Raw genomic sequence first — 95,593 nt, forward strand, 5'->3', positions numbered from 1 at the left:
GTTTCCGCTTGTGCTGGTCGAAACCATGCGACCAGTAGTTGCCGCGAGGGATGATTCAGTATTTGTTTGTTGACAACACCGATAGCGAATGGCCGCGAGAAGTCTGTACGCGCTATTTTACGCTATCGTAAGTGCGCCGGAATCTCAACCGGCCCTCGGATAGTCGATGATGCTCCAGCCACATCTTTGTACGTGAGGAACTGGTACGCGTTCGGGTCCATTTCGGTCACCCGGTGCTTGTCGGGGATACTCACCTTGCTGAACTTGCTGTCTTCGTGGTCTCCGTAGGCGAAAATCAGGTAGTTGTCCGTCTGTGTCCAGATCTGATCGTGGACTTCTTTCGCCTTGTGAGCGGCGAGTACTAATCCACAGTTAGCGTGGGTGACGTGCCACTTCACGAGGTGCTGAAGGACTTCGGGAATATGATGTGCGGACATCCAGTTGTGTGCCTCATCGAGATAGAGGTAACACCGCTTGAGCTGGCCGAACGCTCGAAGGTACTCGTCGAGGACATCTTCGGTGAACGGGTTCTCTCGAATCACCTGCTGAGTGTTGCCGCGCATCCAGTGGTCGAGCACGTCACCGGGATTATCGGGAAACACCGCACCCGGTGGCCCATGCTCGGCGTTCGGATCGATACAGATGTAGCGCTCTGTCTGGGTCAGCAGGTGCTCGAATAGCACTGACTTCCCCGAGTTCTTCTGGCCGAGGATGACCGAGATTTCGCTCAGGTCAATATCCATCGCTTGCTACTGCCCCTCGCTGCCGCTGTACTCGCCGGGTTCCGGTACGTCGACGTCAAGCTCATCGTACAGCCCACGCCGGGTGAGTACGTCGTCAAGCGTAGCGATAGCGTAGGCTGTCGCCTCCGGCCTCGCAAGCGCGTACTGCGAGAAGAGATGGATGAATGTCTCAGGACCAAACTGGTCCTCCGCGCGTTGTGGGTCGAGGCCGAACATCGGAGCGAACCCCTGTAGCTTCGCCTCGATCTGGTCGACTGTTTCCTCATTGTCGACAAGAGCGGACCATCCCAGTCCGCGAAGATCTTCCTCCACCTCGTAGAGTGTCCGGGCTGTTGCACCACTGTCGTCGGCAACTTGTTTGAGTCGCTGCGTTCGTTCTTCGGGCGATTCGTCTGCCTGACTCGCTACTAACGCGAGCTGCTGAATGATTTCCTGCATGATTACCAGGTACTGCTGTCTTCAAAATCGAATTCGCTTTCTGCGCTGTTCTCGCTCTGTTCTGCTCTGTGTTCGGCGCGAGTGTCGCGGCGATCTCGACGGCCGTCCTGACCGCGTACCGCTGTCACGTCGTCGTTGAATTCAGGAGCGTCTTCGCTCTGTTTCCGGTCAGTCTCAACCGGGTCAGTATCTCGATGGCGACGATAGCGCATCGCTCGGCCCCCAGCGGTTCCCAGCATCGATAGAGCGAACATCGCTGTCGGGCCGACATCGACATCGTGCTCGTCGCACATGGCGATGAACAGCTCTGCGTTGGCCGCTTTCTCCTGTTCAGAGAGTTCCCAGCCCTCCCAGTCAGTCATCGTCGCGGTCATCGAGAAGGGCATTCCAATGAGGTGCTTCACGACCGTCTCATCAACTACCATGCCGCTGGCCTGCTGGGTTCCCGCTGGTGAGTGGTCACCGCCGGAGTCGGGCTGTTCCTCGGCACTATCGCCGCTCTCTCCTGACTCTTCCCCGAAGGCATCAGCAAACGTCTCACGGACTTCCTCGCGGCGCTGTCGTTCTCCCTCGCTATCTGCTTCCGCTACGATTTCGTCTGTTGAACGGTCGCTATTGCCGCGTATCCGGTCCAACAAGCCACCGCTATCCTCGCTGTTCTCGCTACTGTCGTTCTGCTCCTGCTGTTCTGGTTTCTCAGCGTGTTCGCTATTCTCGCTCTGGTTCGCTGGTGACGCCGACTCACTCGGTTCGAAGTCGTCTGGTGACAGCCCGTCTAAGTCGACACCGCTGGGTGGTTCTACTGCTGTTCCTTCGTCGTCTGGCGCTCCTTCAGGGGATAGCTTCTCTTTCCCCTCGTGACCGACGGAGATGGCGTCTGTCTGTGTCTCTGTGCTGGCGCTCGTACTCTCTGAGTTTGTCACTGTCTGGGTTCCTCCCTCCGGTTCGCTATCGTTGCCACTGTCGACGTTCTCGCTCTCGCTGAGTGCGAGTGTATCTGTGAGAAAATTCTCTAATTCTGCCTCCTCTACACCGACAATTCGCCCATACCCGTGTTCCCCGGCGAGACGCTGTTTCTCGCTGTACGGTAGCGCCTCTAATTCCGCTACTGTAGAAGGGTCCGCAGGTTGGGAGCTGTCTGTTTCCTCGCTGGCGGCCATGCGGCCGGCGATAGTGGCACTACTACCAAGGGTGCTCGCTTGTTGTCAACAACAGAGAATAGAGAAACGGGTTACTTTGACTGGCGTTCAAGCTGAGACAACTTGTCACGAATCGCATCTCGTATCAAATCAGAGCGGCTGTGGTATCCGGCTGCTACGTAGTTCTCGTCTATGTTTTCGACCATTGACTCGGGCATCGATACACCGGTTGTATTTCGAGTCATAGTCTTTGATGGGGCTATATACAAAATAAAACCTGTTGCTTAGTTAATAATTAACTAAGCAAGACGGATATCACGCATCGGCAGTTTGGTTCTGAGTTCCACCCTTACGTGAGAACGGTCGGACGTGGACAGCGGTGTAGTCGCTTGGTGGTATCCCGTTCTGAAGATGGACATACCCGCGTTTCTCAAGTCGGGCAAGAAGGCGCTGTGCGTCTTGTTGGTCGATACTATCGACAGCCTGAGCAAGTGCACGCTTCGCGCTTTCTCCTCGGACAATGCCGTTATCAGTGCGCTTCTCGCAGAGCGTCCGGTAGGCAATGGCAAGCTCTCGATTGTCCGGGTCAGCATATGGTTCAAGGCCGCCATCAGTCTCCGGCTCCGAAACGCGCTGACGAACGTATTCCTCTAGATCGGCGCTCATGTTGTCGACCTGTTCCTTGTACTGTTCTTTCAGCGTGGTCGACAGACGGAAGGTGATTTTGTCACTCCCATCTTCTTCGTGAAGTTGGCTTCCACCAGTCATGTCTGACTAGCCACCTCCTCGTAAGACGGGGACGAATCCCCATACGGCGCGGTGACGGACGCCGATGTTGGTACGTGTAGGACAGCCCCCCATGGGGTCGCCAGAAGGTCACGCGCTAGGGCGGGCGTGCGCGCCTGTGTCATCGGCGGCCCTCCATCTCGTCACGGGCAGAGCGGAGTAGGTTCCCGATGGTTCCGGGCGAGCGACCGGAGAGTCGGGCGTACTCCCGAACCCCGAGGCTTCCGAGGTCACAGGTCAGGTAAGCGTCGAGTTCGGCAGGAGTGAGTTGGTTGAAAGCGGTCGGTTCGTCGTCGAGGCGGAGCCATGCTGGTGGTGATGGATACTCGCGGCCCGTGTCGAGATGTGCGACAACGATCTGCCCGCGGACCCACTGCCACCACAGCGAAGCGACGTGGGCACACCAGCCGCCGTGGTACTGGTAGCCGGCGCAGTCGCAGTCTGCGACGAGTGTGCGGCCCTGTAGCGCCCACAGCACGCGATGAGTGCTGTCGCCGTCGCTCAGGTAGACCACACGCTCGGCGTCGTTGATGGCCCCACCACGGTCGTTCTCGGACTGTGCGCGCTTCCACGCCGTCGAAAGCGTCCAGTCGTCGGGCATCGACAACGTCGACGGGCCACCAACAGACTGAGGCAGGTCGTCGCTCGCCTGCCAGCTCCGGCTAGCACGGCTCATGGACGACACACCCCCTCGTCTAGCGCCGGACACGGCTGTCGTGGTGATTCGATGTAGCCGCCGCAGTAGTCGCAGATGGACAGCTCGTGAGCCCGCTGAATACTCACAGCGACCACCCCGTAGAGCGGCCGCTAACTGTTAGGAAACCCGGGAAAAAGGGTTTGTATGGTATGGGCCGGCGCGAATTCGAATCGCGGTTACGGCCACCCGAAGGCCGAAGGATACCAGGCTACCCCACCGGCCCGTGCGATAGCAATCGGAAAGAGGACAGGGTCGGTTTTAACGGTTGCGAAACAGCGAGAAGCGTAGCGGTTTCACCGGTAGCCCGCAAGGGCGAAGTATGGACCGGCACGACGAACGCATTCCGACGGAGACGTTCGCCACCTGTCTCGACAACATGCCCCAGCCCTGTGTCGACCTCGTCGTTGAGTACGAGGAGGGTATCTTACTCACACGGCGACAGAACGAACCAGCCAAAGGCGAATGGTTCTGGCCGGGGAGTCGCCTCTACAAAGGAGAGCGACTGGACGACGCGGCGGTGCGCATCGCCGAAGAGGAACTCGGCCTCACATCGGTTGCGACGGAACGGCTCGGCGTCAGCGAACACTTCTGGGACGCGTCGTCCGTCGATGGCGTCGCCTCCCGGCACACGATACCGGTTGTGTATCGAGTCGTACCCGAGGACGGAGCAGAGATAGCACTCGACGACCAGCATGACGCCTATCGCGTCGTCACGGAACCACCGGCGGACGCGAACCAGTACGTCACAGAGTACTTCGAACGGTTCGACGTCGGCCAGTAGAGGAGGAATTGCTGTTTTGAGGACGAATACGTGTCTGATGAGCGGGCAGGCTGTACAAGACTAGCAGGCAACCGAACAGAAGATTGATTACGCGCCGCAGTTACTCACTATCTGAGTAACCATGACCATCCTCATCACTGGCGGCGACGGCTACGTCGGGTGGCCGGCCGCGCTGCGAATCGCAGACCGGACGGACGACAGAGTGCTGCTTGTCGACAACTTCGCCCGAAGAGAGTGGGTCGAAGACGTGGGCGCGACGAGCGCGACACCGGTGGCCAGCATCGATGAGCGCCTCGACGCGGCCCGCGAGGTCCACGGCCTGACGAACCTCTCCTTCGTCGAGGGCGACCTCGCCGAGAAGTCCTTTGTCGACGAACTCTTGGCGGTCCACGAACCCGAGGTCGTCGTCCACACCGCCGCCCAGCCCTCCGCGCCGTACTCCCAGATCAACGGCGAACGGGCGAACTACACCCAGCACAACAACCTTCAGGCGACGCGGAACCTCCTGTGGGGCCTCGACGAGCACGACCTCACGGACACCCACTTCGTCGAGACGACGACGACCGGCGTCTACGGCGCGCCGGAGTTCCCCATCCCCGAGGGCGGCGCGACGATGGAGAACCAGGACGAGCGCGACGACGTGCCCTTCCCCAACATGGGCGGGAGCTGGTACCACGCGACGAAGGGCTTCGACGCACAGAACATGCGGCTTGCCCACACGCAGTTCGATATCCCGATTTCGGACGTTCGCACGGCCATTATCTACGGGACCGAGACCGAGGAGACCCGCGCGGACGACCGGCTCAAGACCCGGTTTGACTTCGACTACTACTTCGGGACGGTCACGCACCGCTTCTGTGCGCAGGCGGTCGCGGGCTACCCGGTCACCGTCTACGGCAAGGGCGAGCAGCGCAAGCCGTTCATCTCGCTGGAGGACGCCGTCGAGGGGCTGGCGGAAGTCGCGCTGGCCGACCCCGACGACCGACCGGACGGGCTGACCGTCTATAATCAGGTCACGCGCGCCATTAGTATCGTCGAAATCGCCGAGACCATCGCGGACGTGGGCAGCGAGTTCGACCTCAACGTCGCCGTCAAGCACTTCGAGAACCCCCGCGACGAGGACGAGACCCACAAGATGGAAATCGAGAACGACCGCTACGCCGACCTCATCGGCGGCCAGTCACAGTCCTTCGAGGACGGCGTCGCCGACATCTTCGAGACGCTGACCCGCTACGCCGACACCATCGAGGCCCACGAGGACCGCTTCCTGCCGGGCGTCCTGAGCGAGGACTGACGATGGACGTGCTGGTCACCGGAGCCTGTGGCTACATCGGTAGCGCGCTGCTCCCGCTGTTGCGCGACGACGACCGTGTCGACAGCGTCGTGGTCTTCGACGACCTTTCCTCAGGGTCGCCGCGCGCGTTGCTGGGGACGCTCGGGGACGGCCTCGAATTTCGGCGGGGCGACGTCCGCGAGTACGGCGACGTGGAGAGCGTCATGCGCGGCGTGGACCGCGTCATCCACCTCGCGGCCATCACCGGCGCGTCAAGCACCCACGAACGCCGTGATGAGACGTTCGCCATCAACTACGACGGCACCGAGAACGTCCTGACCGCGGCGGGCAAGCTCGGTGTTGATCACGTCGTCTTCGCCTCCTCGTGTAACGTCTACGGCCGCGCGACCAGCACCGACATCGACGAGACGGTTGACCCTGACCCCATCAACCCATACGCGGAGACGAAACTGGAGTCCGAGACGCTGCTCCGGGAGTACTGCGAGGAGTTCGACATGACCGGCACCGCCCTGCGGATGGCCACGAACTTCGGCCACTCGCCGGGCATCCGGTTCAACCTCGTCGTGAACTACTTCGTGTTCCGCGCGCTCACCGGCCGCCCGCTCACCGTCTACGGCGACGGCTCGAACTGGCGGCCGTTCATCCACGTCCGGGACGCCGCCCGCGCCTACGCGGCGGCCGCATGCGAGCCCGAGTCCTGGAATAAACCCGTCTACAACGTTGGCTCGGCGGCCGGGAACTACCGGATAGCCGAAATCGCCGATATCGTCGCCGACGAGGTCGCGCCGGTCGACGTCACATATCTCGAAGACGAGCACCCCGGGCCGTCCTATCACGTCAACTTCGACCGACTGGGTCGGACGGGCTTCGAACCATCGTGGACGCTCCGCGAGGGCGTCCGCGACCTCGCGGAGAAATTCACCACCAATGTCTGAAACAGAACCTACCAGCGAGACGCCCAACATCGCCGTCACCGGCGGAGCGGGCTACATCGGCAGCCGCGTCATCCACGAACTACAGCAGGCCCACCCCGACTGGAAAATCACCGCTATCGACAACTTCTATCTCGGGACCGTGCAAACCATCGGCGGTGTCGATATCGAACACGTCGACATCCGGAACCGGGACCGTCTGGAGGCGGCGCTAGACGGGGCCGACGTCGTGATGCACCTCGCCGCGATTTCCGGCGTCGACGACTGCGAAGCAAAGCAGGATCTGGCCTACGAGGTCAACGTTCAGGGAACCGACAACGTTGCTTGGTTCTGTCGCAAGACAGGCGCAGCGCTAATTTTCCCGTTCTCGATGGCGGTCATCGGCGACCCACAGGAGTTCCCTATTACGGTCGATCACCCACGGGACCCGCTGAACTGGTACGGCCAGACGAAACTGCTCAACGAGCGTGCCATCGAGACGTACGCCGCCGGCGCGTTCCCGGCCCACCAGTTCATGATATCGAACCTATACGGGAGCCACGAGATAGACGGCCAGACTGTCTCGAAGGGGACCGTCATCAACTTCTTCGTGAACCGCGCGCTCGCCGGCGAGACGCTGACGGTCTACGAACCGGGCACACAGTCCCGGAACTTCGTCCACGTCAAGGACGTGGCCCGCGCCTACGTCGACAGCTGCGAACGACTGCTAGAGCAACTGGACCGCGATGAGACCGGCGTCGAGAAATATGAGATCGCGAGTGACGAGGACCCGGGCGTCCGTGCCGTCGCCGAACTCGTCAGCGACATCGCCGCCTCAGTCGCTGACATCGATACCGACGTGGAACTGGTCGAGAACCCGCGGGGCGACGACGAGACGCTCGTCGATTCGTTCCCGGTCGACACTGACCGTACGGCTGACGTGCTGGGCTGGACCCCGGAACACGACGTAGAGTCAGCGATTCGGGCGGCACTGGAATCGGCGACCACGTAGACATCGAGTCCCGATGGATTTATTCGCCAGACCGGAAAGAGAAGAGACATGAGCGACACGCCCGGGGCGGGAGCGGTACTCGATGACCGGCCCGAGCTACGAGATGCGACAGAAGCGGTTCTGGCCGTCGACGACGAACAGGACGGCTGGACGTTCGATGACATCCCTATCGATTCGGGGCAGTTCGGCGAACTCGTCTCCGCGGGCATCGTCGAGAAAGACGGTGAGCAGTATCGAGTCGCCGATCCAGACGCTGTACGGGCCGCGCTCAACGGCGACGCCGCCGTCGCCACCGATAGCGGACGCGACGTGTCCGTCGGGGACGCCCTAGACCTCGACCTGAACGTCGACTTCAACGCGCGGGCGATCGGCCTGCTCGCCGCCGCGCTGGCCGTCGTGTTCGTCGCCCGAACGTACGCCGTCGGGTCGATATACCGCGGCGGCGACATCGTCCTGTCGAGCAACGACCCCTACTACTACAGGTATTACGTCGAGCAAGTCGCGGCGAACGCCGGGGGCGCGGCCGACGTCGGGGCGCTCTCTGTACTCCCAAACGCGGTTACCAAGGGAGAGCCACTGATGATCGCGACGCTCTGGTGGGTGGCCAGCCTCTTCGGCGGGAGCAAAGAAGTCATCGGCCACGTCCTCGCGTGGTATCCCGTCGTGTCGGCGCTCGTCACGGCCGTCTTGCTCTATCTGCTCGCGGTCCAAGTCACCAGCGACCGGCGCGTCGGGCTCACCTCGGTCCTCTTTCTGGCGTTCGTTCCGGGCCATGCCTTCCGGACGAGCCTCGGGTTCGCGGACCACCACGCTTTCGACTACCCCTGGCTCGTGCTGACCGCGCTGGCGCTCGTGGTCGCGCTGACAGCGATCACGGATCGGGCGTCGCTTCGCCGACCACAGCCGTGGTTTGCCGCGGTCGGCATCGGTGTCGGGACTGCCGGCCAGGTGCTCGCGTGGGAGGCGGGGCCGTTACTCGTCCTGCCGGTCGGGCTGGTCGTACTGGGACAGACGCTCTTGGACGTGGCAAACGACCGGTCGTCGCTGGTCAGGACGGCACCGGTCCTCGCCGGGGTCGGACTCGGTGCTGTGCTCGCCGGCGCTGTCCACACAGTCGTTGGCTGGCATACTGCGCTCGTGGCTAGCGCGCCAGGGCTGCTGGCTGTTGGCGCCGTCGTCGTCATCGCGACGGCGGAGGCGGCCAGGCACGTCGGTGGCACCGCCAGGCAACTGGCAGCGGTCGATGGCGTTCTGGGACTCGTCGCTCTCGTGGTCTTCCGCTTTGGCTTCACGGAACAGTGGGCAACGTTCAGCGACCGGCTCGATACGCTGTTTCGGTCCGATGCGATTGCCGAGACGTACGGGCTGTTCAACACCGACGCCTTCGGATTCCTGCTTTTGCTCGGTCTGACCCTGTTCGTAGCGCTTCCGGCGATGGCGTGGGGTGTCGACCTCGCTCGCAGGGACCGGAGCGGCTGGCTCGTCGCCGGTAGCTACGTCTGGGTGCTGCTGGGACTGGCCGTGATTCAGGTCCGGTTCGTCGGCGAACTGGCCCCGTTTCTCGCGCTGTTTGCCGGTCTCGCGTTCGTCTGGGTCGCCTCGTGGGTCGACATCGCTCGGCCGGTACTGGCAGACGAAGGCGAGGGGCTACGGGACGTACTTGTTCCGGACACCCGCGCGGTTGCGTCGCTGTTCGTGCTGTTCCTGTTGTTCGGGTCCCTCGGGATCGTGCAGGTCCCTGTGAAGACGAGCCAGGTACTCGTCGAGGACGAGACGTACGACGCGGCGACTGCAATCGAAGCCGACGCCGCCGAGCGGGGACTCGAATACCCCGAAAACTACGTCCTCAGCCGCTGGGGACAGAACCGCGTGTACAACTACTTCGTCAACGGCGAGTCACGGAGCTACGGCTACGCCCGCAAAAAGTACGGGCCGTTGGTCGCAGAAACGGACCCTGATGCGGCCCACAGTCGGATCTCCAACCGAGTCGGGTATATCGTAACGACGGCGACCGACATCGAGGAACCGACCACGATGTACGCTCGGCTACACCAGCACTTCGGAAGCCGTAACGGAAATGTGGACGGACTGGCCCGTTACCGGCCGCTCTTCGCGAGCGAAGACGGGAGCCACAAGGCGTTCGCGGTTGTTCCGGGTGGAGAGATACGGGGGACTGCGGCCCCGAATTCGACCGTCTCGGTCGTAACGATCATCACTGTTTCGGACAGGGAAGTCGACTACGAGCGCCAGACGACGGCCAACCGGAATGGTGACTTCACTGTTACCGTCGCAAACCCCGGGACGTACGCCGTGACTACCGATAGCGGGAATAAAACGTCCGTCGAAGTCACCGAAGAAATGGTGTACAGCGGCGGCAATGTCACTGTCGAGTGATCTTGGAGACAGGCACGCTGTGGGTCTGGAGCGAAACGACCATTGTCCCCACCGAAAGAACAGATGGTGTGCGCGTCTGGGTTCGTGTCGGGATCGTGCTTGTGCTGTGTGTGACACTCGGAGGACTGTTCGTCCACGCGGAGATAACAGAAGACGAATGGTCACCGTATCCAGATGCTGCGGACCTTTCGACCGGGTACGAGTCGTACGTCGGACAGCAACTCATGGTGTTTGGAACAGTGACAGAGACCGGCGACGGCGAGCTGTATATAAAAGTCGAGGGCGACGGGACGGCAATCACACTCAGAGTCACTGAGACGAACACAGCCGTCGAATCAGGCGGCGTCGTCCAAGTGTACGGGACGCTCGGACCAGAGCAAACGATAGCGGCCGAGCGCGTCGAAGTCGTCAACAGCAGCCGGTGGGCCGAACTCTACAAGTACGGCGCCTCGGCTATCGGCGCGCTCGGATTCCTGCTGCTGTTCTTCCGGTACTGGCGCATCAATCGAGACACGTGGACGCTGGAGGCCCGCAATGGCTGATCTGCTGACACACCTGCTCGCTCTGTACATCCTTCTCACGGTCATGAGTTGGCGCGTTGACTGGCTCGACCGGCGCTGGGTCGTGGTTGGGATGGGTGGTGCGGCGATTCCGGATGTAGTGAAAGTCAGAATCGTGGTGAACGAAGAGACAGTCGGAGCACTTCTCGGCGTGCCGTTCACCTACATGCCCCTCTCGACACTCGGCGGAGTTCTGCTACTGGCCGGTCTTATCACTGTCGCGTTCGAGCGACGGTACTGGGGACGGGTGTTCGGCCTCATGACGTTCGGCGGTCTCACCTCGCTCCTGCTCGATGGGCTGCGGGTGTACGCCGACGGTCGGGCCAGCGCCTGGCTGTATCCGTTCACGAACTGGCGGCCGCCGACACCGAGCCTGTACGTGTCTTCGGATCCGACCGTACTCGTCGTAGCGCTTCTCGCGGCCGGTGCGGTCGCCGTCCTCGACAGGCGAGTACGACGTGACTGAGTTGGCTACCAGGTCAACCCTTCGTAGGTGATGCCGTCCCGGCGCTTGATGGTGCGGCGGCCGTCGACGACGACTGGGTCGGCCATCTCGTCGAACTCGGCGTCGAGCGCCGCGAACTCGTCCCAGTCGGTGACGACGACAGCGCCGGACGCACCGTCGAGGGCGGCCGCCGGGGAGTCGGCGTACTCGATGTCGGGATAGCGCTCGCGCATGTTTTCGGTCGCCACGGGGTCGTAGGCGACGACATCGGCACCCCGCGTTTTCAGTCCCTCGATGACCGGTGCCGCCCGCGTGTTCCGGATATCGTCCGTCCCGGGCTTGAACGCCAGTCCGAGCACGGCGGCGCGTTTCCCAGACACGTCGACATGGTCATCGAGGAGGGAAAGGAGGCGCTCTGGCTGAGCGTCGTTCAGCTCAACGGCCGCAGAGAGGACTGTGGGGTCGTAGCCCCGCTCCCGCGCCGCGGCGATGATAGCGTCCGTGTCCTTCGGGAAGCAACTGCCGCCCCAGCCGACGCCGCTCCGGAGAAATCGCTGGCCGATTCGATCGTCGAGTCCGATAGCGTCGGCTACCTCGTAGGCGTCGACACCGAACTCCTTGCAGATGTTTCCGATATCATTGATGAGGCTGACTTTCGTCGCCAAAAACGTGTTGTTGGCGTACTTTATCATCTCAGCCTCGGCAATACCGGTTTCGACGACCGGGACGTCGTCATCAGCGGCCTCACGTAGCGGTGCATAGAGGTCATGGAGGAGGTCGGTCGCGCGGTCGTCGTCCGTCCCAAAGACGAGTTTGTCGGGGTTCAGGAAGTCCGCGACAGCGGTCCCCTCACGCTGGAACTCGGGATTGGAGGCGACGAGGAAGTCCGTGCCGCGTTCGAGACCGGCGTCGGCGATACGGAGAGCGAGGCGGTCTTCGGTCGTGTTCGGAACGACAGTCGACTTCGTGACGACAAGGTGTGGGTCCGCTGCCGCGTTCTCAGCGCCAGCCAGCGCCTCGCCGATGGATGCCGCACCGGCTTCCATGAACTGGAGGTCGATACTCCCGTCGTCGTTCGAGGGCGTCGGGAGCGCTAGCATCGTCAGCTCAGTATCGAGAATCTCGGCGTAGTCGGTACTTGCCCGAAGGCGACCGCCGCCATGTTCAGCGACGAGTTCGTCGAGTCCGGGTTCGTGTATCGGCGACTCGCCGTCGTTTACCGCGTCGACGATATCCTCGTCTATGTCTATCGTTACGACTTCGTGTCCAAGGTCCGCAATACACGCCGCGACCGTCGTCCCAACGTATCCGCTTCCGACAATACTGACGTTCATCAGGAGACGATAGTGGAGAAGCGGATATTATAATTCGGGTCTTATAATTCGACAAGAGTTTTATCGGACGGCCAACGAATTGAGATATATGAAAGCTGTCGTACTCGCCGCTGGCGAGGGGACCCGTCTCCGCCCGCTGACCGAAGACAAGCCAAAGGGAATGGTAGAGGTCGCGGGGAAACCGATCCTGACCCACTGCTTCGAGCAGTTGATCGAACTGGGTGCCGACGAACTTCTGGTAGTTGTCGGCTACAAGAAGCAGGCCATCATTAATCACTACGAAGACGAGTTCGATGGCATCCCGATCACCTACACCCACCAGCGCGAGCAGAACGGCCTCGCCCACGCGCTCCTGACCGTTGAAGAGCACGTCGACGACGACTTCATGTTGATGCTCGGCGACAACATCTTTGAGGCGAACCTCCAAGACGTCGTCAACCGACAGGCGGAGGAGCGTGCCGACGCCGCCTTCCTCGTTGAGGAAGTTCCCTGGGAGGAGGCCGGGCGCTACGGCGTCTGTGACACCAACAAGTACGGCGAGATCACCGAAGTCGTAGAGAAACCGGAAGAGCCGCCATCGAATCTGGTGATGACCGGGTTCTACACCTTCACGCCGGCCATCTTCCACGCCTGTCATCTGGTGCAACCGTCTAATCGCGGCGAGTACGAGATCAGTGACGCGATTGACCTCCTGTTGCACTCCGGGCGAACGATCGATGCGATCCGCATGGACGGCTGGCGAAACGATATCGGATATCCTGAGGACCGCGACGAGGCCGAAAAGCGGCTACAGGGCGAGATTAACCCAGAGATGGCCGCCGAAAACATCGCCGCAAGCGAGTGAGCGACGAAACCGTATCATCCCGCCAGTTACCAGTGTGACAGCACGGGCAGGTATGTTTCACAGTCGGATAGGATTTCAATCGAAAGGCTGGACCACCACCGTGATCCCATCTCCATCGGACACCGTTAAACAGGGCAGGTATGACGAACGCTGGCTCGGCGTTTCGAGAGTCGACACGACTGGGGTGAGACGGTCATTGTGGGTACGTCGCCTCGCGAACGCGGTTCGTGTAGCACTCGCTCTCAGTAACACGACGGCCGTACAGGGTCGTCGGGCTGCGTGTCCACACACGGTCGCTTCAGTATTTGAGTCCCGGGACGCAGGACTTATCCCGGAACTCGGCAATCACAGTGATAATGGATAGTGGCTGGCAGTACCGGGTCGCAAGTGTAGCCGGCGTTGTCGTGCTGACAGCGGTCGCCGTCGCACTTGTTAACAACGCTAGCATCCAGTCAATAGCGATAACTCTCCCGATACTCAGTCGGCTGCCGACCGACCCCCCAGCGGGGCCAGAGTTCACGATTGAGCTCTTGGTCACAATCGCAGTCGTCGTCAGCGTGTTCCTCCCGCTGTACAAGCCCCGCCCGCGAAGAATTCTCGACGCGATAGCACTGGCCCAGAAGCGGGTGCTCGTGGCGGCTCTCGTTCTGGCGACAATCGGCTACTTCGACTATTCGTACAAGCTGCCGCGTTTGACTGTCGTGTTAGTGACTCCTTTGTTACTGGTCGCACTGCCGGCGTGGTTTGTGTGGATTCGGAAGCGGCCGTCGTCAAACGGCGAGCGGACCATCGTCGTCGGCGATGATCTCCGTGTGATAGAAGAAGTGGCAAGCGAGGTCGACGGCACGCTCCTGGGCTATCTCTGTCCGACGAGTGTAATGACGACAATCGAACGGACCGAAGCCATCGCTGACGGCGGCACTAACCCGAGTGGGTTGGAACGGTTAGGTGGCCTCTCGCGAATCGAGGACGTGCTCGTCGAGTATGATATCGATACGGTCGTGCTGGCGTTTGAACACGCCGACCGGGCGGAATTCTTCGGCGCCCTCGACGCCTGTTACGAGTACGGTCTCGACGCGAAAGTCCACCGCGACCATGCAGACTCTGTGTTGACCGCCAGCGGTGGAGTCGGAACCCTGGTCGACGTAGAGATCGAACCCTGGGACATACAGGACTACATTCTCAAGCGCGCATTCGATGTCACGTTTGCATCGGCCGGGCTGATCGCGCTATCGCCGGTGATTCTCGGGATTGTAGTCGGAATAAAGCTAGAAGACGGCGGCTCGATACTGTACCGGCAGGACCGGACAGCGGTGTTCGGCGAAACCTTCTCCATCTACAAGTTCCGATCAATGATCGAGAACGCGGAGGACGAGACCGGTGCGAAGATCAGTGACGAGGATGCGGGTGGAGTCGACCCACGCGTAACATCAGTCGGGCGAGTCCTTCGGCAGACGCACCTCGATGAGATTCCACAGCTCTGGTCGATACTGCGGGGTGATATGAGCGTTGTCGGGCCACGGCCAGAACGACCGGAGCTTGACTCGGATATCCAGACCGGTGTCGTTAACTGGCAGAAGCGATGGTTCGTCAAGCCGGGACTGACCGGGCCCGCCCAGGTCAATCACGTAACTGGGAAAGAGCCGGGCGAAAAGCTGCGGTACGACCTGGAGTACGTGCGCGACCAGTCGTTTAGCTACGATATGAAGCTCGTTTCGAGGCAGATCTGGGGCGTTCTTATTGATATTGTAATGGCACACAGGAAGTCCTAAGAGCTGTTATTATTTCCCAAGCCACTCATACCGGTGTTCGATCACAAGATACCGTCTGTAGTGACCCCGCCTCTCTCAGGCAAACGATCCAACAGAAGCGTTTCGTGGCACAAAACCTGAACCGTAATTGTCACACTGGATCTCCTAGTGCCCTCCAATCATGAAGAAGCGGTCTGTGAGAGGGGGAGCAAGGCGGAGAGTGTCTGCAACACGGTGGAATCGAAGTCCGCGATTATCGTTATCGATCTACGCGAAACGCACACTGTCGGCCCACTACTCACTGTTTTCGATGCTGTCACACCTCATGATACACGGCTCGGAAAAGATTCCTGCCGCCCTCAATGGCCCAGTCTGTTCAAAAGACCCTTTCAAGTTCAAAAACAGCCAAGCTGGCGGCAAAGTTCCTGGAACCGCCGGAACCACCAGCAAACAGCGACCAGCGCGAGTAGCCAGCTACGCCCTCTCACTCGACCGTCACGCTTTTTGCCAGGTTGCGCGGCTTGTCGATATTCCGCCCCAGCAGCGCGGCCGTGTGATACGACACTAGCTGCAAGTGCGTGTTCGCCAGCACGGCAGCGGCCCGCGGGTGGGTCTCCGGAATGTGGAGCACGTGGTCGGCGTATCGTTCAACGTCGCTCTGTCCATCGGTGATCGCGACGACCGGTGCGTCGCGGGCCTCGACCTCTTTGACATTTCCGATGGTCTTGCGGGCGCGCTCGTCGTCGCCGGTCACGATAGCGAACACTGGCGTGTTCTCGGTCACCAGCGCCAGCGGGCCGTGTTTTAGCTCACCCGCAGCGAAGCCCTCAGCGTGCTTGTAGGTGATCTCTTTCATTTTCAGTGCGCCTTCAAGCGCGACGGGATTCTGGTACCCGCGGCCGATGAAGAAGTACGCGCTGGCGTCCTGATACAACTCAGCGACCTCCTGGGCGGCAGATTCGTCGAGGACCTCCTGAACGTGACCGGGGAGGTCGCGGAGCGCGCTGATGACCTGCCGGGCGTCACCGGTCGTCGACGTGCCGAGGGCAAGCAGGTTCAGCGCGGCTAGCTGGGAGGCGAAGGTCTTGGTGGCGGCGACGCCGATTTCCGGGCCGGCTCGGATGTACAGCGCATGATCGCACTCGCGGGCCGCAGTAGATCCGACGACGTTGGTCACGGCCAGCGTGCGCGCGCCGCGACGGCGGGCCGCCCGAAGCGCTGAAAGGGTATCGGCGGTTTCCCCGCTCTGGGTGACGCCGACGACGAGCGCGTCGCCGATAGGTGGGGTCGCAGTCGCGTATTCGCTAGCGAGGAATGCCTGGGCAGGAATGCCCGCTTCGCGGAACAACTGTGCGCCGTGCAGAGCGGCGTGATAAGAGGTGCCACAAGCGACGAACTGGACGCCGGTCGGAGAGAGGTCGCCGAGATCGCCGATGTCGACCGTGCCGGCAAGTTCGTCGACCCGACCCCGCAGACACTGCCGAAGCGCGCGCGGTTGCTCATGGATCTCTTTGAGCATGAAGTGGTCGTAGCCGCTCTTGCCGGTCTCCTCGGGGTCCCACTGGACGGTATCGATGTCTTTCTCGATGATATTGCCGTCGGTGTCGGTGACGGTCCAGCCGGCACCGTTGAGTCGGGCGAACTCCCCGTCGGCGAGGTAGACGACCTTATCGGTGAAGTCCCGGAAGGCGGGCACGTCACTGGCCAGGTAGGTCGCGTCGTCGTTGATGCCTAACACGAGCGGCGAGTCGTTCCGTGCGGCGAACACCGAGTCACAGCCGGCGATGACGACGGCGACGGCATAACTGCCTTCGAGTCGGTCGACTGTCTCTCTGACGGCGTCTTCGGGGTTGGCTCCCGTCTTCAGCGCGTCCTCAATCAGATGTGAGACGACCTCGGTATCGGTGTCGGATGTGAAGGTGTGGCCGGCGCTAGCGAGTTCGTCCCGCAGCGACCGGTAGTTCTCGATGATCCCGTTGTGGACGACTGCGACATCGCCGGTACAGTCTTGGTGTGGGTGGGCGTTTTCGTCGGTCGGCGGCCCGTGCGTACTCCAGCGGGTGTGGCCGATGCCAACCGACCCCGAGAGCGTCCGGTCGGACAACGCTTCGCGGAGGTCGGCGATTTTACCGGAGTGTTTGCAGAGGTCGATGTGATCGTTCGCCAGCGCGACGCCAGCGGAGTCATACCCACGATACTCCAGTTTCGAGAGACCGTGAACGAGCGTGTCGAGCGTCTCGTCGCCGCGGCCGACACAGCCGATGATCCCGCACATCAGCGGACCACCTCCGCGTCTTCGCGGACAGTTCCGTCGACTGTGACGCCGGTGGCGAGCCGAGCGTTGGGGCCCACAAGCGACCCGGGGACGAAACTCACGTCACCGAGTGCGACGGCACGGTCGGCGATAACAGCGCCCAGTCGCTGGTCCTCGAACACCGCTGTACCGACCTGAACGTCAGCCGGGCCGCCGGGGACAACTGTGTTGACGCCGAGATTCACGTCCTGACCGGTGACAGTATCGACGAGAGTCGAGCTCGGGTCGACACGCGTGTCTGCGTCGAGGACAGTGTGCTGGATGACGCTGTTGGCCCCGATAGTGACGTTGCGTCCGAGTGCGACATTCGGACCGATGACAGCGTCCGGACCGATCTCACAGTCCGGGCCGATGACGGCCGGCGACTGGAGAGTCGCCTCGTCGTGGACACGTGCGGAGTTGTCGACCCAGACCTGCTCGTCGCGGGCCGATTCGACGACCCGCCCCCGCGCCAGCACCTCGCGGGCAACGGTCAACAGGTCCCATGGGTATGTCGCGTCGACCCACATCCCGTCGACCTCGACCGCGCGGACACGGTCAGATTCCAGCAGGAGTTCGATTGTGTCGGTCAGTGCCAGTTCGCCGGCGTGGCGCGTCGTTTCGTCGATCGCTTCGAAAATATCACCGTCGAAGGCGTACACGCCGCCGTTGATGAGCCTGAACTCGTCGTGCTGTGGCTTTTCGACGATGTCGACGATGTCACCGTCCTGTACCTCGACAGCACCGTACCGACTGGTGTCCTGCCGTTCAACCACAGCGATGCTCGTGTGCGCAGTCTCTGCATAGGAGGAGTCTACCGCCTCGATAGTGGCCGCGTCGACGAGACGGTCACCGTTCATCACCAGAACCGGGCCGTCGACAACGCTTCGTGCCTGGAGGAGTGCGTGCCCGCTACCCAACTGTTTTGTCTGGCTCACGTAGGAAATCGGAACGCCACGGTACGTCGGACCGAAGTGGTCCTGAACGCGGTCGCGCTTGTAGCCGACGACGACAACCAGTTTCTCGATGCCCGCCTCGACCAGCGCGTCGAAGACGTGTTCGAGAATCGGCCGGTTTGCGGCCGGCAGCATTGGTTTTGGCCGGTTTCGCGTCAACGGCCGGAGGCGAGTTCCCTCACCCGCAGCGAGGACCACAGCCGTATCGATGTGCATACCTGTTGCAGACGGAGGAGGGGCTTCAATATGGCGGCCTTACCGAGATTCGTCGGTGTCTACTTGCCACGCATGTCCAGATTGCGGTGGGAAAATCAAACGTATCACGCGGTTGTAACATCTAGCGGTATCAACTCAGTCCAGAGCTACGGACTACTGCTCGCCCATCCGCTCGCCGGCGACGCGACGCCCCTTCGTCGTCAGATTCACTTCGGTCCGTTCCCGGAGCACGCTTATTACGTCGAGTTCAATCAGCCGGTCGAAAATCTCCTCGGTCTTGTCGACATCGATACCGACGAAGTTGGGGATGTCAAACGGCGATACGCCGGAGTGAAGTGCCATGATTACCCGTTTCTCCGTCGAGCTCAGGTCCAGATCAGCCTGGTTCTGTTCGGCGCTTTCTTCGAGCATCGTCCGGAGGACAGTGGCGTGGAACTCCTCACCCGCGAGGTGTGTTTCGACGCTGATGTCGTCCTCGCTGTGCTCGACCTGAATGACTGTCCGCTCCTCGCCGCTGACCTGCTTCTCTTCGACAGCGAGATCACCGATATCGGCGCGGTCGACGACGACGGCCTGCCCATCGGCCATCGCGAGCTTTAGCGCCTCGTCGCCGACTTTCAGCCGGCCTTTCGTCCACTCGGCGGACTGGACGACGCCGCCTTTGAGCGCGGGGTGCTGGACCAGCACGATTGCGCCGTCGAGACTCGCCCGGTAGAAATCAGTTTCGAACGCCTCGTGGTCCGATGCCGACACGAGGATGACATCCTCGCCGACGTAGAGCGCGACGTAATCGGAGACGCCGGCGCTCTGCTGGTTCACGTCGAACCGGTCGGCGATACGGTCGATATCGGTCAGTGAAATCTGTCGCTTGTCGTCGCCCAGCAGGGCGACTCGCTCGGTGGTGAGGACGATGCGACAGTTTCGCCACTCGGCGTCGGTGAGGCGCTGGCCCTGTGAGACCGCCTGAAGGAACTGTCCTTTTGTATCGGCGATCTTCTTTTCGGTGTCGCTCATGCCCCGTACCGGCCTCTCGTACCTCCGTTGTCCGCAGGACTCAATATAACTTCCGTCGCCAGTGTCGAAACTGAGAACGGCCAACTGCCCTGGCGAGTCGCTCATAGCGGAATTGTGCACAATTAGATAGGATATTTTTTGCGTGCGGCGGTATACTGTCAACTGATGACACGGGGTGACGAACCGGATCGGGGTCAGTCCCAGCCGGGGCGAGAGACAGTCGAACCACCGGACTGGTTCGTCGAACAGGCGAACGTGACAGACTCAGTTGTCTACGACCGCTTCGAGCGGGAGTGGCCCGATTGCTGGCGCGAGGCCGCTGAGTTGCTCGACTGGGAGGAGCCGTTCGAGACAGTACTCCATGGAACGGACGGCCCACCGTTCGAGTGGTTCCCCGGTGGCCGATTAAACGCCGCCTACAATTGCCTCGACCGGCATCTACCCGAGCGGAAGAACCAGCTCGCGCTGGTCTGGGAGGGCCACCTTGGCGAGTCCCGCACCTACACATACCTCGAACTGTACCGAGAAGTCAACGCCTTCGCCGCAGCGCTACGCGAACACGGTGTCAGCCCGGACGACGTGGTGACGCTGTACCTGCCGATGGTGCCCGAACTCCCGGTCGCGATGCTGGCCTGTGCACGCCTTGGTGTGCCACACAACGTCGTCTTCGCCGGTTTCTCTGCGGACGCGCTTGCGACGCGGATGGAGCGGGCCGAGTCGGAGTACCTCATCACCTGCGACGGCTACTACCGCCGCGGTAGCGCCGTCGCACAAAAGAACAAGGCCGATAACGCGCGCATCGCCGTCGACCACGACGTGTCGGTCGTGGTGCTTGACCGACTGGGCCGTGACGTGCACCTGGGCGCGGACTACGACGACTATCACGACCTGCTGGCAGCACACGAGGGGGCCGAAATCGAACCCGTCTCGCGGGCGGCGGACGATCCGCTCTTTCGTATCTACACGTCGGGGACGACCGGCCAGCCGAAAGCCGTCACGCACACGACCGGCGGATATCTCGCACACGTCGCCTGGACCGCCCAGTCAGTGCTTGATATAAAGCCAGAGGACACCTACTGGTGTTCGGCCGACATCGGCTGGATCACCGGTCACTCCTACATCGTTTACGGGCCGCTCGCACTCGGGACGACGACGGTACTGTACAACGGCACAGCGGACCACCCGAAAAAAGATCAGCTGTGGGAACTTATCGAAAAGTACGCCGTCGACGTGTTCTACACCGCACCGACGGCTGTTCGAGCGTTCATGAAGTGGGGCGAAGAGTACCCCGCCAAGCACGACCTCTCCAGCCTGCGGCTGCTGGGTACCGTCGGTGAACCGATGGACGCGAGCGCCTGGGAGTGGTACCGCGAACACATCGGCGGCGGCGAGTGCCCCATCGTCGACACCTGGTGGCAGACCGAGACTGGCGCGGTACTCGTATCGACGCTGCCCGGCGTCGACGAGATGAAACCCGGAGCCGCGGGACGGCCGCTGCCGGGAATCGAAGCATCCGTCGTCGACCGTTCAGGTGCGGCGGCCGAGCCTCATTCGGCCGGCGAGCTCGTCGTGACGCGCCCCTGGCCCGGAATGCCGCGCGCGCTGCTCGACGGGACGGGCTGGGGCAGTGTCCCAGACAGCGTCGAGGAGTGGCGGTACTACCCCGAAGACAGCGTCTCGGTCGACGATGACGGCTACATCACGTTCCTCGGCCGGATTGACGACGCGATTAACGTCGCTGGCCGGCGGTTCAGCACCAAGGAACTTGAGTCGACGGTCGCCGGCGTCACGGGCGTCGCAGAAGCCGCCGTCGTTGGTGCCGACGACGAGACGACCGGAACGGCAGTGTACGCGTTCGCTTCCCCGGAGGACGGTTACGCCGAGAGTGAACTCCGGGCAGCCATCGAAGACGCTATCGTCAATGCTATCGGCGGTATCGCCCGCCCCAAAGAAATCGTGTTCACGCCCGACCTGCCGAAGACGCGCTCGGGTAAGGTTATGCGCCGCCTGCTGACCGCAGTGGCGAACGATGAGGAACTGGGCGATACCAGCGCGCTGCGTAACCCCGAAATCCTCGGTGAAATCCAGTCGACGACGAGACAGAAATAAGCTGTTTCGTCTTCTTCGATATTTGCGAAAATTCTCGTACCAGCGTCGTCGTTCATAGCCCCTTCGCTGCGCTCTTCTCGCAGACAGCCGCGCCTTGGTCGTAATGCTTATTTCGATATTCTTCGACTTTCCGAAATAGATGGACGGCGCAACTGATCCCATCGGCGAGCGGGGGTACGAACAGCTTCGACGCGCGGCCGAGACACACCGGTCCGACCTCGTGCTCCGACTCGGCGCAGAGATCGGGCTCCGCCCGACAGAGATGACCGCTGTACGGCTAGCCGACATCACCGAATTCGATAGGCATCGCCTGCTTGCTGTTCGGGAAAGCGGTGAGGTGGTCCGCGAGACCTATCTTCCAGACTCAGTCGAGCACGATATGCGAAAATACGCAAACGCGGCTGGAGCGGCCGACGACGAGCCACTGTTTTCCGTCTCCGCACGTCGGCTCCAGATGCTCGTCAGCGAAGTAGCCGACCGAGCCGCCGAGACGACACCGCACCTGAAAGACGTTTCCTCGCGTGACCTTCGGTGGCGGTTCGCGGCGAGCTTGCTGGACGACGGCGTCGCGCCGGACGTCGTCTGTGCGCTCGGCGGCTGGGACCGACTCGACCGACTGGACCCCTTGCTTGACGAACCGGACCGCGAAACCATCGTCGCAGCCGTGGGTGAGTCCGGCGAGCGGGCGGCTCCGAGCGGGCCACAGCGACCGGTCGACTGGGTTACGGCGGTCAGCGAGGCGCTTGCGGTCGCCGCGACCGGTGAGGGAATTGCGACGACAGTCTGTGACCACCTGACAGAAGGAGCGGGCTTCGAGTTCGCCTGGCTCGCCGAACGGACCGGTGACGGACTGACACCGCACACGACGACAGAAATCTCGGAAACGGCTGTCGAGCAGCAGATCGACACCCACATCGAGTCAGTCACTGGTCTGCTCGACGTGGGTGAGGTTCGTCTCGTCGACGACGACAGTGGATCGGTCGCGCTGGTGCCACTCGTCAGGGAAGACACCATCTCCGGTGTCGTCGGAGTCGCAGCGGATGGGGGTCTAACTGATACCGAACGTGCCGTACTGTCCGCGCTCGGTGTGCAGGTCGGGCACGCACAGATCGCCGCCGAGCGCAAACGCCTCCTGCTTGCTGACACGGTGACCGAGTTAGAGTTCCACTGTGCGGACGAGCGGACCTTTACCGCCGGGGTATCCGGGGCATTACAGTGTACGGTCGAACTGTCCGGGGTCGTTCCCGTTGCGGGCCAGTCGCTGCTGTACTACCTGATGGTCGAAGGCGCCTCGGCCGACGCGATCCTCTCATATGCGGACGAGGACGACGGCGTGGCCGACGCCAGACTCCTCAAAGAGCACAGCGACGGCGTACTACTGGAAGTCGTGGTCACCGACACGCCAGCACTCCAGCTCGTCGAAAGCGGTGGCCGGGTTCGCTCTGTGACAGCCACCGACGGGGTCGCGACCATCGCAGTCGAGCTTCCCAGCGAGGCCGATATCAGACCAACAGTCAACGCTGTCACCGACGCCTATCCAGAGACATCGTTGGCAGCGAAGCGAGAGACGGAACGGCCGGCGGAGACGGACACCGGATTCCGCGACCGGCTGACCGACACTCTGTCAGACCGGCAAGAGACCGTCCTGCAGGCGGCCTACCACAGCGGCTATTTCGAGTGGCCCCGCGGCTCAACTGCCGAGGAGCTAGCGGACTCGCTGGATATCTCGTCGCCGACGCTGCACAATCACCTCAGAAAGGCCCAGCAGAAGGTTCTGACCGCGTTTTTCGACGAGCGGCCGACCGAGCCGCGACAGCCGTCCGACAACTGAAACCCTGTTTCATGTTATCGTAGTTAGACCCCCCGTTTATATGGCCGCTGTGAAATATCGATGATAGACCATGTCAGATGAAGATGTCCAACTCGAAGCACGGCTCGAAGAGCAGGAGGTTTTCGAGCCCCCGGAGTCGTTCGTCGAGCAGGCGAACGTCACGGACGAGGGTATCTACGACGAGTTCGAAGAGAACTGGCCGGAGTGCTGGGAGGGTGCCGCCGACCTTCTCGACTGGGAGGAGGAGTACGATCAGGTACTCGACGATTCGAACCCGCCGTTCTACGAGTGGTTCACGGACGGGACGCTTAACGCCTCGGCCAACTGCCTCGACCGCCATCTTGAGGAGCGCGGCGACGAGGCCGCTATCGAGTGGGTCGGTGAGCCGGTCGAAGAAGACAATATCACCTACACATACGAGGAACTCCATCAGAAGGTCAACGAGTTCGCGGCCGGTCTGCGTGAGATGGGTGTCGGCGAAGACGACGTCGTGACGATGTACATGCCGATGATTCCGCAGCTCCCCATCGCCATGCTGGCCTGTGCCCGCATCGGCGCGCCCCACTCCGTCGTATTCGCCGGCTTCTCTGCGGACGCGCTTGCGACGCGGATGAACTCCGCTGATTCTGAGTATCTTGTTACCTGCGACGGCTACTACCGCCGCGGCGACCCGCTCGATCACCTCGACAAGGCCAACGAGGGCCTGAGTGGCGTCGACCACGAGGTCGAACGCGCCATCGTCGCCGAGCGCCTGATGGACGGCGACGAGTTCGATCACGACTACGCGGACAACCAGGTCGCCTTCGAAGACGTCATCGCCGACAACGAGGGCGCGACTGTCGAGCCGGTCGACCGCGACGCCGAGGACATGCTCTTTCTCATGTACACCTCCGGGACGACCGGGAAGCCGAAAGGCGTCAAACACTCCACCGGCGGCTACCTCGCCTGGGCGGCCTGGACCTCGCAGGCGGTACTCGACATCAAGCCCGAGGACACGTACTTCTGCTCGGCCGACATCGGCTGGATTACCGGCCACTCCTACATCGTCTACGGCCCGCTCGCGCTCGGGACCACGACGATGATGTACGAGGGGACGCCGGACTACCCCGACAAGGACCGCCTCTGGGAGATCGTCGAGGAGTACGAGGCCGACCAGCTGTACACCGCACCGACGGCGATCCGCGCGTTCATGAAGTGGGGTAAGGAGTACCCCGAGAAACACGACCTCTCCAGCCTGCGCCTGCTGGGGACGGTCGGCGAGCCGATCAACCCCCGCGCCTGGAAGTGGTACTACAAGCACATCGGGGGCGAGGAGTGTCCCGTCGTCGACACCTGGTGGCAGACTGAAACCGGCGGCATGATGATAACGACACTCCCCGGCATCAAGGACATGAAACCCGGGTCAGCCGGCCCGCCGCTACCGGGCAACGACGTGCGCATCGTCGACACTGAGGGTGACGAAGTCGAACCCGGCCGCGCCGGCTACCTGACAGTTAACAAGCCGTGGCCCGGGATGCTCCGGACGCTGTACAAGAACGACGAACGGTTCATCAGCGAGTACTGGGCGGAGTACTCTGACACCGACAGCGACGACTCCGACGACTGGGTGTACTTCCCCGAAGACGGCGCGAAAATCGACGAGGACGGCTACATCACCGTACTGGGACGGGTCGACGACGTCATCAACGTCTCCGGTCACCGGCTCGGGACGATGGAAATCGAGAGTGCCATCGTCGGCGTCGAAGGCGTCGCCGAGGCCGCCGTCGTCGGCGGCGACCACGATATCAAGGGCGAAGCGGTGTACGCCTATGTCATCACCGAGGACGGCTACGAAGAGACCGACGAACTCCGCAGTGCGATTATCGACGGTGTCGAAGACGCTATCGGGCCGATAGCTCGGCCGGAAGCTGTCATCTTCACGCCCGAGCTGCCGAAGACCCGCTCCGGGAAGATCATGCGCCGCCTGCTCGAAGACATCGCGAACGGCGAGGAACTGGGCGATACGAGTACGCTGCGAAACCCTGACGTTGTCAGTGATATCGAAACCAAAGTCCAGGGTGACTGAGCCGTAGCGGCGAACAGCACCACGAATTCTCACCATTTCAAACCCATGTCAAGAGACACGCCTGCGGACCGAGAAGAGTCAATTATCCAACCAGACGGTGGTACAGAGCCCGCCCATGAGGACATCGACTACCTCGACAGGGAGGTGAACCTGTTACGGCCAAGCACACCGTTTATGCGCGACCATCTGAAGATCATCTGGAGCAGTTTCGTGCTCTGGGCGCTGGTCGTGTTCGGGCCGGTGACGTTGACCGCACTTGCGCCGGAGATGATGACCGTGCAGACGCCCCTGTTCGGCTTCCCGCTGCACTATTTCCTCGTCTCGTTCGGTGCGCCCACGGGCGCGTTGATCCTGGCGACGGTCTACACCCGTTACCGGGACCGGCTCGACCAGAAGTACGGCATCGACCCCGATGCCGTCGAGAGTACGGCTCCGGAGACCGGCGAGGCAGCGGCCACTGACGGAGGTGTCGAACAGTGACGGTCCCGCTACAGGCCGAAGCACTCGACATCTCGTTCAAGCTCGTCCCGGCGATCATCGTCTTCCTGATGATGGCCTCGTTCCTCGTCATCGGCTACGTGTTCAAGGTGGCCGACACAGAAGGAATGTGGGTCGCGGGCCGCGGCATCGGCAACATCGAGAACGGGATGGCCATCGGTGCGAACTGGATGTCCGCCGCCTCGTATCTGGGACTCGCCGGACTAGTTGCGCTCTCTGGCTTCTACGGGCTGGCGTTCATCGTCGGCTGGACGACCGGATACTTCGTCCTGCTCATATTCCTGGCGGCACAGATGCGCCGGTTCGGGAAGTACACCGCGCCGGACTTCGTCGGCGACCGGTTCAATTCGCCAACCGCCCGCGCGCTAGCCGCGTTCACTACGCTACTCATCGCGTACGTCTACTCCGTCGGTCAGGCCCGCGGCATGGGGCTGGTCGGTCAGTACGTCTTCGGCCTTGACATCATCCCGATGATCGTCGTGATGATGACCATTACCGTCGGCTACCTCGCGCTCTCGGGAATGCTGGGCGCGACGAAGAACATGGCCGTCCAGTACACCATCCTCATCGTCGCGTTCCTTGCCGGCGTGTACGTCGTCGGCTTCTCGCAGGGGTACTCGACGATACTCCCGCAGATAGAGTACGGCGCGCTGATTGCCGACCTCGGTCGCGAGTTCTCCGCACCGTTCGTGAACCAGCCGTTCTACCTCTGGATCGCGACAGCGTTCTCGCTCATTGTTGGGACCTGTGGCCTCCCGCACGTCCTCGTCCGGTTCTACACGGTCAGGAGCGAGCGCGTCGCCCGCTGGTCCTGTGTGTGGGGGCTGTTCTTCATCCTCCTGCTCTACTGGGCGTCGCCCGCGATGGCAGCCTTCGGCGTCGACCTGTTCCAGACGACGACGGGCGCGAGCGCATACGCTGCTGAAGGCGGGATGTCTGGCGCTGAGGGTGACGTGATCGTCGTCCTCGCCGCGCAGTTCGCCGACCTCCCGACGTGGTTCGTCGGCCTCGTCGCGGCCGGTGCGATGGCCGCCGCCATTGCGACGACCGCCGGGCTGTTCATCACAGCCTCCTCTGCGGTCGCACACGACATCTACACCGAACTGATCAACCCTGACGCGACCCAGCGCCAGCAGGTGCTCATCGGTCGCGGAACGATCATCGGCATGGGCGCGCTGGTGACGGTGACCGCGTTCAACCCACCGGCGCTCATCGGCGAACTGGTCGCCTACGCGTTTTCACTCGCGGGCACCGTGCTGTTCCCGATGTTCTTCCTCGGCCTCTGGTGGGAGAACACGAACCGTCAGGGTGCACTGGCCGGGATGGTGCTCGGCCTGCTCATCTGGATTACCTCGATCATCAACAGCGTCCTGCCGAGCTACATCGGCGCGCTCGAAGCGATTGCCGGCGAAGGTGGGGCACTCGTTCCGATATACGCCCAGTACGTCCCACCCATCGGCGCTGCGCTGATCGGGACGCCGCTCGTGTTCATCGTCACTATCGCCGTCTCGCTTGCGACGCCCGAACCGCCACTGGAGACGAAGAAGATGGTGCGACAGTGTCACAGCCCCGAACCAATGGGACAGCAGGAGACTGCCGCAGACGTCGTCGGCGACAACACCGGCGGCGGCACCCCCGCAGACGACTAAACCAATGTACGACAACATCCTCGTTCCGACGGACGGCAGCGAAACCGCGGAAAACGCGGTCGACCAAGCAGTCGACATCGCCTCGAAGTACGGCGCGACAGTCCATGCGCAGTACGTCGTCGACGTCGACGCGACCAGCTACTCGCTGGGGACAGAGCAGGTCGACCGTATCCGACAGGGGTACCTCGACGAGATGACCGAGGTGAAAGCCGACGCAGACGAAGCCACCGGCTACGTCCGCGACCGGGCCGCCGAACACGGCATCGAAGTCAAAGAACACGTTACCGCCGGCGAGCCAGCCCGCGCCATCCGGAGGTTCGTCGAGGACAACGACATCGACCTCGTCGTGATGGGGTCACACGGTCGCTCTGGCCTCAAGCGTGTCATTCTCGGTAGCGTCACGGAGAAGGTACTGCGCCGAACGCGGCTGCCGATACTGGTCGTCGACGTGCACGGTGACACGGACATCGAGGCGTGACTAGCATGGGACAGAGCCGACACCGACCGCCACGGACGACGCGAGGTCGCCGATGAGCGTCGTCGACACCCTTCGCGACCACGTACACGACCACAAGCGGGGGATGTTCGTCGACCTCGTGTTCGCTATCGCCTGGGTGACCGCCGTGAGCGTCATCTTCGACCTATTGTCGGCACCTCAGTGGGCGTACTACCTGACGCTTGCCGCCGGCGTGGTCGCGTACTACGGCTTCTTCTGGTCGCTTGAGATGGCGATGGAACAGCAGTAAGTCGCCCTCTGTTTGCGCGATGGCGATGGGTCCCCCAGCCGTTTCGCAGGACCACCTGAGAACCACACAGACGGCGACCGAGTCGCAGCGACACCCGTACTATCCAGGCACCCTTCTATGCTCAAGCCTGGCGAATTTCGGCCCTGCCGGTAGTAATAATACCATGTAGGTGCATTGACCTTTTCGATGGCAGCAATCGCTGTGGAGTCAGCAATGATATACGAAAGTTCAACAGGAGAGTACTACAGTGGTCTCGACATCTGGATGCGCTTCGAATCGGGGTACTGGGAACCGCACGATTGGAGTCAAGCGACAGGACAGGAATGGGTACAGACCGAGGCAGGTGACATCCTCACTCTGACGCCAGTCCCGGAATCAGAGCTCCCCGACGGAGTATCAGTGACGGAAGCTGAGGATGTCGAGTACCTGCCCGAGTAACGGCGGCAAGACAGGAGCAGCCGCGAGGCCGTCTGAGCGGTCGGTGCTACAGCAATCCCCGCAGACGAACCGCCGTTGCGGGTCATACTGAGTGTGTCGTTCGTCGGTGCTGCCCTACCGCTCGGCTCGGGACTGGTTCGCGCACGAGTGGTATTCGAGAGCAGTCGTTTTGTGGCGCGTAGCGCCACACTACTTCTCACTCATCGCTTCACTCGCCATATTTCGCCCCTGCGCGTTCAACGCGACCTCGGTCCGAACCCGGACCTCGTCAACTGCACCGATATCGAGTAGTTTCTGATAGATTTCTTCGACCTCGTCAGGTGTCGTCCCAACGAAATCAGACATCTCAAACGGTGATACGCCGGAATACAGCGCTATCAGCACCTGACTCTCCATCTCCGAGAGTTCGTAATCGTCCTCGCGATCCTCGATAACGCGGGTAAAGAGTGTCTTCAGCGCCCGCGTATGGTGGTCCATCCCCGACATGTGGGTTTCGACGCTGCGGTCCTGGTCGTCAGTGTGTTCGACTTCGATGACCTCCCGCTCCTGACCCATCACCGTGCTGGTCCCGATTTCGATGGTACCGACGTCCTCGATTTCGAATGACATGCTCTTGCCGCCGGGGAACTGAAGTCGGATGATGTCGTCGTCCAGTTGAAACCGCGCCTTGCTCCACTCGGCGTCCTCCTGAACCACGCCGCCGACGACCGCTTGCTGTCGCGCGAGGATGACCTCGCCCTGTAAAGTCGCGCGGACGTACTCCGTCTCGAAGTCGGGTAGATTCGGCGTATCGACCAGCAGAACGTTGTTGCCGACCTCCAGTGCGGTCGCGCCGCCGGTCCCACCGTCAGGAACCAGATCGTCTGGGTTCGACGGGAGGGAGATGTTGGCGTGGGGAATCGGCTGTTTCGAGCCGTTCGTCGCCAGAATGAGCCGCTTGTTGGTGACGATGAGTCGACAGGAGCGCCACTGCGGGTCCGAGACCGGGTCGCCGTCACGGACGACGTACTGGAAGTCCCCCGACGTGTCGACTAGCTTGCGTTCGTCACCACTCATGGCCGCTGATATTAGAGATTTGACGCCGAAGGGTAAATAAGTTCCAGCACCGCTCTCACAGCGCGACGAGCAGGCCGCCGACGACGCCAAGACCACCAAACACCGTACAGACTGCCCAGAACGGGACCTGCCGCACCAGTCGGACTAGCGCGTCGACGGTGAGATAGCCGACGACAGCGCTGACGGCCAGGGCGACGACAGCCGGCAGCGGGTCGATTGCAGGGATGCCGTCGTCGACCAGCACCAGCGCGTTCGCGCCGAGCGCGGCCGGAATCGACAGCAGGAACGAGAGGCGAAGCGACGACTCGCCCTCGTGGCCCCGGAGCAACAGCGCGCTCACCGTCGTCCCCGACCGGGAGACGCCGGGGAGGATAGCCAGCCCCTGCAAGACCCCGACGAGGACGGCGTCGACCCAGTCGGGAACCGCCCGCTCGCCGAGCGACAGCGCGACGGCGAACCGCTGGAGCAGGCCCGTCAGCACGAGCAGGCCGCCGACCAGCGCCAGAAAGAGCCCGCCTTCAAGATTTGAGACAGCCGCGTCGAGCACCAGATACGCCGGGAGGCCGGTAACAGTGGTCGCCGCCGTGGCGACGACGAGAAACGAGAGGTCGGCCGTCTCGTTGGCGAACGGCCGACGGGAGAGTCGTCGAATCGAGCGCAGAATCGTCCGGACCTCAGTGCGGTAGTAGGCCGCGGCCGCAACCGCCGTCCCGGCGTGGAGAAAGAGCGCGAGGCGGGTCGAAGCGGCGGGCGAGACGCCCGTGACCACCGTCGAGGCGAGTGCGACGCCGCCCTCGCTGGAGACCGGAATCCACTCAAGCACCCCTTGCAGCAGGCCCAGCAGAATAGCGACGAGAATCGGGTTCATACCCACGGAGCGGACGCCGCGGGACAAAGGCCGTTCGGTTCAGGGCGTCGACGTGGCAGTATATATAGCTCCGATGTCCAATCGGAGGTATGCAACTGGGAAGCGGTGCGGTGGACCTGCTGTCGGGGCTGCCGGCCTGGCAGGGGTTTCTGCTACTCGTCGGCGGCGGGGTCGTCCTCGCGCTGAGCATTCGCGTGGTCGGCGACCGACTGCTCAGACAGGTCACGCCCCGCATCGAGGGCGATGTCGACGACATCGTCTTCCGTGGAATTCACACTGCGATGTACGTCACGGTCGGTCTCGGTGGCGCGTACGCCGGGGCACAGATTTACGACGTACGCCCGGCCGTCGCTGTCTCACTGGGAGCCGGCACACTCTCGCTGGTCGTCATCGTCTGGATGGTGACGCTGCTGCGCATCGGCCGCCAGGCGTCCGCCATCGCGACGGACTCGGCGTATATCGACCGCCAGATGGTCCCCATCCTCCAGAACATCTGGAGCGCGGTCGTCTCCGGCGGAGGTATCCTGCTCTTGCTGATTCTGTGGAACATCGACGTCACACCGCTATTGGCCTCGGCGGGGATTATGGGTATCATCGTCGGCCTGGCGGCCCGGGATACGCTGGCGAACTTCTTTGGCTCGCTGTCGCTGTATCTCGATGGAACGTACGCAGTCGGCGACTTCGTTGTCCTCGAAAGTGGTGAACGCGGCCGCGTCGAGGATATCTCCGTCCGTTCGACGGTCATCCGCACCCGCGACGACATCCTCGTCACCGTCCCGAACTCGAAGCTCAACAACGCCGCCATCGTCAACGAGTCGACGCCGCGGCGCAAGCGCCGGATTCGCGTCCGCGTCGGCGTCGCCTACGGGACGGACATCGACCGGGTCGAAGGAATCCTCCTAGAATTAGCCGAAGCCGAGGCCCTCGTACAGGACCGACCGAACCCGCGAGTCCGGTTCCGGGAGTTCGGCGACTCCGCGTTAAACTTCGAACTGCTGTGCTGGGTCGGGAATCCGGCTCTGACAGCCCGTGCGACCCATGAACTCAACAGCGCGATCTACAAGCGGTTTCGAGCCGAGGACATCGGAATACCGTTCCCCCAGCGGTCTATCTCCATCTCAACTGAAGAGATTCCGGGCGAGCTATTCGATCAGGCGCAGTCGAAGAGCAAAGCCACAGACGACGGCGGCATGACCGGCGAGTGAGTGCAAGCACAGTCACAGCGCCCACTGACCCAGCGACGGAGAGGTCGAAACGCAGTTACGATGGCGACGCGTCGGCTCAGGCAATGAGCATACTTGAGGACGCCCGTGCGGCGCTTGCGACCGGGCCGCTATGTGATTCCTGTCTCGGCCGGCTCTTCGCCGACCGGAGCTTCGGGCTGGCTAACGCCGAGCGAGGCCACGCCCTGCGGGTGACGGTCGCGCTCGCGGACGACGACCCCTTCGAGGAAGGCGAGGACTGCTGGGTCTGTGAAGGCGAGTGCGACCGCTTCGACTGGTGGGCCGAGCAGGCCGCAAGCGCCGTCCGCGGCTACGAGTTCGACACCTATCAGGTCGGGACGAAGGTGCCGCCGCTGCTCGAAGAGAACGACGAACTGCTCCGAGAGGACGTGGGCCTCGACCCCGACGCCGGCGAAGCGCTGAAGACCGAACTCAACCGCGAGGTCGGCAAACGAATCGGTGACCTGACCGGCGCGGAGGTGGAGTTTGGCCGCCCAGCGGTCCAGCTCACACTCGACCTCGCAACGGACGAAGTGGAGACACACGTCAACTCGGCGTTTGTCTACGGCCGCTACCGCAAGCTCGAACGCGACATTCCACAGACGAAGTGGCCCTGCAACGACTGCAACGGGACCGGGCTGTGGCAGGGCGAGCCTTGCGATGGCTGTGGCGGTAGCGGGTATCGCTACGACGAGAGCGTCGAACAGTTGTCCGCCCCTGTCGTCCGCGAGGCGATGGATGGCGAGGAAGCCGTGTTCCACGGTGCCGGTCGGGAAGACGTCGACGCGCTGATGCTCGACTCCGGCCGCCCGTTCGTCATCGAGGTGATGGAGCCCCGAAAACGCGACGTGGACACCGACGACCTCGAAGCCGACATCAACGCCTTCGCCGACGGGAAAGTCGAGGTGACGGACCTCCACCTGGCGACCCACGAGATGGTCGAGCGCGTCAAGGAACTGGACGCCTCGAAGACCTACCGGATGGACGTGGAGTTCGGGGAGCCGGTCGACGCCGACGCTCTGCGGGACGCGCTTGCCGAACTGGACGGCACCACGATTGAGCAGGAGACACCCCAGCGGGTCACCCACCGCCGGGCCGACATCACCCGGACGCGGACGGTGTACGACGCCGAGGGCGAACTGACCGACGAGCGCCACGCCGAACTCCGCATCCACGGCGAGGGCGGCCTGTACGTGAAGGAACTCGTCTCCAGCGACGAGGGCCGCACGGAGCCGAGCCTGGCCGGTCTGCTCGGCACCGACGCCGTAGTGACGGCGCTCGACGTAATCGACGTGCAGGGCGAGGACGAGCCGTTCGCGACAGCTGAGTACCTCAAGGAGTAGCAGCCTGCTACTGGCAGCGCCGGCCCACCGGCGTCGCAGTAGGAGGTCACTATAGACGAAACGGTTGTGAACCGTCTAAGCGTTTTATTCGTATCCCAGATATATCAACGGTGCTGCGGGGAGACACATGACACGAGAGCAGACCACGTTTTCACGACGAGCGGTGTTACGCCACGGGACAGTCGCGGCCGGCGTGCTGGGAATCACAGTGGGCACAGCGAGCGCGGCGACGACAGTTTCCGGAGGCGGCAACGCGCTACAGACAGCCATCGACGACGCGAGCGACGGCGAGACGCTCACAGTTATCGATTCGGCGGTGTATAACCCGATTACCGTCGACGTCGGGGTGACAATTGAGACGAGCGCGAGTCCGACAATCGAGGGCGACGGCGGGACTGGCGCGGCGGTGAGCATCAACGCAGACAGCGTCACGCTCGACGGGTTCACCGTCACGAATCCGGGTGGATTGCTCGGCGTGAAAGTCGAGCGCGGACGTGACGACGCGGCTATCAGCAACAACACAATCGAAGACGTCGGTCCGACCGGTCGCCTCGGCGTGACCGGCGTCGTCGTCGGCCAGGGCGACCACTCGGGCATCGAGATCGTGAACAACACGATTCAGAACCTGGACCAGGAGACCACCGAGGATTCGGGGTTCCCGACAGTCAACGGGGTGCTCTTCGACGCCGACAACAGCGGCCCCGGCACTGTGAGCGACACGACGGTCAACAACAACACGATTCGGGACATCGAGAGCGACATCGCGCCGCTCGGCATCGTCGTCCAGCACGAGACCGACGGCGTCGACATCAACAACAACGAGATACGGGACCTCGTAGCCGCGGACGATACCGACTCCGACCCGTCCGACGACGTGGACTTCGGCTTCACGTTCGCACAGGGTATCAACATCGCGTCGCCCGCGACGAGCGAGACGACTCTCGCCCACAACATCATCGAGGACGTCACGAGCGCGGAGACGATTCTCCCGGAAGCAATCAAAGTCGACGGCGACGGCGGTGGCCTGACCGTCCGGGCGAACCAGTTGCTGGTCGCGGTCGGGCTGAACAACCGGAACGGGACTGACAACGGGAATCGCGACCCGTCGAGCGACCCACAGGTCGACGCGAAGAACAACTACTGGGGGAGTCCCGAGGGGCCAGAAGAAGCCGATTTCAACCAAGACGCGGACGACGACGGCCGGAGCGACGTCGTCGGCAACGTCACCTTCGAGCCGTTCCTCCGGAACCCACCGGGCGGGAAGGGACGCGGCCCCAACAACTAGGACCGGAACCTGTTTTTACACCGCCGTCGACGTGCCAGCCATGCAATTTGGCGTCGACGAGGCCGGCAAAGGGCCGGTTCTGGGGTCGATGTTCGCCGCTGCTGTCAGGGCCGACCCGGCAGTCCTACCCGATGGTGTCGGTGACTCGAAAGACATCAGACCGGAGCGACGCGAGCGGTTAGCCGAGGAAATCCGCGAGTTGGCAGACGCCGTCGGCGTCGTCGAGATTCCAGTCGAGCGCATCGACGCCGACGGGACGGACATGAACACGCTGACCGTCGACGCGCAGGCGGCGGCGCTCTCGTCGGTGGCCCGTGACGGCCTGTCGGGCACGGTCGACGCCGGCGACACCGACGCGACGCGGTTCGGCCACCGGGTCGCGGAGGCGGTCGACGCCGACGTAACCGTGCGGGCAGAACACGGGGCCGACGAGACGGACCCGGTGGTCGGCGCGGCCTCGATTATTGCGAAGGTGGCCCGTGACACACACGTCGCGGACCTGGCCGGTGAGTACGGCGACGTGGGGTCGGGCTACCCCAGCGACCCGACGACGCGAGCGTTCCTGGCGGACTACGTCGAGCGCCACGGCGAGCTACCGGCGTGTGCTCGTCGGTCGTGGTCGACGTGTGACGACGTGCTGGCCGCGGCGGAACAGGCGTCGCTGGGCGAGTTCTGAATACCGAAAATCCCCGCAGACGCGGCTTGGAGTCGGACGGGAGCTGTTTTCCACAGCCCGTACGGCCCTTCCAGCACGTGTCCGACTGTAGCCGGACTTGCACCGGCCTCGCCCTCTCGGGCTTTACTCGGGCTCGCACCGGGTTTTGTCGATGTGCTGGGTTCCCGAACGCCACTTACGTGACATCCGGTAGTTGACCTTCGCACCGGTCCGGCCGGCCGGGCCGGCGGTGGGCTGTTTCGGTTCTCCTTCGGAGCGTTCACCTCGGAGTCGTTTGACGGACCGCTCGGTTGTTGCCCCCAACGCGTCCCGTTCCGTTCTGTGTGGACAGTCTGAGACCCGTCGCCCGATGGCTCCCCGCATCTGGCGGGATATATATGTTAAACCTGCTGAATAATAAGTCAATCTAAAAGAATTTGATATCCCTTCACATGAAAATAGTCGGCACCGGACTACTGGAGACGGGGCATAAAAACGGGCCGCGGGCGTTCAGTCTTCGTCCAGCACGAGGCTCCGGAGGATGTCACCGTAGGCCGGCCGTGTCACCAGAACCCCGACCAGCACGCCGACGATTGTGATGATGGCGAACCCGGAGAGGTCACCCAGAGAGAGGACCATCAGCGGGCTCATGGCGACGATGGTCGTCGCCGCGGCCGCGCCGATGACCCAGAACGCCTTGCGGAAGCGACTCTGGAACACGCGTCCGGTCTCGACTTTCCCCTGTTGAAGTATCTCGTCGGCGATGATAATGAGGTCGTCCACCCCCGTGCCGATGACCGCGATGAACCCGGCCAGATGCGAGAGGTTCAGCGGATACTGGACGAAGGCGACGAACCCGAGGAGGATGAACACCTCCGACAGTGCCGTGACGATCATCGGCAGGGCGACCTCGGGACGCCCGTACCGGAGATACACTACCAGACTCACCGCGATGACGGCGAGAATGCCCGTCAGGAGGGAGCGCTGCTGGAACTCCTGAGCGAGCGCAGACGAGAGCGTCTGGCTTTCGGCGTTGTCGAAGTTGAGCGGAGCCGGCAGCCGGCCGGCCTTCAGCGCGAGTTCCAGCTCGGTCGCCTCGGACATGTTGCTGGTCTGCATGATGAACTGCGGGTTGTTGACGAACTCACCGTTCTGGTAGGACTGGCCAAGTCCCGGGTCGACGCCGCCGACGAACACCGGTTCGCCGTTCAGCGTCGTCACCAGACAGTCTGCCTGCGAGTTCTGGAGGTTATCGTGGTCGTAATCCGAGCGACGGCAGGTCGACCCGCTACCGAAGCCGGCCTCGACCATGTCGTTCGCGTAGCGCTCGGCCACGCTCTGTTTGACCGTTACGGGAACGTGCGTTCCCTGCGTCTCGGTTCGCTGTGCCGACCCGATACCGGCGAAGTCACCCTGTGAGAGGACCTGCTCGCGGACGTAGGAGCCGTTCTCGGTGTTGTCGTGGACGGCGTACACGCGGACGACGCCACGTTCCTCCAGCAGACCGATGAGTTCCTCGCGCCCCCTGTCCGGGGCGGTGACGCTAATGAAGCTCCGACCGCCCGGCGAACTGACTTGCTGCACGGAGCCTCCTGTTAACGCTGATTCGCGTAGTTTGTCGTCGATGACCGATACCATATTTTCCCGGGTCTCTCGTGTCACGCCGGGCCGCACCTCGTCCGGTTGGTACCCTTCTGCTTCGAGTGCAGACTCGACCTCCGAGGTGGTGACATCGTTCGAGAACACCTCGACGGTTTCGGTCCGATTCGAGACGCGCACGTCTATTGGATCAAGACCCAACCGGTCCGACATAGATTGGGCAAGATCAGCTTCGTCCGCGGGCGCAACGTCAACACCTTCCGCAGTGGTACCGACGATTGGTGCCTGGATGCGTGTGCCGCCACTCAACTGGATGCCGTACTGGAGGTTCGTCGATTGGTCGGCGGCCCCGGCCCCTTCAGTATCCGAGGTCCCTGGCGGAACGCCGGGGACGAACAGCGCAATGGCGCTGAGTAGCAACAGCGTGACCAGCGCAACGACGCGCCAGTTTTCCTTGAGTGTGCTCATCGTTTGACCCCCTCGTACTTGTACCAGCGAAGCAACGTGACGTTGAGCATGTAGGTGTTCATCAGGTCAGCAGCCAGTCCCACGACGAGAACGAACCCGATAGAGGCCATCAGTTCGATACCGAATAGCGTCGCCGAAATCGCCATCACCGCCATCGCCGCCATCGACGTCAGTGTCATCGTCACACCGGTCCGCATCGCGCGGTATGTCGACTCGTAGAACCCGCCGGACCGCCGGAGGACGTGGTTGTTCAACAGGATATCTGAGTCGACGCTGTAACCGATGAGCATCAGTAGCGCGGCGACAGTTCCCAGAGAAAGCTTGATTCCCAGCAGGTTCATCACCGCGAGCGGGATGACAAGGTCGGAAAACGCCGACAGGACAACCGCAATGCTCGGCACGATCGACCGGAACATCGCAAAAACGAGCAGACTCATTCCGAGGAAAGCGACACCGATGCCGACGACCGCGAGCCGCTGGTTCTCCTGACCGAATATCGGCGAGGTTGTTCCGCTACCGAGGAACTCCATCTGGTCGCTCGACCGCGCGGTTTCCTCGATAGGCTCCAGATTCGACGAATCGAACGTGATAATGTAGCGGTTCTCACCCTCAACCTGTTGGACAGAAACCACGGGCTCGTCGAACGTATTGTCCCTGAGTTCCGCCTGTGAGAGAGACGACTCGACGGTGAGTTCCGAACCGCCCGTGAAGTCGATGCTCGGAGAGACCGGCGCACCGGTGACCAGATACCAGCCACCGAGCACCGCAAGTGCCAGACCGAGCACCACCAGCGGAACCGCCACCAGTTGGCGGTTCGAGTACTGGGTGTAATCGACTTCCGGGACCTCGAACTCGAACATGACCGAACGATGTGAGACGGGCGCGAATAAGCCTTCTCAATCACTGCCGCTGACATCCGACATGGCCGTACATCTATGGCAGTCTGTCACGTATATCCGGTATGTCAGAGCGCGCCATCAGGGTCAAACTCTCGTATCCAGCAGACCTCAGCGGGTGGGGTCGCGACAAGATCGACGGGTCGCCGTTCCGTGCGTACCTTCGGAAGACACACGACAGCGCCGAACCGGGCGACGTGTGGACGGAGTTCGTCGGCGTCGGCTGCTGTGGCGACACGCTAGACTTCCCGCTTCGGGTCGAATCCGTCGACGGCGGCACAGCGGTGACCGAAGACACCGAGTTCGTGTACACCGAGCGCGAGGCGTGTGGTGTTGCCGGCGGCTGGCAAGTCCAGAGCGCCGCGGGCCCGACCGAATAAGCAGTGCGAGCGGGTGAGAAAACGCGTCAGTCCGGGAGGTAGCGCACGCTGACAACGCCGTCAGTCGTTCGGATTTCGACGCGGTCGACGCCGAGTCTGGCCGCTCGTGAGAGGGTGGCTTCGTCCTCGACGACATCTGCCGCAGCCTCGGCTGTCTCGTCGTCCGGGACCGTCAGAACGTGTACCTCGCCCTCTCCGGCGCGCTCGACCGTGGTTAGCTCGCCGGGGGCCTGTTCGGCCGCGATTTCGGTCGTCTGCGCCGTGGGCGCGAGGTCGACCGTCTCCACAGGAATTGTTCGCCGCTCTTCGACTTCGGTAAGGGAGTACGTGACTTCCATCGGCGGCTCCGGTTCGACTGTCCCCTCTACTACCTCGCCGGTCTCAACGCCGGGATTGTCCGACAGTGTCAGTACTTGCGAGTCTGCGACGTTCCGAAGCGTCGCCGACGCGTCGTCAGCGTTTGTGACAAGAAATGTCCCTTCGATTGCTGTCATAGATTCAGATTCGTGACGGGCGTTCTTGCCCGTTTCGACCCGGGGACGGATGTCGTGTCATCTCGGGAGGAGCGGGCGACTGTAGGCCTACAGCACTACTTCAACAGCCGATGAGTCAGATAGAGTACCAGCGTCGCAAGCAGCGGCGGGACGACGCCGGCAGTCGGCGGCAGCGAGTAGAAAAAGCCGACGACGGCGCTCTGTGTCGGCTCGCGAAGCGCCGCCGGAGCCGAGGTCAACAGCGCGAGGTATATCGACCCGATGAACAGGAACGCCGAAACGGCGAGTGCGCGGTCGTAGGCGACCGATGACTCCGTTCGTCGGTGGCGGCGCGCGACGGAGAGCACCGGAGCCAGCAGCGGCGCGACGAGCAACAGTCCAACGAACAGGAAAAAGCTCCGGGAGAAAGTGAACGTCCCGCCGCGGACGCTCCCGGTTTCGGCGAGTTGCGTTATCAGTCCAAAGGAGAACACGAGCGTAATCGCCACGGACAGTAACAGTGCGACCGGAACGTACGCTTTGAACAGCAGCGAGTCGCTGGCACGGAACGCGTACGGGAACGCCCCGGGGAGCCCGTTGTACGGTTCGGGCCGGTCGTCGTCGGCTGTGACGGACTGCTCTGCCGTCGCATCTGTCATATCTGTTTGTTAGGCGAGCGCGTGGTTAAGCGCGGTGTTGTCCGAAAGGCGGTGACTGTGGACCCGCGTCAGCTGCCTGCCATACTGTCCGGGAGTTGTTTGTACCCGCCCGTCGACATCCACAGTATGCATGTCGATATCGGAGCCGCGCTTGCCAGTGCCGCCGACCCGGGCGTCGAGCGAGCGACGCTAGAGGAGCTGGACGAGCGGGTGGCCGCGGCCCACGAGCGAATCGAGCAGGGGCGAACCGACGACGAGTTCGGCTACGTGTCGCTGAACCTCCCCGAAGCGACCGACGCCGAGGCCATCCGCGATGCCGTCGCACCGGTCGCCGACGCCGACTCTGTCATCACTGTCGGCATCGGTGGCTCAGCGCTAGGGGCGAAAACAATCACGGAGGCGCTAGCCGAGGACCCGGACAGCCACGTCGTGCTGGACAACGTCGACCCGGAGCACGTTCGGCGGACGCTTGACGGACTTTCGCTTGCCGACACCGCGATCAACGTCGTTTCACGGTCGGGGACGACGGCGGAGACGCTGGCGAACTTCCTCGTTGTCCGCGAGGCCTACGAGGACCACGGTGTCGACTGGACCGACCGAATCGTCGTCACGACGGGTGAGTCCGGCCCGCTACGGTCGCTGGCCGAGCAACACGACCTGCCGACGCTGCCGGTTCCCAAGGGCGTTCCGGGCCGCTTCAGCGCGCTCTCGGCGGTCGGGCTCGTCCCGCCAGCCATCCTCGGTATCGACATCGAGGGGCTGCTTTCCGGCGGTCAAAAGGCGGCTGACGATCTCGCGCCGTCGTTGTATGACTCGCCGGCATACGCCTACGGCGCGATGGCTTACGCACTCGAAGAAGAAGGTGCGATAGTCAACGCTGTTATGCCCTACGCCGAACGGCTGGAGTCCTTCGGCGAGTGGTTCGCACAGCTCTGGGCTGAGAGTCTCGGCAAGGACGGGCGGGGCCAGACGCCGGCACGGGCGCTTGGCGCGACCGACCAGCACTCCCAGCTCCAGCTGTACCGCGCCGGCCACCGCGACAAGGTCGTCACGTTCGTCCGACCGCGCGAGCGCGCCGACGTGGCGATTCCCGACCCGGACCACGAGGACCTGTCGTATCTCGCTGGAACCGACCTCGGTGGCCTCATCGACGCCGAGTACGAGGCGACGGTGGCGAGTCTGCCGGCGGCTGACCGGCCGGCACTGGAAGTGGAGATCGACCGTCTCGACGCCGAGAGCGTCGGGGAGCTGCTGTACGCGATGGAGGCGGCCTGCGTCCTCGTCGGCGAACTCGCGGACGTGGAGACGTTCACCCAGCCGGCCGTCGAGTGGGGCAAAAACGCCACGCGGGCGCTCATCCGCGGCGAGACGACGGACGAGACGGCGGTCATCGACGAGCGCGAACGCCTGCGGATCGGCGAAACGGAGTCCCTTTAGGCCGGCGCAACGGACTGCCGGTAATGGACGACACTGCCGCGAACTGGGGTGTGCTCGCTGCTGGCCTCGGTCTCGTCGTACTCGTCGCCACAGAAACCGGCGTGGTCGGCTGGATGACACCAGCGACGGCTATCGGCCCAGTTACCGCCCGACAGGTCGCCGCCGCCGGCTTCGTCGTCGCCGCCCTCGTCTTCTCACTTGTCCGCCACGGCGCACTCGGCCGCAGACAGGCCGGTCTGGGCGCGACAGGCGCGAGCATCGCCGCAACCCTCGCGACGCTCATCGCGTTCTTCGGGCCAGAATTCCGTACTGGCGTCGAGGCGACTGTCGGACTCGCGGTCTATTTTTCGGTGCTGGCCGGCAGCCTCACAGTCGCACTGGGCTGGGCGCTGTCGACCGGCGTGCCGAACGACCGGCTGTACACGGTCGCCAGAGCGCTCTCGGTCGCAACGGGAATCGGACTGGCCGGCTTCCTCGTGGGCACGGTGTTCGCCCAGTTCGTCGTTCTCGGGGCCGCGGCGGGAGGGCTGGTCAGCGCCGCAGCACTAGAAGGCGGGACGGTCACCGGACCCACGTACATCACGCTCACTATCGGCATCGGCGTCGGCTTCGTTGGTTTCGGGGCGGCCGTTGCCAGCCGGCTGGACCGAACCTGGGCCGACCTTGACCTCCGTCGCCCCGGCCTCCACGACATCGGCTACAGCGTCGGCGGCGTCGTCGTCCTTATGCTCGCGCTGTTTGGCTTCAGTTACCTCATTCAGGCGCTCGGGCTGGAAGCCGCTCGGAGCAGCGTCGAAGAGCTGGCCCGCGAAGACCCGTCGTTCCTGCTCGTGATGGTCCCGCTGGCGTTTCTCACCATCGCGCCAAGTGAGGAGTTTATTTACCGAAACCTCATCCAGAAGTACCTCTACGACGATTTCGGCGACCTACAGGCGATTATACTCACCAGTGCTGTGTTCGGCGTCGTTCACTTCGGACAGTACAGTACTGGGACGCCGACACAGACCGTCCTCTCGTTGCTGCTGGTGTTCGTCCTGTCGACACTGCTGGGCCTGAGCTACCTCAAGACCGAGAACCTGCTCGTGCCCGTCTTTATTCACGGGGCGTTCAACGCTATCCAGTTCCTCACATTGTACATCGAGATTACAGGAAATCCGGCAATCTGAGCCGTCTGACTGCTGTCTGACGGGTGTTTATGCGACATACCGTTGTAGGCGATGGCATGGCTCGGCGGTTCACCGTCGTCTGTGATGACGACCAAGCGCGGATTATCGAAACGCTTGCGCGACGCTACAGCATCACAGAGGAGGAAGTCCTTTCACAGTTGGTTGCGCTCGGACTCGAAGCCCGAGACGAACAGACCGTCTAAGCCGGGTTCTTCCGCGATAGCGAGCTACCGCAGATGGGACAGCGGTCGCGATTCTCGTCGAACTCACGGCCGCAGCCGGCACACTGGAACAGCCATTCCCGCTGTTCGGAGATCCCTTCACGGGCGATGACTTCGACTGCCACGTCGAGTTTCTCCGCGACGTTTTGCATCGCGTAATCGTCGGTGACGAGTCGGCTGTCGAGTTCGAACGCGGCCGCAATCAGTCGGATATCGGTCTCCGAGAGCTCCGCCAGATCACCGGTCTCACCGGCGGCGCGCTCGATGCGCTCGACGGTGTTGTCCTCGGGAATGTGAAGGTGCATCCCCGAGCCTTCGAGGGCGTCGAAGCGATAGGCAGCCTCGTCTTCCAGTTCCTCTCTGACGAGCGGAATCGTCGCTATCTGCTCGTCGGTGTGGTACTCGTTGATAAATGCCGAGGAATCGAGAACGTACATCTACCGTTTGACAATCATGTGGTCTTTCACCGCCTTGACCCGCTCAACCGGGACAAGCAGGCGGCCCTGGTCACTGTACTCGAAATTCGTGTTGCGGAGCGACTCCGCGGGGTCGATGACGAGGTTGTGTAGCGCGCCCGAGGAGAAGTCCATCGTGATGTTGTAGAGACTGCCGATTTCCGCGCCGTCAGTCCCCATCACGTCTTTGCCCGACAGGTTTTCCGCAAGTATCGCGGCCATACCCCCATGTTCCGAACGAGGTTACATAAACGCCACGGGGATGTCCGAGGGGAGAGCAGGGTACCGGAACGGTTGCCGAGGGCTGACGCGTCGGCGGCTGACGGAGTCACTGAGAAACACCGGCGGAAACGGAGGTCACAACAGTCACAGCAGGCAGCAGCCCTAAGCGACAGGCACCCACACAAGTACGCATGGACCAGAGCAGGCGTCAGTTTCTCGGCGCGGTCACAGCCGTCGTCACCGGGACTATCGCGGGCTGCAGTGGTGGCGACAGCGGTGAGCCGTCCCCAACAGAGACAGCCACCGCTACGCAAGTACCGACCCGTACTGCGACGACATCGGCCGATTCGGTTACGACACCAACGGAGACCGCCACTCCAACCGAAACACAGACCGAGACACCGACAGCCACACCGACGGAAACGCCGATAGACGCCGATCAAGAAGTCGCCGTCGCGCCGGGCGATTTTGTCTTCGAGCCCGTGTCCTTCGAGGTCCCAGTCGGAAGCACCGTGCTGTGGGTGTGGGAGGGCAGCGGCCACAACGTCAAACCGACCGCGACGCCGGAAGAGAGCGACTGGTCCGGGACGCCCGGAGACGACGGAAAGACGTACAGTTCGGGCTACGAGTACGCCTACACCTTCGCGGTTCCCGGCGAGTACGAGTACCACTGTGTCCCACACCAGAGCATCGGCATGACGGGGTCGTTCACTATAACCGAGTGACGCCCGCTTAGCCCGACGTTCGGTCGCGCGCGTTTGATGACGACGAACTTAACTGCCACCGACGACTCGGTTCTGACAACTTCTGGAGCCATCTATGTCTGACACGGACCCCACCACAGCCACCGACGACACCCTGCGGACGCCCATCGTCGCCGTTCTGGGCCACGTCGACCACGGGAAAACGAGCCTGCTCGACAAAATCCGGGGGTCGGCCGTCACCGCCGGCGAATCGGGCGCGATCACACAGCACATCGGCGCGACCGCCGTCCCGCTGAACGTGATTTCCGAAATCGCCGGCGACCTGGTCGACCCGACAGACTTCGACCTGCCTGGCCTGCTGTTCATCGACACGCCGGGCCACCACTCCTTCTCGACGCTTCGCTCCCGTGGTGGCGCACTCGCCGACATCGCCATCCTCGTCGTGGACGTCAACGACGGCTTCCAGCCACAGACGCTGGAGGCCATCGATATCCTCAAGCGAACCCAGACGCCGTTTATCGTCGCCGCGAACAAGATTGACACCGTCCCCGGCTGGAACCCCAACGAGGGCCAGCCGGTCCAGCAGACGATGGACGCCCAGTCCGACCGCGTCCAGTCCGACTTAAACGAGAAACTGTACGAGATCATCGGCGAACTCTCGGACAACGGCTTCTCCGCAGATATGTACTGGCGCGTCCAGAACTTTCAGGCCAACATCGGCGTTGTGCCGGTGTCGGCTGAAACCAGCGAGGGCATCCCCGACCTGCTGACGGTGATGATGGGGCTGTCCCAGCGGTACATGAAAGAGGAGATGGAAATCGACACCACCGGCCCCGGTGTCGGGACTGTCCTCGAAGTGAAAGACACCCAGGGCTTTGGAACAACGCTCGACGCCATCATCTACGACGGGACCATCCGCAACGACGACACCATCGTCGTCGGCGGACTGCAGGGACCAATCGTCACCGACGTACGCGCCCTGCTCCGTCCGCGCCCACTCGAAGAAATCCGGACCGAACAGGAGTTCGAACAGGTCGAGCAGGTCGCGGCCGCCGACGGCGTCAAGATCGCCGCACCGGACCTCGACGACGCGATGGCCGGCGCGCCGATCCGCGTCATCCGCGACCGCGACCGCAGCGAGGTCATCGCCGAGGTGGAGCAGGAACTCGCCGAGATTGAGGTGACAACACAGGAGGAGGGCGTCGTTATCAAGGCCGACACGCTGGGCTCGCTGGAGGCCCTCTCCAGCACGCTCGAAGAGGAGGAGATTCCGGTCATGCGGGCCGAGGTCGGCGCGGTCGCACCGCGGGACGTGCGAGTCGCCGAGACGGCAGGTGAATCGACGAACCAGGCGATTCTGGCGTTCAGCGTCGAGGTGCTTGATGACGCGCGGGACCTCGCCGAACAGGAGGACGTGGAACTGTTCGAGGACGACGTCATCTACCAGCTCGTCGAGTCCTACGACGACCACGTTACTGCCATCGAGGAGGCCCAGCAAGAGCAGATTCTGGAGAACATCACCCGTCCCGCGAAGTTCCGGATTCTGCAGGACCACACCTTCCGCCAGTCCGACCCCGCTGTCGTCGGCGTCGAGATCCTCTCGGGTGAACTCCGCCGGAACGTCAATGTCGTCAGATGGGACAACGGCGAGGCGAACCGCGTCGGGACCCTCAAGACGATTCAAGACGAGGGCGAAGACGTCGACTCGGCCCGCGCCGGCGAGCGCATGGCCGTCTCGATTCAGGGGCCGACCGTCGGCCGCCAGATAGAGGAAGGCGACGACCTCTGGGTCGAAATCCCGGAGAAGCACGCGAAGATTCTCGAACAGGAACTCAAGGAAGACATCTCTGTCGACGAGCGCGAGGCGCTGTCGATGTATCTGGAGAAACACCGGAACCGCGACCCCTTCTGGGGCAAGTAGACGATACTCAGTGCGCTTTTGCGCGAGTAATAATATTTAATTAGGAGGCGTGTCTCTGTACAGACACGAATGTCTGGGTCCCCATCGATGCCCGACCTCGTGCTTGCCAGCATCGCCCTCTCGATGCTGCTGGCGTCGCTCGGCGCAGTCGTCACCTCGATCAGCTTCGTGACGGCGCTGAGTGCCGGCAGTCTCCCGGCGACCGGCTCTATCGGCTATGCGCTGTTTTACAATCCGCCAGTCGCTAGCGGCGGTCGCGCCTGACGGTCTGCTCGCGGCGCGTCGAAGAGAACTGAAGCGGCGCTACTGTGCCGTCGGCGACGTGTCGTCGCCCATCACTTGCTTTACCTGCAGTGCGGCGGAGGCGGCGATACCCTGGGCCAGGTCGTCGCGCTCGGCGTCGGAGATGCTCGCGCTTTCCGGGTCCTCGGGCGTGTAGTCGGCGCTGACGACCGATCCGACCGGGGGCTGGACCGCAATTGTGGCCCGCGGCCCCGTCGTGCTGTTGCTGATTTCCGAACCGACGACGAACTCGCCGGGCAGGAGTTCGCGGGTCCGGGCGGCGACGCTCGAGAGGTCCCGGCGGAGTTCCTCGCGCTGTTCCGCGGTCAGCGTTACTTCTTCCGTTTCCCCACCAAACGACGTATTGCCGTACATGAACGTTCTCTGTCTCTATGCGGGGGAAGACTAAAAACCCAGGGTCCGGCACAGGGCTGTCCGGATCCGGTCGCGGGCGGCTCACACGACCGGGTGGCTCTCGCCGTAGGTGGCGAGGACGACGGCACTGGCGTACTCGGTGTCCGACGACGCCGACTCGACGTACACGTTCTCCTCGACGAACTCCCAGTCACGGAGGTCCCGACCGGCGGCCAGCCCCTCGCGGATTTCCATCCGGACTGCGTCCTCGCTGGTCCCGTCGACCTCGTAGAAGATGCCCGGGCCGTCCTCGCTCCGGGCCCAGCCGACGCCCGCCGCCCCGCACTCACCCGGTGCGACGGTCGCCGAGGACTGGACGACCTCCAGCGCCTCACCGGGCGGTCCCAGGTCCGGTGCTGTCCCAGTCACCTCGATAGCTGGCTCAGCAGGAATGACAGAAGAGAGCGAGATGAGGTTGTAATTGTGGACGCCCGCCTCGGCGAGTGCCGCGTCGTACGCAGCCAGCGCGGTCGGGCCGGTCGCAGTCCCCCACACGACCCGAATGGTACTCATAGGCGACAGTCGACGGTCCGCGGGGTAAGGGGTTTCGCTTCGCTACGTCGGGACGAGGCGGTAACACATCCCCGGGCGGTCCGGGTCGCCCTCGACGGCACGCTCCGCGTAGTAGATGCCATCAGCGGTCACCAGCGGCGCACTCGTCACGTGGCCGCGGTTGTCCGTGGTCCAGGCCACTGCACCCGAGTCCTGCTCCAGTGCGTACAGTCGGCCGTCGTAGGACCCGACGAGCACGTGGTTCCGGGTGGCGACGGTGCTCCCGATAATCCAGCCGCCGGTGTCGTAGCGCCACTGCTCCTCGCCGCTGTCGAGGTCGATTGCGTACACCCGATCGTCGTGACTGCCGACGTAGACGGTGCCGTCGTCGACCGCCGGCGCACACATCACGTCGGCGTCGGCCTCGAAGGTCCACAGTTCCGAGCCGTCGGTCACGTCGATGGCGGTGACGGTCTCGGCCCACGATGGTACGATAGCGGTCCCGTCAGCGACCGCGATAGGGGCTTTCACATCGCCGCCAGTGTTGTACCGCCAGACCCGTTCGAGGGCCGGAAACGACCAGGCGTAACAATAGCCGTCGTTCGATCCAAACAACAGGCGGCCGTGTTCGCGGTCCAGCGCTACCGTCGAGTGGGGGTGGTCGGTCGGCCGACTGTCTCGCCACTGCACATCACCGGTCGCGGCGTTGACAGCGACAACGCTGCCGCTCGGGGCGGCGTGTTCGACGGCGACGTACAGCGATCCGTTGTAGTAGGTCGGACTCGCACCGATAGCGTCGCCCAGTTCTGTCCGCCAGCGCCGCTTTCCGGTTTCGAGGTCCAGCGCCGACAGCGCGCCGTCGTAGGCCCCGATGTAGACGGTATCGTTGGCGATGGCCGGCGTGCCGTGGCTCCCGCGCGTCGCCTGCGTGATCGTCGTCGCCCACTGGACCTCGCCGTCCGGCGCGATGGCCCGCACGCGGCCGGTGTCGTCGGCCAGAATTAGCTCACCTGTCGGTCCCAGCGCAGGGCTGCCTTTCGCCGCGGTGTGGTCCCCGTGATTGGCCGGCAGTTCCCAGGCCCGCTCGACAGCGTCCGGAACCGACGCGTCCTGATACCCCCGGTTCAGAAGTCCCTGCCGGAACTGCGTGGCGGCGTGTTCGTCAAGCGCCGTTGAGGCGAGCGGATTGAACTGTGACTGACACCCCGCGACCGACCCGACCGTCGTCGCCGCGAGCGTCCCCAGAAACGCCCGTCGCGTCTGTGCGCGCTCTGCCACGGACACCGATACCGGGCGGGGTGGCTTAAATCGCGTGGGAGCAAGGGCTGGTGGAGTGGGAGCACGAGCAGCGCAAGCAGGTCCAGCGAGAGGGCGAAACTGCTACAGAGTAAGAGAGATAGCATCGCCCGGTTGGCATACCGCGGCCAACGGCCCCGGTTTCCCCGGCTGCGAGCGGAGCGAGCGGCCGGCCTTTTTCGCCCACGTTTTTCAAGGAGTGGTCGCCAAAGGCGACCCGACGCTGAAAAAGGTGGTTAGGCGAACGCGACCGGCACGCTGCTTGCGTCGTCGTCGGCTTCGATTTTCTCTAGGGCGTCGTGGAGGTCGGACTGCTGGACGGTGGTCCGGCCGTCGCGGATGGCGAACATCCCGGCCTCGGTCGCCAGCGAGGCCAGTTCCGCGCCGGAGAGGCCGTCGGTCTCGGTGGCGAACGCGCCCAGGTCCACGTCGTCGTCGAGGTTCATCTCCTCGGTGTGGATTTCGAGGATGCGCTCGCGGCCCTCGCGGTCGGGGTTGGGGACCTCGATGAGGCGGTCGAAGCGGCCGGGGCGGAGAATAGCTCGGTCAAGCATGTCAAAGCGGTTCGTCGCCGCGATGATGCGGATTTCGCCGCGCTCGTCGAAGCCGTCCATCTCCGAAAGCAGTTGCATCATCGTCCGCTGGACCTCGGCGTCGCCGGAGGTCTTCGACTCCGTTCGCTTGGCCGCGATAGCGTCTATCTCGTCGATGAAGATGATAGCCGGTTCGCGCTCGGCGGCGAGTTCGAACAGGTCCCGGACCAGTCGCGCTCCCTCGCCGATGAACTTCCGGACCAGTTCCGACCCCGCCATCTTGATGAACGTCGCGTCGGTCTCGTTGGCGACAGCCTTCGCCAGCATCGTCTTCCCGGTGCCGGGCGGGCCGTGCAGCAGGACGCCACTCGGCGGCTCGATGCCGACCTCGCGGAACTGGTCGGCGTTGACCAGCGGCTCCTCGACGGCTTCCCGGACCTCGCGGATCTGCTCTTCGAGGCCGCCGATGTCCGAGTAGCTCACGTCGGGGGAGCCATCGACCTGCATCGCCTGCGCACGGGCGTCGGTCTCGGGGTCGAGAATCTGCTTGACGCCGAAGGAGTCGTTGATGGCGACGCGGTCGCCGGCCTCCAGCCCGTCGCGGATAGACGGCGAGACTTCCGTCAGCACTTCCTGATTGTTGCCGTGCTGTTTGACGACGACGCCGTCGTCAGTCAGCTCCTCGGCTGTTGCGATGTACAGCGAGGAGGTCTTGAGCGTCTCGTTTTCCCGTTCCAGCTGGTCGACCTCGTCCGTGAGGTCGTGCTGCCGGTCACGGGCGGCGTCAAGCTGTTCAGTCAGCTGTTCGTTGACCTGTACTATTTCTTTGAAATGTTCCCGGAGTGCCTCCAGACGCTCGTCGAGCGTCATATCGGGATCAAGTTCCAACCGTGGTCGTTCCGGAAGCGAGGGACTGCGCGACATTTGGATGGTCGGTACTATACGGTTGAGACACAAAGTGCCTTCGGGTCACAGGGGGGTGAAACAGTTATCCGTGTCGAGGCAGGGCTGTAGCGGTCAGTGAGACTGGTGGCTCGAACAGGCGGGCAGGCAGCGAGTCGCCGCTGGCCGCCCTACAACAGCTCGGCGAACTCGTCGAGATAGTCGCTGTACGTCGAGAGCGCGGACTCGACCGGGTCGGGACTGGCCATGTCGACGCCAGCATCGCGAAGCAGTTCCAGCGGGTACTGCCGCGAGCCGCTCCGGAGGAAGTCGATGTACCGCTGGGCAGCGGGTTCGCCTTCATCGAGGATCCCGTCGACAAGCGCGACGGCCGCCGAGATGCCCGTCGCGTACTGGTAGACGTAGAACGCCCGGTAGAAGTGTGGGATACGCATCCACTCGCGGGCGATGCGGTCGTCGAGCGCCGCGGGCTCATAGTAGTCGCCTTTCAGCTCCCGGTAGAGGTCGTCCAGTCGGTCAGGCGTCAGCGGCTCGCCGGCCTCGGACATCTCGTGGGTTCGGTGCTCGAACTCGGCGAACATCGTCTGCCGATAGAGAGTGGAGCGGAACCGTTCGAGATACTCGTTGAGGATGTGGCGACGCAGGCGTTCGTCCGCAACGGTGTCCAGCAGATGGTGGGTCAGCAGTGTCTCGTTGACCGTCGAGGCAACCTCGGCGACGAAGATCTCGTAGCCGGAGTAGACGAAGGGCTGCTCCTCGCTGGTGTACTCCGAATGCATCGAGTGACCGAGTTCGTGGGCCAGCGTGTACATCGACTCCACGTCGTCCTGATAGTTCATCAGGATGAACGGCTGGGAGTCGTAGGTGCCCCCGGAGTACGCGCCGGACTGCTTGTGCTCGGTCTCGTAGACGTCGACCCACCGCGAGTCCAGTCCTTCGGCCAGCCGCGACTGGTACTCATCGCCCAGCGGCGCGACGGCCTCGGTGACGTACTCACAGGCCTGTTCGTACTCGATTTCAGGCGATTCTTCTTGGACGAGCGGGACGTAGAGGTCCCACATCCGAAGCTCATCCGCACCGATAGACTCTCGCTTGAGGTCGGCGTGGCGGTGGAGCGTATCGAGATTATCGTGGACGGTGTCGACAAGCGTGTCGTACACCTCGACAGGGACGTTCGGGCCGTCCAGCGCGGCCTCGCGGGCGGTGTCGTAGTTGCGGGCGTTGGCCATCTTCACGTCGGTCTTGACGGCGTTCTTGTAGGCCGTGCCGACGGCATTGCGGACGGTCTCCCACTCGTCGTAGAATGCCTCGTAGACACGCTGGCGGAACTCGCGGTCGGGGTGTTTCTGCAGCGTCGTGAAGTTGTTGAGCGTGATCGGCTGCTGGTCGCCGTCCGGGTCTTCGACGGTCGGGAACTCCATGTCGGCGTTGGCGAGCATGTTGTACACCTCGCCGGGCGCGCCGGTGACCTCGCCCAGTTCCGCGAGCAGGTTCTCGACCTCGGCCGAGCGGGTGTGGTCTTTCATCCGGAGCACGTCGTCGAAGTAGTGCTCGTAGGGTTCCAGCGCCGGCTCCGCGTCGATCATCGCCTCGATGTCGTCGTAGTCCAAGTCCTGCAGTTCCGGGTCGAGGAACGAGGCCGCAGAACTGGCCTCCGAAGACAGCGACTGCGATCGGGCGGTCAGGGCCTGGTAGGTGTCGTCCGTCGTGTCCTCGTCCTTGCGCATCCGGGCGTAGGCGGCGACGTTCGACACCGTCCGCATCAGCTCCTCGTAGGTCTCTAGCGTCTCTAGCAGGGTGGCGGCGTCCTCGGTGGCTCGCCCCTCGTAGGCCGACAGGTCCTCGATCAGTGCCTCCGCCTCCTCGTAGGCGGCTTCCCACTCCTCGTCGCTGGCGTAGAGGGATTCGAGGTCCCACTTGTACGCCTCGTCGATGTCGCTCCGTGCGGGTACCGAACTCATAGCCCGCCCTTGGAGTGGGGTCGAAGTAAGCCTTCGTTTCAGCGGCGGGGAGCTACAGTCCGTCAGTGATGTGGTCGGCGACTCGTGCAGTTGTTCGAGCGGTCGCGCGCCGACGCGCGAAGACCGCTCGTGCGTCCGCGGCAGCGTCCTCGTCCCGGGTGAACGTCACCTCCGGGTAGCACACGTCCGAAAGTACGAGCGGTTCGGGCGGGGCCGGCGGGACGCCGTCGGGGCCGTCGACGGGGTCGGGCGAGAGGATGCGGTCGACCTTCGACAGCGGGGCCGAGCCGTCCGCGACAGCCGCCGCGAGCGAGACGAGGCGACGGACCAGCTGGCGGCAGAACCCACCGGCGGTAAAGCGGACGATGAGGAACCGGCCGTCCCGGTGCCAGTCGATGTCCACGGTCCGCTCAGTGCCGGTGTCGTCGGACGTGAGGTTGTGAAAGTCGTGTGTCCCGGCGAGCGCATCGACAGCGTGGGCCCACCGCTGGTCGTCGACTGGGTCGTGTCCGGGCCGGTCGGCGTCCGTCGGTGCGTACAGGTAGTAGGTGTAGCTGCGCTCAGCGGGGTCGTGGGTCGCGTGAAAGTCGTCGCGAACGTCAGCGCTTGCCCACACGCGAATGTCGTCCGGGAGTTCGCCGTTGAACGCCGCCGGCGAGAGCCACGACGGGGCGTCGAAGGCGACGGTCTGTGCCCGCGCAGAGACGCCAGCATCAGTCCGGCCGGCGGCCGCGTACCGTTCGGGTAGCTCTCCGCCGCGCTCACAGACACCGAGGCGAACGAGCGCCGAGCGCAGTCGACCCTCGACGGTGTCGACATCGGGCTGGCGTTGAAACCCGTGATACGGTCGACCGTCGTAGGCCACGCGATAGGCGCGCATACCGATTTGTCGACTGCGAGCCACTTGTCTCACCCGAATCTCAGTCGCTGGGAAGGATAGACGAACTTAGGCATGCTGAGAACGAAGCATGGGGTATGTCCAACGCCGCTGCGGCGGATCACGACTTCCCCCGCCCGCCCGAAACGTTCACCGACCACGACGGGCGGACGGTGACAATCGAGGCCTATGACGGCGCCATCGACCCGCTGGTGGAGATGTATGTTGACTTCGGGCCCGACTCCCGGTCACAGGGCGTCCCACCCCGGACGGAAGCGGACATCCGCGACTGGCTACCGAACCTTGTCGGAGACGGCCTGAACGTCGTTGTCTGGCACGAGGGTCGCGCCGTCGGCCACGCCGTCCTCGTCCCGTATCAGGACACCTCGGAACTGGCGATTTTCGTCCATCCGGACTACCAGCACGCTGGCATCGGCTCGCGGCTCATCCGTGTCCTCCTTGGCTACGGACAAGAGAACGGGCTCGACCGCGTCTGGCTCTCCGTCTCGAACACGAACCACGTCGCCCGGGCGCTGTACGAGTCGGTCGGCTTCGAGACGATTGCCAAAGAACGCGTGGAGATGGAGATGGAACGGGCGCTCTGACTGGACCACTCACGGACAGCCACACGCAGGGATAGTGGTACGTGGCAGTAGACCCTGATGCCGTCACTCGGTTTCGAGGGATACTTCCCTGTCAGTTTCACGGGCCTTGTTTTCGGTTCCGCTGTTCGCTGAGAGAGGTTCGGTTTCCAGCAGCCGGTCGAGCCGTCGCTCGAACTCGCTGTCGGTCAGTTCGCCGCGAGCGTACCGCTCCCGGAGCTGGTCAACCGGGTCCACCGCTGATTCCGAGGGGATGGTCGTGTCGCCATCGTCCGTCTCTGGCTCACCCTCTGGCGGCTCAACCATCGGTAGTTTCGATCCCAGAAGGCCGACGAGCGGAGCCAGAATAAACCAGCCGAGGATAATCGAGGCCGGTGCAAGTATGTTGCCGAGTCCGACAACGGCTGCGAGCATGCTGATGCCCGTCGAAACGATTACGATGGTCGCGACAAGCTTCCACCTCGGAAGGGCGATGGAGGGGAGCTGCATGTCGCACAATCAACACGGCGGTCGCAAAAAGCTACTGTCGTTTGCCTGCCGCTTGGCCGCGTTACTCCGCGAAGTCATCGAACGTCGGCCGGTCGTGGTCGCCCGGGAACTCGGAGAGCGGGACGCTGACCTGCTCGCCGTCGTCCATCTCCTTGAGCGTCACCTCGTCGTTTTCGAGGTCCTGCTCGCCGACGATGACGACCGTCTCGGCGTTAATGCCGTCGGCGTAACCCATCTGCGCACCGAACGAGCGGTCGGCAACGTCGCTCTCGACGACGTGGCCCTGCTCGCGCAGGTCACGGGCGATGCGGGCTGCGGTCGGACGCGTGTCGCCGACCTGCAGGACGTAGTAGTCCGTCGATAGCTCCTCGGCTGGCCAGACGCCGGCCCGCTGGCAGAGGAGTTGGAGCGTGGCGTGGCCGGGCGCGAACCCGACGGCCGGCGTCGGCTGGCCGCCAAAGCCCTCGATGAGGTCGTCGTAGCGGCCACCGCCGAACACTGAGCGTGACACTTCGCCCGTCGAGTCGAAGCACTCGAAGACGATACCGGTGTAGTAATCCAGCCCGCGCGCGGTCGTCAGCGAGACGGTGAGGTACTCACGGACGCCGAAGTCCTCGGCCGCATCGAGCACTGCCTGGAGGTTGTCAGTCGCCGCGCGGACATCCTCGGAGCCGGTGAGGTCCGCGAGCGTTTCGATTTCCTCGGCGTCAATCTGGAGCATCTCGTCGAACTTGTCGGCCTGGCCGTAGTTGAGTCCCGCCTCAACGAGCGCGTCGAGGTACTCGTCGTGGTCGACTTTCGCCCGCTTGTCGACCGCGCGAATCGCTTCGGGCACGTCCACATCGGCCCCGAACGATTCCAGCACGCCCGAGAGGATGTCCCGGTGGGAGACGCGAATCTCGAAGTCCTCTCCCGTGAGCCCGAGGTCGGTGAGCATGTCCACCGCGACGGCCAGAATTTCGGCGTCGGCCGTCGGCTCCGACGACCCGAAGATGTCGACGTTGGTCTGGTAGAACTCCCGGAACCGCCCCTGCTGGGGCTCCTCGTAGCGCCAGAACGGTCGCGTCGACACCCACTTGATTGGCTTGGACAGTTCCTGTTGCTTGGCGACGAACATCCGCGCGACGGTCGGCGTCAGCTCCGGCGTCAGAGCCACCTCGCGTCCGCCCTTGTCCTCGAAGCTGTACAGCTCCTCGACAATCTCCTCGCCGCTCTTGTCGACGTACATCTCTGTCGGTTCCAGCGCCGGCGTAGCGATCTCCCGGAAGCCGTAGCGCTGTGCGACATCTTCCAGCGTGTCCATAGCCCACCGGCGAGCCTGCATCTCCTCGGGGTAGAAATCGCGAAAGCCCTTGACGGAGTCGTACATACCCGCGTCTACAGCGAGGGCGCGCTTGAACCTGTTCGTTCACGCTGACCAGAACCACAGATGAGGGACGGGTAGCGACTCGCTACGGTGTGCCCATTACTGCGTTTGCCAGCCCCCTCTCTATCACAGGCGGCGTAGCCAGTGCACGCTGGCGGTAAGAGAGGTAGAGACAGACTAGGTGAGACACGGCCCGTATTAGAGAGGTGACAACAAAGGTCGCCTCCACCGAGAGATATCGTATGGGATGGGCAGCGGCTCGATGGACGCGGCGCGGGGTGAGACAGTGACACAGCGATTCGAGATGGGTGTCCGGGCGCTGGACCGAAAGCTCAACGGCGGCATTCCGACTGGAAGCCTCGTCACGCTGCTCGCTGAGCCGGCGAGCCAGGCGGAGCTGTTTCTCTCCGAGTTCGTCGCCCGACAGGAGACGGTGTATCTCTCCGGCGAACAGGCACCTACGACGGTCACGTCAGCGCTGCGGTCGCGGAGAGAAACCTACGACGACCTCGCGGTCAGTCAACTAGACCGGGAGGCCCCGGTCAGTGATGCGCTTGCGCACGCCGAGGAGCTCACCGACGGAGCGCTTCTCGTCATCGATCCGGTTGAGCCACTCGAACGCGCCGATACGGGGGAGTATCGGGCCTTCCTCGAAACGCTGCAGGCCAGACTCACACAGACAGGCAGCATCGCAGTCCTGTACGCGCTCAAACACGGCAGGACGCCGCCTCAGCGCCACCGGACGGAGTACACGAGCGACATCGTGCTCGATCTCGAAACGAAGCGACGCGACGACGCCATCGAAAACAGGCTCTATATTCCGAAGTTCCGCGGGGGACGAGCGCTCACCGAGCCGATCTGTCTCGACCTCACCGACCGCATCAGCGTGGATACCACGCGAGATATCGCCTGACCGGGCGGGTACCTAGAGGGGCCAACGGCTACCGCAGACCCTTGACGCGCGACTGCGTGTGCTCGGGGAACACGTCGGCCACGGCACCCTCGCCGTAGCGCTCCCGCAGGAGTGCGCGGAGTTCGACTTCGTAGTCTGCCTTCGGAACCTCCGCGCTGGGGCCGCTCTCGACGATGAGCTTGTCTGCGGCCATCGCGTCGATAGCGCCGCGGCCGATGCCCGCAAGCGGCGCAAGGTAGTCCACGTCGAAGCGGTCCTCGACGCTCTGGGCGAGCGGGCGGTCCACCGTCGGCACCCGGTCGTCGCGGCGGGTGCCGTCAGCCACGGCAGCAACTGTGTCGATACCATCAGCATCGGTGAGCCAGTCACCGCTGGCGACGGTTTCGACGGCGTGTTCGTGGACCTGCTGGATACCGTTTCGCGGGTAGCCGTCGTCGTGGATCCGCTCGGCAGCGTCGTGAGCCACGTCTAGGTCCAGTTCGACGGTCACGTGACCGAAGCCAGCGGCCGACGCGCTCTCCCGAGCGGGGTCGGTGTCGCAGATGCCGAACGAACCGCTGACGAGCGTCACGTCGTAAAAAGGGTCGAGCAAGAGCGCCGCCAGCGTCGAGTCCTTGCCGCCGCTGTACAACAGGGCACAGCGCATCTACCGGCGCTTGATGTCGAAGCTCTTGGAGTCGGGCGTCAGCTCCGAGAGGAGTTCCTTCATCTGGTCTTCGTCTATCTGCCCCTGCACACGGCCGCTGCGGGCCAGCGCGACGACCTGCTGTTCTATCTGTTCGCCGACCTGCGGCTTGGACATCTTGACCGTGTTGAGCCGTTTGCGAGCGCCGTCCGTGAGGTTCTGCTTGAGAACCGCCTGCTTCTGGGCTTCGGCCTGCTGTTGTGCGGCCTCCTGCCCCTCGCTCTCGCCGCCCTGCTGTTCCTTGAGCTGCTCCATCTTCTTTTTCCGGAGCTCTTCGAGTTCTTCCTCGCTGGGGTCGCCACTCATAGTTGTGTAAAAATACTGGGGTCGGTCGGAAAACGATTTCGGAGCAGGGACTACGGGACAGGTGCAAAACAGCCAGAAGGGCGTCAGTTACGCGTAGCGTTCGAGTTCCGGACGGTCGAGTTCGGTCAGGAGGTCGCCTGCGGTGTCGTCAAGGAGGCTGCGACCCTCGCCGGTGACGCGGCGGCCGTCGTTCTCGCTGGTCTCGACGTAGCCGGCGTCTTCGAGCTGCTGGAGCGCCGTCCGGATGATGTTGCCCGAGCCCTTGGTCTTCTGGTGAGGGCGGACGCGGTAGCGAGTCGTCCCCTGCTTCGAGGTGCCGTACTCGGAGCGGAGGGCGTTGACGCCCACAGGGCCGTCGACGGCAACCTTCCGGAGGAGGCTAGCTGCGCGTCGGGCCCAGAAGTCCTCCTGCTCGGGTGGGAGTTCGCGGTCGACGCCAGTCTTCGTGTATTCTGCCCAGTCCGGCGCTTCGATGTCGTCTTCGTCTGCGAGCGTCTCCGTGAGTGCCTCGATGAGTTCCTCGGGGGGAACGTCGTAGAGTGTAGCCATTACAGAATGCTTTCCGTCGCCGTCATTTAAACGCGTCGTTCGCAGTCGGCGGGCGTGAACCGTTCACTCGCCCGTAGGACAGCGATGCTCATACCACGAACCGCGGCAATCACTCCTCAAGCGAAGTTGCCTGGTCTACGCTGAGTGCAGCGGCGACGCCGCCGCCGATAATTGTCGGCAACAGGTAGCTTCCGACGCGGTGGATCAGTACTGCAGAGGTAGCGAGTGCGGCCGAAACCGGGGCCGTCGAGACGAGCAGCGTCACGAGCACCGTCTCGATAGCGCCGGACCCACCGGGGAGCGGGACGACGCTGGCGATGCTGCCGACGGGGACGACAAGCAGGACAACCTCGACTGGAACCGATACCCCAACGGCGTACAGTGACGTCCACAGCGACGCCGACAGGCAGACCCAGCCAAACGCCGAGAGCCCGAAGGTCTGGAGGACCGTCCGGCGGTCGGTCGCAATGCGCTCGATGGCCGAAAAGAACCCCTCGATTCGCGCCTCGATGTTTTCGGCGGACGGCGGTGACCATCGGGGCACGACGCTCGACAGCGCGGCGAGGGCGGGTGCGACACCGCGAACGACCGCCGCCTGAATGCGGTCCCGGTGTCGCCAGCCCAGAACGGCGGCGATGGGGATGCCGACCGCGAGTACCGCGACAGCACCGGCGGCAAACGCCAGGTTACGGGTCAACTGGACCGCACCGGCGGCGACGAACGTGAAGCCGACGATGGCGTACCCGACCGACGGCAGGAAGTGGACCGTATCGACAGTGGCGATAGCCGCCAGCCCGGTCTCGTACTCGGAGTCGGCGGCCGTCGAAATCAACAGCGCGCTCAGCGGCTCGCCGCCGGCCTGGCCAAAGGGCGTGACGTTGTTCGAGAACACGGCGGCGACGAACACAAGCACGGCAGTGTGTGGTGCCATCGATGCACCCAGCGCCTGCAGGACCGTCCACAGCGCTAACCCCCACGAGACGAGCCACAGTATGGCGATGCCTGCGACGGCGAGCAGCGCCGCCGGGTCCGCTGTCGCGAGCGCGTCCACCGTCTCGTCGATGCCGACAAGCCACACCAGCCCCGCGAGGACGGCGAGCGCTGCCGCGAACCCGACGACAGTCGCCATCCGGTTCCCATCCATGTGGATGGGATTGGCAGTCTCCGATTTCAACCCACCGACCCTGTCTCGCCGAGGGATATCCACGGGGGTTTTGCCCCGGGAACTCGACGACGGGGTATGGACGAGCGGGCTGCACTCGCCGACCTCGCCAACCGGCTTCCCGACGCGGGCGACGACTGCGCCGTCGTGGACGACCAGGTCATCACGACCGACATGCTCCACGAGCGGACGGACTTCCCGGCGGGGACGACCCGCTACACGGCTGGCTGGCGAGCCGTCGCGGCCTCGCTGTCGGACGTGGCCGCGATGGGAGCGGACGCGACAGCCGCAGTGGCCGCGTACGGCGCGCCGACGTTCGAGGGGGACGAACTCGGCGCGTTCATCGACGGCGCACAGGACGTGTGTCACGCGGTCGGCGCAGAGTACGTCGGTGGCGACCTGGACAGCCACGACGAGTTTACCGTCGCGACGACAGCCATCGGCTCCGCGGCTGCCCCAGTCCGGCGCTCGGGCGCGTCGCCCGGTGACGCGGTCTGTGTCACTGGCACGCTCGGTCGCTCAGCCGCCGCCCTCGAACTGTTCGACCGGGGAGACGCCGACCACGCGAACGACCTCTTCCGGTTCGAGCCGCGCGTACGCGCTGGCGTCGCGCTCCGACCGCACGCGACAGCCATGATGGATTCGAGCGACGGGCTGGCCCGCTCGCTCCACCAGTTAGCCGAGGCCAGCGGCTGTGGCTTCGCTATCGAGGAGCCACTGCCGATAGACGCACAGGCCGGCACGCTCGCGGAAACTGAACAGGAGCGCAGGGAGTTCGGTGTGTTCTTCGGCGAGGACTTCGAGCTGGTGTGTACGCTGCCCGAGTCTGCCATGTCCGGAGCCAGAGCGGCAGTGCCGTGCCCGCTTCACCGGATCGGTACGGCCACCGAGAGCGGCGTCACGCTCGACGGCGAGCCGCTTCCGGATCGAGGGTATTCACACTGAGAGCGTGCCGTCAGCGACGCGAGCGACCAGTCAGATCGCGCTGATCTCGAACGGAACCGGCGTGAAACAGGCCAGCCCAAGCAGGAACGTAAACAGCCCCAGCAGCGTCCGCCGTCGGTCCAGCGTCGTGTCCACGGTCGGTCTGGCGGGACCCGCATACGCGAGTCCGGTAGCGAACAGGCCCCAGAACACCCACAGACCCCAGACGCCGAAGCCGACCGGCGGCGGGTCGCGGGTGAAATACAGGTAGCCGGCGAGTGCAAACAGTGCACCGGGCACTGCGGCGGCGACAGTCTCCTGGCGCTGTCCGACGATGGACCGCACGATGTGGCCGCCGTCGAGTTGTCCGACGGGGAGGAGATTCAGGAAGGTAAAGAACATCCCGGCCCAGCCGGCGAACACGATCGGATGGACCGACTCGCCGGGGCCGACCTCGGTCCCGAGCCCCAGCGCGTTCACCAGCGCTTCCAGCGCCTGAAACAGGAGCGGGTAATTGAATGTGATGATGACGCCGGTGTCGCTGTTTGCCACGCGTTCCGGGACCGTAATCGGATCTATCGAGAGGCCGATGACCGTGACGACTGTTGTCGCGACAAGGCCAGCCAGCGGCCCGGCGACGCCGATGTCGAACAGCGCCGTGCGGTCGGGGATGCGGCCGCGGATGTTGATGACCGCCCCCATCGTGCCGAGATACGACGGGAACGGGATGAAATACGGGAGCGTCACGTCGACGCCGTGGTAGCGGGCCGCGGCGTAGTGGCCCAGTTCGTGGATGCCGAGCACGCCAAGCATCGCCACGACGAACGGCCAGGCCTCGAAGATGCGAAATGGGGTCTCAGCGACCGGGATGTAGTACCAGGCACTCGCGCCGACGTACAGCGTCGAGGCGATGGTCGCCAGCAGAAGCCCGATGTTGAGCCACGGGACGCCCACGTCCCTGTCGATTGGTTCCGCAATCAACGCGTACTGGTTCCGGCGCGCGCCCAGCGGCCCACCGGAGCCGGTGTCATCGCCTCCGGGGCTGACGACAGCAGTGCCACCAGTGCTCGTCGTGGCAGCCGTCACAGCCGATTTGGGGCCGAGTTCTTCGAGCCGAACGTCATAGCCCTGCTGTCGGAACACCGGCCTGAGTTGCTCAGTGACGGCGGCTGGTGGCACTAGCGGGTCGCCGATATACTGAACGGTGCCGTCTTCCCGCCGCACTGACGAGACAGAAAATACGCCGGCCAGTCGGTCGGGCGACGGCGGGTCATCGGCAGAGCCACTCATCAACTACTCGTAAACGATGCGGGCACAAATACTCCGCGAACGATCACATAGTTAGCAGGTACGAGTCCGAAAACTGTACACGGGGACCAGTCGCCTACGCCGGCTCGATACGCCAGGTGGTCGCGCTCGTGTACGACCACTTTTCGACGTTGATCTCGGACGCGCTGTCCTTGAGCTTGACCATCAGGGCACCGATCTCCTTTGGGGAGAGACCGACTTCGTCGGCGATGAACTTGCTTTTGAAATACATCTCGCCGTCACTTGCCTTCTCTGCGAGGAACGACTTCAGGCGCTCTTCTTTGGAGGGCTCTTCCTCGCCGGAGGGCGTTGCGGTAGCGCTCATCTTTGTCACCTCACTCCTCCGTAACCCCGCCGGGAGTATATAAAGGGAGGAACCTTCAGGTCACTTCGGTCACTTTCAGGACAAATCGAGCTAAAACGCAGTTTTTATAACCGTTTCAAATCCCTTTAGACATTTTACGAAGTATTCTTAGCCGATATCTGGGCGCTACTTTCGTGGCGGTTTGAACGGTCTGTAAAAGAGAGATATCACCCTCTGTGACCCGAACAAACGGCATGTTTCGCTGGTAGAACGCCAGAGCCGTCAGACGTGCGTCAGCACGTCGGGCACACGTCATACGGAGACCCGCGCCGGTACGCGGCGGATAGCAGTCGCTGTGGGGGCCAGAAGGGGCCGTCTATAGAGACGGCAGTCAGTGGCCTTGACAACCCTTAAGAGTGCATCGCGGTTACGGCGGGCTAATGAAAGTCGTCGTTTCCATTGGCGGAAGCGTACTGGCCCCGGACCTCGATGCGGACCGGGTCGCCGACTACGCCGACGCCATCCAGTCGCTCGACGCACAGGGGCATACACTCGGAACCGTCGTCGGCGGCGGGCCGACCGCACGTGACTACATCGGCAGCGCCCGCGACCTTGGCGCCAACGAGATCGAACTCGACCAGCTCGGCATCGCCGTCACGCGGCTGAACGGCCGCCTGCTCATCGCTGCCCTAGACGACCGCGCGGCACCGACACCCGCGGAGAGCTACGACGAGGGGCGAGAAGCCATCCGTCGCGGGGACATCCCTGTTCTCGGGGGGATCGTCGCCGCACAGACCACCGACGCCGTGGCGGCCGCATTCGCGGAGTACGTCGGCGCTGACCTGCTCGTCTATGCTACGTCTGTTCCGGGCGTTTACGACGCCGACCCGAACGAGGACGGCGACGCGACGCGGTTCGACGTACTCGGCGCTGACGAACTCGTCGATGTGATCGCCGACATCGAAATGGATGCCGGTAGCAGCGCACCGGTCGACCTGCTCGCCGCGAAAATCATCCAGCGGTCCGGTATCCGGACGATAGTGTTCGACGGCGCTGACCCAGACCGCGTCGTGCGCGCGGTCGAAGACGGCGAGTTCGAAGGGTCTGAGATCCTCCCGGAGGCATAGATGGCGGAAGACCCCTACGAGGTTGGCCGGGGCGGTTCCCGTGCGTTCTGGGCCGATTCTGTCGCCGACGCTATCGAGGCGCGTGACCCGGACGACCCAATCGTCATCAAGGGCGGCGTCTCGCCGTCCGGTGTCCCCCACATCGGCCACTTCAACGAGATTATGCGGGGCTACTACGTCGCCGAGGCGCTGCGGGACCGCGGCCACGAGGTCCGGCAGGTGTTCACCGCCGACGACAAGGACCGACTCCGGGCGGTGCCCCGCCAGCTCGCCGACCTCGACTGGAACGTCGTCGGCCTCGGCGAGGTCGACGCCGGCGCGCTCGGGCGGAACCTCGGGAAGCCCTACACAGGCATCCCGGACCCCTTCGGCTGCTGTGACTCCTACGGTGCGCACTTCACGACACTCCTCCAGAAAAGCGCCGAACTGGTCGGTGTCGATGTGGAGTTCGTCTCGAACACAGAGCTGTACGCCGACGGCGAGTTCGAAGCAGTCACGCGCCGCGTGCTCGAACGCGCGGACCGCGCCCGCGAGGTGCTCGCCGAGTATCAGAACAAGGTCGGCGACGACTACGTCCCGTTCCTGCCACAGTGTGCCGAATGCGGGAAGCTCACCGAGGGCGTCACCGCGGTCGACGTAGACGCGGGCGAAATCGAGTACGTCTGTGAAGACGTCGAGGCCGGCGACCAGACAATCGAGGGCTGTGGCCACGAAGGCACGGCCTCGCTCCGGGAGGGCAAGCTCCCGTGGCGGTTCGAGTGGCCCGCCCAGTGGGAGATTCTGGGCGTCGACTTCGAGCCGTTCGGCAAGGACCATGCCGAGGGGTCCTGGCCCTCCGGCGAGGACATCGCCGAGAACGTGCTTGACATTCAGCCGCCGGTCCCGATGGTGTACGAGTGGTTCACGCTCGACGGCGAGCCGCTCTCCTCGTCATCCGGCAACGTCATTACTGTCGACGAAGTGCTCGACATTCTTGAACCGGAGGTGTTCAAGTACTTCTTCGTCAAAAACCCGCGGAAGCAGCGGGACTTCTCCGTCGAGAACGTTGACCAGCTCGTCGACGAGTTCGACCGGTTTGAGCGGCGCTACTTCGGTGAGACAGACGGGAGTGATGACGAACTGGAACTCGCCGAGCAGGCCTACCCGATGGTCGTAGACGAACCGCAGGAACAGCGGGTGCGGATCCCCTACACGTTCGCGGCCGTGCTCGGGATGACGGATGACCCGGCGCTCCGGGAGCAGATCGCCCGGAAGGAAGGTCACATCCCGGACGACGCGCCAGAGTGGGCCGTCGAGCAGGCGCTTGCCCGCGTCGAACGCGCCCAGGAGTGGGCCAGCCTAACGAACAACGAATTCAACTACGAACTCAAGCGCGCCGAGATGCCCGACGTGTCATTCGACGACGAGACGGCGGCCGCGCTGGACGAACTGGCCGATTTCATCGCAGAGGGCCACGACGGAGAAGCGATTCAGTCGGAGATCTACGAGACGGCGAAGCGAAACGACATCGACATCGGTGAGTTCTTTTCGGCCGGCTACCGGCTGCTGTTCGACGACACCGAAGGCCCACAGCTCGGGACGTTCATCGCGAAACTGGACCGAGAGTTCGTCGTGGAACGGTTCCGTCAGAACGAGTGAGCCTGAGTAAGCAGGTCTTACCGAGCTGCCACCAGAGCGAAACGGCGCGTTCAGGACGACTGTTGCTGCGTATCTGGTCGGTCGAACATCGGTCCGAGCCGTTCGTCGTAACAGTCCTCACAGACGTACGCGTCGATGACGCCGGTCTCGCTATGCGTGTGAATCAGTGCATGGACGGTCGCGTCGAAAGGGACCATCTCGCCACAGATTCCACATGTTTCTGGCATGTTCCGGCACCGGTTTGCGGTACGTTCCCACGATACATAGAACAGGTGGTTCGTCCACCTGCTCAGGTCGAACGGGGTGTCACAAGTACGGGGACATCGGTAGTTCTGACAAGTCGCGATGTGACGCTACCGAGCAACTGACGTTTCAGGTTCGAGCGGCCGTGTGATGCCATCACGACGAGGTCGATATCTTGGTCCGAGACGTACTCGCGGATGCCGTCGGCGACGCCGTCGAGGGAGTCCGTTCGTTCCACCGCGGTTGCAACCGATACATCTGGGGCGAACTGTCCGATTTCGTCGGCGGTTGCTGCAACGGCGTCACGTCCGTTCTCGTCGAGTCGTTCGAGGAACGTCTGATCCAGCCCGCCAGCGTTGAACGCGCCGCCGGCGGCCTGGATATCAACGACGTTGAGCACGTGTACCGTCGCGTCGTACCGGCCCGCAACCTCCGCAGCGTGTTCCGTCGCCGCCTTAGCGTTCTCGCTGCCATCAGTCGGCAGCAGTAGCCGGGAGTAATCGAAGTCGTCCGGCTGTGGCCCGTTTGAAACGACGAGGACAGGCACCGCGGACCGGTGTAAGACCTGTTCAGTGACGCCACCGAGGAGTCGCTTCCCGAGGCCAGTTATCCCCTGTCGGCCAAGAACGATGAGTCCGGCATCAGTATCACGAGCGCGCGTGTCTATCTGCACGCTCGGTTTTCCCGCCAGCAGTTCTGTCGTGACCGGCTGGCCGATATCGGCTGCGAGTGACTCGATTTCCGCGAGGACCGACTCGCCGTGGTCTCGGAGACGGGCGCTCTCGGGGTCCGTTCGCGTAAGCCTGCGCGCTCGTTGATTGAGGACATACACCGCCTCGACAGTCGCGTCAAAGTCCATCGCCAGTTCGAGGCCACGCCGTGCGGCGGCGACGGATTCGTCGCTCCCATCGACAGCAATGAGAATGTGGTCGTACATTGTGTGGTCGTTTGCGGCGAGGTCACTTCACCGTTAGCCGCTCTGTGCCAGCAGTGTGTCCCAAACCAAACCCTCTTGCTTGGCTAAACCTATCTTCTGATAAATGGTGAGTACGTTGACGTGGGTCCTCGCGGGCCTTGTCGCCTACACCCTCCTCGCGATGGCGCTACGGACTCGCGGCGTTGTACCCGAGTATATCCGTTTTAGCGGCCCGATTACGACGATCCACACGCAGAAGGGCAAGGCAGTTCTCGACTGGCTCGCGCGGCCAAAGCGGTTCTGGCGCGCCTGGGGGAACCTCGGCGTCGGGTTCGGCCTCGTCGTGATGGTCGGCTCGTTTCTCCTCGTTGCGCTCGGAGCCTACCAGGCGCTCGTCAACCCACAGCCCTCGGCACTGAACGAGCCACGAAACGCGCTGGCGATTCCCGGCGTGAACGACTTCCTCCCGCTGTCGGTCGCACCCGAAATCGTGCTCGGGCTATTGCTCGGCCTCGTCGTCCACGAGGGTGGCCACGGACTGTTCTGTCGGGTCGAGGACATCAGCATCGAGTCGATGGGGCTTGCCCTGCTGGCGATTATTCCGATCGGGGCGTTCGTCGAACCCGACGAAGACGAACTCCTCCGTACCGACCGCGGCTCACAAACCCGGATGTACACGGCCGGCGTGACCAACAACTTCGCGCTCGCTATCATCACGCTCCTGCTGCTGTTCGGACCAGTTGCCGGTGCTATCTCTGTCGTCGATGGCGTTCCGGTCGGAAGCCCAATCAGTGGAACCCCCGCCGCTGATTCGGACATCAAGTCAGGTGACGTTATCACAGCGGTCAACGGCCAGTCTGTCGAAAACCAGCAGGAACTCGAATCGGTGCTCAGCGAAAGCGATGCACAGACTGTCGAAGTGGCCCGAAAAGATGCCGAACCCGTCACCGTCGAACGCTCCGTTGTCGTCTCCGCGGCGCTTCAGAGTGCGCCACTCGGAACTGGTGAGACAATTGTCTCTGTCAACGGGACCGCAGTGGCGACCCGCAGTGAGTTCGAGCAGGCGGCCCGAACCCATCCCGTCGCGACGCTCGAAACTGAGTCCGGGGAGACGGTCACGACCCCACTCGGCGCGTACGTGCTGGTCGCTGAAGACGGCCCGCTCGCCGGGGACGGAGCGCCAAGCGGCGAAGGGATGATCATCACCGCGGTCAACGGGGAGCGCACGCACAGCGGGGCCGCATTGATGCAGGCGCTTGAAGGTGGAGAGCCCGGCGACAAAGTGACGGTCACCGGCTACGTCGACGGCTCGCGGGAAACCTACGAGCTAACGATGGCCGAGAGCGAACAGGTCGACAACGGCATCATCGGCGTCGGCATCCAGCAGGGTATCAGCGGCATCCAGGTCAGTGACTTCGGCATCGACGCCTACCCCGCGGCGGCGTTCCTCGAATTCATCGGCGGTTCGCCTGACACGCCGACGTCGGTCTCCGAGTTCTCGTTCGCACAGCGGATATTCAGCACGCTCTTGCTTCCGTTCATCGGCGTCGCTGGCGGCTTCGGCTACAACTTTGCCGGCTTCACCGGAATCGCGACGAACTTCTACACCGTTCAGGGCCCGCTCGGGGCGCTCGGGGCGACGCCGGTGTTCCTGCTCGCAAACGTCCTCTTCTGGACCGGCTGGATCAACCTCGTCATCGGCCAGTTCAATCTCATCCCAACGTTCCCGCTCGACGGGGGCCACATTCTTCGGGCGTCGACTGAATCGTTCGTCTCGCGGCTGCCAGTCTCGGACGGGCGGCGGGTGACGACGGCCGTCTCGATTGCCATCACGGTGTCGATGATCAGCGGCCTCCTGTTGATGGTGTTTGGCCCGCGGCTCCTGACCTGAGGCGGACTGTCGTCTCTGATTCGCTCGACGGCTGCCAGACTAGCGGCGGTTACTGTGGCTGTAGAGTCGACCGGGCCTCTGTGACGGTCGGGGTTTCGTTACCCATTTACTCCCCGCCGCGAAAGCCGGGCGTATGTTCCTGCAGCTCCGTGCGGAGGTCGAGGACGCCCTCGCCGACGCACTCACAACCCTCGACCTGCCGGCTGAAGACCTCGGTATCGAGGAGCCACCGGAGGATGTCGACGCTGTGTTAGCGTCGAGCGTCGCCTTCCGGCTGGCCGGCGAGGTCGGTACCGCGCCGCCGAACGTCGCCGGCGACATCGCCGAGGCAATCGACGCCGACAGCCTCACCTACGTCAGCGACGTGACGACACAGGGACCATACGTCAACTTTCTCCCGAGCGAGACGTACTTCGCCGAGACCCTGCAGTCGGTCACGGAGAGCGAGTTCGGCCGGCTCCCCGACCGCGACACTAGCGTCGTCGTCGAACACACCTCCGCAAACCCGACCGGCCCGGTCCACGTCGGGCGAGCGCGTAACCCCATCATCGGTGACGCCGTCGCCCGGGTGCTCGATTACGCCGGCTACGACGTTGACCGACACTACTACGTCAACGACGCAGGTCGACAGATCGCGGTGTTCACCTGGGCCTACGAGACATTCGACGAGGACGCCCTGCCCGAACCCGAGCGCGACTCTCCGGAGTACGAGATGGTCCGGTACTATCGGAAGGGCAACACCGTCCTCGAAGAGGGGGACCCCGAAGAAGTCGAGGAAGCAGAGACCGAGATACAGTCAATTCTGCAGGGTCTCGAAGACGGCGACGAGGAGACGTACGAACGGGTCGCCGAGGTCGTCGACACTGTGTTAGGCGGGATGCAGAACACACTCGGTCGGCTCCCGGCAGAGTTCGACGAGTTCGTCAAGGAAACGCGGTTCATGCGAAACGGCGATACGGACGACCTGGTCGACCGCCTGAAAGCGCTCGACTGCGCCGTCTACGAGGAGGACGCATGGCAGCTAGACCTGCCGGACTTCGAGAAGAACCTCGTGTTCCTGCGTTCTGACGGCACCTCCCTGTATACGACCCGCGACCTGGCCCACCACGAGTGGAAGTTCGACACCTACGACCGCGCCGTGACAGTGCTCGGTGAAGACCACAAGCTGCAGGCCGACCAGCTCTCGGCAGCGCTCGAACTGCTCGACAACGACACCGAGCAGCTCCGGCAAGTGTTCTACTCCTGGGTGAACCTCCCGGAAGGCGGCATGAGCACACGCGAGGGGACCGGTATCGACCTCGACGACCTGCTGGATGAGGCTATCGACCGCGCGCGCGAAGAGGTCGAAGCCAGACTCGACGACCGGACCCGCGGCGACCTCGACGAGGACGACATCGACCGCATCGCTCGCCAAGTCGGCATCGGCGCGGTGCGCTACGACATCGTCTCGAAACAGCCGACGAAGGGCATCACCTTCGAGTGGGACCGCGCGCTGGACTTCGAGGCCCAGTCCGCACCCTACGTTCAGTACGTCCACGCACGGTGCTGTGGCATTCTTTCGGACGTGGAGGCTGACATCCCCGACGAGCCCGCACTCGACCCGCTGTCGGACCCGGAAGAGCGGGACCTGCTTCGCGAGCTGGCCCGGTTCCCCGCTGTCATCGAGGCGGCCGCAGACGACTTGACGCCACACACCGTCGCGACCTACACTCGCGACCTCGCTGAGACGTTCAACGCCTTCTACCGGGAGTGCCCGGTCCTCGACGCCGACCCAGAGACCCGCGCTGCGCGGCTGGCGCTCGTCGACGGGACGCGAACCGCGATTGCGAACGCGCTTGACGCACTGGGCGTCGAAGCACCGACCTCGATGTAGGAGCGGTCTGGGCCGGGGATCCGGTGTGACGGACGCGATTGCCGCGAAACGTCTGTCGAGTCGGCCTAGTTCTGCAGGAACGTGTCGACTTCCGCCGCGATCAGTGCAGGTGCCTCGGCGGGACCGCTGTGGCTGACGCCCTCGAACTCGACGAATCGACTCCGTGGCAGTGCCTCGTGAACGGACCGAGCGCTCTGTCGGAGGAAGTCCGGCCCGTCGGTACCGGCCAGAACGAGAGTGGGCGCGTCGACATTGAGGCGGTCTGGGAGCTGGTACTGTTCGACGGACCGGTTCATCCGAACGACCTCCTCGGCAAGGTCCACACAGTCAGGCCAGACCGGCCAGTCCGCTAGCCAGGCGTCGAGGTCGTCGATGCCGTCGGGGTGGAGGACATGTTCGATGTAGCGTTTCACCGCCTCCTCGCGCTCCCCGTCCCGTATGAGCGACGCCATCTGGTCGGCGAGGTCGGCATCGGCCCGGTACTCAGCGGGAAGTACTGCCGGTTCGTACGCGATGACTGCCTCGACCGACAGAGCCGCCGCGGCCTCGATAGCGGTGAGCGCGCCGTAGGAGTGGCCGAACAAGATTGGGTCTCCGTCGACGGCATCGGTAAGTGCCCGGACGTACCTGCCCTCGCGAGCCAGTACCTCGTCGGCGCTCGTTTCTGCGGGAGAGTCGAGACAGGTCCCGAACCCCGGTCGCTGGGGGACGACAGCGCTGTAGCCTTCGAACGCCGGTATGACCGGTTCCCAGTACTCGGTGGGGGCCATCCCGCCGTGTAAGAGAATGAGTGGCTGGCCGTCGCCGTAACGCTCGAATTCGACATCGATCTCGTCTGTGGATTGTGCTTGCTGCATACAATAGTACGGTCGAGCGCGGTCGGGCTAAGCCGTTCTCTCAGTGATTGGGCCGTTTAAAACGGGGTGTCAAAGTCAGGACTCACAGCCCCGCTGGCGCTCTGTTCCGACAGTCGCTTCACCCTCGCAAAAAACGCTAGCGTATGGGGCTCGTTGCAGAGTTTCAGATATACTGCGATGCGTTGCCGCTCGTGTCGGTTGCAGAGACGGTTCCCGAAGCGTCGATTACCCTTTCCCTCCAGTACAACCACGGCCGTCGTCCGCTGTTTCTTGCCACGGTGACGGGTAGCTCCGAGCAAGCTGTCGAGCGGGCACTCACTGACGCCTACGACGTACAGGAGTGGACGCGCATCGGGACGGCAGGCGATACCCAGCGGTATCAGGCAGTGCCGGCGCTGAGCTTCGAGGCGCAACTCGGCGACCAAATTGACGACCTGGACGGGCTTGAAGCACTCGCCACAGCAGACGCTAGTATCGAGCAGATAACCGTGACTGCAGATGGGTGGGTGCAAATGGGCTGGTTCGCCGATCGAGCAGCGTTCACCGAGTTCGCCTCGTTCTGGCAGCGAAACGCGGACTTCGAACTGGAGCGGCTGACACGGGATGCGGAGCCGAAGCCGCCCGGTAACGGGCTCACTGACCGCCAACTCGAAGCGCTACGGACGGCATACGAGATGGGGTATTTCGAGATTCCGCGACGTGCACCACTGGCTGCCGTGGCACAGGAACTGGACATCTCTGCGTCGTCGCTCTCCGAACGACTGCGCCGAGCACAGACCCAGCTCATCCAGGAAACGGTCGCAACGCTGTGGCCGCCGCTTCCGGAAACCCAAACGTAGTGAAATGCGGTCGGAGCGGCGGGCTGCGACCGGAACAGCAAGCGGTACAGAACCGTCAATTAAACAGGCCAAACACGCCGCCCGAGTCCTCGTCGTCGTCGACATCTGAGCGGTCGTCGGTGTCGTCAAGGAACCACTCATCATCAAGTATGGTCTCGACATCTACTTCGGGACTCTCGCCCCGGAAGAACACACCCTCAAGCGCCTCGGTCAGCCGCTGGTAGGCGTCTGCAGCCGTGCTTTCGGGGGCGTTGAGCACAAGCGGTTCTTCGGTCGTCGCTTGCGGGTCGTCCGGGATGACCGCGAGCAGTGGGAACTCCATCTGCTCAGCGATGGACGCGACATCAGTGTGGCGGGTCGCACGGTTGATGATCGCGCCGAGGACGGTCCCGTCGATTCGGTTCGCTAGCTGGGCCGTTTTGACCGTATCACCCACCGCAACGTCGTCGGGAGTCGTGACGAGGACGATTCCGTCGGCCAACCCGAGCGGCACGGCAACTTCGTGGCTCAGTCCGGCCCCAGTGTCGATCAGCACCACGTCGTAGGCATTTCGGAGCGTCTTGATGACTTTCCGGAGCTTTGCGGGGTCAGCGTCCGCGAACGCTTCGAGCGACTGTTCACCCGGAATCACCGTGAGCCCACCCGGTGCATCGGTCAGAGCCTCACTCACGGCAGCCTCGCCGGCCAGAATCTCGTGGAGGCTCTTTTCCGGCTCCACGGAGAGCATCGAGCCGAGGTTCGCCATCCCCAGATCCGCGTCGACGACAGCCACATCGTAGTCCATCTCCTGAAGGACAGCTCCGAGATTTACCGCGGTCGTCGTCTTCCCGACGCCGCCCTTGCCGCCCGCAATCGTACACACGTACCCCGCCATAGTCTGATTGCTTGGGTACAATGCAGGCAGTCATATAAATGCGACTGTCAATTGTCGAACCGCTCCGGGAGGCGCCGCACAGACTAGTCAGTTCCACGGCCACGCAGGTCGTTCCTCCCGCTGGGTATCCGAGGACCGCACTTCGCGTGCCCCTCGCCCCTTCCTCCACGGCACCCACCGGTCACCGTTCCGGCACGAGGACGGCTCACTCCGTTCGCGCCCCTCGCTGTCAACAGGTTCTTACGCCACCTCGGCCAACAGAGAGTAATGAGCGAGCAGCAGGAACAGGAACAATCTGACAAGCAGAAATACGAGTTCCGGAAGGTCATAGAGGAACTCAAGGGGTACCAGGGTTCGGGCACCCAGCTGGTCTCTATTTACGTCCCCGAGGACAAGCAGATAAGCGACGTCGTCGCCCACGTCACCCAAGAGCACTCCGAGGCCTCGAACATCAAGTCGAAGGACACCCGCACCGCGGTCCAAGACGCGCTGACTTCCATCAAAGACCGGCTTCGATACTACGACAACACGCCGCCGGAGAACGGCCTAGTGCTGTTCTCGGGGGCGTTCGACACCGGCGGCGGCCGGACCGACATGGTGACCAAGGTCCTCGAATCCCCGCCGGACCCTATCGAATCGTTCCGCTATCACTGTGACTCGGAGTTTCTCACCGAGCCACTGGAGCACATGCTGGCCGACAAAGGGCTGTTCGGTCTCATCGTGCTCGACCGGCGCGAGGCTAACGTCGGCTGGCTGAAGGGCAAACGCGTCGAGCCCGTCAAGTCCGCCTCGTCGCTGGTTCCGGGCAAACAGCGGAAAGGTGGGCAGTCCGCCCAGCGGTTCGCCCGCCTCCGACTGGAAGCCATCGACAACTTCTATCAGGAGGTCGCGGGGATGGCCAACGACCTGTTCGTCGCCGACCGCCACGACCTGGACGGTATCCTCGTCGGTGGCCCCTCACCGACGAAAGACGAGTTCCTCGACGGCGACTACCTCCACCACGAGCTACAGGACATGGTGCTGGGGAAGTTCGACGTTGCCTACACCGACGAGTCGGGCCTGTACGACCTCGTGGACGCAGCCGGCGAGGTGCTGGCCGAACACGAGATGCTCCGGGACAAGGAGCTCATGGAGGACTTCTTCAAGCAGCTCCACAACGGGGACAGGGCCACCTACGGCTTCGACCAGACCCGCCAGAACCTCAACATGGGTGCGGTCGAACAGCTGCTCATCTCCGAGGACCTCCGGAAGGACGTGGTCGCCTACACCTGCGAGAACGGCCACGACGAGTACGACCTCATCAACAGCAACGCGGCGACCGACGACCACGAGTGTACCCGCTGTGGAGCCACCGTCGACGCCGAGGACGGCGAGCGCGAAGACGCCATCGACCACCTGATGGAACTGGCCGACCAGCGGGGCACAGAGACGGTGTTCATCTCGACTGACTTCGAAAAAGGCGAACAGCTGCTGACCGCTTTTGGCGGCGTCGCCGGCTTGCTGCGTTACTCGACAGGCGTCTAACGCGTCGTTCACACCGTCAGTTCTGTTATAGCAACTGTTCGAGTTGCCGACGGCGACGGCCGAGGTCGACATGGGCCGCCTCCCCGTAGCTTGCGGCAAGCCGATCCAGCACCAGCAGCGGGTCGACGCCTTCGCGCTCGATTCGCTCTAGCAGCGCGGTGATCTCCTCGCGGTGCATCGCAAGCGAGTCGAGCAGACCGACGAGCAACACCACCGGGATCGCTGCCCCATCGGCAGTGGGGATTGCACTGTCGATTCTTGTGAGGTCGGGCACATCAGCGGGCGGCTCCGTCTCTGGGCGCAGTGCCAGACAGGACCGGCAGACGCTGGCCCCCGGTGCGTCGCCGGGGAGATACTGCTGGAGATCAGCCGGAACCGGAATCGAAACGAGATCGCCACCGCAGTCGGGACAGGACATACTCATCCACGGACGGGAAACCGCAAAAACGATACCGGTCAGGACGGGCTCTCTGTTCAGTCGTCAGCAGTGACCGCTTCGGGCTCTTCTTCCGCTTCCTCTTCGGCCGCGAGCGTGTCCTCTTCCTCTTCTTTCTTGGCTTTGATCTTTTTCATGCGGAAGATCTCTTCGCGCTCCTGCTCTTCGAGTTTCTGCTCGATGTACTCTTGATTGTCATAGAGGTCGGGCAGGAGCTTGAATTCGAGGGCATTGACACGGCGTTTCGTGGTCTCGATCTCCTCGAGCATCTTCTTCATCGCCGTCTCGACTTCGGCGGCGAGAATGATGTTTTCGAGCAGTTCCTCGTATGCCTCGGCAGCCTCGTCGATACGGGCCGAGGTCCCCATAACGCCATAACCGCGTTCGTCCAATGACTTTCGAACCTTGCTGGACTCGATTTGCGGGACGACGACGCCCATGATGTTCTTCGACTGGGTTGTCAGTTCGGGGTGTTCTTTCAGCGCTGCAGCGGCCCCACGGACAGCCACGTCACCCTCCATCGCCCGGGCCATATTGATCGCGCGCTGGGCCCGCTCGTAGGAATCGTCGAGATCTTCACGGACGTCCTGCGCCTGATCCAGAATGTCCATGAACTCCATGATGAGGCCGTCACGCTTCTTCTCCAGCGTGTCGTGCCCACGCTCGGACAGCTCGATGCGGTCCTCGATCTGCATCAGATTCTTGCGCGTGGGTTTGACATCCTTAGCCATTACGGGCCTCTTTTCGACGTAGGCAGTTAACGGTTTCCAGTTATTTCGGTCCGAGCGCTGCCGCTTCCGGACTGACACCGAAAAAACGAGGTCGACGAACGGCAGCGGTTAGTCGTCTGCAGGCGTTGCGCCAGTTCCGGTCGCCTCGGCCGCGCCGTCAAGCACGCCGTGGCTCCGGAGCAGGATGATACCGAAGCCGACCTTCGCGACGAGGTCGATGACCATGAAGCCGGCTGTCTCGATCCCGATACCGACGAGGCCGATTCCCTCGGTACCAACGAGCCACCAGACCGGATAGACCAGCCAGACGACGGTGACGAGGTTGCGCAACGTCTTGAACGTGCTACGCGTGTCGCTTGGCAGGTCTGCGACCCGGCCGGACAGCGAGCTGAACAGGAAGTACAGCAGGACCAGCAGGAAGGCGGTGCTGATGCCCCACCAGACCAGCCGTTCCGCGCCGGCCGACAGCACGCCGCTGCCTGCGCTCAGCGTCGCAACCAGACCGGTCCCGATCATCAGCACATCGAGGCTGACGAGCGACGTGATAGTGTTACGATCTGCCCCTGCAAGCAGTCCAAGGTCGTACAACAGCAACGGCGTGGTAAACAGCCAGTCACTGTACCGCGCCCAGTAAATTGGATGTTCCTCACCGGCAAACTCAACGATTGTCAGCCCGAAGCCAAGTGCCATCGCGAGGTAATTCACGAACGCGATTGCCGTGATAAGTATTGTCGCGATGTAGAACTTCTGGCGCCGGCTGTCGGTTTCACCCCAGCCACGCGCGATGAAGTATAGCATGCCGAGGAACATGCCCGCTGTACCTAACCACAGCCAAATTCCTTCGCTCCCTGGTGCTGGCATAGTGCAGTTTACATTAGGCACTCAAAGGTAAATAGTGACATACCCAAAATATTAGGTACAAACGACGGGCGGCCGTGAGATGTAGGGCCGTCGTTACGCTTCGACGGCTTCTGCAGTCTCGTCCTCGCGGTAGTGCTCTTCGATGAGGTCCTCGTCGATGCGGTTCAGCGCATCCTTCGGGAGCATCGAGAGCAGGTCCCAGCCGAGTTCGAGCGTCTCGTCGATACTGCGGGCCGTGTCGGTGCCCTGATCGACGAACTCCTCTTCGAAGCGGTCGGCGAAGTCCAGGTACTTGTTGTCCAGTTCCGACAGCGCCTCGCGACCGACGATGTTCACGAGGTCACGCAGGTCCTCACCCTCCGCGTACGCGGCGAATATCTGGTCTTTCACGTCGGCGTGATCGGCGCGGGTCAGCCCCTCGCCGATACCGTCGTCCATCAGCCGCGACAGGCTCGGCAGGACGTTGATCGGCGGCTGGATGCCCTGGCTGTTGAGGTCGCGGTCGATGTAGATCTGGCCTTCGGTGATGTACCCGGTCAGATCCGGAATCGGGTGCGTGTCGTCGTCGCCGGGCATCGTCAGAATCGGGAGCTGGGTCACGGAGCCCTCGCGGCCCTCGATTCGACCGGCGCGCTCGTAGAGCTGGGCCAGGTCGGTGTACATGTATCCGGGGTAGCCACGGCGGCCCGGGACCTCCTCACGCGCGGCACCGATTTCGCGCAGCGCCTCGCAGTAGTTGGTCATGTCCGTCAGGATGACCAGGACGTGGTAGTCCTTCTCGAAGGCGAGGTACTCGGCGGTCGTCAGGGCCAGCCGCGGCGTAATCGTCCGCTCGACGGCCGGGTCGTCCGCGAGGTTCATGAAGACGACCGAGCGTTCCAGCGCGCCGGTGCGCTCGAAGTCGTCCATGAACTCGTTTGCCTCTTCGGCCGTGATACCCATCGCGCCGAAGATGACTGCGAACTCCGAACCCTCGTCGTCTTCGCCGTCTTCCTCTTCCGGCACCGTCGCCTGTCGCGCAATCTGGAGCGCGAGGTCGTTGTGGGGCAGGCCGGAGGCGGAGAAGATCGGCAGTTTCTGCCCGCGGACGAGCGTGTTCATGCCGTCGATGGCCGAGACGCCCGTCTGGATGAACTCCTCGGGGTACTCCCGCGAGAAGGGGTTGATGGCTTCGCCGACGATGTCGCGGCGCTCGTCAGGAACGATTTCCGGGCCGCCGTCGATGGGCTGGCCGGTCCCGTCCATGACCCGCCCGAGGAGGTCCTCGGTGACGGGCATCTTCATCGTCTCGCCGAGGAAGCGAACCGAGGCGTCGCGGTCGATACCTTCGGTCCCCTCGAACACCTGGATGGCGACGTAGTCGCTCGCAGATTCGAGCACCTGGCCACGGCGGGTCTCGCCGTCGCTGAGCTCGATTTCGACGATGTCGTCGTAGCCGACCGGTTCGTCGGTCTCGACGAACACCAGCGGTCCGCTGATCTCCGTGATTGTCTGGTACTCTTTCATTGTTAGTACAGCTCCCTGAGCTGTGACTCGATGTCGTCTTCGAGTTCGTCGATGTACTCGTTGTAGTCCTCCTGCACGCCGATACGGTTGAGCCGCGGCGCGGCGTCGATGTCGGTGATTTCCTCGACGGGAACGCCGGCATCGAGCGCCTCGAAGGCCGCATCGTTGTACGTCTTGGCGGCGTCCATGATGCGGTAGGTCTTCTCGGGCTCACAGAAGGTATCGACGTCGTGGAAGGCGTTCTGCTGGAGCCACGCCTCGCGCAGGTAGCGGGCGATTTCCAGCGTCAGCTGCTGGTCTTCCGGCAGCGCGTCCTTCCCGACAAGCTGGACGATTTCCTGCAGTTCGGCCTCCTCATCCAGCGTGTCGATGGCCCACTGGCGCGTCTCCGGCCAGTCGTCCCGGACGTTCTCCTCGAACCACGGGTCGAGCTGGTCGCGATACAGCGAGTACGACTCGTTCCAGTTGATAGACGGGAAGTGCCGGCGTTCGGCGAGGTCGGCGTCCAGCGCCCAGAACGTCTTGACGATACGCAGCGTGTTCTGGGTGACCGGCTCCGAGAAGTCCCCGCCCGGCGGCGAGACGGCCCCGATGACCGAGACCGAACCCTCGGTACCGTTGATGTTCTCGAAGTACCCGGCACGCTCGTAGAACTCGCTCAGGCGAGCGGAGAGGTACGCGGGGTACCCCTCCTCGCCGGGCATCTCCTCGAGCCGGGAAGAGATTTCGCGCATGGCCTCGGCCCACCGGGAGGTGGAGTCGGCCATCAGCGCCACGTCGTAGCCCATGTCACGGAAGTACTCCGCGATGGTGATTCCCGTGTACACACAGGACTCACGGGCCGCGACGGGCATGTTGGACGTGTTGGCGATGAGGCAGGTCCGGTCCATCAGCGCGTTGCCGGTGGTCGGATCTTCCAGTTCCGGGAAGTCCTCGATGACCTCGGTCATCTCGTTGCCACGCTCGCCACAGCCGACGTAGACGACGATGTCAGCGTCGGCCCACTTGGCGAGCTGGTGCTGGGTGACCGTCTTCCCGGAGCCGAAGGGACCGGGGATGGCGGCCGTCCCGCCTTTCGCAATCGGGAACAGGCCGTCCAGCACGCGCTGGCCGGAGATGAGCGGCTCCGTCGGGGTCTCCTTCTCGACGGTCGGCCGCTGCTGGCGCACCGGCCACTCTTGGTGCATCTGGATTTCCTCGCCGCTGTCCAGTTCGACAACCGTCTCCTCAACGGTGAAGTTGCCCGATTCGATGGCGACGACCTCGCCACCCTCGGAGTCGGGCGGGACCATCACTTTGTGATCGATACTGGGCGTCTCAGGGACAGTGCCGACGATATCGCCGGCTTCGACCTCGTCGCCTTCCTCAACTTCGGGGGTGAACTCCCAGGTCTTCTCCAGGTCAATGCCCGGCGCGTCGACGCCGCGGTCGAGGAACGCCGACCCCATCTTCTCTTCGAGCACGTCGAGCGGGCGCTGGACGCCGTCGTAGATGGCGTCGAGCATGCCCGGCCCGAGGTCCACGGAGAGGGGCGAGCCCGTCCCTTCGACGGGTTCGCCGGGGGAGACACCGGAGGTCTCCTCGTACACCTGAATCGTGGTGATGTTTCCTTCGATCTCGATGACCTCGCCCATCAGCCCTTCCGAGCCGACGTAAACGACGTCGTTCATCCGGGCGTCGAGGTCCCGAGCCGTTACGACCGGTCCCGAGACGCTTTCGATAATGCCGTCCTCGCGGACGTCTGTGTCTGTTGCTTGACTCATGGTTAGTCTTCGTCCATCAGGTCGATACCGATGGCTCGCTTGATCTGTTCACGCAGTCCGCCGCTCCCAGTGCCGCCGCCGAGCGTGACCATCACTGGCTCGACACTCGTCTCCGCGTCCTGCCGAACACCGCGTGAGAGGTGCGACAGGTCGTCGTCGTGCATTACGACGATGCCGACGTCGTCGTCGTTGAGCATCTCCTCGACGGCCTCGTCGAGTTGCTCGTCTTTCTCGTCGGCAGGCACGTCCGCGAACTTGCGGACGCCAGCTAGCCGAAAGCCCGTCGTGAACTCCGGGCTGCCGATGACAGCGATTTCCTGGCTCATAGTATCACCAGCTCCTGTTCGACTTCGTCGGGGCCGAGACCGGCCTCGCGACCGCGGGCGATGGCCCGGATGTTGTCGACCTCGCGTTCCTTCGCGAGAACGTAGGACAACACCGGACAGACCGACAGCGGATAGCGGTTCGAGAGCCGGTCAGCGTATTCGAGCAGCGCCGCGTCCAGCGCCCGTTCGAAGTCGATGAGGTTGTCGGCCTCCTCAAGCGCCGACAGCGCCTGATCGAGGTCCTCGCCGTACTTGCTCTCGCGGACGGCACTGACCAACTGGTCGAGATTCGTCGACAGCTGTGCGACCTCCTGGGCGTCGAACAGCTGGCCGCCCTCGATGAAGTACTCCGAGGGGTCGATGTCCGCGCCGCTGCGGGCCAGCCGGAGCGCGTTCCGGAGGTTGCGGAAGTCGACTTCCGTCTCCAGGAACTCGACGTACAGCCCGGTCGGACTGTCGACCTCGGGGTTGTCCGGCAGTCCCGACAGCAACGTCTCGTAGAAGGCGCGGTCGAGCGCGTTCTCCAGGGGCACGAGGACGCCGCTTTCCTCGTACACGTCGAACGCCTCGGCCAGTGACTCGCCGAAGATGGTGTCGTCGAGTTGCTCGACGACCTCCTCGATAGAACCGGCGTTCAGCAGGTCCTCGATGCGGCGGTCGGCGAACTCGCCGGCCCGGATGAGGTCGTCCTCGACCTCCGTCCGCTCTGCGTCCGAGTAGAGCCCGCGGATAACGGTTTTGACGTTCCACACGTCGAACTTCCGCAGGTAGCGGGCGATGTAGTCGTACAGCGCCCCCTCGGACCAGCGAAGCAGGTCGTCGAAGTGTTTCGCGAGGTTACGGTTCAGCGCGTACTCCACGAGGTCGACGCCGTCGTACCGGGAGCCGAGCGCGTTCATCTCGGTCTCGTACTCTGTTTCCTCCATGAAGCGGGCGATTTCGCCCGTCCCCATGCGGACCAGCTTCCGGTAGTCGTCATCGTCGAACAGGGATGCGCTTCGGGCACGAACCCGTGCGATGACGTACTCGTAGTTGCTTCCCTGGCCGCTCGTTCCCGTTCGCGAACTCATTGGTCTTCGAACAGGCGGTCGCTGATTGCTTTCAGGTTGTCCTCCCAGACGTCCTCCAGGATGGAATCGAACGTGTTGTTCACACGGACCCGTGACTCACCGCTCTCGACGACGACGCCGCCGAGGCAGTCCCGTTCGCCGGCGTACGTCGCGCCGTCGTAGTCATCGAGTACATCCTCGAGAAGCGACTGGTCCGACGCACGGCCGTACACCGACAGCTCGTCGCTGTCGCCGAATTCCTCGACAGCGGCGTCGAGCAGTGCGCGTGTCAGTTCCTCTCGTCTGTCCCCTTCGAGGGCCGCAAGCGCGTCCTCGACGTCGCCGTGAACGTCTTCGAGGATGTCACGCCGGGCGTTGAGTCGAGCCTGTTTGGCCTTGAGCTTCGCGGAGGAGAGCCGCTGCTCTCGCTCCTGCTCGATGGTCCGCTCGACCTCTGCCTCGCGATCCTCTCTGATCTGCTCGGCGTCGGCCTCGGCATCAGTAATAATCTCCTCGGCACGTTCGTCGGCCTCATCGCTAATCTCCTGAGCACGCGCGCGGGCCTCGTCGCGGATATCCTCTACGACTGTTTGAAGGCTCATTATTGGAAAAGACGGAGTGTTGTTAGACGACGAAGACGACGACAAGCGCGAGAATGACGAGCGTTTCCGGCAGGACTGTCAGGATGAGTCCGCGGCCGAACATGCTCTCGTCTTCTGCGATTGCGCCGACGGCGGCGGCCCCGATCCCACGTTCCGCATACCCCGAACCGAGCGCGGCGAGTCCGACGGCAAGCGCTGCGCCGGCTGAAGCCGGAATAGCTGGAGCACTGGCGGTACCTTCCTGCAGTACTGCGTTGACAAGGAGTGCGATGGTTTCGATCATGGATGTGTAGTCTCTGGAATTGCTCGTGTCCGAACAGGCGTATGTGAATCCACGTAGTTCATAAAGCTTCCCAAAACGGTTCGTCAGCGTGCTGTTCGGGCGGTTTAGCGGCTCAGCTGTGGTCGGTTGTGAGCGTGTAGCAGTCGACACCCGCAACGAAATTGGCAAAACCGGCAGTAAACAGCGGCGATTAGCCCGAAGAGAAAGGAAGCGCGCGGTCAGTCCTCGGTCGTGTAGGTGCGTTCGTAGCCGAACGGGTTGTACCGCTTCCCGCCGCCTTCGAAGAACTTGCCGAAGAACTCCACGTACTCAAGTCGGACGCCCTGGAGTCCGGCGCTGGTGATGCCGAGCACCAGCACGAGTAGATGTCCGATGACCAGGATGAGAACCCCGACCAGCGCGGCGGCGATACCGGAGTGGATGAGCCCGGGGAACATGATCGCTTCCGCGCCGTATTCGGAGATCGCCCACTCAGGTCCATGCCCGATGAGGAAGTGGAACTCACCGTCGTGTGAGTACGCGCCGAAGAACAGCAGATTGACCACGAAGGCCATCCCTGCCTTGGCCAGCAGTACGGCAGCCAGCCGCGTGTACGACAGGACGTTCACCAGCACGTTGAGGAACTCGACGACCTCGATTGGGTCTGCGAGCGCCAGCAGCACGAGGCCGGCAAAAAAGAGGATGAGCCACGCCGAGAACGGCGCACCCAGTCCCGGAATCGTGAAGAGATTGATCGCTGGCAGCCCAGTGAATCCCCATGCGTACGGATTCCCTGCGAAGACACCTGCCTCAGCGGTATAGAGGAAGTCTGGCGCTGCACCGTTCGCGCCGGAGAACACCCACGCCCAGAGGCCAAACAGCATCAGCAGCCATGACCCGCTTTCGGTGACGGCGTCCCAGAGGCTGTGGCTCAGGTTCTCGATGAAGTCGAATATCCAGCCCGCAGCGAGGTGGACCGTCCCGGCAAGCAGGCTGACTGTCAGCCACGCCAGCGCGTAGTCGGCGTAGTGCGGCTGGAGTCCCTTGTGCATCGGCGCGCTCTTGAATCCCAGCGCGGGCCAGAAGACGTTCGAAATGGTGTGCAAGCCGAACACCTCACCGTACAGCACACCGAACAGCGCGGTGAAGCCACCGGCCCACATCGCAACGCCGCCCAGGCTTTTGAGCACGTCACTGTCAACCTTCGAGTACAGCCCGTATCCGAGTGCGAGGTACAGGAGCCCGTAGCCGAGGTCACCGATCATGAACCCGAAGAAGGCCGGGAACGTCAGGAAGAAGGCGACCGTTGGGTCGAACTCGCCGTACTTCGGTCGGTTGACGACCTCGACGAGGTCCTCAAAGGGTCGCACGCCGCTCGGGTTGTCCTGAATGACCGGTGGGTCGTCGCTGCCCATTGTGATGACACCGCCGTCAGCGACGGTTTCCTGCGGTTGGCGCTCGCTCTCCGGCTCGGGAGCATCGACCGAACTGCCGACCGGTTCGCCGCCGTTGCCGCCCTCGCGCTCGACTTCCTCGTGAGACTCCGCGTGCCCGTCGCTGTCGTACTCGGCGATTTCGATCCTGTCGATGTCGACAGCATCGCCGACAGCGCTCGAAAGGGCCTGCTCAAACTCCTCGTAGCGCTCGTTCGGAATCCACCCCTCGGCGATGAAGGCGTTTTCCGTCGTCGCGAAGGTGAGCGGCGCTTCGCCCTTCTGGGCCTCGATAGCCAGTTTCTCCTCGGCTGCGAGCAGGAATCCGGCGTGGTCGAGACGGAGTTCATTGAGTTCGTCTTCGACGGTCGAGAGCTTCGATTCGAGCTGCTGTTTCTCGTGTTCCAGCTCTTCGAGATATGACGTCGGGTCGCCGTCGCCTTCTGGGACTTCGAGCCGGGAGAACGTCGCCCCGACCAGTGCGTCCTGCAGAGCGTCTTCGTCGGCCTGTGCGAACACGGCGACGACGCCGTCCTCGGTGAACAGCTCGAACGTTTCGATGTCGCTAGCTGCAAGGACGGTCTCGATCTCGTCGCTGTCGCCCTCGCCGACGACGACTGACAGCGAGTCGTAGCCACGGAGCAGGTCGAGATCGATGCCAAGCGTGACGAACGGGGCCATCGTGTTGATCCGGTCCTCGACGGCCCGGAGTTTATCACGGACATCGTCGCGCCGGTCGTCGAGTTCGTTGACCGCCGTCCGCACCTCGTCGAGTTGTTCCTCGATCGCCTCGTCAGTGACAACTCGGGTCGGACCGGCGTCCTCCTCACTGACATCCAGAATTGACTGGAGCGAGCGAACCGTGACGAGCTTATCCGAGACCTCGTTGGTTCCCTCGAGCGAGTTCCCGGGTTCGAATCCGTCCCAGGAGCCGTCATACTCGGTGACGTGGAGCATATCGAGGTCGTGGACGGCCTCGATTGTCTGCTCCATCGCGCGTTTCGACCCCGTCACCGAGACGCGGCACATCTTCTCAGGTCTGAGCATGCACCGCCTCCTCGAACAGGTCTGTGACGTATTCGACTACCTCGTCGATCTGTTCACTGGCCTGCTGTTCGAGGTCTTCGCGAGCGCTCTCGCCGTCCTCGATGATCTGTTCGCGCTCGGCCTCGATCTCTTCGCGAGCCGCTTCAAGACGGTCTTCTGCGGCCGCGTCGGCCTCATCCCGCGCTGATTCGCGGATCTCCTCGGCCTCTTCCCGAGCCTCCGCGATGCGGTCTTCGCGGTCTTGTTCGGCCTCTGCGACGATCTCGTCGGCCTCCTGCTCGGCCTCCTGTATCCTGTCAAGAACTTCTGGCCGTGGCATTCTCTAATCATGTGAGCGTTGCCAGAGCGGCTATTTGGTAGTTGCGAAGTTTCTCCGTGTGAGACACCGGCCAAAATCCGGGGAATTATGACCGCCAAGTCCTAAGCTGGGGGTAATGGGAGTCCTCGAGAATAAAGCCCGCGCGCGGACGTTCTACAAGTATCTCTCGAAGGTGTACGACCAGATCAACCCCTTCATCTGGGACGAACGGATGCGCGACGAGGCGATCGCAATGCTCGACCTTGCGCCCGACGACAGAGTCCTCGATGTCGGCTGTGGCACCGGCTTCGCCACCGAGGGACTGCTCGAACACGTCGATACGGTGTACGGGCTCGACCAGAGCCCCCACCAGCTTTCGAAAGCCTTCGAGAAGTTCGGCAAGTTCGGTGACGTGCGCTACCACCTCGGTGATGCCGAACGACTCCCGTTCAAAGATGACAGCTTTGACGCGGTGTGGTCCTCAGGGTCCATCGAGTACTGGCCCAACCCCGTCGACGCGCTCGCTGAGTGTCGCCGACTGACCAAACCCGGTGGCAAGGTCCTCATCGTCGGTCCCGACTACCCGAACTCGACAGTCTTCCAGAAGATGGCCGATGCCATCATGCTGTTTTACGACGAGGAAGAGGCCGACCGGATGTTCACTGAGGCCGGCTTCGAGGAGTTCGAACACCACATTCAGCAGTCCCGACCGGGCAGCCCGCGTGCGATTACGACAATCGCAGAAGTCCCTGAATAACAGCGAGTTTCTACCTTCTCACGTCGTTACGCCGATCCGCTAACAGGCACTCGAACCCGTTCGCCGTCCTGTGTGGTGGCGGTAACCGTGTACCCCCCACGGGGCTCGACCGTCCAGAGAGTGCCGTCTGTCCCGGTCGTACCGATCCGCTTACCGTTTATTCTGACGGTCGCATCGGTCGGAGAGCCCGTGCTGTTATCAGTGGCCGTGATGAGCAGCGGGCCGGACTCGAAGGACTGCTGGACTCGAACCCGAACGGACTGGTTCACACCCGCCGCCACTTCCGATCGGTCGACCGTCGTCAGTTCGAGAGTCTGCGTCTCGTAGAAGACGTTCGTCGTCCCGCCGTCGAGATAGGCCGTCAGTTGTCCGTTGGAGTGATCAGCCTGAATCTGGTAGATGGCACTCCGACCGTATGTCTGAACAGACGGGTACTGCTCGCTGTAGAGCCACGGATAGAGGGTCTCTGCCCGCGTGTTAACCGCACCGAGAGAGTCGTCGGTCTGTGCGAACTGGTCAACTGCCGTCTGTTCGCGGTCCTGTCCGAGATACGTCTCGCGCGTGTATTGGCCGTCTGCGACTGTAGACAACATATACCCCTCTGAGGACGCCTCAACGTACACCGCGTTCGGCTCGACCGTCCCGGCGGTCTCGTCGCTGATACGCTGACTTATCGGGCCGCGGTACGTCTTGAGCACGCCTCTGCTGTTCTCCAGGCGGAAGCGCTGCGCCGGTGAGAGCGAGTAGTCCGGCGCGGTGCCGGCGGTGGCCCGGATACGGTCGAGCCGGGTGGCCAACTGACGTGACTCAGCGTCGATCAGTGCACGCTGTCGCAGGAACTCTGTCGCGGTTATCACACCGCTGGCGTATTGCTGGATGGCGGCCTGATTCCGTCGTTCGAGACTCGCTCGCTGGCTTTCGATATCGGTCAGCGTCTCGTCGACGAGGCGGTTGCGAGCGGCCTCGCTGTCCTGCTGGAAGAACTGCCGCTCAAACGTCGTCGTCGCGTAATCGCTCCGGAGGTCACTGGATCCGGTTGCAACCGCGACGCCGACGTCGATTGAGGACCGGTTGTACGTCGTTGACCTGACATCACTGGCTGGGATTGCGAGATGGTTCGTCGTGTTGTCGACGGCCGTGATCTGTGGTAACTGATCGCTGCCGTCAGCGGTCTGGGCTGGCGAGGCTGCCCCAGTCACCGGGGCAGCCACGGAAACAACCATGAAGAGGATCACACCGACTGCGGGGAGGGGACGCATCACAGACGAATACTCACCCACTGTACAAAAATCTCCCCATTCTCCATATATCAATAATCGTCTGAGAAGGCACGAGACGTTTCAAAGCGCCCGCTGACGTTTTATTCTCGGATGGAAAGGGTTTTGCCCCCAGAACGTTCATCGATGAACGAGAATGACCCCGCGGGTTTCAGGTGCCCTCCTCCTCCTTGTCCTGCTTGCCCTGTTTGCGACCCCGCCGCTCGCGACAGCGGCGACAGCGGATACTGTCTCCGCACAACAGACAACCGGGACGCCGGCACCGGTCGCGGAAAACACGACGTTCGCCCTCCAGATACAATCGAACGGCGACGCCAAGTGGACGATAACAGACACCTACGCGCTTGACGAAAGCGAAACTGAGTCGTTCAGAGACACCGGTGAGCAGTTCGCTGACGACGGCGAGGCGGTATGGCTACCAGCATTTCGGGAGGCAAAAGACGAGGCCAGTACGGTCACCGGTCGTGAGATGGAGATCACTAACGTCGACCGTCGGTACGAGGTGTCAGACCGCAGAGGGCAACTGATCCTCGAGTTTACCTGGACGAACTTCGCGGTTGTCACCAGCGAGAACGTCGTCGTCGGTGACGCGTTCAATTCAACGGACGGCACGTGGTTCGGGACGCTGACTGCAGACCAGCGACTCGTTATCTCGCCGCCGGCTGGGTACGGTGTAGAGAGCGCCCCGAGCGCCGTAGACGACGGAAAGCTGGTTTTCGAGGGGCGTCGGACGTTCGAGCCGGGATACCTGTCCGTCGTGTACACTGGCGAACAACCGACGACCGAAACGCCGACGGGGACCCCGGAGTCGATCTTCAGTGGCATCGGCTCGGCCTGGATCGGCGGCGTTGTGCTGATGTTGCTACTCGTTGGTGCCGTCGGGTACATGTTCAAAACGGGATACACTGACGGGCTGCCATCAATCGCAGCCGGGACCGACGACGAGGGAGACGACAGTACTGGGACGGCAGCCGCAACGAGCGACACCACGGCCTCAGATGATGTCGATGTCGAACTGCTGAGCGACGAGGAACGCGTCGAACGGCTCCTCGAAGAAAACGGCGGTCGGATGAAGCAGGCGCGCATCGTCTCCGAGACCGGCTGGTCGAACGCGAAGGTGTCCCAGTTGCTCTCATCAATGGACGACGAAGGGCGGATCGACAAACTCCGCATCGGCCGGGAGAACCTCATTTCGTTCCCGGACGAGGATATCACCGACTTCGACGAGTGAGCCACAGGACAGCCTGAGCGTAAACAAGCCGGGCGTGGTTTCTGGTTCGGAAACGTTTATTCGCTGTCCGATCGGACTGCCGATATGAAAATTCTTGTCACGGTGAAGGAGGTGGCAGCCGTCGACGACGAGTTCGAGATCGACGGACTCGCTATCGACGGCCGATATGTCACAGCCGACCTCAACGAGTGGGACGAGTACGCTGTCGAAGAGGCCGTCCAGATAAAGGAGGCCCACGACGATGTCGAGGTCGTCACCGTCACAATCGGCTCGTCCGAAACCGACGAGACGATCCGACAGGCACTGGCGAAAGGGGCCGACCGCGCGATCCGTGTCTGGGACGACGCACTCGCCGACGCCGGCCTGCTGGACCCCGAGACGAAGGCCGAGGTGCTGGCCGCTGTCGCCGCCGAGGAAGACCCCGATCTGGTGCTGACTGGCGTTCAGTCCGCCGACGACGGATTCGGGGCGACCGGTGTCACGCTGGCCGATAAACTCGACATGGAATGGGGCGCTGTCGTCAACGACCTCGACCTCGATCTGGAGGCAGGTGTTGCAAGCGTCCACCGTGAACTGGAAGGCGGCGTCGAGGAACTCACCGATATCGAAATCCCCGCTGTACTGACGATACAGACCGGGATCAACGACCCACGCTACGCGAGCCTTCGGGGCATCCGGCAAGCTCAGAGCAAGGAACTCGCGGAGTACAGCCTAGTAGATGTCGGACTAGACGCGGCTGAAATCGAGAGCCCGCTGGAACAGACCTCGCTGTACGAGCCGGAAACCGAGGGCGAGGCGACGGTGTTCGAAGGGAGTCCCGAGGAGACGGCGGCCGAGTTGGCTGAACTGCTCGCGGAGAAGGGGGTGACCAGCTAATGTCGGTCCTCGCTATCGCCGAACACCGGCGCGGGGAACTCCGACCGGTGAGCCTAGAACAGCTAGCAGCCGGTCGCGCTCTCGCAGACGAACTCGGCGGCGAGCTACACACCGCCGTCATCGGCGGTGATGTCGAGGCGTTTGGATCGGATCTGAACCGTGAGGGCGTTGATATTGTCCACACCGTCGATATCGGCGAGGAGTTCAACCACGACGTGTACACGCAGGCCGTCACCCAGCTGGCCACGGAACTGAACCCGACCGTTCTCCTGATGCCCAACAGCGTCAACGGCCTCGATTACGCGCCGGCAGTCGCCAACCGACTGGGCCGGCCGCTCGTGACCGACGTGGTCGACATCGACGCCGAAGACGGCCTCACCGCGACCAGAGAGCTGTACGGCTCGAAAACCGAGACGACAATCGACGTGCACGCCGAGCAGGCGGCCGTGACCATCCGCCCGGCCGAGTGGCCGACAATCGAGGCGGACGGTGACGCCACAATCGAGGCATTCGACGCGACCATCGATGAGAGTGCCGTCAAGTCCACGGTGAAGGGCTTCGAGGAGGTCGGCGGTGGCGACATCGACATCACTGACGCCGACGTGCTGGTGTCCGTCGGCCGCGGTATCGAAGAAGAGGAGAACCTCGACATTATCCACGACCTCGCCGAGGCACTGGACGCGACGGTGTCGGGTTCACGGCCGCTCATCGACAATGGCTGGCTGGAGAAGGACCGCCAGGTCGGCCAGAGCGGGAAGGTCGTTACTCCGGACGTGTACATCGCCATCGGTATCTCCGGGGCCGTCCAGCACGTCGCCGGGATGAAGGGCTCGGATACGATTGTCGCCATCAACACCGACCCGAACGCACCGATCTTCGACATCGCCGACTACGGTATTCAGGACGACCTGTTCGAGGTCGTCCCGGCACTCATCGAGCAGTTCCAGTAGCCGCGACCCACTGAATCGCGGGTGACAAGGTACTTTTTATGGTAGTCCTAAGGGGGCGGTAATGGAGTATCTCGAGCGCCGGCGAGACCGGGTCGAGGAGCGCTTGGAGGCGGTTCTCGACAGCGTGGAGCCGGATGAACTCGCAGATGAAGTGCGTCACGTGGCGCTTTCCGGGGGAAAGCGAGTTCGGCCGACGGTGACAGTGCTGGTTTGTGAGGCGCTGGGCGGGGAGCCGGGCGATGCCGTCGATTTCGCGGTCGGCATCGAACTCGTCCACAACGCCTCGCTGGTCATCGACGACATCATCGACGAGTCAGAGCTCCGGCGGGGTTCTCCGGCCGCCTGGGAGGCCTTCGGCCACGGCCCGGCTATCATCGCCTCTGACGGCCTGCTCGGCGAAGCGTTCAATCTCTTTTCGACGGACGAGCGCGCCATGCAGACCGTCTCCGAGTCGATGGTCGAACTCGGCGAAGGCGAGGCCATGGAGCTGGTCGCAGAGCCCTCCAACGAGAAGGAGTACATGGAACTGGCCCGTCGGAAGACCGGGGCGCTGTTCCGCGCTGCGGCAGAACTGGGGGCAATCGCGGCCGACTCGGACCCGTACACGGTCGAGGCGGTCGGGCAGTACGCCGAACGGGTCGGCGTGGCCTTCCAGATGCGTGACGACGTGCTCGATGCGACAGCCGACGCCGAAACGCTGGGCAAGCCGGCCGGGACCGACGCGGAGATGGAACGACCGTCGCTGGTGGAAGTGACGGAGCTGACGACCGAGGAGGCAAACGAGCGGGCGCGGGCTGAATCCGACGCCGCCCTGGAGTCGCTATCGACCATCGACGCCCCGGAGTCCCAGTCGATGGAGTACCTGCGGGACCTCGCGGAGTTCGTCGTCGTCCGCGAGCGGTGAGCCCGAACGGGAGGGCTTTTGCCCGCTGCTCGATTACGCCCGGCAATGACAGTTATCGGTATCGTCGGGCTGCCGGGCAGCGGGAAAAGCGAGGCAGCGAACGTCGCCGCCGAGATGGACGTGCCGGTCGTGACGATGGGCGACGTCATCCGCGAGGAGTGCCGTGACCGCGGGCTTGACCCCGCATCGGACCACGGAACGGTCGCGAAGGCGCTTCGAGAAGAGAACGGCCCTGCCGCCATCGCCGAGCGCTCGCTACCGATGATTGAGGCGGAACTCGAATCGAATGACACCGTCCTCGTCGACGGTATTCGGTCGGACGTGGAGGTTGAAGCGTTCGAATCGGCCTTTGGCGACGCGTTCCTGCTCGTCGAGATAGACGCCCCGTTCGAACTGCGGGCCGAGCGACTCGACATCCGGGGGCGGGACACTTCGGCCGAAGACGGCGGCGAGTCGCTTGAGGACCGTGACGCTCGCGAACTCGGCTTCGGGATGGGCGAGGCCATGGACATGGCCGACCTGACTATCGAGAACACGGAGACGCTGGCCGCGTTCCAGCGGACTGTTCGCACACTGATTCGGGACGGGTCGGAGGCGCTTAACCAATGAGCGCCGTCTACGCCGTCGACATCCAAATCGAAGCGCCCGTCAACGACACCGAGGTAACCGACCGGGTCGCAGACGCAGTTCGGACCCTCTTCCCGGAGGCCGACCCGACACACCAGCAAGGCGCACTCGTCGCCGAGGTCCACACGATGGACGGGTTCTCTGAGCTACTCCACCGGCGGGAAATCCTCGATACGGCGCGGTCTGTCTTCTTCGACAATCTGGAGGGGGACACCTTCGCGTTCGACGTGAAGAAGCAAGCGGCGTTCGAGGGACGCATAAACTTCGCAGTCGGTGACCCCTCCGAACTCGGTGACATCCGCGTGAACGTGACCGTCAACGAACCGTCGGCCGAGGAGTATATCAACTACGTCGCGCCGCCGACCGAAGACGGCCAGCCGGTCTACGACGAAGACTCATGACGACGACCATCTGTTTCGACCTTGACGACACAGTCGTCCACTATCCGGAGCCGTACAAGAACATTATCCGAAGGACCGTCGAAGCCCATGGTATCGAGTACACCGACGAGCTTCGGGCCGTTAGCAAGGAGGTATTTTATACGGCCTTCGAGGCGCTGGAGCCGGACCCGTACCGCCAGTCGATGGCCGCGGTCGCCGAAGCGGCCGGGGCAGACGTTGACCTCGATGCGCTGGTCGAGACGCTCAAGCAGACCGAGTTCGCGTCGACGACCGTCCCCGACACAGCCCGGGACAGCCTGACCGCACTTGCCACCGACAATCGGCTCGCGATTGTCACCAACGGAATCCGGGAGCGGCAGGTCGCCAAGCTCGACCACCACGGGCAGACCGACCTGTTCGACCTTGTTGTCGCCTCCTACGAGGTCGGCGCACACAAGCCCGACAGCGCGCCGTTCGACCGGGTCCGGGAAGAGCTACCGGCCGACGAATACGTGATGGTCGGCAACGAGTACGAAACCGATGTCGAAGGCGCACGTAACGCGGGCTTCGTGCCGATTCATTACGAGTCGGGTGATGACAGCGGGCCGGACCTCTGGGATTCTATCGACGCGCTGGTGTAGCGCACGGAGCCATCGGTACGGAGCGGCGTACTGGAAGCGGCCGACAATCAGGTCAGTACAGCGGTAAGGATAACGCCGGTGTTCCACGCCGTGACCACGACGCCGAGTAGCGCCAGCCCGAGCGGGACACCGATTGAGTACGGCCGAGAAACGTACTTCCAGATGGCAAAAAAGCCCACGAACACGGCGGCTTTCAGGCCGGTCAACACCAGCACCGCATGCTGTGCAAGCAGTAGCTTGACAACGGGGCTGAGTTCCGTCACCCCGGTAATACTGTAGCCGACGAGCGTCGTGACGAGGTCGCCGACGCCGAAAAAGGCGACGGCAACCGCCCACAGAGCAATGGCAGTGTTCGAGGGACCGATGAGTCGGGCGGGGTGTCGCCAGTTCATACCACCCGGTACCGCGACACAGTACTTCGTTAGTAGTAGCTTCAATGACAGCTACACCGGTAAGCTCTCTTTTCGAAGGGTGTGGGCGTCGTTCAGAATCCGCTCACGAATATCGCGATCCACTCCCCGAGTTCGCGGCGCTTGCTGACCCGCACCGAATCGACCCACTTCACCCACTGAAACCCCCGACGGCCGGGCGCAACGAGTCGGAGGGGGTAGCCGTGTCCGTGGGCCAGGGGTTCGCCGTCGACGTGTGTGGCCAGCACGGCGTCGCGGGCCTCTAAGAGCGGGAGACTCCACCGGTAGCCAGTAATAGAGCGGAACTGGACCCACGCCGCCGCGTCGTCGGGGTCGGCGGCGTCGAGCAGGTCACCGACGCGAACGCCCTGCCACTCGTGACCGGAGTACCAGCCGCTCGTGCAGTCAAGCACCGCCGGTTCGGTCGCGTCCGGCGAGAGGTCGGCTGCGGCGTAGCTGGTCTCGCTGGCGACCCGGCCACCGACCGACAACGACCACTCGGCCGCGTCGACCGGGTCCGGATCGTCGGCGACCCAGCTAGTGACTGGGAACCGGTTGCCGTCACCGGTCCCGTCCTCCCGCGAGCCGGTGTACCTGCGGTCCGCGCCGGCCGTACCGAGTGCGTCGTTGACTGGCCCCTGGAGTCGCCAGATCAGTGCCCCCGTGGTTACCAACCCAGCGTACCGGAGAACGTCACGGCGGCCGCCGCGGGTGGCCTCTGCTGGGGAGTAAAACCGGGTTCGGAGATGCATCAGCAACAGCAGCGGGACCAGCAGGCCGAGCGCGACGTGGAGGTGAAACAGCCCCCACGGACCGAGGTCGAGCGTGCCGCCGAATATCCACCAGACGCCGGTGCCAAGCGCCCCCAGCGTGACCGCTGCCAGACCGACCGAGAGGACACGGGCCGCAGTGAGCCGCGACGGCGCGACACGGTGGACCACACGGTGGAGCTTCACCGGCAGCAGGAGCGTCAGCACCACGCCGGAGAGCGCGTGGAGGTCGATTATCCACGCACTGCTGGGAATGCCTGCGAAGATGGTGGCGATACCTGTGGCAAGCAGCGTCGCCACCGCCGCGAACAGCCCCCAGTCGACCGCCCGTGGCGTTGGCGTCAGCCGGTGGATGGCCATGGTACCGGTTAGCACCGGAGCGGCTTATACTGCCGTGACAGCGCAGCGGCGTCAGTACGACTGCCGGAGGGGCGGCTCACCGCTGGCGTTTCGGACCGTGACAGTGTCACCGTCGTTGTTCCAGACTGCCCCGTTCCGGCCCCAGTACCGCTCGGTCACAGTGTCGGTGCCGCGACCGGTGTAGAGGGTGACCGAGTCGTTCGGGCCGAGGGTCAGGTTCGCAAACGTGTACTGGTGCCCCGCAGCGTCGCTGACCGTCCACCCGGAGAGGTCGACCGACTCGTCGCCGGCGTTCGTGAGCGTGAGGTACTCGTCGTTCAGGTTCTCGTGGTCGTTTCCTGCCGCATCGGCGTGGATCGTCGCAATTTCGACACCGCTGGTGCTCTCGGTGATAGCCCCGCTGTCGGCGGTATCCGTCCGGGTCGTAGCGCCCGGGTCCGTACAGTGCCAGAGCCCGCGCCGGTCGGAGCGCGCGGCGTCCTCGGCCGCGTAAAATCGCTCGGTTCGCGTGAATTCGCTGTCGTAGACACGCGCGCGGCCAGTCTCGACGAGTCGGTAATTGAACAGCACTTCCTCGTGAACGACGTAGGCCAGTAGTCGGTCGTAGTAGCCCCGCCGGTTCAGATTCGAATCGAAGGCGAGTCCCACTGTCTCGCCGAGGAGCCGCTGTTTGGCGAGCGCCGAGGCGTTCGTGCCGGCCCCGCGGAGGCAGGCCGACCCGGCGTCGGTCTCGGGGACGCCCTCGAACTCCGCGGGGTCGGTCTCGGTGTGGACTTCGGGAGTATCGACGCCGACGAGTCGGACCGTGTCGCCAGTCCCGTTCTCGTAGGCAATCTGTATCGTATCGCCGTCGACGACGGCCGTGACGGTAACGGTGACGACTGCGTGTGGCACGTCGATTGCTGACTGGCCGTCAGCGGCGGCCCCCGTCGACTGCGACGGCGAGCCGGCGAAGCCGCTACAGCCGGCAGCCACCACGAGAACGACGACGAAACCGAACACGGGCCATCGCATCGGATAGACCTTGTCGGCCGGCGGCACAAGTGTGACGGTGCCGCTGGGCGGACTGTTATAGGTTTGCCACGAGTGGGTGTCCGTACAATGCTCGTCCCGCTGCCAGTCAGAGAGATTATGCGGACACCGGTCAAGACTATCAGTCCTGACGCTCCGGTCATCGAGGCGGCCCAGCGCCTCCGCGACGAGGATATCGGCTCGCTCGTCGTCGAGGACGGCGGCAGCTGCGTCGGCATCATCACGGAGAGTGACATCGTCGCTGTCACCGCAGCCGAGGGCGATACCAGAGCGCTGTCAGTCGGCGACGTGATGGCCGAGACACTGGTGACGGTCACCCCCGAAGTGGACATCGAAACAGCCGTCGAACGGCTCCGGACGAACAACGTCAAGAAACTGCCCGTCGTCGAGGACGGCGAACTTGTCGGGATTGTCACAACAACCGACATCTCTGACTACATCCCACACCTCAGGCGGGCAGGGGGAGCGACTGACGAGCCGTCACAGCGAGAGCGGTTCACCCGGCCGGACACGCTGTACGAGGACGAGGACTGGACCTTCGAGAGCTACGGGACTGCCGACGGTATCGACGTCGGTGACCACGTCCGGTTCAGCAAGACGATAACGCAGAGCGACGTGGAGGCCTTCGCTGAGGCCAGCGGTGACACGAACAGACTCCACCTCGACACGGCATTCGCGGACGGGACACGGTTCGGCCGCCGAATCGTTCACGGCACACTCGTCTCCGGCGTCATCAGCGCGGCCTTGGCCCGGCTCCCCGGGCTGACCATCTACCTCTCGCAAGAGCTGAGCTATCAGGGACCCGTCGACATCGACGAGGAGGTCACGGCCCGCTGTGAGGTCGTCGAGCGCATACAGGACAACCGGTTCCGGCTGGCCACAGCCGTCGATGACTCAGAGGGGAACTGCGTCATCGAGGGCGATGCCGTCGTCATCTCCGACCCGATTCCGGACACGGCCTGAGCTGACAGGTAAGCCCGCCTCGGCACGCTCGGCCGGGACTGATCGCACAGGAAACCACCGCAACAATGGTTTGTGTTACCAAACAACAATTGTTAATAATCTGCTAGTATATATGCTCGATATGGACGCTGTTGAACGGCCGACTTTCGAGACGAGCGCGGCGATGGAGGTGTATCAGTACGTCGAGCGACACGGGACCGCGGCGCGCCACAGGGTCCGCGAGGCGGTGGATCTATCGCCGGAGGCATTCGAGGAGGCCCTGACACACCTCTTGTCGAAGGGATACATCGAGGACGATGGCGGGACCCTGACGCTGGCGCTCGACGTCGGCTCCGTCGAGCAACACACCACGGACGGGCTGACGTACACGATTCGGCCGGCCCGTAACGACGATTTCGAGGGGCTCGTCCAGACGATTCGGAACGTCTCCAGCGACGGCACCTACGTCGTCGCTGAGAGCGTCGCCGAGCAGTTGCTGTACGAGGACGCCGTCACGCGGCACAACACGGTCGAGTCGCGGGTGTTCTTCGTCGCCACAATCGACGGCGAGGTCGTCGGCTGGTGTCACCTCGACATCCCGCAACTGGACAAGCTCCGCGAGACGGCCCAGCTCACCGTCGGCGTCAGGGAGGAACGGCAGGGACAGGGCATCGGCAGCCAACTCATGGAACGCGGGCTGGACTGGGCACGGGCCAACGGTTACCGGAAACTGTACAACAGCGTGCCGGCGATAACGGAGAACGCGATGGTGTTCCTCGAAGACCACGGCTGGCACACCGAAGGAATCCGGCGGAACCACTACACCGTCGACGGCGAGCAGGTCGACGAGGTGATGATGGCCTACACGTTCGAGTGAGCCTACAGCAGGACGACCAGCGCCAGCGCGATCCAGACGATTTTCAGCCCCGTGTTGACGACGATAACTTTCGAACCGAACTCCCGGCCCCAGATACCGTACTGGAACGGATTTTTTTTTTT

Annotated in this window: 99 protein-coding genes, 1 tRNA gene and 1 pseudogene (1 of these 101 cut by a window edge); 47 read left to right on the top strand and 54 right to left on the bottom strand. The window is 63.3% G+C overall.

Annotation, left to right across the window (positions count from 1 at the left end; translation table 11 throughout):
• The 8 genes from D3D01_RS23630 to D3D01_RS03495 form a co-directional block, all read right to left on the bottom strand.
• Window positions 1–27: the start of a hypothetical protein gene (locus D3D01_RS23630; RefSeq protein WP_155120719.1), read on the bottom strand. 129 nt of this gene lie to the left of the window's left edge; only the first 27 of its 156 coding nucleotides appear in the window; it begins with the start codon at window positions 25–27; its stop codon lies off the left edge, out of view.
• Between the two features lie 95 nt (window positions 28–122).
• Window positions 123–743, bottom strand: a complete 621-nt coding sequence (locus D3D01_RS03465; protein WP_058992728.1) for a hypothetical protein — start codon at window positions 741–743, stop codon at window positions 123–125.
• 6 nt (window positions 744–749) lie between these two features.
• Complete coding sequence (locus tag D3D01_RS03470; protein WP_058992730.1) at window positions 750–1,181, bottom strand: hypothetical protein; 432 nt, start codon at window positions 1,179–1,181, stop codon at window positions 750–752.
• A 2-nt stretch (window positions 1,182–1,183) separates the two neighbouring features.
• Entirely contained in the window at window positions 1,184–2,341 is a 1,158-nt protein-coding gene (locus D3D01_RS03475) for a hypothetical protein (protein WP_121511242.1), read from the bottom strand.
• Window positions 2,342–2,412: 71 nt separating this feature from the next.
• The gene (locus D3D01_RS24990) at window positions 2,413–2,565 is read right to left on the bottom strand and encodes a ribbon-helix-helix domain-containing protein (RefSeq protein WP_121511243.1); all 153 of its coding nucleotides are present in this window, start codon (window positions 2,563–2,565) and stop codon (window positions 2,413–2,415) included.
• 70 nt (window positions 2,566–2,635) lie between these two features.
• Window positions 2,636–3,088, bottom strand: coding sequence for a hypothetical protein (locus D3D01_RS03485; RefSeq protein WP_058992735.1), 453 nt, complete (start codon window positions 3,086–3,088; stop codon window positions 2,636–2,638).
• A gap of 139 nt (window positions 3,089–3,227) precedes the next feature.
• A complete protein-coding gene (locus D3D01_RS03490) occupies window positions 3,228–3,782 on the bottom strand; it encodes an SWIM zinc finger family protein (protein WP_004964360.1) in 555 nt (184 codons plus the stop codon).
• Window positions 3,783–3,953: 171 nt separating this feature from the next.
• Window positions 3,954–4,026, bottom strand: a tRNA-Pro gene (locus D3D01_RS03495).
• Window positions 4,027–4,122: 96 nt separating this feature from the next.
• Between D3D01_RS03495 and D3D01_RS03500 the strand changes: the two genes are divergently transcribed.
• The 7 genes from D3D01_RS03500 (at window position 4,123) to D3D01_RS03530 (ending at window position 11,221) form a co-directional block, all read left to right on the top strand.
• Entirely contained in the window at window positions 4,123–4,584 is a 462-nt protein-coding gene (locus D3D01_RS03500) for a GDP-mannose mannosyl hydrolase (protein ID WP_101349214.1), read from the top strand.
• Window positions 4,585–4,705: 121 nt separating this feature from the next.
• Window positions 4,706–5,878 carry an NAD-dependent epimerase/dehydratase family protein gene (locus D3D01_RS03505; protein WP_121511244.1) on the top strand — a complete coding sequence of 391 codons (1,173 nt, stop codon included), beginning with the start codon at window positions 4,706–4,708 and terminating at the stop codon, window positions 5,876–5,878.
• 2 nt (window positions 5,879–5,880) lie between these two features.
• Window positions 5,881–6,813, top strand: coding sequence for an NAD(P)-dependent oxidoreductase (locus tag D3D01_RS03510; RefSeq protein WP_121511245.1), 933 nt, complete (start codon window positions 5,881–5,883; stop codon window positions 6,811–6,813).
• Window positions 6,806–7,801, top strand: coding sequence for an NAD(P)-dependent oxidoreductase (locus D3D01_RS03515; protein WP_121511246.1), 996 nt, complete (start codon window positions 6,806–6,808; stop codon window positions 7,799–7,801). Before D3D01_RS03510 ends, D3D01_RS03515 begins: the two co-directional genes overlap by 8 nt.
• 48 nt (window positions 7,802–7,849) lie before the next feature.
• A complete protein-coding gene (locus tag D3D01_RS03520; RefSeq protein WP_121511247.1) occupies window positions 7,850–10,195 on the top strand; it encodes an STT3 domain-containing protein in 2,346 nt (781 codons plus the stop codon).
• A 68-nt stretch (window positions 10,196–10,263) separates the two neighbouring features.
• Entirely contained in the window at window positions 10,264–10,737 is a 474-nt protein-coding gene (locus tag D3D01_RS03525) for a hypothetical protein (protein ID WP_121511319.1), read from the top strand.
• The gene (locus D3D01_RS03530; protein ID WP_121511248.1) at window positions 10,730–11,221 is read left to right on the top strand and encodes a hypothetical protein; all 492 of its coding nucleotides are present in this window, start codon (window positions 10,730–10,732) and stop codon (window positions 11,219–11,221) included. The genes D3D01_RS03525 and D3D01_RS03530 overlap by 8 nt, the downstream gene beginning before the upstream one ends.
• 5 nt (window positions 11,222–11,226) lie before the next feature.
• Here the strand turns inward: D3D01_RS03530 and aglM are convergent, their stop codons facing one another.
• Entirely contained in the window at window positions 11,227–12,534 is a 1,308-nt protein-coding gene (gene aglM, locus D3D01_RS03535; protein ID WP_121511249.1) for a UDP-glucose 6-dehydrogenase AglM, read from the bottom strand.
• An 88-nt stretch (window positions 12,535–12,622) separates the two neighbouring features.
• Between aglM and aglF the strand changes: the two genes are divergently transcribed.
• The gene (gene aglF / locus D3D01_RS03540) at window positions 12,623–13,378 is read left to right on the top strand and encodes a UTP--glucose-1-phosphate uridylyltransferase AglF (protein ID WP_121511250.1); all 756 of its coding nucleotides are present in this window, start codon (window positions 12,623–12,625) and stop codon (window positions 13,376–13,378) included.
• Window positions 13,379–13,734: 356 nt separating this feature from the next.
• Entirely contained in the window at window positions 13,735–15,150 is a 1,416-nt protein-coding gene (locus tag D3D01_RS03545) for a sugar transferase (RefSeq protein WP_121511251.1), read from the top strand.
• Between the two features lie 463 nt (window positions 15,151–15,613).
• Here the strand turns inward: D3D01_RS03545 and glmS are convergent, their stop codons facing one another.
• From glmS to D3D01_RS03560, 3 genes are all read right to left on the bottom strand, one after another.
• Window positions 15,614–17,404 carry a glutamine--fructose-6-phosphate transaminase (isomerizing) gene (glmS, locus tag D3D01_RS03550; protein ID WP_121511252.1) on the bottom strand — a complete coding sequence of 597 codons (1,791 nt, stop codon included), beginning with the start codon at window positions 17,402–17,404 and terminating at the stop codon, window positions 15,614–15,616.
• On the bottom strand, window positions 17,404–18,594 hold the full coding sequence (gene glmU, locus D3D01_RS03555) for a bifunctional sugar-1-phosphate nucleotidylyltransferase/acetyltransferase (RefSeq protein WP_121511253.1): 1,191 nt from the start codon (window positions 18,592–18,594) through the stop codon (window positions 17,404–17,406). Before glmU ends, glmS begins: the two co-directional genes overlap by 1 nt.
• 153 nt (window positions 18,595–18,747) lie before the next feature.
• Window positions 18,748–19,608, bottom strand: a complete 861-nt coding sequence (locus D3D01_RS03560) for a CheF family chemotaxis protein (RefSeq protein ID WP_101349200.1) — start codon at window positions 19,606–19,608, stop codon at window positions 18,748–18,750.
• Between the two features lie 165 nt (window positions 19,609–19,773).
• Here D3D01_RS03560 and acs (D3D01_RS03565) point away from each other — a divergent pair, with 165 nt between their 5' ends.
• From acs (D3D01_RS03565) to D3D01_RS03600, 8 genes are all read left to right on the top strand, one after another.
• Window positions 19,774–21,717 carry an acetate--CoA ligase gene (acs, locus tag D3D01_RS03565; RefSeq protein ID WP_121511254.1) on the top strand — a complete coding sequence of 648 codons (1,944 nt, stop codon included), beginning with the start codon at window positions 19,774–19,776 and terminating at the stop codon, window positions 21,715–21,717.
• A gap of 139 nt (window positions 21,718–21,856) precedes the next feature.
• Window positions 21,857–23,548 carry a bacterio-opsin activator domain-containing protein gene (locus tag D3D01_RS03570; protein ID WP_121511255.1) on the top strand — a complete coding sequence of 564 codons (1,692 nt, stop codon included), beginning with the start codon at window positions 21,857–21,859 and terminating at the stop codon, window positions 23,546–23,548.
• 70 nt (window positions 23,549–23,618) lie between these two features.
• Window positions 23,619–25,613, top strand: a complete 1,995-nt coding sequence (acs, locus tag D3D01_RS03575; protein ID WP_101349197.1) for an acetate--CoA ligase — start codon at window positions 23,619–23,621, stop codon at window positions 25,611–25,613.
• Window positions 25,614–25,658: 45 nt separating this feature from the next.
• Window positions 25,659–26,093 carry a DUF4212 domain-containing protein gene (locus D3D01_RS03580; RefSeq protein WP_101349196.1) on the top strand — a complete coding sequence of 145 codons (435 nt, stop codon included), beginning with the start codon at window positions 25,659–25,661 and terminating at the stop codon, window positions 26,091–26,093.
• Window positions 26,090–27,760: a cation acetate symporter gene (locus D3D01_RS03585; RefSeq protein ID WP_101349195.1), complete on the top strand. Its 1,671-nt coding sequence runs from the start codon at window positions 26,090–26,092 to the stop codon at window positions 27,758–27,760. Before D3D01_RS03580 ends, D3D01_RS03585 begins: the two co-directional genes overlap by 4 nt.
• A gap of 4 nt (window positions 27,761–27,764) precedes the next feature.
• Window positions 27,765–28,238 carry a universal stress protein gene (locus D3D01_RS03590; protein ID WP_121511256.1) on the top strand — a complete coding sequence of 158 codons (474 nt, stop codon included), beginning with the start codon at window positions 27,765–27,767 and terminating at the stop codon, window positions 28,236–28,238.
• 52 nt (window positions 28,239–28,290) lie between these two features.
• Window positions 28,291–28,506: a hypothetical protein gene (locus D3D01_RS03595; protein ID WP_121511257.1), complete on the top strand. Its 216-nt coding sequence runs from the start codon at window positions 28,291–28,293 to the stop codon at window positions 28,504–28,506.
• 213 nt (window positions 28,507–28,719) lie between these two features.
• Window positions 28,720–28,944 (top strand): hypothetical protein, encoded by a 225-nt coding sequence (locus tag D3D01_RS03600; protein ID WP_232794514.1) that lies wholly within the window; start codon window positions 28,720–28,722, stop codon window positions 28,942–28,944.
• A gap of 189 nt (window positions 28,945–29,133) precedes the next feature.
• Here D3D01_RS03600 and D3D01_RS03605 read toward each other — a convergent pair whose 3' ends face one another.
• Window positions 29,134–30,000: a CheF family chemotaxis protein gene (locus D3D01_RS03605; RefSeq protein WP_121511259.1), complete on the bottom strand. Its 867-nt coding sequence runs from the start codon at window positions 29,998–30,000 to the stop codon at window positions 29,134–29,136.
• Between the two features lie 55 nt (window positions 30,001–30,055).
• Window positions 30,056–30,868, bottom strand: coding sequence for an undecaprenyl-diphosphate phosphatase (locus tag D3D01_RS03610; protein ID WP_121511260.1), 813 nt, complete (start codon window positions 30,866–30,868; stop codon window positions 30,056–30,058).
• Window positions 30,869–30,957: 89 nt separating this feature from the next.
• Here D3D01_RS03610 and D3D01_RS03615 point away from each other — a divergent pair, with 89 nt between their 5' ends.
• The 4 genes from D3D01_RS03615 (at window position 30,958) to rnhB (ending at window position 35,395) form a co-directional block, all read left to right on the top strand.
• Window positions 30,958–32,073, top strand: coding sequence for a mechanosensitive ion channel family protein (locus D3D01_RS03615; RefSeq protein WP_121511261.1), 1,116 nt, complete (start codon window positions 30,958–30,960; stop codon window positions 32,071–32,073).
• 83 nt (window positions 32,074–32,156) lie between these two features.
• Window positions 32,157–33,434, top strand: a complete 1,278-nt coding sequence (locus D3D01_RS03620; protein ID WP_121511262.1) for a tRNA pseudouridine(54/55) synthase Pus10 — start codon at window positions 32,157–32,159, stop codon at window positions 33,432–33,434.
• A gap of 127 nt (window positions 33,435–33,561) precedes the next feature.
• The gene (locus D3D01_RS03625) at window positions 33,562–34,719 is read left to right on the top strand and encodes a hypothetical protein (RefSeq protein ID WP_121511263.1); all 1,158 of its coding nucleotides are present in this window, start codon (window positions 33,562–33,564) and stop codon (window positions 34,717–34,719) included.
• A 40-nt stretch (window positions 34,720–34,759) separates the two neighbouring features.
• A complete protein-coding gene (gene rnhB, locus D3D01_RS03630) occupies window positions 34,760–35,395 on the top strand; it encodes a ribonuclease HII (RefSeq protein WP_121511264.1) in 636 nt (211 codons plus the stop codon).
• Window positions 35,396–35,884: 489 nt separating this feature from the next.
• On the opposite strand, the gene D3D01_RS03640 is transcribed toward rnhB, so the two are convergent.
• Together D3D01_RS03640 and secF are read right to left on the bottom strand one after the other, a co-directional pair.
• The gene (locus tag D3D01_RS03640; protein ID WP_121511266.1) at window positions 35,885–37,441 is read right to left on the bottom strand and encodes a preprotein translocase subunit SecD; all 1,557 of its coding nucleotides are present in this window, start codon (window positions 37,439–37,441) and stop codon (window positions 35,885–35,887) included.
• On the bottom strand, window positions 37,438–38,301 hold the full coding sequence (secF, locus tag D3D01_RS03645) for a protein translocase subunit SecF (RefSeq protein WP_101349184.1): 864 nt from the start codon (window positions 38,299–38,301) through the stop codon (window positions 37,438–37,440). Before secF ends, D3D01_RS03640 begins: the two co-directional genes overlap by 4 nt.
• A gap of 101 nt (window positions 38,302–38,402) precedes the next feature.
• On the opposite strand from secF, the gene D3D01_RS03650 reads away from it, so the two are divergent.
• Window positions 38,403–38,717, top strand: a complete 315-nt coding sequence (locus D3D01_RS03650) for a hypothetical protein (RefSeq protein ID WP_121511267.1) — start codon at window positions 38,403–38,405, stop codon at window positions 38,715–38,717.
• Window positions 38,718–38,743: 26 nt separating this feature from the next.
• Here the strand turns inward: D3D01_RS03650 and D3D01_RS03655 are convergent, their stop codons facing one another.
• On the bottom strand, window positions 38,744–39,211 hold the full coding sequence (locus D3D01_RS03655; protein ID WP_121511268.1) for a DUF5812 family protein: 468 nt from the start codon (window positions 39,209–39,211) through the stop codon (window positions 38,744–38,746).
• A 95-nt stretch (window positions 39,212–39,306) separates the two neighbouring features.
• Window positions 39,307–39,849, bottom strand: a complete 543-nt coding sequence (locus tag D3D01_RS03660; RefSeq protein WP_121511269.1) for a hypothetical protein — start codon at window positions 39,847–39,849, stop codon at window positions 39,307–39,309.
• 126 nt (window positions 39,850–39,975) lie between these two features.
• Here D3D01_RS03660 and D3D01_RS03665 point away from each other — a divergent pair, with 126 nt between their 5' ends.
• From D3D01_RS03665 to D3D01_RS03675, 3 genes are read left to right on the top strand one after another with little or no spacing between them, the layout of a single operon-like run.
• Window positions 39,976–41,286, top strand: coding sequence for a glucose-6-phosphate isomerase (locus D3D01_RS03665; protein WP_121511270.1), 1,311 nt, complete (start codon window positions 39,976–39,978; stop codon window positions 41,284–41,286).
• 23 nt (window positions 41,287–41,309) lie between these two features.
• Window positions 41,310–42,452: a CPBP family intramembrane glutamic endopeptidase gene (locus D3D01_RS03670; protein ID WP_121511271.1), complete on the top strand. Its 1,143-nt coding sequence runs from the start codon at window positions 41,310–41,312 to the stop codon at window positions 42,450–42,452.
• Window positions 42,453–42,508: 56 nt separating this feature from the next.
• Entirely contained in the window at window positions 42,509–42,655 is a 147-nt protein-coding gene (locus D3D01_RS03675; protein ID WP_101349178.1) for a CopG family transcriptional regulator, read from the top strand.
• On the opposite strand, the gene D3D01_RS03680 is transcribed toward D3D01_RS03675, so the two are convergent.
• Window positions 42,652–43,110, bottom strand: a complete 459-nt coding sequence (locus D3D01_RS03680; RefSeq protein ID WP_053966435.1) for an NOB1 family endonuclease — start codon at window positions 43,108–43,110, stop codon at window positions 42,652–42,654. The genes D3D01_RS03675 and D3D01_RS03680 overlap by 4 nt on opposite strands.
• Window positions 43,111–43,350 (bottom strand): PRC-barrel domain-containing protein, encoded by a 240-nt coding sequence (locus D3D01_RS03685; RefSeq protein WP_004518435.1) that lies wholly within the window; start codon window positions 43,348–43,350, stop codon window positions 43,111–43,113.
• A 191-nt stretch (window positions 43,351–43,541) separates the two neighbouring features.
• On the opposite strand from D3D01_RS03685, the gene D3D01_RS03690 reads away from it, so the two are divergent.
• The 3 genes from D3D01_RS03690 (at window position 43,542) to D3D01_RS03700 (ending at window position 46,239) form a co-directional block, all read left to right on the top strand.
• Complete coding sequence (locus D3D01_RS03690; protein ID WP_101349177.1) at window positions 43,542–44,075, top strand: plastocyanin/azurin family copper-binding protein; 534 nt, start codon at window positions 43,542–43,544, stop codon at window positions 44,073–44,075.
• Between the two features lie 94 nt (window positions 44,076–44,169).
• Entirely contained in the window at window positions 44,170–45,975 is a 1,806-nt protein-coding gene (gene infB / locus D3D01_RS03695) for a translation initiation factor IF-2 (RefSeq protein WP_121511272.1), read from the top strand.
• A gap of 69 nt (window positions 45,976–46,044) precedes the next feature.
• Window positions 46,045–46,239 carry a hypothetical protein gene (locus D3D01_RS03700; protein ID WP_121511273.1) on the top strand — a complete coding sequence of 65 codons (195 nt, stop codon included), beginning with the start codon at window positions 46,045–46,047 and terminating at the stop codon, window positions 46,237–46,239.
• A gap of 39 nt (window positions 46,240–46,278) precedes the next feature.
• Here the strand turns inward: D3D01_RS03700 and D3D01_RS03705 are convergent, their stop codons facing one another.
• From D3D01_RS03705 to truA, 6 genes are all read right to left on the bottom strand, one after another.
• Window positions 46,279–46,632, bottom strand: coding sequence for a DUF5811 family protein (locus D3D01_RS03705; RefSeq protein ID WP_004518427.1), 354 nt, complete (start codon window positions 46,630–46,632; stop codon window positions 46,279–46,281).
• An 81-nt stretch (window positions 46,633–46,713) separates the two neighbouring features.
• Window positions 46,714–47,184 carry a pyruvoyl-dependent arginine decarboxylase gene (locus tag D3D01_RS03710; RefSeq protein ID WP_121511274.1) on the bottom strand — a complete coding sequence of 157 codons (471 nt, stop codon included), beginning with the start codon at window positions 47,182–47,184 and terminating at the stop codon, window positions 46,714–46,716.
• Window positions 47,185–47,226: 42 nt separating this feature from the next.
• Window positions 47,227–48,441 carry a PQQ-binding-like beta-propeller repeat protein gene (locus tag D3D01_RS03715; RefSeq protein WP_121511275.1) on the bottom strand — a complete coding sequence of 405 codons (1,215 nt, stop codon included), beginning with the start codon at window positions 48,439–48,441 and terminating at the stop codon, window positions 47,227–47,229.
• 254 nt (window positions 48,442–48,695) lie between these two features.
• Window positions 48,696–49,916 (bottom strand): proteasome-activating nucleotidase, encoded by a 1,221-nt coding sequence (locus tag D3D01_RS03720; RefSeq protein WP_121511276.1) that lies wholly within the window; start codon window positions 49,914–49,916, stop codon window positions 48,696–48,698.
• A 149-nt stretch (window positions 49,917–50,065) separates the two neighbouring features.
• Window positions 50,066–51,856, bottom strand: a complete 1,791-nt coding sequence (pepF, locus tag D3D01_RS03725) for an oligoendopeptidase F (protein ID WP_121511277.1) — start codon at window positions 51,854–51,856, stop codon at window positions 50,066–50,068.
• Between the two features lie 52 nt (window positions 51,857–51,908).
• Window positions 51,909–52,736, bottom strand: a complete 828-nt coding sequence (truA, locus tag D3D01_RS03730) for a tRNA pseudouridine(38-40) synthase TruA (RefSeq protein WP_121511278.1) — start codon at window positions 52,734–52,736, stop codon at window positions 51,909–51,911.
• A gap of 95 nt (window positions 52,737–52,831) precedes the next feature.
• Between truA and D3D01_RS03735 the strand changes: the two genes are divergently transcribed.
• Complete coding sequence (locus D3D01_RS03735; protein ID WP_101349170.1) at window positions 52,832–53,338, top strand: GNAT family N-acetyltransferase; 507 nt, start codon at window positions 52,832–52,834, stop codon at window positions 53,336–53,338.
• Between the two features lie 63 nt (window positions 53,339–53,401).
• On the opposite strand, the gene D3D01_RS03740 is transcribed toward D3D01_RS03735, so the two are convergent.
• Both D3D01_RS03740 and hisS read right to left on the bottom strand, forming a co-directional pair.
• On the bottom strand, window positions 53,402–53,824 hold the full coding sequence (locus D3D01_RS03740; protein ID WP_101349169.1) for an SHOCT domain-containing protein: 423 nt from the start codon (window positions 53,822–53,824) through the stop codon (window positions 53,402–53,404).
• Window positions 53,825–53,885: 61 nt separating this feature from the next.
• Entirely contained in the window at window positions 53,886–55,193 is a 1,308-nt protein-coding gene (hisS, locus tag D3D01_RS03745) for a histidine--tRNA ligase (RefSeq protein WP_121511279.1), read from the bottom strand.
• 244 nt (window positions 55,194–55,437) lie between these two features.
• Here hisS and D3D01_RS03750 point away from each other — a divergent pair, with 244 nt between their 5' ends.
• A complete protein-coding gene (locus D3D01_RS03750; protein ID WP_121511280.1) occupies window positions 55,438–56,103 on the top strand; it encodes an ATPase domain-containing protein in 666 nt (221 codons plus the stop codon).
• Between the two features lie 28 nt (window positions 56,104–56,131).
• Here D3D01_RS03750 and D3D01_RS03755 read toward each other — a convergent pair whose 3' ends face one another.
• The 4 genes from D3D01_RS03755 to D3D01_RS03770 form a co-directional block, all read right to left on the bottom strand.
• Window positions 56,132–56,749, bottom strand: a complete 618-nt coding sequence (locus D3D01_RS03755) for an alpha hydrolase (RefSeq protein ID WP_121511281.1) — start codon at window positions 56,747–56,749, stop codon at window positions 56,132–56,134.
• Entirely contained in the window at window positions 56,750–57,094 is a 345-nt protein-coding gene (locus D3D01_RS03760; RefSeq protein ID WP_053966455.1) for a DNA-binding protein, read from the bottom strand. It lies immediately after the preceding gene.
• Between the two features lie 87 nt (window positions 57,095–57,181).
• Entirely contained in the window at window positions 57,182–57,643 is a 462-nt protein-coding gene (locus tag D3D01_RS03765) for a 30S ribosomal protein S19e (protein ID WP_053966456.1), read from the bottom strand.
• Between the two features lie 109 nt (window positions 57,644–57,752).
• Window positions 57,753–58,787: a lysylphosphatidylglycerol synthase transmembrane domain-containing protein gene (locus D3D01_RS03770; RefSeq protein ID WP_121511282.1), complete on the bottom strand. Its 1,035-nt coding sequence runs from the start codon at window positions 58,785–58,787 to the stop codon at window positions 57,753–57,755.
• A gap of 96 nt (window positions 58,788–58,883) precedes the next feature.
• Here D3D01_RS03770 and thiL point away from each other — a divergent pair, with 96 nt between their 5' ends.
• Window positions 58,884–59,750 (top strand): thiamine-phosphate kinase, encoded by an 867-nt coding sequence (thiL, locus tag D3D01_RS03775; RefSeq protein WP_121511283.1) that lies wholly within the window; start codon window positions 58,884–58,886, stop codon window positions 59,748–59,750.
• A gap of 30 nt (window positions 59,751–59,780) precedes the next feature.
• Here the strand turns inward: thiL and D3D01_RS03780 are convergent, their stop codons facing one another.
• Window positions 59,781–61,019, bottom strand: coding sequence for a site-2 protease family protein (locus D3D01_RS03780; RefSeq protein WP_121511284.1), 1,239 nt, complete (start codon window positions 61,017–61,019; stop codon window positions 59,781–59,783).
• Window positions 61,020–61,113: 94 nt separating this feature from the next.
• Window positions 61,114–61,362 (bottom strand): hypothetical protein, encoded by a 249-nt coding sequence (locus tag D3D01_RS03785; RefSeq protein ID WP_004518404.1) that lies wholly within the window; start codon window positions 61,360–61,362, stop codon window positions 61,114–61,116.
• Window positions 61,363–61,781: 419 nt separating this feature from the next.
• Here D3D01_RS03785 and pyrH point away from each other — a divergent pair, with 419 nt between their 5' ends.
• Window positions 61,782–62,468, top strand: a complete 687-nt coding sequence (gene pyrH / locus D3D01_RS03790; RefSeq protein WP_121511285.1) for a UMP kinase — start codon at window positions 61,782–61,784, stop codon at window positions 62,466–62,468.
• A complete protein-coding gene (gene lysS, locus D3D01_RS03795; protein ID WP_121511286.1) occupies window positions 62,469–64,106 on the top strand; it encodes a lysine--tRNA ligase in 1,638 nt (545 codons plus the stop codon).
• A 50-nt stretch (window positions 64,107–64,156) separates the two neighbouring features.
• Here the strand turns inward: lysS and D3D01_RS23965 are convergent, their stop codons facing one another.
• Together D3D01_RS23965 and D3D01_RS03800 are read right to left on the bottom strand one after the other, a co-directional pair.
• Entirely contained in the window at window positions 64,157–64,333 is a 177-nt protein-coding gene (locus D3D01_RS23965) for a hypothetical protein (RefSeq protein ID WP_198560213.1), read from the bottom strand.
• Window positions 64,334–64,395: 62 nt separating this feature from the next.
• The gene (locus D3D01_RS03800; RefSeq protein WP_121511287.1) at window positions 64,396–65,286 is read right to left on the bottom strand and encodes a universal stress protein; all 891 of its coding nucleotides are present in this window, start codon (window positions 65,284–65,286) and stop codon (window positions 64,396–64,398) included.
• A 103-nt stretch (window positions 65,287–65,389) separates the two neighbouring features.
• Here D3D01_RS03800 and D3D01_RS03805 point away from each other — a divergent pair, with 103 nt between their 5' ends.
• Both D3D01_RS03805 and argS read left to right on the top strand, forming a co-directional pair.
• A complete protein-coding gene (locus tag D3D01_RS03805; RefSeq protein WP_121511288.1) occupies window positions 65,390–67,156 on the top strand; it encodes a site-2 protease family protein in 1,767 nt (588 codons plus the stop codon).
• Between the two features lie 133 nt (window positions 67,157–67,289).
• Window positions 67,290–69,029: an arginine--tRNA ligase gene (argS, locus tag D3D01_RS03810; RefSeq protein ID WP_121511289.1), complete on the top strand. Its 1,740-nt coding sequence runs from the start codon at window positions 67,290–67,292 to the stop codon at window positions 69,027–69,029.
• Window positions 69,030–69,094: 65 nt separating this feature from the next.
• Here the strand turns inward: argS and D3D01_RS03815 are convergent, their stop codons facing one another.
• Complete coding sequence (locus D3D01_RS03815) at window positions 69,095–69,886, bottom strand: alpha/beta fold hydrolase (protein WP_121511290.1); 792 nt, start codon at window positions 69,884–69,886, stop codon at window positions 69,095–69,097.
• Window positions 69,887–70,029: 143 nt separating this feature from the next.
• Between D3D01_RS03815 and D3D01_RS03820 the strand changes: the two genes are divergently transcribed.
• Entirely contained in the window at window positions 70,030–70,725 is a 696-nt protein-coding gene (locus D3D01_RS03820) for a helix-turn-helix domain-containing protein (protein WP_101349156.1), read from the top strand.
• A gap of 55 nt (window positions 70,726–70,780) precedes the next feature.
• On the opposite strand, the gene D3D01_RS03825 is transcribed toward D3D01_RS03820, so the two are convergent.
• Complete coding sequence (locus tag D3D01_RS03825; RefSeq protein WP_121511291.1) at window positions 70,781–71,599, bottom strand: P-loop NTPase; 819 nt, start codon at window positions 71,597–71,599, stop codon at window positions 70,781–70,783.
• Window positions 71,600–71,866: 267 nt separating this feature from the next.
• On the opposite strand from D3D01_RS03825, the gene prf1 reads away from it, so the two are divergent.
• A complete protein-coding gene (gene prf1 / locus D3D01_RS03830; RefSeq protein ID WP_121511292.1) occupies window positions 71,867–73,123 on the top strand; it encodes a peptide chain release factor aRF-1 in 1,257 nt (418 codons plus the stop codon).
• 25 nt (window positions 73,124–73,148) lie between these two features.
• Here prf1 and D3D01_RS03835 read toward each other — a convergent pair whose 3' ends face one another.
• The 11 genes from D3D01_RS03835 to ahaH all read right to left on the bottom strand — a co-directional run bounded on the left by D3D01_RS03835 (window position 73,149) and on the right by ahaH (window position 83,458).
• Window positions 73,149–73,541, bottom strand: coding sequence for a DUF6276 family protein (locus tag D3D01_RS03835; RefSeq protein WP_121511293.1), 393 nt, complete (start codon window positions 73,539–73,541; stop codon window positions 73,149–73,151).
• Window positions 73,542–73,597: 56 nt separating this feature from the next.
• Entirely contained in the window at window positions 73,598–74,290 is a 693-nt protein-coding gene (locus D3D01_RS03840; RefSeq protein ID WP_121511294.1) for a V-type ATP synthase subunit D, read from the bottom strand.
• Between the two features lie 108 nt (window positions 74,291–74,398).
• Window positions 74,399–75,151, bottom strand: coding sequence for a cruxrhodopsin Cop3 (cop3, locus tag D3D01_RS03845; protein ID WP_101349151.1), 753 nt, complete (start codon window positions 75,149–75,151; stop codon window positions 74,399–74,401).
• 93 nt (window positions 75,152–75,244) lie between these two features.
• A complete protein-coding gene (locus tag D3D01_RS03850; RefSeq protein ID WP_004964535.1) occupies window positions 75,245–76,657 on the bottom strand; it encodes an ATP synthase subunit B in 1,413 nt (470 codons plus the stop codon).
• Window positions 76,658–76,659: 2 nt separating this feature from the next.
• Window positions 76,660–78,420, bottom strand: coding sequence for an ATP synthase subunit A (locus D3D01_RS03855; protein ID WP_101349150.1), 1,761 nt, complete (start codon window positions 78,418–78,420; stop codon window positions 76,660–76,662).
• Window positions 78,421–78,422: 2 nt separating this feature from the next.
• Window positions 78,423–78,746 (bottom strand): V-type ATP synthase subunit F, encoded by a 324-nt coding sequence (locus tag D3D01_RS03860; RefSeq protein WP_053966473.1) that lies wholly within the window; start codon window positions 78,744–78,746, stop codon window positions 78,423–78,425.
• Window positions 78,743–79,816 carry a V-type ATP synthase subunit C gene (locus D3D01_RS03865; RefSeq protein ID WP_101349149.1) on the bottom strand — a complete coding sequence of 358 codons (1,074 nt, stop codon included), beginning with the start codon at window positions 79,814–79,816 and terminating at the stop codon, window positions 78,743–78,745. Before D3D01_RS03865 ends, D3D01_RS03860 begins: the two co-directional genes overlap by 4 nt.
• On the bottom strand, window positions 79,813–80,397 hold the full coding sequence (locus tag D3D01_RS03870) for a V-type ATP synthase subunit E (protein ID WP_121511295.1): 585 nt from the start codon (window positions 80,395–80,397) through the stop codon (window positions 79,813–79,815). Before D3D01_RS03870 ends, D3D01_RS03865 begins: the two co-directional genes overlap by 4 nt.
• Before the next feature lie 22 nt (window positions 80,398–80,419).
• Window positions 80,420–80,680, bottom strand: a complete 261-nt coding sequence (locus tag D3D01_RS03875) for a F0F1 ATP synthase subunit C (RefSeq protein ID WP_004518385.1) — start codon at window positions 80,678–80,680, stop codon at window positions 80,420–80,422.
• Between the two features lie 218 nt (window positions 80,681–80,898).
• Window positions 80,899–83,139 (bottom strand): V-type ATP synthase subunit I, encoded by a 2,241-nt coding sequence (locus D3D01_RS03880; RefSeq protein WP_121511296.1) that lies wholly within the window; start codon window positions 83,137–83,139, stop codon window positions 80,899–80,901.
• Window positions 83,126–83,458: an ATP synthase archaeal subunit H gene (ahaH, locus tag D3D01_RS03885; protein WP_101349146.1), complete on the bottom strand. Its 333-nt coding sequence runs from the start codon at window positions 83,456–83,458 to the stop codon at window positions 83,126–83,128. Before ahaH ends, D3D01_RS03880 begins: the two co-directional genes overlap by 14 nt.
• A 115-nt stretch (window positions 83,459–83,573) precedes the next feature.
• Between ahaH and D3D01_RS03890 the strand changes: the two genes are divergently transcribed.
• On the top strand, window positions 83,574–84,194 hold the full coding sequence (locus D3D01_RS03890; RefSeq protein ID WP_101349145.1) for a methyltransferase domain-containing protein: 621 nt from the start codon (window positions 83,574–83,576) through the stop codon (window positions 84,192–84,194).
• A 26-nt stretch (window positions 84,195–84,220) separates the two neighbouring features.
• Here D3D01_RS03890 and D3D01_RS03895 read toward each other — a convergent pair whose 3' ends face one another.
• Complete coding sequence (locus D3D01_RS03895; RefSeq protein ID WP_121511297.1) at window positions 84,221–85,453, bottom strand: hypothetical protein; 1,233 nt, start codon at window positions 85,451–85,453, stop codon at window positions 84,221–84,223.
• Between the two features lie 154 nt (window positions 85,454–85,607).
• Between D3D01_RS03895 and D3D01_RS03900 the strand changes: the two genes are divergently transcribed.
• The 7 genes from D3D01_RS03900 (at window position 85,608) to D3D01_RS03930 (ending at window position 91,080) form a co-directional block, all read left to right on the top strand.
• Window positions 85,608–86,702, top strand: a complete 1,095-nt coding sequence (locus D3D01_RS03900; RefSeq protein ID WP_101349143.1) for a hypothetical protein — start codon at window positions 85,608–85,610, stop codon at window positions 86,700–86,702.
• Window positions 86,703–86,786: 84 nt separating this feature from the next.
• A complete protein-coding gene (locus D3D01_RS03905) occupies window positions 86,787–87,578 on the top strand; it encodes an electron transfer flavoprotein subunit beta/FixA family protein (RefSeq protein WP_121511298.1) in 792 nt (263 codons plus the stop codon).
• Window positions 87,578–88,528, top strand: coding sequence for an electron transfer flavoprotein subunit alpha/FixB family protein (locus D3D01_RS03910; protein WP_101349141.1), 951 nt, complete (start codon window positions 87,578–87,580; stop codon window positions 88,526–88,528). The genes D3D01_RS03905 and D3D01_RS03910 overlap by 1 nt, the downstream gene beginning before the upstream one ends.
• Before the next feature lie 61 nt (window positions 88,529–88,589).
• Window positions 88,590–89,432, top strand: coding sequence for a polyprenyl synthetase family protein (locus tag D3D01_RS03915; protein ID WP_121511299.1), 843 nt, complete (start codon window positions 88,590–88,592; stop codon window positions 89,430–89,432).
• A gap of 45 nt (window positions 89,433–89,477) precedes the next feature.
• Window positions 89,478–90,041: an AAA family ATPase gene (locus tag D3D01_RS03920; protein ID WP_101349139.1), complete on the top strand. Its 564-nt coding sequence runs from the start codon at window positions 89,478–89,480 to the stop codon at window positions 90,039–90,041.
• Window positions 90,038–90,460: an RNA-binding domain-containing protein gene (locus D3D01_RS03925; protein ID WP_121511300.1), complete on the top strand. Its 423-nt coding sequence runs from the start codon at window positions 90,038–90,040 to the stop codon at window positions 90,458–90,460. Before D3D01_RS03920 ends, D3D01_RS03925 begins: the two co-directional genes overlap by 4 nt.
• Window positions 90,457–91,080, top strand: coding sequence for an HAD family hydrolase (locus tag D3D01_RS03930; protein WP_121511301.1), 624 nt, complete (start codon window positions 90,457–90,459; stop codon window positions 91,078–91,080). The genes D3D01_RS03925 and D3D01_RS03930 overlap by 4 nt, the downstream gene beginning before the upstream one ends.
• Before the next feature lie 47 nt (window positions 91,081–91,127).
• On the opposite strand, the gene D3D01_RS03935 is transcribed toward D3D01_RS03930, so the two are convergent.
• The 3 genes from D3D01_RS03935 to D3D01_RS03945 all read right to left on the bottom strand — a co-directional run bounded on the left by D3D01_RS03935 (window position 91,128) and on the right by D3D01_RS03945 (window position 93,634).
• Window positions 91,128–91,472, bottom strand: coding sequence for a hypothetical protein (locus D3D01_RS03935; protein ID WP_121511302.1), 345 nt, complete (start codon window positions 91,470–91,472; stop codon window positions 91,128–91,130).
• A 92-nt stretch (window positions 91,473–91,564) separates the two neighbouring features.
• Window positions 91,565–92,620 carry a molybdopterin-dependent oxidoreductase gene (locus D3D01_RS03940; RefSeq protein ID WP_101349135.1) on the bottom strand — a complete coding sequence of 352 codons (1,056 nt, stop codon included), beginning with the start codon at window positions 92,618–92,620 and terminating at the stop codon, window positions 91,565–91,567.
• Window positions 92,621–92,671: 51 nt separating this feature from the next.
• Entirely contained in the window at window positions 92,672–93,634 is a 963-nt protein-coding gene (locus tag D3D01_RS03945) for a lamin tail domain-containing protein (RefSeq protein ID WP_121511320.1), read from the bottom strand.
• Window positions 93,635–93,721: 87 nt separating this feature from the next.
• Between D3D01_RS03945 and D3D01_RS03950 the strand changes: the two genes are divergently transcribed.
• The gene (locus tag D3D01_RS03950; protein ID WP_121511303.1) at window positions 93,722–94,615 is read left to right on the top strand and encodes a CBS domain-containing protein; all 894 of its coding nucleotides are present in this window, start codon (window positions 93,722–93,724) and stop codon (window positions 94,613–94,615) included.
• Between the two features lie 121 nt (window positions 94,616–94,736).
• Window positions 94,737–95,471: a GNAT family N-acetyltransferase gene (locus D3D01_RS03955; RefSeq protein ID WP_121511304.1), complete on the top strand. Its 735-nt coding sequence runs from the start codon at window positions 94,737–94,739 to the stop codon at window positions 95,469–95,471.
• 2 nt (window positions 95,472–95,473) lie between these two features.
• On the opposite strand, the pseudogene D3D01_RS24915 reads toward D3D01_RS03955, so the two are convergent.
• A pseudogene (locus D3D01_RS24915) lies at window positions 95,474–95,593 on the bottom strand (nucleoside recognition protein); the annotation flags it as partial.

Origin of the sequence: Haloarcula sp. Atlit-7R, from assembly GCF_003666065.1 — an archaeon.
Lineage (GTDB): Archaea > Halobacteriota > Halobacteria > Halobacteriales > Haloarculaceae > Haloarcula > Haloarcula taiwanensis.

What these genes read in the sequence shown, in the direction of transcription:
- D3D01_RS03920 (WP_101349139.1), top strand. Translation starts at nt 89,478, where the DNA reads ATGACAGTTATCGGTATCGTCGGGCTGCCGGGCAGCGGGAAAAGCGAG.
- D3D01_RS03815 (WP_121511290.1), bottom strand. Translation starts at nt 69,886, where the DNA reads ATGCAGCAAGCACAATCCACAGACGAGATCGATGTCGAATTCGAGCGT.
- ahaH (WP_101349146.1), bottom strand. Translation starts at nt 83,458, where the DNA reads ATGCCACGGCCAGAAGTTCTTGACAGGATACAGGAGGCCGAGCAGGAG.
- D3D01_RS03655 (WP_121511268.1), bottom strand. Translation starts at nt 39,211, where the DNA reads ATGACAGCAATCGAAGGGACATTTCTTGTCACAAACGCTGACGACGCG.
- D3D01_RS03735 (WP_101349170.1), top strand. Translation starts at nt 52,832, where the DNA reads ATGTCCAACGCCGCTGCGGCGGATCACGACTTCCCCCGCCCGCCCGAA.
- D3D01_RS03820 (WP_101349156.1), top strand. Translation starts at nt 70,030, where the DNA reads ATGGGGCTCGTTGCAGAGTTTCAGATATACTGCGATGCGTTGCCGCTC.
- D3D01_RS03840 (WP_121511294.1), bottom strand. Translation starts at nt 74,290, where the DNA reads ATGGCTAAGGATGTCAAACCCACGCGCAAGAATCTGATGCAGATCGAG.
- D3D01_RS03665 (WP_121511270.1), top strand. Translation starts at nt 39,976, where the DNA reads ATGCATGTCGATATCGGAGCCGCGCTTGCCAGTGCCGCCGACCCGGGC.
- glmS (WP_121511252.1), bottom strand. Translation starts at nt 17,404, where the DNA reads ATGTGCGGGATCATCGGCTGTGTCGGCCGCGGCGACGAGACGCTCGAC.
- D3D01_RS03560 (WP_101349200.1), bottom strand. Translation starts at nt 19,608, where the DNA reads ATGAGCGACACCGAAAAGAAGATCGCCGATACAAAAGGACAGTTCCTT.
- D3D01_RS03880 (WP_121511296.1), bottom strand. Translation starts at nt 83,139, where the DNA reads ATGCTCAGACCTGAGAAGATGTGCCGCGTCTCGGTGACGGGGTCGAAA.
- D3D01_RS03865 (WP_101349149.1), bottom strand. Translation starts at nt 79,816, where the DNA reads ATGAGTTCGCGAACGGGAACGAGCGGCCAGGGAAGCAACTACGAGTAC.
- D3D01_RS03940 (WP_101349135.1), bottom strand. Translation starts at nt 92,620, where the DNA reads ATGGCCATCCACCGGCTGACGCCAACGCCACGGGCGGTCGACTGGGGG.
- aglM (WP_121511249.1), bottom strand. Translation starts at nt 12,534, where the DNA reads ATGAACGTCAGTATTGTCGGAAGCGGATACGTTGGGACGACGGTCGCG.
- D3D01_RS03660 (WP_121511269.1), bottom strand. Translation starts at nt 39,849, where the DNA reads ATGACAGATGCGACGGCAGAGCAGTCCGTCACAGCCGACGACGACCGG.
- D3D01_RS03780 (WP_121511284.1), bottom strand. Translation starts at nt 61,019, where the DNA reads ATGAGTGGCTCTGCCGATGACCCGCCGTCGCCCGACCGACTGGCCGGC.
- thiL (WP_121511283.1), top strand. Translation starts at nt 58,884, where the DNA reads ATGGACGAGCGGGCTGCACTCGCCGACCTCGCCAACCGGCTTCCCGAC.
- D3D01_RS03900 (WP_101349143.1), top strand. Translation starts at nt 85,608, where the DNA reads ATGACCCCGCGGGTTTCAGGTGCCCTCCTCCTCCTTGTCCTGCTTGCC.
- D3D01_RS03720 (WP_121511276.1), bottom strand. Translation starts at nt 49,916, where the DNA reads ATGTCGCGCAGTCCCTCGCTTCCGGAACGACCACGGTTGGAACTTGAT.
- D3D01_RS03955 (WP_121511304.1), top strand. Translation starts at nt 94,737, where the DNA reads ATGGACGCTGTTGAACGGCCGACTTTCGAGACGAGCGCGGCGATGGAG.
- D3D01_RS03805 (WP_121511288.1), top strand. Translation starts at nt 65,390, where the DNA reads ATGGTGAGTACGTTGACGTGGGTCCTCGCGGGCCTTGTCGCCTACACC.
- D3D01_RS03950 (WP_121511303.1), top strand. Translation starts at nt 93,722, where the DNA reads ATGCTCGTCCCGCTGCCAGTCAGAGAGATTATGCGGACACCGGTCAAG.
- D3D01_RS03470 (WP_058992730.1), bottom strand. Translation starts at nt 1,181, where the DNA reads ATGCAGGAAATCATTCAGCAGCTCGCGTTAGTAGCGAGTCAGGCAGAC.
- D3D01_RS03930 (WP_121511301.1), top strand. Translation starts at nt 90,457, where the DNA reads ATGACGACGACCATCTGTTTCGACCTTGACGACACAGTCGTCCACTAT.
- pepF (WP_121511277.1), bottom strand. Translation starts at nt 51,856, where the DNA reads ATGAGTTCGGTACCCGCACGGAGCGACATCGACGAGGCGTACAAGTGG.
- D3D01_RS03770 (WP_121511282.1), bottom strand. Translation starts at nt 58,787, where the DNA reads ATGGATGGGAACCGGATGGCGACTGTCGTCGGGTTCGCGGCAGCGCTC.
- D3D01_RS03590 (WP_121511256.1), top strand. Translation starts at nt 27,765, where the DNA reads ATGTACGACAACATCCTCGTTCCGACGGACGGCAGCGAAACCGCGGAA.
- glmU (WP_121511253.1), bottom strand. Translation starts at nt 18,594, where the DNA reads ATGCACATCGATACGGCTGTGGTCCTCGCTGCGGGTGAGGGAACTCGC.
- D3D01_RS03485 (WP_058992735.1), bottom strand. Translation starts at nt 3,088, where the DNA reads ATGACTGGTGGAAGCCAACTTCACGAAGAAGATGGGAGTGACAAAATC.
- truA (WP_121511278.1), bottom strand. Translation starts at nt 52,736, where the DNA reads ATGCGCGCCTATCGCGTGGCCTACGACGGTCGACCGTATCACGGGTTT.
- rnhB (WP_121511264.1), top strand. Translation starts at nt 34,760, where the DNA reads ATGCAATTTGGCGTCGACGAGGCCGGCAAAGGGCCGGTTCTGGGGTCG.
- infB (WP_121511272.1), top strand. Translation starts at nt 44,170, where the DNA reads ATGTCTGACACGGACCCCACCACAGCCACCGACGACACCCTGCGGACG.
- D3D01_RS03945 (WP_121511320.1), bottom strand. Translation starts at nt 93,634, where the DNA reads ATGCGATGGCCCGTGTTCGGTTTCGTCGTCGTTCTCGTGGTGGCTGCC.
- D3D01_RS03640 (WP_121511266.1), bottom strand. Translation starts at nt 37,441, where the DNA reads ATGAGCACACTCAAGGAAAACTGGCGCGTCGTTGCGCTGGTCACGCTG.
- D3D01_RS03600 (WP_232794514.1), top strand. Translation starts at nt 28,720, where the DNA reads ATGATATACGAAAGTTCAACAGGAGAGTACTACAGTGGTCTCGACATC.
- D3D01_RS03850 (WP_004964535.1), bottom strand. Translation starts at nt 76,657, where the DNA reads ATGAAAGAGTACCAGACAATCACGGAGATCAGCGGACCGCTGGTGTTC.
- D3D01_RS03670 (WP_121511271.1), top strand. Translation starts at nt 41,310, where the DNA reads ATGGACGACACTGCCGCGAACTGGGGTGTGCTCGCTGCTGGCCTCGGT.
- D3D01_RS03710 (WP_121511274.1), bottom strand. Translation starts at nt 47,184, where the DNA reads ATGAGTACCATTCGGGTCGTGTGGGGGACTGCGACCGGCCCGACCGCG.
- D3D01_RS03870 (WP_121511295.1), bottom strand. Translation starts at nt 80,397, where the DNA reads ATGAGCCTTCAAACAGTCGTAGAGGATATCCGCGACGAGGCCCGCGCG.
- D3D01_RS03475 (WP_121511242.1), bottom strand. Translation starts at nt 2,341, where the DNA reads ATGGCCGCCAGCGAGGAAACAGACAGCTCCCAACCTGCGGACCCTTCT.
- argS (WP_121511289.1), top strand. Translation starts at nt 67,290, where the DNA reads ATGTTCCTGCAGCTCCGTGCGGAGGTCGAGGACGCCCTCGCCGACGCA.
- D3D01_RS03800 (WP_121511287.1), bottom strand. Translation starts at nt 65,286, where the DNA reads ATGTACGACCACATTCTCATTGCTGTCGATGGGAGCGACGAATCCGTC.
- D3D01_RS03680 (WP_053966435.1), bottom strand. Translation starts at nt 43,110, where the DNA reads ATGTACGTTCTCGATTCCTCGGCATTTATCAACGAGTACCACACCGAC.
- lysS (WP_121511286.1), top strand. Translation starts at nt 62,469, where the DNA reads ATGGCGGAAGACCCCTACGAGGTTGGCCGGGGCGGTTCCCGTGCGTTC.
- cop3 (WP_101349151.1), bottom strand. Translation starts at nt 75,151, where the DNA reads ATGCCAGCACCAGGGAGCGAAGGAATTTGGCTGTGGTTAGGTACAGCG.
- D3D01_RS03935 (WP_121511302.1), bottom strand. Translation starts at nt 91,472, where the DNA reads ATGAACTGGCGACACCCCGCCCGACTCATCGGTCCCTCGAACACTGCC.
- D3D01_RS03520 (WP_121511247.1), top strand. Translation starts at nt 7,850, where the DNA reads ATGAGCGACACGCCCGGGGCGGGAGCGGTACTCGATGACCGGCCCGAG.
- D3D01_RS03675 (WP_101349178.1), top strand. Translation starts at nt 42,509, where the DNA reads ATGGCTCGGCGGTTCACCGTCGTCTGTGATGACGACCAAGCGCGGATT.
- D3D01_RS03570 (WP_121511255.1), top strand. Translation starts at nt 21,857, where the DNA reads ATGGACGGCGCAACTGATCCCATCGGCGAGCGGGGGTACGAACAGCTT.
- D3D01_RS24990 (WP_121511243.1), bottom strand. Translation starts at nt 2,565, where the DNA reads ATGACTCGAAATACAACCGGTGTATCGATGCCCGAGTCAATGGTCGAA.
- D3D01_RS03910 (WP_101349141.1), top strand. Translation starts at nt 87,578, where the DNA reads ATGTCGGTCCTCGCTATCGCCGAACACCGGCGCGGGGAACTCCGACCG.
- D3D01_RS03915 (WP_121511299.1), top strand. Translation starts at nt 88,590, where the DNA reads ATGGAGTATCTCGAGCGCCGGCGAGACCGGGTCGAGGAGCGCTTGGAG.
- acs (WP_121511254.1), top strand. Translation starts at nt 19,774, where the DNA reads ATGACACGGGGTGACGAACCGGATCGGGGTCAGTCCCAGCCGGGGCGA.
- D3D01_RS03740 (WP_101349169.1), bottom strand. Translation starts at nt 53,824, where the DNA reads ATGCAGCTCCCCTCCATCGCCCTTCCGAGGTGGAAGCTTGTCGCGACC.
- D3D01_RS03510 (WP_121511245.1), top strand. Translation starts at nt 5,881, where the DNA reads ATGGACGTGCTGGTCACCGGAGCCTGTGGCTACATCGGTAGCGCGCTG.
- D3D01_RS03925 (WP_121511300.1), top strand. Translation starts at nt 90,038, where the DNA reads ATGAGCGCCGTCTACGCCGTCGACATCCAAATCGAAGCGCCCGTCAAC.
- D3D01_RS03505 (WP_121511244.1), top strand. Translation starts at nt 4,706, where the DNA reads ATGACCATCCTCATCACTGGCGGCGACGGCTACGTCGGGTGGCCGGCC.
- D3D01_RS03625 (WP_121511263.1), top strand. Translation starts at nt 33,562, where the DNA reads ATGACACGAGAGCAGACCACGTTTTCACGACGAGCGGTGTTACGCCAC.
- D3D01_RS03650 (WP_121511267.1), top strand. Translation starts at nt 38,403, where the DNA reads ATGTCAGAGCGCGCCATCAGGGTCAAACTCTCGTATCCAGCAGACCTC.
- secF (WP_101349184.1), bottom strand. Translation starts at nt 38,301, where the DNA reads ATGTTCGAGTTCGAGGTCCCGGAAGTCGATTACACCCAGTACTCGAAC.
- D3D01_RS03755 (WP_121511281.1), bottom strand. Translation starts at nt 56,749, where the DNA reads ATGCGCTGTGCCCTGTTGTACAGCGGCGGCAAGGACTCGACGCTGGCG.
- D3D01_RS03890 (WP_101349145.1), top strand. Translation starts at nt 83,574, where the DNA reads ATGGGAGTCCTCGAGAATAAAGCCCGCGCGCGGACGTTCTACAAGTAT.
- D3D01_RS03515 (WP_121511246.1), top strand. Translation starts at nt 6,806, where the DNA reads ATGTCTGAAACAGAACCTACCAGCGAGACGCCCAACATCGCCGTCACC.
- D3D01_RS03465 (WP_058992728.1), bottom strand. Translation starts at nt 743, where the DNA reads ATGGATATTGACCTGAGCGAAATCTCGGTCATCCTCGGCCAGAAGAAC.
- D3D01_RS03705 (WP_004518427.1), bottom strand. Translation starts at nt 46,632, where the DNA reads ATGTACGGCAATACGTCGTTTGGTGGGGAAACGGAAGAAGTAACGCTG.
- D3D01_RS03760 (WP_053966455.1), bottom strand. Translation starts at nt 57,094, where the DNA reads ATGAGTGGCGACCCCAGCGAGGAAGAACTCGAAGAGCTCCGGAAAAAG.
- D3D01_RS03595 (WP_121511257.1), top strand. Translation starts at nt 28,291, where the DNA reads ATGAGCGTCGTCGACACCCTTCGCGACCACGTACACGACCACAAGCGG.
- D3D01_RS03610 (WP_121511260.1), bottom strand. Translation starts at nt 30,868, where the DNA reads ATGAACCCGATTCTCGTCGCTATTCTGCTGGGCCTGCTGCAAGGGGTG.
- D3D01_RS03855 (WP_101349150.1), bottom strand. Translation starts at nt 78,420, where the DNA reads ATGAGTCAAGCAACAGACACAGACGTCCGCGAGGACGGCATTATCGAA.
- D3D01_RS03685 (WP_004518435.1), bottom strand. Translation starts at nt 43,350, where the DNA reads ATGGCCGCGATACTTGCGGAAAACCTGTCGGGCAAAGACGTGATGGGG.
- D3D01_RS03545 (WP_121511251.1), top strand. Translation starts at nt 13,735, where the DNA reads ATGGATAGTGGCTGGCAGTACCGGGTCGCAAGTGTAGCCGGCGTTGTC.
- D3D01_RS03690 (WP_101349177.1), top strand. Translation starts at nt 43,542, where the DNA reads ATGGACCAGAGCAGGCGTCAGTTTCTCGGCGCGGTCACAGCCGTCGTC.
- D3D01_RS03895 (WP_121511297.1), bottom strand. Translation starts at nt 85,453, where the DNA reads ATGCGTCCCCTCCCCGCAGTCGGTGTGATCCTCTTCATGGTTGTTTCC.
- D3D01_RS03500 (WP_101349214.1), top strand. Translation starts at nt 4,123, where the DNA reads ATGGACCGGCACGACGAACGCATTCCGACGGAGACGTTCGCCACCTGT.
- acs (WP_101349197.1), top strand. Translation starts at nt 23,619, where the DNA reads ATGTCAGATGAAGATGTCCAACTCGAAGCACGGCTCGAAGAGCAGGAG.
- D3D01_RS03580 (WP_101349196.1), top strand. Translation starts at nt 25,659, where the DNA reads ATGTCAAGAGACACGCCTGCGGACCGAGAAGAGTCAATTATCCAACCA.
- hisS (WP_121511279.1), bottom strand. Translation starts at nt 55,193, where the DNA reads ATGTACGACTCCGTCAAGGGCTTTCGCGATTTCTACCCCGAGGAGATG.
- D3D01_RS03490 (WP_004964360.1), bottom strand. Translation starts at nt 3,782, where the DNA reads ATGAGCCGTGCTAGCCGGAGCTGGCAGGCGAGCGACGACCTGCCTCAG.
- D3D01_RS03825 (WP_121511291.1), bottom strand. Translation starts at nt 71,599, where the DNA reads ATGGCGGGGTACGTGTGTACGATTGCGGGCGGCAAGGGCGGCGTCGGG.
- D3D01_RS03620 (WP_121511262.1), top strand. Translation starts at nt 32,157, where the DNA reads ATGAGCATACTTGAGGACGCCCGTGCGGCGCTTGCGACCGGGCCGCTA.
- D3D01_RS03750 (WP_121511280.1), top strand. Translation starts at nt 55,438, where the DNA reads ATGGGCAGCGGCTCGATGGACGCGGCGCGGGGTGAGACAGTGACACAG.
- D3D01_RS03615 (WP_121511261.1), top strand. Translation starts at nt 30,958, where the DNA reads ATGCAACTGGGAAGCGGTGCGGTGGACCTGCTGTCGGGGCTGCCGGCC.
- prf1 (WP_121511292.1), top strand. Translation starts at nt 71,867, where the DNA reads ATGAGCGAGCAGCAGGAACAGGAACAATCTGACAAGCAGAAATACGAG.
- D3D01_RS03700 (WP_121511273.1), top strand. Translation starts at nt 46,045, where the DNA reads ATGTCTGGGTCCCCATCGATGCCCGACCTCGTGCTTGCCAGCATCGCC.
- pyrH (WP_121511285.1), top strand. Translation starts at nt 61,782, where the DNA reads ATGAAAGTCGTCGTTTCCATTGGCGGAAGCGTACTGGCCCCGGACCTC.
- D3D01_RS03530 (WP_121511248.1), top strand. Translation starts at nt 10,730, where the DNA reads ATGGCTGATCTGCTGACACACCTGCTCGCTCTGTACATCCTTCTCACG.
- D3D01_RS03835 (WP_121511293.1), bottom strand. Translation starts at nt 73,541, where the DNA reads ATGTCCTGTCCCGACTGCGGTGGCGATCTCGTTTCGATTCCGGTTCCG.
- aglF (WP_121511250.1), top strand. Translation starts at nt 12,623, where the DNA reads ATGAAAGCTGTCGTACTCGCCGCTGGCGAGGGGACCCGTCTCCGCCCG.
- D3D01_RS03860 (WP_053966473.1), bottom strand. Translation starts at nt 78,746, where the DNA reads ATGAGCCAGGAAATCGCTGTCATCGGCAGCCCGGAGTTCACGACGGGC.
- D3D01_RS03785 (WP_004518404.1), bottom strand. Translation starts at nt 61,362, where the DNA reads ATGAGCGCTACCGCAACGCCCTCCGGCGAGGAAGAGCCCTCCAAAGAA.
- D3D01_RS03765 (WP_053966456.1), bottom strand. Translation starts at nt 57,643, where the DNA reads ATGGCTACACTCTACGACGTTCCCCCCGAGGAACTCATCGAGGCACTC.
- D3D01_RS03875 (WP_004518385.1), bottom strand. Translation starts at nt 80,680, where the DNA reads ATGATCGAAACCATCGCACTCCTTGTCAACGCAGTACTGCAGGAAGGT.
- D3D01_RS23965 (WP_198560213.1), bottom strand. Translation starts at nt 64,333, where the DNA reads ATGCCAGAAACATGTGGAATCTGTGGCGAGATGGTCCCTTTCGACGCG.
- D3D01_RS03605 (WP_121511259.1), bottom strand. Translation starts at nt 30,000, where the DNA reads ATGAGTGGTGACGAACGCAAGCTAGTCGACACGTCGGGGGACTTCCAG.
- D3D01_RS03905 (WP_121511298.1), top strand. Translation starts at nt 86,787, where the DNA reads ATGAAAATTCTTGTCACGGTGAAGGAGGTGGCAGCCGTCGACGACGAG.